Genomic DNA, 90,858 nt, shown 5'->3' on the forward strand with positions numbered 1-90,858 from the left:
CGTCGAGCGCGCGTCGGCCGGCCAGCGAGGTGGCGGTCATCGCCCCGCCGATCAGGATGCCGGCGATCGGGACGATCGCGATCCCGGTCAGCGGCACCAGCCCGCCGGCGATCAGCCCGACGACGATCGGCAGGCTCCCGCCGGCGATCGGCACCGCCGCCCACAGGGCGGAGGTCACCCGCCGGGCCCGGGTGATCCGCTGTCCCGACGTCCAGGCCGCCGTGCCCACCATCGCGACGACGAACAGCGCGGTGAACCAGAGCGACGCGACGATCGCGGCGATGAGCAGCGACACCGCCCCGAGCTGGAGCGTCGCCCGGACGGCGGCGACCGGTATCTGCCGCCACGGCCCGAGTTGCCCCAGCCCGGCCACGACCGCGGCGACGAGCGTCAGGACGACCAGCGCGACCGCCAGCCGGGGCCCGACCTCCAGCATGGTCGACGACATCGGCCCAGCATGCCTGACGCGAATCGGGTTGTGAGGGGGCCTGACCGCGCGAGGGCCGGTTCGCGCGGTCAGGAGCTCTAGCGACCGCTGGTGATCTTCGGCCGGTCCTTGGCGCCGGAGACCAGCGAGACGCCGACCGCGGCCAGGCCGATCTGCGCGAACAGCTCGAGCCAGTCGACGCCCGGCGTGTCGGCGACCCCGAACACGCTCGCGACACCGGTTCCGAGCAGCGCCGCGACGATGCCGATGACCAGCGTCATCAGCAGGCCGACCCGCTGCTTGCCCGGCATCACCAGGCGCCCGACCGCACCGATGATCAATCCGACGAACAGAGCAGAGATGATTCCATCGATCTCCACGGCACTCTCCGAAAGACGAGGTTGGTGTCTTCCAGGGTCGGCCGGGAGGCGTCCGGAGGGCCATCGGGGATGCCCCTGGTGAAACCCTGGTCAGGACACCAGGCTCACCTCCGGGTAGCGCGGCGAGGTCCGGTCGAACAGGTGCCGGTCCTGGTTGCGCAGGTGCAGATCGAGGAACGCGCCGACGTAGGCCCGCTCGATCTCGACGACCCGGCGCCCGTCCAGCGTCCCGAACGCCTCGGTGAGGATCTCCGGCGTCACGCCGGGCAGCTTCGCCAGCGCGGGTCGCGCCAGGACGCCGTCGTGGAAGCTCAGGTGCTCGGTCCCGGCGACCTTGATCTGGCGGTGCCAGCCGCGCAGGTGGTCCTCGAACGTGCCCCAGGCCGGGGTGTTCTCCCGGGTCGTGCGCCCGGACGCGACCAGCAGGAACGGCTCGTCGAGCCCCTGGGTGACGACCGATCCGTAGGGGTTGCCGTCCAGGTTGATGCCGGCGACCACCCGCGGGTCCTCGAGCTCGACCTGGGCCGCGGTCGCGCCGCCCATCGAGTGCCCGACCATGCCGACCCTCGACAGCCGGAACGCGCCGGTGAGGCCGCGGGGGAGCGGTCGCTTCTCGGCGTCCGGATCGGAGCCGGCGTTCAGCGCGCCGAGCCGGTCGAGCACGAACCGGGCGTCGGCCACCCGGATCGCGACCGCCTCGGCCACGATCGCGTCCTCGTCCTGCGGGGACTTCTCGAGCAGCCCGGAGATCGTGTTCGGCTCGACCCGGCCGTCGGGGAACTCGACCGCGGTCGCGTCGTGGGAGTGGTCGATGGTCACGACCACGTAGCCGCGGCTCGCGAGGTCCTCGACCAGACCCGCGCTCGAGTTGCGCTCAGCGCCGTAGCCCGGCGAGAACAACACCACCGGGTGGCCGCCGGGTGCGTCCGCGACCGGCGCTCCCACCGCGCCGTGCGTTCGCACTGCTCCGAGCCCGGGGACGTCACTGGGCCGGCCGGAGAGCGTCACCGCGAAGTCGCGTCCGACCGGGCCGACCTCGTCGGGAGCCAGCCAGGGGGCGCGGGGGCGACCGGCGGAGTGTTTCGTGGGGTACCAGACGTTGATCATCACCTCGCGCGGGTGGTGCCCGGGGACCCAGGGGTCGGTGCGGGCGGGGTCGACGAGGTGCAGGGGGATCGTTCCGACGTCGTAGGGGCCGCTGGGGGCCGGGAGCACCAGTGGGCTCGAGTCCGCGGCGGGCGCGGTGGCCGCGGCGGGCGGGGTGGCCGCGGCGGGCGGGGTGGCCGCTAGGGCCGCTGGGGCGGCGGCGAGCACGGTCGCGAGCGTGCCGAGGGTGAGCGCGATTCTGGGTGCTTTGATTCGCATGGGCGCCGACGCTAGGTCGCTGACCAGCGCGTGCGCGTCTATCTACGGTCCAGTTCGTCCTCTGTCGCACGGCCGGGTCGCACCAGCCCGGCCTCGTACGCGACCACCACCGCCTGCACCCGATCCCGTGCCCCGAGCTTGGCCAGGATGCGGCCGACGTGGGTCTTCACGGTGCCGGTCGAGACGATCAGTCGCTCGGCGATCTCGGCGTTGGACCGCCCCCGCGCCATCGCGACCAGCACGTCGCGTTCCCGGTCGGTGAGCGTCGCGACCGCCGCGGCCGCGGCCGGGTCGGACGCCGGGGCCAGCGTGTCGAGCAGCCGCCTGGTCGTCGAGGGGGCGATCACCGCGTCCCCGGCGTGGACGGTCCGGAGCGAGGCCAGCATGTCCTCCGGCGAGCCGTCCTTGAGCAGGAAACCGCTGGCACCGGCCCGGATCGCGTCCAGCGCCGACTCGTCCACGTCGTACGTCGTCAGGACGACGACCTTGGGCGGGTCGAGCAGCGCGGTGATCCGCCGGGTGGCCTCGATGCCGTCGAGGATCGGCATCCGGACGTCCATCAGCACGATGTCCGGGCGCAGACGGCGGGCCTCGGCGACCGCGGCCCGTCCGTCGCCGACCTCGCCGACGACGGTCAGGTCGGGCTGCGACTCGATGACCAGGCGGAACCCGGCCCGGACGAGCAGCTGGTCGTCGACCAGGAGGATGGAGATCGGCGGCCGGGCGGGGCCCGGCGGCCGGGCGGGGACCGGGGTCATGTCGCGTGCGCCCCCGGCCCGTTGGCGACCAGCGTGATCCGGCGCTGGGCGTCCTTCTGCTCCTCGATCCGCAGCGTGTAGGCCTCCGAGCGGCTGACCGTGACCCCGCGCTCGGCCAGCCAGGCGACCGCGCTCGGGACGTTGTCGCTGCCGACGCGGCTGAACGCGTACCGGATCGCGTCGCGCTTGTTCGACAGGCCGTGCAGGGTGTCGAGGTCCTCGGCGAACTCCGCGTCGCTGGGGTGCATGGGGATCGTGGCCGTGGGGTGCCCGTCCTCTCGGAGTTGGACACCGCCGTCGGGGGCGTGTCCGTTCGGGGCGTAGCCGTCGGGGGCGTAGCCGTCCGGGGTGTGGCCGTTCAGGGGGGCGCCGTCCGGGGCGAGGTGGCCGCGGCCGAACGCGGTCCGGGTGAGCACGGCGCGGGCCAGCGCGGCGCGCTGGTGCTCGGCCGTCGGCCCCGAGAAGGACGGCTCCGGCGAAGCCGGTGCTCCTTCGTGGGCGTCGTGGACCGGGTGGGGCTGGGGGGTGCTCCGGGCCAGCTCGCTCCGGAGGTGCTCGGCGAGCACCTGGCCCGGACGACGGGCCTCCGGGAGCTCCGGCCCAGGAGCGCCGGGCATCGCCCGGAGGCCCTCCGGGCCGCCCGGGTCGATTGCCTGCTCCTGGGGCCCCCGCTGCGCGGGCACGAAGGGCCGGGCCTCCAAGGGCGGCGTGGGCGCGACCGGAGCGGGCTCGCTCGGGTGCGAGACGCCCGGAGACAGCGACTGGCTGATCCGATCGGCCCAGCCCGCATAGTCGGCCCGGGCCTCGATCTCGGTGGCGAGCCGGTCCATGTCGTACGTGCTCGCGGCGATCTGCGCGTGCAACGGGTTGGTGTGGTCGGCGCGGATGATCTGCTCGACGACCGCGGCGATCGCCTTGCGCCGGGTCGCCGTCCGGGCGTCCTCCCGGGCCGCGGCCAGGCTGTCGTGCAGGCCCAGGTCACGCTCCATCGCCAGCGCACGGGCCCGGCGGGTCAGCGCCGGCTCGCGCAACCACTGCATGAGCCCGTACACCGGCGTCGTCCGAGCCATGTGGCCGGATTCGCGCAGGGCGTCACGTCGGCGTGCGCCGCTGTGGGCGAGCCAGAGCGCGTACGCGAAGCCCGACAGGCCCGCGAAACCGAACGCGAGGTAGGGCTGATCGGCATGGCCGATCAGGTTGAAGACGATCGCCACGACGGCGGCCGCCGCGCTCATCACGCGGTAGGCGGTCGCGGACTCGCCGAGCCGCCGACGCGAGTCGGCCAACGCCGACGTCGCGACGCCGCCGAGCTCGAGCACACCGACCGCCGGTGTCACCAGCGCGATGCGGGCCGAGGTCGGCAGCGTGTCCGGCCAGGGAATGTGGTCGACGGCCGCCCAGACCTGGCCGACCAGAGCCGCCGCAGCTGCGGCGGTGTAGAACGCGTAGGCCACCCGATCTGGTGTGCGGCTGGATAACGCCATCGCTCCGTACTCCTCCCGGTAGCCGGGTAGTAGCCCGGGCAACCGCGGCCGATCTTGCCTCGCCAGCCACAGGAGCGAAAAATCGACACGCACAGGGCCATCCGTTCGGCGGAGAGTCCCAACTAACCGGACGAAATCCGTGCCGCGGCAGCAGCCGGAGCGTTCCCAGTCGACTACGCCGAGTAGCCGCTCCTCTGTGGCGATTGACACCGCGCCGACCCGGGCACCGTCCTTCTTGGAATGTTGAGGAGTGCCATGAGGAGTGCTGCGTGAAGATCGGCATCGGTATCCCCAACCAGGGTTCGGACCTGGACCCGAAAATCATCCCCGAGTGGTCGCGGCGCGCGGAGGCGGCCGGATTCTCGTCGCTGGCCACGGCGGGACGGATCGCCTACCCCGGCGTCATGGACACGGTGGCGCTAGCGGCGGCGGCCGGAGCCACCAGCACGATCGAGCTGTTCAGCGGCGTGCTGATCGGTCCGGCCTGGCCGGCGACGCTGCTGGCCAAGGAGCTGGCCGGCGTCGACGGCGTCTCCGGAGGCCGGCTGACGCTGGGCATCGGCCTCGGCGGCCGAGCCGACGACTTCGTGGTCGACGGGCTGCCGATGAACGGCCTCGGCCAGCGGCTCGACGACGACCTGCAGACGTACTTCGACGTGTGGGACGGGAAGGAGTTCGAGGGCAGCCCCAACCCCGGCGTCCCGGCCGGCGCCCGCCGGCTACCGCTGCTGTTCGGCGGCGCCGCTCCGGCGACGTTCGAGCGGGCGGCCCGGGTGGGCGAGGGTTACGTGGGCGCCGCGGTCCCCGCCCCCTACGTCGCACCCGCCTTCGACCAGATGCGAACCGCCTGGAAGCAGGCCGGTCGCGACGGCGACCCGCAGCTGCGGGCCATCGCCTACTTCGCCATGGGCGACCCGGAGGTCGCTCGGCGGAAGGTCGAGGAGTACTACGCGGTCACGCCCGAGTTCGGGCAGGCGGTCCTCACCGGCATCGCCTACGGCCCGGAGGGGGTGCGGGAGCTCCTCAGGTCGTTCGAGGACATCGGCACGGACGAGCTCATCCTCAACCCGTCGACGGCGGACCTGGACGAGATCGAGCGCCTGGCCGAGGTTGCGCTGTAGGGGAGCCCGGCGGGCGACCGGGATCGAGGAGTCGGCAAGTCGGGGTCCGTCGACCGGCACGATGGCCAGGTCGAGGCGGTCGAAGCGCTGCGGGATCTCGTCGAGTTCCGGGCCGGGAACGGCGGATTCACTGGGCTGCTCCACCATTCCGGGAAGCACCTGCCGAACGGCGGCGACCCCGCGCCGCGCTTAGCGCGGGTTGCGGGCCATGAGGGCGACGTCGAACCCTTCGGCGGCTCCGATCGCGGCCCATCGGTGGACGGCGCCGACGATGGCGATGGAGCTCAACGCGGTTCCGGGCCGTGGTACTCGGGCTCGGCTTCGCGCTGATCCGGTTCGTTCCCGGCGGACCGGAGACCGATGATGAGGGTGTCGATCAAATACGAAAAGCTGCGGTCGACGTCACGGGCTAGGCCGAAGCCGCCGCCCGCCTCGAGCGTGACGTAACCGTGGAGCGTGGCGCGTAGGGCGCGGGCGGCGTCGACGACACGTGCGCCGGGCAGGTCGAAGCCGGCGAAGACGTCGTAGAGCAGCCGAAGGCCGTCGTTGGTGACCTGGCGGTCTTCGTCGTCGTCGTTCGACGCCGCGCGGACGGTGGTGGCGTAACGACCGGGATGATCGCGGGCCCAGCCGCGCCAAGCGTCGGCGAACGCGTGGATCGCATCCGGGCCGGACTTTCCGGCGGTGGCGCGGGCCAGCACGTAGCCGATTTCGCGTCGGGCTTCGATCGAGATGCCGCGGTGCAGGGCGTCCAACGATTGGATGTGTTTGTAGAGCGAGGGCGCCTTCACTCCGAGTCGATCGGCGACCAGGCCCATCGTGAGGTTGGCCAAGCCGACCTCGTCGGCGAGATCCGCGCCGGCCGCGATGACCGTGGCCGGGCCGAGGCCCGCTCTAGGCACGGGCGGTCGTCTTCAGGAAGGGGAGCATCAGGGCCAGCGTCTCCTCGGGGTACTGGGCGTGCGGGTAGTGTCCCGCGCCCTCGATCATCTCCAACTGGCCCCGCCCGACCGGTAGTGCGGCCACGATTGCTTCGCCCTCGGCGCGCGGGTCGGCCCAGTCCGGGTCGAGCGAGCCTTCGATGATCAGCGCCGGGCAACGGACGTTCTCGAGCTGCGCTCCGGCGTCGGCCGGCGACGACTTCATCATCCCCTGCAGTGCCTTCATCCGGCCGGGCTCACGCAGCATGGTCGCGACCTTCGCCAGGTGGGCGGTCCAGTCGGCGGGCTTGCGCCCGGGGTAGGCCAGGTCGAGGTACTTGCTCCAACCGGAGTGGCTGCCCATCATCGTGGCGCCGAGGCGGATCGTGCCTTTGCGGTAGGCGCTGTTCCTGAAGTCGCCGACCTTGATCGCTTGGGCCCGGGTGAAGGGCGCCAGCTCGATGATCCCCGTGATGACGTCGGGCGCCTGCGCGGCGGCGATCGTGGCGGCACCACCGGAGATCGAGTGCCCGACCAGCACGGCCGGGCCACCGAGGTGCCGGATCACGGCGATGAGGTCACCGGCGATGTCGGTGCGGGTGTACGACGGCCAGGTCGGGCTGGACTCCCCGGCGCCGCGCAGGTCGACGGTGGCGACCCGGTAGCCGGCGGCCACCAGGCCCGGCGTGATGAACCGGTACGCGTCGCGCGCGTTCCCCATGCCCGGGGCCAGGACGACCAGCGGGTCGGCGCCGGTCACGTCGTACGCGATCGTGCCGCCGTCGACGGTCAGGAACTCGGTCATCGCGCTCTCCTCGGTTAGCTATTCGCTTTAGCCAAAAGCTATAGTCATTAGCTAACGCCGTCAAGTGGATCCACGGGAGCACCATGAGCGAGTCCGAAAACGCGACGATCGAACGGCACGCGAGCTGGGCCGAGCTGTTCTTCGACCTCGTCGTCGTGGCGGGAGTGGCCGCCTTGGCGCACGTGCTCGGGTCCGACCTCGACGCGGCCGCGCTCGGTCTCTACGCGCTGCTGTTCCTGGTCTTCTGGCTGTCCTGGACGACGTTCATGCTGTACGGCAACGTCGCAGCGGGACGGACTCGCGTGATACGGCTGCTGGTCGGGATGTTCGGCCTGGGGACGATGGTCGCCTCGGTTCCGGGCGTGGCCCACGCGGTGCTCGAGCACGACGAGGGCGTTCGTGCGCTGAACGTCTTCGCCATCGGGTACGTCGCCACGCGTATCTACGGCTCCCAGTCGTGGCCTGGACCTACTGCTGGTTCTGGTCGTATCCGGAGAGAAGTTGTTCGGTCGGCTTCGTACCGGCGGGGTGGGGCCGGCCCTCCATGGGGTGTCGGTCGACCCGGCCCACCTGTCCGAGCGGCTCGGTCTCTTCGTCATCATCATGCTGGGCGAATCGGTTCTCCAGATCATCGACGCGGCCGCCGAGGCGGAGTACACCGTGGGTCTGTTGGCTGCGGGGATCGCCTCGTTCGCGCTCCTGGCCGGCATGTTCGGCCTGTCCTTCGTCTACGGCTACGCCGGCCTGCCGCATCTCCGCGCCGGCCGCATTCCGACCCGCGCTGCACTGGGCTTGCACTGCCTGGTCAGCGGCGTGATCGCCACCGTCGCCGTCTCGCTCGCCGCGGTGGTCGAGCACGGCGATGAGGCGCTGTCCGACGGAAGCCGCTGGCTGCTGTGCGGAGCGCTGGCGACCTACTTCGCGCTCGGTGTGGCTACCGGTGTCGCCAGCCGTAGCGCCGATCTTCAGCGCACGGTCTCGCGGATCGTCACCGGCATCGTGATCCCTCTGGTGCTGGGCCTGTTCGCCGCCGGGATGAGCGGCCGGACCCTGGCGGTCTGTCTCGCGTCGGTGCTCCTCGCGCACCTCTACTTCGAGCGACGTCTCCAACCGATCGAGAGCCGCGTCTAGCGCGATTCCACGTCGCTCATATAGGCGTGCATGGTCGAGCGGAGGCGGCCGGTGATCGACGCGATGCGGCCCAGGTCGGCGGGGGAGTACTCGCTGAGTACGGCGTCGAGCAGTCGGCCGAGCGGTTCGTAGAAGTCGGCGGCTGCGGCATGGATGCCGGGTGTCGAGCGCAATGTGACGATGCGCCGGTCGCTGTGCTCCCGGGTCCGCACGACGTGACCCGCCTGTTCGAGCCGGTTCAGCAGGATCGAGGTCGCACCGGTGGTGAGGCCGATCCGTTCGGCGAGGCGTGCGGGCGTCAACGGCTGATCTCGCTCTTCGGCGTTGATGATCTCCACGATCGCCACCGCATCGGTGCCGTGCATGCGCATGCTCCGCGCGAACAGGCGACCCAGTGTGCCTGACCTCCCGTGACGGCACCCGGATCGGCTACCAGCGCCGAGGTGACGGGCCAGGGCTGGTGCTGGTCCAGGGCGCGATGGGCACCGCCTACAACTACACAGATCTCGCGACGGCCCTGGCGTCGAACTTCACCGTCTACACGCCCGACCGCCGCGGCCGCGGCCTCAGTCCGAGGCCCTACGACGACGAACACGACGTCGCCCGTGACGTCGAGGACGTGGACGCGATGCTGGCCGAAGCCGACACCGGATACGTGTTCGGCCTCAGCTCCGGAGCCATCATCACCTTGGAAGCGGCGAGAACCCTGCCCCGGGTCACCCGGGCCGCGGTGTACGAACCGCCGTTCTACCGCGACGGCATCTCCCACAACGGCATCCGGCAGCTCGGCGCCGACATCGAACACGGCCATCTGGCGGCCGCGCTCGCGGGTTCGCTGCGCACCGCCGGGACTGCGCCGGCCGCGCTGAGGATGCTTCCCGGGCCCGCCGCGCGTCTGCTCGCCGCCGCCGTGCTCAGTGTCGACGCCCGCAAGCGCGGTCCGGCCCCGAAGCTTCGCGACCTGCTTCCTGGCATCCGCTACGACTTCAACGTCGTCGGCGGTATGGACGGAAAAATGGCGTCGTTCGGCTCCGTCGACAAGCCCATGTTGCTGCTCAGCGGCACGAAGAGCCCCGAGTTCCTCCAGCAGGCCATCCGCGATCTGGCCGGCGTCCTACCCCGGGCGACGCATATCGAGTTCGACGGCCTCGACCACGCCGGTTCCTGGAACACCGGCCGCCCGGATCTCGTCGCGGCCGCCCTACGCGACTTCTTCGCCTGAGGAGACGACATGCGCCTCAACCACATCAACCTCTGCGCCAGCGACGTCACCGCGCTCACGGACAAACTCGTCGCGCACTTCGGCTACCGGTTGATCGACTCGGGTCGTTCGTCCTTCGGGCCAGCCGGCGACTTCGCTGCGGTCGTCGGGAAGGACGGCTCCGAGTTCGTCATCACCCAGATCGATCCGGTACCGGAGGGCGGGTCCGCGTACCCCGAAGGTTTCCACTTCGGCCTCATCCAGGATTCCCGTGCGGCCGTGTACGACAAGCACGCCGAGCTGGTGGCGGCCGGCCTGAACCCCGGCGACATCAGCGACGGATTCCAGGTGTGTGGAGCGACGTGGACCGCGTTCTACTGCCCCCTCGGTGACGGTCTGGAAGTCGAGGTGAACTACCGGACTCCGTCCGCCCTGCTCGACGCCCCACTGCTTCTGGCGTAAAGGCGCGAGCATCTCCGAGCACCCAGACGCGGAACGGCCCGCTACCAGCGTTTCCGCTGGTAGCGGGCCGTTCGTACTGCGTGTGGCGGGTGAAGGATTCGAACCTTCGTAGGCTGAGCCGACGGATTTACAGGGCGTGGCGGTCCTTCAGCCTGCACCCCATTGACCTGCTGTTTCGCGGCGACTGCGCACATCATCGTGCGGTGTGGTCCGTGGTGCGTCCGTGGCTCGGAATTCACCCCCGGTGACGCTCATTGTGGTGCGGGCGCCGCCTGATCGAGCGGCACCGCTGTGCTGACGGCTTTGGTGGACGACCCCGGTACGAGGTGGATTACGTCGGAGTCAGGCTGCCCAGTCCGAATCCGCGCGGACTCGTAGTGGGTCTGGCGGGCCATGTTGAGGTGTATCTCTTGGCCATCGAGTTCGACTGTCAGTGGGGCTGTGCCCCCGAAGCTGAACTCCGGGCCTGCGGACTCGAGCAGCGCCGCCGACGCTGTGTCGGTGGTGACCTCGCTCCAGTCTTCCTCGATCTGTTCGCCGCGAAGCAGGCCGGCGATGTTGAAAATCTTCTGCCGTTGGGGCGGTGTCATCGTCGTGACGTCCGGCACGGTGATGCGGTGGTAGGTGTGCTCCTGGATCGTGGTGAGGGCTTCCAGGAAGGCGACGTGCCATCGCGCGAGTGAGGCTTCGGCGTCGTCGCGCTCCAGCTCCCATCCGCCGGTGATAGGCAGGCCGCCACGGACGGCCAGCTCGATTACGCGACCGGTCCGAAGTTCCGCAGTAGCTCGAACGGCGGGGAGGACTTCGGCTGGCGTTTTGCCTTTCAAGCCGCTGGTCCGCAGCCGGAATTCGGCGTCGGAGTCCCCGCCAAAGGTGAACTCGACGTTCAGCACCTGGGCGCGGTCCGAGGCAGACACCCAGACGCCGCTCCCGGCCTGTCCGCGGCTGGAGCTGACATGTTCCAGCTCGAGTTCTGCCGCCTTCTGTCCGTTCGGTTCCCGGATCCGGAGGCAGAGGTCGGGCAGACCCGTCTTGGGCTGGGGCACGGAGAGGAAGCTGAAGGTCGCGGGGCCGCCGGTCTGGGGTACGCCGGGTGGCCCGCTGATCGCGGTGATCGTGCCGGGGACGTCGGAGAAGGGTGTGCCGAACTGCCGGAAGCGGTGGATCGCGTTGGCGGTCGAGGTTCCAGGGTCGGCTTCCAGGCGGACGTCTGCGGTGATCGGGCGGAGCTTCACCGACTCAGCGCAGCGCGGGAGCAGGCGCATCTCCCGGTAGTGCTCGTCGTCGATCTGGGCGTATTGGATGAACGCCGCCCGCGTCTCGCCGAGCCGCGTCGAGTCCAGGGGCAGGTTTTCCACCCAGCCGGTGCGGATGTCGATCTCGTACCGGTAGAACGGGTCCACCTCGTCGAGGCTCCTGGCCAGCTTCTCCTGCCGGGAAGCGATAGCCGACAGCAGGCTCTCGGAGGCGCCGTCACCCGGGAGCGGCCGTACGCCGTCGAGCAGGTCGGCCATCAGCCGGTGCCAGTGCTGGGCGCCGTCGCCGAAGAAGTAGTCGACCAGCGGGTAATTGTTGCCCGCCAGGCCGTCCAGCGCCCCGCGGTCCATCCAGTGGGTCTCAAGGCCCGTCGGCTCGGTGAGCGCGTCGAGCCAGTCCAGCCGCTCGTTGGATGGGTTCAACGGCGTCACCAGCGTCCACGACCGCACTTTCAAGATGGGCAGGGTCTGGTCGACGAACGTCTGCCAGGACTTCTTTACTTCCTTTTCCTGCGTGGAGTCCAGCGGCCGGGTGTAACGCTTGACCTGGTAGATGTCGAAGCCGTCCGGGTTCCACACGCGGACGTCGACGCCGCGGTCCCCCTGAGATGGGGTGATCAGGTTGCCGTGCGGATACTTCAACAGCAGGAGCGCTGCGACGAACTCCTCGACCTTCTCGCCGGGTTCGCGCTCCCAGTTGACCGTTGCCACAGCTCTTAGCCACCAGACTCTCTGTTAGTGATGTGTTGAAGGTTGGGCACCCCGCCGCGGACGATCTCGGATCGAGGCGCGGCTATCGAACGTCGCTGAGCCGCCATGAGCTCAGCTCATGGAGTTGGCTTCGGCGGTCCACCTGTCGAGGCTCTCGGAATGAAGGAAATGTTCGCGGCCGTCGCGGAAGCGGTGGCCCGCGAGGGCCTTCGTCCCGTAGTCGCGGAGGCGCTCGGTCTCACTCGTGGTGAAGCCCTGCGCGAGTGCCCACGCGCACAGCTGATCGACGTCGAACCGGTGACCGCCGCGGACCAGAGTCGTCAGGGTCTCGATCGCCAGACCCTTGTCGGTGTGGCCGGCCAAGCCGTTCGCGTGGTTCACCAGGCTGGCGAGGTGCCGCATAGCGACGACCACGACCGAGGGTAGATCGGCGTCATAGCTGGTCAGTGGCATACCGGCGGTCAGGTCGGTCGCATGATGTGCGGCCAGCCACGCCCGCTGGTACGGGGCGTCGCCCCACTCGAGGACACACGCGGCAGTCACGGTGCCGCCGAGCCTCTGGCTCAGGAGACCCAGCATGGATTCGGTGGGCCAGCACACGAGGAGCGGGCCGCCGCGCCAGTCGGCTTGATGCCAGGTTCGTCCGGTGACCACCGGTACCCCGGGTAGGGCCCGCTCCAGCGCGGGGTTGTTCTCGTAGTTCGATTTCTGCGGGACGAATACCGCCGGGCGGCCCAGCTGTTCGCGCAGCCAGGCCGCGCCGGTCGCAACGTGTCGCTCGACGTCGCCGTCGGCCCAGGGGACGAACGCAAGGTCCGCTGCGCGCAGTCCAGATGTCATAGGCCTGCACGCTACGTAAGGGGTACGACGAAACGGCTCACCGCCGGAAGCGTTCCCGGTGACCTGCCACGAGCAGCCGGTCCACTGTGGAGTCATTCACCGCCGCGGTATCTATAAAGCGGCCACCCGTCGGTGGGTCGCTGGAGTGCGACCGCGCGACGGATGGCCGCGCGCCGACGCTATTGGCTGCGACGCTGCGTCGTCCTGGACGCGCGATCAGCGCGCTGACGCGAGCGCCGCGACGCGGTGATACGGGAGCGAACGTCCGGCCGGCAGCGGAGCCGACCGTGGTCGCTCATCGTCCGGCTCGCGCCGAGCAGCAGGTCCGCGGTCGCGGCGGCGGCGGCGAACTGGGCGTCGGGCAGCACGGTGGTGTAGGTATCGGCGGTCAACGTGATGCTGGCGTGCCCGAGCTGGTCCTGGATGGTCTTCAGATCCGCGCCCGCGGCGTGAGCCAGGGTCGCGGCGCCGTGCCGGAGGTCGTGGAGCCGGACGGGTGGCAGTCCGGAGTCTGCGACGAGGTCGGCGAAGCGGTGGGTGACATAGTTCGGCGCGAGCGGCTGTCCGTCGAAGCGGGTGAAGACGTACCCGGTCTCGTTCCATCGGGCTCCGACGGTGAGTCGTTCGGTGTGCTGGCGTGAGCGGTGGGCGCGCAGCGTCCGGATCGTGGACTGGTCGAGCGCGACAACACGCCGGCTGGCTTTGCTCTTGGGCGGCCCGGTGACGATCTTTCCGCCCACTTCGGTGCGTTGCTGGGTGATGTGGATCTGTCCGGTGTCGAGGTCGACGTCGCACCACCGCAGCCCGATGCCTTCGCCGCGGCGCAGTCCGCGGAGGGCGTAGAGGTGCCAGAGGGGGTAGAGTCGGTCGTTGCGGATGCTGCGCAGGAAGCGGGCGAGCTGGTCCGCGGTCCAGACCATGACCTTCTCCCGGACGCCATCGCGGTGCCAGGCCTCGATGCGAGCCGGGGTCCACAGCACCGGATGGGGCCGGTCGGCGGGCGGCAGTTCGACGTGGCGTGCGGGGTTGTCGGTGAGCAGGCCCTGCCGGACGGCGCTCTTGAGCGCGCCGCGCAGGGTGGCGTGGATGCGCTGGATGGTCGCGGCGCTCAACGGTTGTCCGTACCGGTTGCGGCGTTTCCGGAAGCCCGCGTAGGCGGTGGCGATGTCGGTGACGGTCAGGCGGTGGAGTGGGATGCGGCCGAGGGCGGGGATGAGGAACGAGTCGCAGTGCTGGGTGTAGCTGATCAGGGTGCTGGGCCGGATCGAGGTGCGGGTCGTCAGCCAGTGCCGCAACCAGCTTTCGACGGTCCAGGCCGCCTGGTCGGGGTGGAACGATTGGGCGCGGAGGAGGGCCAGCGCGGCTCGTGCCTTCTTCTCCGAGGTGAAGCCGCCGCGGCGGACCTGACGGCGTTGGCCGGTGAGGTCGGTGACGCGGATGTCGAAGTGCCAGTTGCCGTGCCCGCGTTCGGACAACAGCGGGCACTCCCGGTCGCGGCGCGCGCCGCACGAACATGCCTTGAAAATGACACCTTGTTGCTTGGTCATCGTGTCCCCGATAGTTTCAGCGGGTCAGGTCGGGCGCCTGACCTCTAGGACTGCGATCACCTCCTCGGTCGCCGCCGCGGAATCCTTCGCATGTATTCGCTCGGTACGGAAAACCCCGGCCGCCCGTAGTGTCGATCTCCGAATTGACAAACGTGATCGGCCCGGCAGCGGCAATTTCTGCCACCGCGCTCCGACCCAGAGATAGTGCAAGACGAGCCGTTGCAAATCGCGCCCGCTGCAGAAGGCGCCCTCGCCGGACGACCAGGTATGGCGCGCGCCATGTGACTCCTGCGCCTACGGAGCATCCGGCAGTAAGCTCGACCGCGCCGAGCAGCGTCCCGGCCCCGTGGGGGTGTGGTGCTATGCAGCCCACCGGCCGGCCGATGGCTGGTTCAGCGCGACGGTCGGTAGCAGGAGTGGGCGATCGACTGAAGCATTCGAGCGCGAGCGCTTCTTTCTGACTACTCACAGTCGCCGACGTGTATTACTGAGAACACGCATATAATGAGCGCATGCTCAGTCCAGGCTCGGACGTTCAGCTGAGGAAAAGTAGGGCGTCGGGCGTCTCCTCTGCTTCAGTCCGAGAACACAACGCATTGTCGGTAATTGCGATTCTGCGCGAGCACGGGCCAGCGAGCAGAGCAGATCTAGTCCGACGCTCGGGCCTCACGAGGCCTACGGTCGATGCGATCGTCGAATCCCTGCTGGCGGACGCGGTCGTCGCCCACACCGGTAATCAGACCGTTCCGCCCGGCGCCAAAGGACGACCCGGCCAGCTGCTTGGATTCAACGCCGGGCGTAATACGGCTGTGGTGTGCCGGTCGCGGCGGGACCGGTTGGAGATCCGCTTGACGGATGCGCTCGGCTACACTCTCGCCGAAGTGGCAGCACCTATCGACCACACCCCCGAAGCGTTTTTTCGTGAAGCCGCAGAGCACATTAGCCATCTCGTGTCCACTGTGCCCGGCGCTGGACCGGTCGCTGCAGCCAGCGTCCTGATCCCGGGACTGATCAACCGCCGCACCGGGGCGTCCATCTCCCACCCGCCCTGGGGCTGGGCCGATGTGCCGGTCCAGGCCGCGCTCAGCAAGCACCTACAGATTCCCGTGACAGTGCTCAACCACGCGTCTGCGGCCGTCGTCGGAGAGGTCGCCCATGGTGCAGGGTACGGGCATGAGGACGTCCTGATGGTGCTACTCGACTTCGGAGTCGGGGTCGGGGTCCTCACCGGGGGCGCGCTCCTGAGAGGCGCGGACGGTGCTGTCGGAGAACTTGGGCACAGCCGGGTCGAGCGCCCTGGGCGGCTGTGTGTCTGTGGCCGGTCCGGTTGCCTGGAGACGGTGGCGTCCGGACGGTTCATCCAGGAAGAGGCAGTGCGGATAGGCGGGGAAAGCAGCGCTGGTAGGACGCTCGCTGAGCTGTCCGCGTTGTCCGACAGACGCGTCGACCTGATGCTGGCGGGCGCCGCAGACAGACTTGGGCTGGCGGTCTCGGGATTGGTGAATGTTCTCAACCCGAGCATAGTGATTCTGGGTGGAACAGAATTTGCCGCCGGGGCGGAAAGATTTTTTGATTCTTTCCGGCGGAGCGTGCAAGAAAACTCGTTGCCCGCCAATGCGGCCAATCTGGAATTCGCACTGGCGGGTAAGGATTCGGAATGGTCGGGCGCGACCCATGCCGCTCTGGAACATATGCCAGCTCGGCTCCGGCCGCGGCAGAGCTTCGGGATATGAGCGGCTCGCGTCGTCGCCGCGGCGCGATCGCGCCGCCCCTCCAGGTTCGGGCGGGCGGCGCGGGGCATGACACCGTTAGCGCTCGCGCGGATCCAGGTGAGCGAAAATCACGATCCGTGCTCTTTGATCGGGGTCCGCTGCGAGTTCTTCGCCGGGGCTAAGTCGACCGCTGGACACCGTCTTGCCGCTTCGAGGGTCGACGACCCGGTAGTCGGGCGGCGTCTGCCGGTCCTGGAGCAGCCGCAGGATTTCGCCGCTCTCCTGGTAAACGATGTGCAGTACGCCAGGCACGCGCAGGCTCCGCGGGCTGAGGAAGGTTTCCCAGTCCGGTTGCATGTCGGTGGTCGGGAGCCCAGTGAGGATCTGGCCGACCAGCCCGACGTACGTTGAGCCCTCTCGGTCGAGGGCGTCGAGCCAGCTTCCCGACGGTGCGAGGAAGTATTCGGCGTGGCCGGGCTCGCCGTCGCGGAGCACCCACTGCCAGATGTTCGCGGCACCGTAGACCACGCCCATCGTCGACCCGGCGCAGAGGTTGCTCCACGCCTCGTGGCCCTGCCACCAACCGGCCGCGAGGTCCTCGTCGCGAGTCTGCTCGTAGCTCGGTTCGCCGTTGGCGACCGCTTTCACCGGCCGGTTGCGCCACAGGTCGGCGACGCGTTCGGGGACGTGCTCGCCGCCATGACCGGTCTGGCACCACTGGAAGTCCAGCCAGCCGGCGCCCTGGTGAGCGTCGGCACGGGCGTGCGGGCGGTAGTGGATGCCGGTCGGCTGGCCGTAGCAGTCCCAGTCGTGCACCTCACGGCCGGCGGCCTCGATCTGCGGCTCGGTTCCGGCGCCGTCGGCCCCGACCAGGTAGATCGCGGGCTGCGCACCGTAGCGGGCGACGAGGTAACGGCTGTACCGCGCGTACTCCTCCGGCGGCACGACCGTCCCGGCGACGTCCAGACCCTTCCAGCCGAATCCCTGGAAGACCGGCTGGAGCACAGGCACGACGCCGTGTTCGACGAGGATCGCAAGCAACTCGTCGAGGTACTGGAAGTAGGCCGGATTGAGCTCGTTCAAGTGCCCCTGAGGAAGGTCCTCGAACCCGACGTCGAACCCCTCGTCCGCGGTGCGGTCACGAGGGCCGACGGCGCGCATGTCCGGCTGCACGGTCATCAGCAGCACGGCGTTGAAGCCTTTGGCTTGACGGTCCTGGGCGTAGGTGCGGACCTGGTCGAGAGTCGCCCGCCACGGCAGCGCCCAGGCGGTGTCGGCCACGAGGAGCACCGGGCTCCCATCGGCGGCGACGAGGCTTCGTCCGCCGGGCGACATCCGCCAGAAGCCGTGCCGGAGGAGCGGATTCTCCGAGGGTTCCGGGGCCACCTCGATGGTTCCGGTGAGGCCGTGGAGGTCCGCGCGGGTCGACATGCTCCGCCACCGCCACACCCCACCGGCGAGCGGTGAGGCGAAGCGGACGCGCCAGATCCGGCCGCCGTCGTAGAACGCCGGGCGGCGTAAGGTCCGGCCGTCCTCGTGCGTGAAGTCGATCCACGCGTCGACGTCGGTGTAGGCGTTCGGAACGTCTTCCGAGGCAGTGAGCGTGAGCTCGATCTGCTCCCAAGCGTTGAGCACTTCAGATACCTAGCCTTTGATGGCGCCGGCCAGCGCGCCCTGGGTGAAGTAGCGCTGGAACAGCAGGTAGACGATGAGGACCGGGAAGATCGACATCACGATGAAGGCGTTGAGCTGTCCGTAGTTCGACGTGAACTGCGACTGGAAGGCCTGCAGCGCGAGCGGCACGGTCGCTTTGTTCTGGTCCTGCAGCAGGACCAGGGCCATGCCGTATTCGTTCCAGGTCGCGACGAAGTCCAGGATGAACAGCGCGGCCAGGGCCGGTTTGGCCAGTGGCAGCATGACCGTCCAGAACAGCCGGAAGTTGCCCGCGCCGTCGATGCGCGCCGAGGCGTCGAGGTCGGCGGGGATCGAGCGGAAGAAGCCGTACAGAAAGAAGATCTGGTACGGAATGCCGAAGGCCAGGTACGGCAGGATGATGCCGTTAGTCGAGTTCAGCAGGTTGAGGCTGCCCAGCGTGGTGAACATCGGCGCGAGCGCGACCTGCACCGGCACCATCGCGCCCAGCGTCAGCACGATGAGCAGCGCGCGGTGGCGCTTGAACCGGAGCCGGGCGATCGCGAACGCCGCGGCGGCGGAGATGAACAGGCCCAGCGGTACCTTGATCAGCGCGATGTAGGTGCTGTTCCAGGCCACGGTCCACAGGTCGCCGCGTTCGGCCGCGTCGGCGTAGTTGTGCCACTGCCACTCTTGCGGCAGGGACCAGATCGAGGAGTTGTTGACGTCGGCGGTCGACTTCAGGGATGTCAGCACCATGAAGACGAACGGCGCGAGCCAGATCAGCGAGCTGAGGACGAGGCCGATCCAGAGGCCGATCAGCGGGTAGTTGATCCGGCGGCGGGTGCTCACTCGTCCTCCTTCAGGGTCCACAGCAGGTAGGGCAGCACGAGCGCGAGCGTGATCAGCAGCAGCACCACGGCGAGGGCGTTGCCCGCGCCGAAGTTGTGGTTGATGAACGACTGGCTGTAGGACCAGAGCGCGAGCACCTGGGTGGATTGGGCGGGCCCGCCGCCGGTCATGCCGACGATCAGGTCGAACACCTTCAGCGAGCTGATGACGGTGAGCACCAGCACGACGGTCAGCGTCGGGCGCAGCGCCGGCAGCGTGACGTGGCGGAACACCTGCCGCGGGTTGGCGCCGTCGAGCCGGGCGGCTTCGACCAGCTCTTCGGGTACCGACTGCAGCCCGGCGAGGAACAGCACCATGGAGAAGCCGGTGGTCTGCCAGACGAACGCGACGAACACCGAGTACAGCGCGATCTTCGGGTCGCCGAGCCAGTCCTGGATCAGCGATTCCCCGCCGAGCGAGGTGAGAACGCTGTTGATCAGGCCGGCGTTCGGGTTGTACATCCAGGCCCACATCGTCGCGACCGCGATGGAGGCGAGCACGGCCGGGATGTAGAAGATCGAACGGATGAGGTTGCGTCCGAGCAGGCGCCGGTTCAGTGCCAGCGCGAGTCCCAGCGCGACCACGGTCGGCACGATCAGCGACAGGACCACCCAGATGACGCTGTTGCGCAGGGCGGTGTAGAAGACCGTGTCGTTGGTGAAGATCTCGGCGTAGTTGTCGAGCCCAGCCCACTTCTGAGGAGTGGTGGGGAACCCGTTCCAGCGCAGAAAGCTCAGGTAGACCGCCGAGACGATTGGGAACAGCAGAAAGACCGAGTACAGGACGACGGCGGGCGCCAGGAACGGCGTGGCGCCGAGGAACGAATCCGGGCGGGGGCGTCGTCTGCGTCGTCGATGTCGCTTCTCTGTTGCCGGTGTCGGAGGTGGGGCGGTGGCGATGGACGTCATGGCAGGCCCTTCTACGGCGCTGTCTGGAGAGACCGCCTGACACGCGCCAGGCGGCCCCTCCGGGGGCCTTACTTGTGGGAGTCGATGAACTTCTGCAGAGCCGGACCCGCGTCAGCCGGCTTGATCGAGCCGCCGGTGACCGCGTTCTGGATGCGCCAGTACTCGGTCGTCACGTCGGTGGAGAAGTTCTGGTCGTTGTTGAGGAAGAAGCCCTTGGCGCTCTTGGTCAGCTCACCGATCTCGGTGTTGAGCGGCTGCTGCTCCGTCGCGCCCTTGGTGTCCTTGTTGACGGGGATGGCCGCGAACACGCCCAGGTTCTTGCCCTCGACCTCGGCGGAGGTGAGGTAGTCCAGGAACTTCGCCGCCTGCTCCGGGTGCTTGCTGGCCTTGGTGATGTACTGGCCCTCGGAGAAGCCGTAGAGCCGGTCGGTGCCGGTGGGGAGCTCGAACACCCCGACGTCGGACGGCTTGACGCCGCCGTCGATCACCTGCTGGGTGAACCAGTCGCCCTCGATCTGCATCGCGGCCTTGCCGGAGAAGAACAGCGGCGACGCCTGGGTCTGGGCGAGGCCGGCGAAGCCCTTGTTGAAGTAGTTGGCCGACCAGGTCTTGAGCTGCTCGAACGACTTGGTGACGCAGGGCTCGGTCGCCCAGCTCGCCTTACCGGTGTTGAGCTGATCGCCCTTGGCGGCACCGCAGTTGGTCTCGATGAAGGTGTCCAGCAGGCGCATCACGTGCCAGTTGTCCTTGCCGCCGAACGCGAACGGGGTGACACCCGCGGCCTTCAGCTTCTGCGCGTCCTGCTCCCACTCCGCGAACGTGGTGGGCGGTGCGCTGATGCCCGCCTTGGTGAACAGATCCTTGCGGTAGTAGACGACCTCGGTGCGCTGCGTCCACGGCACGCCGTGAAAGCCGCCGTACTGGCTGAACGCCTTCAGCGTCGACTCGTTGAACCGGCTGGTCCAGTTGAACTGCTGGTAGTACTTCGACAGATCGAGGCTGACTCCCGACTCGACGAGAGTGCCGCCGAGCCCCGGACCCGCCCAGTAGTAGTAGATGTCGGGCCCCTGGTCGCTGCCGGCCGTGGTGCGCAGAGCGTCCTTGTGGGCGTCGACCGCGCGGAACTGAAGGTCGACCTTGATGTCCGGGTTCGTCTTCTCGAAGTCCTTGACGACGTCCTTGAGCGCTGCTGTGGCGGAGTCCGCGTTCTGCGTGACCATCCACCACTTCACGGTGACCGGGCCGCTGCCGCTGTCCCCGTCGTCACCGGTGATCGACTGACCGGTGCACCCGGTCAGCGCCAGTAAGGCGGTGAGGGCTGCTGTCGCCCACACTCTTGCTCTCATGACTAGCTCCATCTTGAATAGCGATTCGACACTGATTCGAAATTCGGGTGGTGAGCACGCGAACCAGGCGGCAGAGGCTGCCGCTGGCTTACTGCGGGAAGTGGTGGTGCGACTTGCGACGGCGCTTCATCGGCGCGATGCCGGGCTTGTCGGTCACAAGATGACCGGATAGCGGCTACGTCGTGGGCGTCTTCGACGCTAGGAGGCGCACATCCCGATGAGTGGATCCGCCGGTGGGGTGTTCGGCGTCAAGGCCTCGAGATCGATGCATCCGTCAGCGCATCCTCCCGTCGTTGGGATCCGACAGCCACACGGAGCCGGGCTATTTGTTAAAGCCCCTTTTAATATGTGGTGCCGACACGCTAAGCCATCCCCGGAGCGGCGTCAATGAGCAGGTGTGATCTCAGGAGGCGACGGCTGGGTGGGCCGAACGTCACTGCCACGCGCGGTGGCAGTGGCGTGCTCGAAGGCGGCCATCAGAGCGGCCGACTGGACGTGTTCAGGCTGCGGGCGACGAAGTCACCGGTAGTACGCGCAGGAAGATCGGTACGGCGATCGCCGCCACGGCGAGATGCATGAGCATCAGTGCGAGTACGGCCAGCGTGCTGGTGCCGGCCAGACTTCCGTCAACCAGCAGGAGTATGTCGGGGATCAGCGAGAAGACGACCACGCCCGGCACCAGCCAGCGCAGGACGGTGCTCGGCCGGCGGGAGAGGCGCCGAATCAACGTCCAGGCGAACGCTGCGGCGAGCACTCCCACGACGGTGAAGAAGGTGAACGATCCGGCGTTGAGCGGCATGAACTCGTCATCCGCACCGGCGGCGTGGGCGGCGGCGGCGATGATCGCGTTGACGACGACGGAAGCGACGACGGCAAGGATGACTCCTCCGACCGCGCGAACGGCCGACGTGCGCGGGATGACGGGCCTGTTGGTGCTCTCGGTAGCCATGGGTTCTCCGTTCGTTTACTTCAACGGTTGAGTAAGTGGGCAGAGATATACTCAACCATGCAAGTAAATTTGGTCAATGTCTTAAGCTTTTGGGGTGGATGGCGACCATCGGCCGGTGTGGCTGGACGAGCAGGAGCAGGAAATTTGGCGCACCCTTGCCACGGTGTTGGTGCACCTGCCGGCCGCACTCGATGCGCAGCTGCAGCGCGACGCGGGGATGAGCCAGTTTGAATACGCGATCCTGGCCGCGCTGTCGGACGCCCCCGGACGGGAGCTGCGCATGAGCGCGCTTGCCCGATTCGCCGATGGGTCGCTGGCACGTCTGTCGCAGGCGGTCGGGCGCCTGGAAAGGCGCGGCTGGGTGCGTCGAACGTCAGACCCGGACGACGGCCGTTCCACTCGAGCGGTCCTCACCGACGAAGGCTGGCAGGTGTTGGTCGCGGCGGCACCAGGCCACGTGAGCGCGGTTCGCGGCCTGGTATTCGACCCACTGACGCGAGCGCAGGTCCGGCAGCTTGGTGAGATCGGCCGTCGAATTCAGCGCGTGATCATTCCGGATGGGCCCTAGTTCGGGCCGCTGAAGCACGGGTCATCGGGGTTGGTCGCACCGACTACCCGGTTGGCGACCTCGCGCATCTGGCGCTGCTGGGACTTGGTGAGTACGTCGAATACCAGCCGTCGAACCTCGGAGACGTGCCCAGGGGCGGTCGCGACAACCTTCTCCCAGCCGGAATCCGTCAGTACCGCGAGGGTGGCACGCCCGTCGGTGGGATCAGGCGCGCGCCGGATCCACCCTCGCTTCTCCATACGGGCGACCACCTGCGACAGGCGCGGCAGCGCACCCTGGACGAACGCAGCCAGGATGCTCATCCGCATGGTCCGGTCCGGCTCCATCGAAAGTGCGGACAGGACCGAGTATTCGAAGTGACTGATCCCCGCGTCGCGCTGGAGCTGCGCATCGAGCGCTGCGGGTAGCTGCGTCAACATCGCGGTCATGGACCGCCAGGTCAGCTGCTGCTCGTCGGAGAGCCACTGCGGCTCGGCGGTGTCACCCACGACATGATTATAACTTCACACTGCAAGCATCGAGTAGGAGTCATGTGCTTGCACTGTGAAGTAAATTGGCGGTAGATTAACTTCACGGTGCAAGTATTTGAGCCCTAGTTGGTAGCGGCCTGCTCCGTGCCGATGGGAGACGGTATGCCCGATGCAGGGATCGACCGCCGAACCGGCGGGGCCGCCGTGCGGAGAAGGAGCGAATTGTGACTGTGGCGTTGACTCACCGAGAGCTGGTCCGGCGTTTCCTGGACGCGTTCCACACCAACGACTCGGCCACGTTGGATGCGCTCGTGGCCGACGACTACATCAACCACGCTGGCATCGGCGACGGTCGTGGGCCGCTTAAGCGCCTGATCCAGGCGAACACCGACGCGTTCGCCGACCTGCGCTATGAGATCGACCCGCTCATCGAGCAGGGTGATCTCATCGCCGTCCGGCTCACCGTCACCGGCACCCATCGGGGGCCGTACCGCGGGGTCGCTCCGACGGACCGCACCGTCCGCTTCGAGGTCATCGACATCTGGCGGGTCGCGAACGGCCGCCTCGTAGAGCACTGGGGCCTCTCCGATCAGCTCGGCCTGGCTCAGCAACTCGGCCTAGCGCTGGCGCCGACGGAGGGGCGATGACGAATCGACCCAGCGACGGGCCGCTGCGCTCGGACACCCCTGCGGCGGCCTATGACGCGCTCTTGGCCGACGTGCTCCCGCAGGCACGGTCCCAGCGTTCCTGGGAGCCGTCGGACGGGCAGCTACCGGCCCTATTCGTCAGCCACGGCGCGCCACCCACCCTCGACGACCGGCCTTGGCTCGACGCGTTGTTCGCCTGGGGTCAGTCCATGCCCAAGCCCCGGGCGATCGCGGTGATCTCCGCACACTGGGAGAATGCCCCGATCGCGATATCCGGATCAGAGGCCGGCACGCCGCTGTACTACGACTTCGGTGGCTTCCACCCCCGTTATTACACCCTGACCTACCCGACCCCGGACGCCACCGACCTGGCTCACCGCGTCGCCGGGACACTGGCCGGATCGGGCCCGGTCCACCAGTTCACCGACCGTGGACTCGACCACGGCGCCTTCATCCCGTTGCTGGCGATGTACCCGGCTGCCGACGTGCCGGTCATCCAAGTGTCCATGCCGAGCCTCGACCCGGAAGCGTTGCTCGCTCTCGGTCAGCGCCTGCGAGGCCTTCGCGAGGAAGGAATACTCGTGATCGGATCGGGCTACCTGACGCACAGCTTCGCGGTACTCCGGAACCCCGGCCTGGCCGGATACACCGAAGCGTTCGACGAATGGGCCACCGACGCCATCGCCCGCGGCGACATCGACGCGTTGGCCGACTACCGAGCGAAGGCGCCCGGGGCCTCCATTGCGCATCCCACCGCGGACCACTACGTCCCGCTACTGCTCACACTCGGCGCCGCGGACTATCCCGCCACCGCGACCTCGGCCATCGAACGCTTCTACCACGGCAACTCCATTCGCTCGTTCTCCATCAACTGACCCGTCGCGTTCTCCCGACGCCGGACCCCTACCGACCGGTGGCGGCGGTGACGCCTGCGCGCTCTCTGGAAGGGACCGTTCGTTGAAAGCCTTCACCCTCACTACGGCCGGCGCCACGCCCGCCCTGCTCGACCGGCCCGCACCTAGTCCAGCGGCGGGCCAGATCCTCGTCCGTGTCCACGCGTCGTCGGTCAACGCCCTCGACGTGGGTATCGCCCTCGGACGATTCGAACAGATGGGGATCCCTCACCAGTACCCGCTCACTCTCGGGCGCGACATGGCCGGCGTGGTGGAGAGCATCGGACAGGATGCCGGGGCGTTCGCGGTCGGCGACCGAGTCTTCGGCGAGATCCCGTTCCGTCCGCCGATCTCGGCCGGCACATGGGCGGAGTACGCGCTGGTCGATCACCGCAATCTCGCCCGCGTCCCGGACGCGATCGACCTCGTGACCGCCGGTGCGGCACCCCTCGCCGCAGTTACCGCGATCCAACTGGTCGATGCCCTCGACCTCGCCGCAGGCCAAACGGTGCTGATCGTCGGCGCTACCGGCGGCGTCGGCAGCATCGCCGCCCAACTGGCCACGGCGGTCGGCGCCACTGTCGTCGCCCCCGGGCTGCCCGGCGACGAGCAGTTCCTCCGCCAGCTAGGCGTCGCCGACATCTGGCACCGCGACGACGATCTGGTCGCCGCAGTCCGTGACCGACACCCCCGCGGCGTCGACGCGATTATCGACGCCGTCACCCCCTACCAGCTCACCGCCTACGAGGCCGCTCTCGGAGACGGAGGGCGCATCACCTCGCCCACCAACGCCGCAGGCGAGGGACCCGGCCGGACCAACGTGATGCACACCCCGACCACCACACTGCTCGACCGCGTCGCCGGATATCTGGCCGACGGCACCATCGCCGTGGCCATCCAGCGCATCTACACGCTCGACCAGGCCAATGGCGCCCTGCAGGCGTTCCGCAGCGGCCACACCCTCGGCAAGATCGCCATTCAAATCAGCTGAGCCACGGCCCCTGCAGCCAGTATCCATTCACGCCCAAGGAAAGCACTCATGAAAAACACCAGAACGTGGTTCACCGGGATCGCCACCGTCGCGATCGTCGCCGCCGCTGCGGCCGGCTACGGAGTAGGTGCCCAGGCGGCCGATGCCCCGGCTCCGGCGAAGCAGGTCTCGCGCCCCGACACCGCCGCGGTCTACCCGGACGTCGTCGAGACCTCCCACGCCTCGAAGGGCGCGGCAGACTTCCTGCGGTCGTTCTTCACCGCCAAAAGCCAGCACAAGGTCGACGCCACCGCATCCCACTTCAACAAGCAGCAGGCGGCGTACTACGACGCGACGCTCGGCTGGCCCGCGGAGTCCTACGACGCGGTCCGGAAGATCTTCGCCGACGCCATGCCCAACTGGCCGAAGGAAGCGAAGTCCTACCCCACCCGGATCATCGGCGACACACGCAGCGCCGTCGTGTTGTTCACCGATACTCCGGAACTCTTCGGTGGCGAGGTTCGGGCGATCGGTGTCCTCGACTTCGAGAACGGGAAGATTACCCGGTGGGTCGACTACTGGGACTCGCGCAACTTCGGGTCGGAGGCGGCTGCGAAGCTGCGCACCCCGGCAGCGGCCTTCCCCCAGTCGCTCGGCGAAAACAAGGTGAGCGGTCACGCGTCGGCGGCCGTGGACCGAGCCGCGCGCAAGCTCAACGACGCGCTCAGCAGGAAAGACGCGAAGGCCGCAGCGGCGCTCTTCTCTGACGACGCCACATTTGAGGACATGGCGCTGCGGACCAACATCCAGGGTCGATCGGCGATCGGCCGCTACCTCCAGCGGGCACTTCCCGACCTTCCCTACGGCCCTGGAGCTACCGTCCGCCACGTCGTCGGCAGCAACCAGGGCGGCGGCTACGAATGGAAGGCTGACGGCAAGGCCGTGCCTCGCGGCGCCACGGCCCTTGAGCTGGACGCCCAGGGCAAGATCACGCGGCTGACCGCTGTCTGGGACGGCTCGCTGCTCAGCGACCAGGTGATGTCGTCGCTGGCCGCACGCTCCATCGACTGACCGCAGCACACCGACAAGTACGAGGTCCTTCGCAGCCCGGCGCACAGGCTGCGAAGGACCTCGTCGTCGTCAAGGCCGGGAGAGCGACGCACCTGATCCGCACCGCTCTCGCACCCCTGGCGCATCGGGCGGCTCCGACAAGAAGTTGACATCCAACCGCGGAGGATCTCGATGACGCGCTATCGCACTGCAAGCGTGGTGACGTCTTGCGTTGCCCTGGCCGCTGCGGTGTCCGCCTGGAGGCCCCACGGCTGTACACAGGGACTGGTGCGCGTAACGATCAGCATTTTGGTCGTCGTTTTCGTCGTCATCTCGGTGCGGCGGCTGCCGTGGCGCGATCAGATGCCATGGCAGCTCTTCGCTGTCGGCCATCTCGCGACCGCGGCAGGTGCGCTGGTCAGCTCCCTCTCCGGCGGGGGACTCAACACGCAACAGGCCCAGCTGTGGACCGCCGGCGCCGCCTTGCTATTCCTCGCTGCCAACAGCGCAGGCATGGCAGTCCTCATCCGGCGTTGGAACATTCACCGCGACAGCGCCGCGTCGATTGAGTCTGCAGCCGTCGTGGTTAGCCTCAGTCTCATCTCATGGGTTTGGGCGATCGCTCCGGCCGACGAGCTGACTGTGGCGGCCTCCGGCGACGTGGGAGTCCGGCTGGCCTTCGTGGGGGCAGGCCTGCTCGAGGTTGCTCTCGCGGTCCTCGTCATGCGCGGCGGCTCGCGAACCGTCGTAGCGGCTCGGCTACTCACCGCGGCCACCTTTCTCAGCTGGTTCGGTTCGATCCTGCACATCGCCGGTAACCGGCCAATGACCGACGACTCACTCATCGCCTGGCTGAGCAACACGCTATGGACTCTCGCGATGCTCCTGCTCGCCGCTGCCGCAGCGCACCCGAGCGCGGCACGGCTCGGCCGACCCGCGTCCACGCGGCCCGCGCACTCAGTGATCACTCTCGCAATGCTGGGGGGAGCCGCGATCCTCCCGCCGGTCACACTGCTCGTCGATACCGTGCGCAGTTCAGCAACCGTCATTGCGGTCGCCGTAGCGTCGATGCTGTTGGTGTTGCTGTTGCTGCTGCGCGTCGGTCAGCTTCTCCGACATGTGCAACGACAATCGAACCTCTTGTACCTCCAAGCTAACCGGGACGAGCTGACAACTCTGCCGAACCGTCGCTCCTGGAGCGAGGCCGCCGCGACGCTGGCGAGTGATTCACCCGGCGAAGAGCCCGCCGCCGCCGTCGCGATCCTCGATCTGGATCGCTTCAAGCTGTACAACGACACGTTCGGGCATGCCGCCGGCGACGATCTCCTTCGGTCGGCCGCCGAGGCATGGCGACGGTGCCTGCGGGCGACGGACGTCCTGGCCCGCCACGGCGGGGAAGAATTCGTCGTCCTGCTCCCGTCGCCCGATACGGAGATTGCTCGCCGTGTCCTGGAACGGATGCAGGAGGCCACCCCATACTCGCAGTCCTTCTCCGCGGGGATCGCCCGCTGGGAATTCAGAGAACCAGTCGACGCGGCGCTCGCCCGCGCGGACGAGGCGCTTTACCGCGCGAAGGCTGAAGGCCGCCGCCGGGTGTACATCGCGCCATCACCCACAACAACCGCACCCGCCCGGCACACGGCGCCCTCGCCGGTGCCCTAGTGAGCCGGTGAACGCTGCAGGCGGATGACGACCGACTTGGAAACTGGGGTGTTGCTGATCTGCGCGGTGTTGTCGAGCGGAACCAGCACGTTCGTCTCCGGGAAGTACGCCGCGCAGCACCCCCGAGCGGTGTCGTACGCGACCACACGAAAGCCCGGGGCGACGCGTTCACCGTCGGCGTACTCGCTGATCAGGTCGACCTGGTCGCCGTCGGCAATGTCCAGCGCGGCGAGATCGCTGGGGTGGACGAAAACTACTCGGCGGCCAGCGCGGATGCCGCGGTAGCGGTCGTCGAGCCCGTAGATGGTGGTGTTGTACTGGTCGTGCGATCGCAGCGTCTGCAGGAGCAGGCGCCCCGGGCCGACGCGTAGGACTTCCAGCGGGTTGACCGTGAAGTTCGCCTTACCGGTCACGGTGGGGAACATCCGGGCGTCGCGAGGGCCGTGCGGCAGGACGAAACCGTCGGCGGTCCGGACGCGTTCGTTGAAGCCCTCGAAGCCGGGCACGACCCGCGAGATCCGGTCGCGGATCGTGTCGTAGTCGGCAGAGAACGAGGTCCACGGAAGGTCTAATCCCGGCACAGTCCGCTCGGCGATTCCGCAGACGATGGCCACCTCGGACCGCAGCTGCGGCGACGCGGGACGGAGGTGACCGCGTGAGGCATGCACCGCGCTCATCGAGTCCTCGACCGTGACGAACTGTGGTCCGCTCGCCTGCAGGTCGGCTTCCGTGCGACCGAGCGTCGGCAGGATCAGCGCGCGACCGCCGGTGACCGCGTGCGAGCGGTTGAGCTTGGTGGAGATCTGCACGGTGAGGCGGGTGCCGCGCAGAGCCGCCTCGGTCACCGCAGTGTCCGGCGTCGCGGAGACGAAATTGCCGCCGAGCCCCATGAACACCTTCACGGTGCCGTCGCGCATCGCCCGGATCGTCTCGACGACGTCGTGACCGTGCGCCCGGGGCGGATCGAAGCCGAACTCGTTGGCGAGCGCATCGAGGAAATCCGCAGCGGGTTTCTCGTAGATACCCATGGTGCGGTCACCTTGGACGTTGCTGTGGCCCCGGACCGGACAGACACCCGCCCCGGGGCGCCCGACGTTGCCGCGCAACAGCAGGAAGTTCACGACTTCCCGGATCGTCGGCACCGAATTCTTGTGTTGGGTGAGGCCCATCGCCCAGCAGACGACGATCCGCTCGGAGGCGAGGACCCGCTGGTGGATCCGCTCGATCAGCGCGCGGCCGAGCCCGGTGGCCTCGAAGACGTCGTCCCAGTCCAGCGACCGGTTGGCCGCGGCGAATGCCAGAAACCCGTGGGTGTGCTCGGCGATGAAGTCGTCGTCGAGTGCGTCCTCGGTTTCCAGGAGCAGCCGGTTGAGGGCTTGGAAGAGCGCCAGGTCGCCGTTAATGCGGATCTGCGCGAACTCATCGGCGAGCACGGTTCCGTTGCCGATGATCCCGGACGCCTTCTGGGGATTCTTGAAGCGCAGCAGCCCCGCCTCCGGCAGCGGGTTCACCGCCACGATCGCCGCGCCGGCAGCTTTGGCCTTCTGCAGCGCGGAGAGCATGCGGGGATGGTTCGTGCCCGGGTTCTGGCCGACGACGAAAATCAGATCCGCACGGTAGAGATCCTCCAGCGATACGCTGCCCTTGCCGACGCCGAGCGTTTCGACCAGCGCCGACCCGGACGATTCGTGGCACATGTTCGAGCAATCGGGCAGATTGTTGGTGCCGAACGCGCGCACAAAAAGCTGGTACAGGAACGCGGCTTCGTTGCTGGTGCGCCCCGAGGTGTAGAACGACGCCTCGTTCGGATCGTCTAGCGCGGCGAGCTCTGACGCGATCAGGTCGAACGCGGCGTCCCAGGAGATCGGCTCGTAGTGCTGGCGGCCGGCCGCGAGGAGCATCGGCTCGGTGAGCCGGCCTCGCTGGCCCAGCCAGTAGTCGCTGCGTGTGGCGAGGTCGGTCACCGAATGCCGGGCGAAGAATGCCGCGTCGACCCGCCGCTGGGTGGCTTCCTCGGCCACGGCTTTCGCGCCGTTCTCGCAGAACTCGGCGGAGTTGCGGTGCTGCGGATCGGGCCACGCGCAGCCGGGGCAGTCGAACCCGTCTTTCTGGTTGACGCGGGCGAGCGTCAGCAGGGTTCTTCCGGCGCTCATCTGCCGGCTTGCGTGCCGCAGCGATTGCAGCACGGCGGGGATGCCGGCCGCGTACTGCTTGGCCGGTCCGACGACCAGTCCCCGGTCGTCAACGTCGTCAGCCGGAGGTGTTGTCACCATCGATTGGTCACCGCATCCATGGTCGAGTGCTGCACCGGCCCGGCGGGGCCGGTGCAGCGTTGGGTCATCGGCCGATCAGCGCACCGTCTCGCTTGCTGGGCCACCAGGTCTCGTCCGCTCGCTGGCCCATCCGGTTCCGCAGAATTCCCACGCTCTCGACCTCGAGTTCGACGAGGTCACCCGGGTTGAGCTTCCGGTCGAGCTCCAGAGCGGATCCGTTGCCGACCGTGCCCGATCCGATGACGTCGCCGGGGAGGATGTATTCGCCCAGCGACACGTAAGCGAGCAGCTCGTCGACCGACCACAGACTGTTGGCGGTGCTGCTCGTGGACCAGGTCTCCCCGTTCACCCGGACTTCGACGCGGAGGGAGCCGAGGTTGGCGATCTCGTCGATGGTGGTGATCCAGGGGCCGATGCCGTTGGCGAAATCCTTGCTCTTGGCACCGCCCATGCCGATCTGCATCTCGTTGGTCTGCAGGTCACGGCCGCTGAAGTCGTTGAAGATGGTGACGCCGAATAGGTAGTCCCGTGCGACGTCTGGAGTCAGGTTCCGGCCCCGCCGTCCGACGACGTATCCGAGCTCAAGTTCGTAGTCCATCTGGTTGATGTAATGGGGGAAGTAGACCTCATCCTCGTGGCCGATGATTCCCTCGGTGGCGAGTTTGGCGTAGCCCGGGATGCTCAGCATCGCCTCCGGCGGGGTCGTTCCCCATTTGCCGAACATGTTGTTGATGTGACCCAGGAACGTCAGCCCGTCGCGCAGCGTCCGTGGGTCGGCTGCCGACAGCCAGGTGACGTTGGCGAGGGGGATCGACGCGTCGTCCCCGCCGTGCTGGGTTGCGGCTTCGGCGGTCTCGAGCAGGCTATCGCCGGTGGCGATAGCGGCGGTCATGCTGCCGGGAAAGGCAGCGGCAGCCAGCCGACGCGCGGCATCGGGCTCGGCGTGCCGGCCCTGCAGGCGCAGCGCCTCGGCCCGGGCCAGGTCGACGACCCGGCCCTCTTCGGGCAGGACGCGCACCAGCCGTGCGACGGGGCCGTCGGGGCCGGGGACGGAGATTCGACCGAGCTTCATGTGCGGCTCCTCTGTGGAATCAATGGGGGGTGTGCCAGGTCAGGTGACTGCACGTCGGGTGTGGGTCAGGTCGCCAGGTCGTGCAGGAGTTGCGGGTCGTCGACGGTGCCCAGGTCGACGACGTCGGCGAGCGCCTCCCCCTGCAGGAGGCGTTTCACCGGAACTTCGAGCTTTTTGCCGGTCCGGGTGTGCGGGATCGCGCGCACCTGGATGACCTCGTCCGGCACGTGCCGGGGAGAGAGCTCGGCTCGAATGGCCGCCCGAATCTGACTCTTGACGTGCCCGAAATCGGCGTCGTCGGCCACCGCGACAAACAGGGGCATGTAGTAGTCCTCGCCGCGTTCGACGCCGACGACGAGCGCTTCCTGAACCTCCGGGATCGCTTCGACTACCTGGTAGATGTCGCCCGGGCCCATCCGAACGCCCTGCCGGTTGAGCGTCGAGTCAGACCGGCCATGGATAAAAGAGGTGCCGTCTTCGTCGAACTCGATGTAGTCGCCGTGCCGCCAGATACCCGGGAACATGTCAAAGTAGCTTTCGCGGTAGCGCCGACCGTCCGGGTCGTTCCAGAAATACAGCGGCATCGAGGGCATCGGCCTGGTGACGACCAGTTCGCCGCGCTGGCCTACGAGGTGGTGGCCGTGCGGGTCCCAGGCTTCCACTGCGGCTCCTAGCGCCGGTGGCTGCAGCCTGCCGGCCCGGACGGGTAAATCCGGTGCACCGCCGACGAAGATCGAGCAGATGTCGGTGCCGCCACTCATCGACGCCAGCCAGAGGTCGCCCAGTCGGTCGTAGACCCACCGATAGCCGGCGGCAGACAACGGCGACCCGGTGACCAGCAGGGTCCGCAGCGCGCTCCTGGGCGGGCGGACGTCGGCTTTGAGACAGGCATGGAGATACCCGGCACCCAGGCCCATCACGGCGACGTCGTGCTCGGCCACCACCTGCCACAGCCGATCGACCTCAGGCCAGACAGGGCTGCCCTCGAACAGCACTGGCGTGGCACCAACACCGAGGCTGGAGACGAGCGTGTTCCATACCGCCCAGCTCGTGCTGCCCACGTTGAGGAACCGCTCGCCACGGTGCAGGTCGACCTGGAGATGGAGCATCTTCAGGGTTTCGAGCAGGATGCCGCCGTGCCCGTGCACGATCCCCTTGGGAACCCCGGTCGTCCCGGAAGAGAACAGCACCCAGAGCGGATGCTCGAAAGGAACCTCGGCGAACTCAGGTGGAGCATCGCCGGCGGTTGCGTCGCTCCAAGAACGCACCGGACGGGCGGCGGCGATCAGCTCACCCGGACTGTCGGAGTCGACCCAGATGATCTGCTCCACGGTGGGCAGCTGGGCCGCGATCGACGCGATGTCGTCTCGGGAACTGCGGATTTTGCCGCCGTACCGGTAGCCGTCGATGCCGAGCAGGACCTTCGGTTCCAGCTGCGCGAACCGCGACACGATCGCGGTCGCGCCGAACTCCGGTGAACAGATCGCCCAGATCGCCCCGATCGCCGCGGCCGCCAGCAGCCCGACGACGGCTTCAGCGCGGTTGGAGAGTACAGCGACGACCCGGTCACCGGGGCCCACGCCGACCGAGCGCAACGTGGCGGACAGGGCGCCGACCTGGCGGATCAGCTCGTCCCGCGAGACGACGTGGCCCTGATTGTCGTCGTTGACGACGAGCAGCGCAGCGTCCGGTGCTTCGCGGAGGAGATGCTCGGCGTAGTTCACGGTCCGGCCGGGAAACCAGCGGCCACCCGGCATGTTCGTCGGTGCGACGGGTCCGGTGGCGGCACCGCCCAGTCGCACCTGCTCGAACTCGACGAGTGAGCTCCAGAACCTACCGGGATCGTGAGTGGACCACCGCCACAGATCTAGGTAGTCGCTAGCGGCCTGCTCGCCGCCCAACCAGCGGCGGTAGCGCGTCAGCTCGCTGTCCTCGATGCGGGCGGCGCTGGGCCGCCAAAGCACATCCGAGTCACTCATTGCACGACGCCGGACAGTGGGTCGGCGCCGATGAGGACGAACGCCATCCGGCAGATCGAGCCACTGCGATTGGACCAGGCGTGGCTGGTTCCACGCTGGATGACGACGTCACCCGGGCCAAGCCGTCGCTCATCTTCGTCGGTCAGTAGCCAGATCTCGCCATCGAGCACGACGGCGTAGTCGAGTGAATCGGTGCGGTGGAACCAGAAGTGCCGGGCTTGGGCGTCGGCCGCGGCCTGGGCGGTTTCGGAGCCGATCGTGGCGAACAGTTTCGCGATGGCCTCGTCGGAGTACACCGAGTCCGGGGGGAACGTGGCGACTCGCAAGACGGTGCCGCCGGCCTCGGGAAAGCCGATCTCGCGGTCCGCCGGCGCCGGATCGTCGCTCGGCTCATTCGAGACCGGTCCAGCGGCCGTTTGCCAGGGCACTACCGCCGTGAGCCCGGGCACATCCGGAGATGCCCACGCGTTGGGAGCCGGACCGTCGCTGAGCACGACGGATCGACCGTTCGCGTTGTGCCCGGTCACCACTCGACGGGTTGCTGCGACTTCTCGGTCACCACTCAATGCTGTCGTCCTTTCTTTTCGGCTCCGGGCAGGCTCGGCCTGCAGGCTGGAACCAGTTACGCCGGGGAGGGACGGGGCGTGGTCAGGACAGCCGACGTGCCAGCACGGCCGATCCCGCGTACTGGAAGGCGCCGCCGACGCCTTGGGCGAAACTCACCTCGACGCCCGGAACCTGTGCCGCGGCTTCGCCGCGGACCTGGCGCACCGACTCCTGCAGGGCGAACATGCCGTACTGGCCGGTGTGGGTGTAGGACAAGCCGCCGCCGTTGGTGTTCATCGGCAGCGAACCCCCGGGGGAGGTGTGGCCGTCCGCGACGAACGCGCCGGCTTCTCCCCGGCCGACGAACCCGAGATCTTCCAGGCCGTAGAGCGGCACATGCGCGAAGGCGTCGTAGATCATTAGATGATCGATGTCCGACGGCCTGAGCTGAGCTTCGGCAAACGCCATCCCACCGGACCGCCGGAACGCGGCCGACGAGGTGAAGTCGGCCATCTGCGACACGATCGTGTGTTCCATGGCCTCGCCGGTGCCCAGGACATACACCGGCGGCTGCCGGAGGTCGGCCGCACGTTCCGCCGAGGTCACGACGAGAGCGCCGCCCCCGTCGGTGACCAGGCAGCACTCGAGCCGGTGGAAGGGGTAGGCGATCAGGGGTGAGCGGAGGACGTCGTCCACCGTGAGCGGATCACGCGCGAATGCCCGGGGGTTCGCGGCGGCCCACCTGCGCTGGGCAACCGGAACGGCCGCGAGCTGTTCGTGGTTGACATCGCGCTCCTTCATGAACCGGAGCCCGGTGATCGTGAACGTGCTCGCGAAGCCGGCGACCCCGTACGGGATCTCGAATTGCCCCATCGGGCTGCTCGGCGGGAACACGAGCGGATCGGAACCCACCTGTGACCGCCCGGATTCTCCGTGGGAGATCAGCACAGTCGTTGCCAGTCCGCTAGCGATCGCGGCAGCGGCGTGGCGCAGGTGCAAGAAGTAGGAGCATCCACCGACGCTGGTGTTGTCGATCCACCGTGGCGTCAGGCCGAGGGAGTACGCAAGCTCGGTGGCGAACGGACCCGTGCTGGCCACACCATCGATGTCCGAGCGGTCCAAGCCGGCGTCCTTGATGGCGCGCGCCGAGGCATCCGCGTTCAATTCCAGCGCGGACATGTCCGGGACGATCCCGATGCGCTCGCTCTCGGCCGCGCCGACGATGGCGACGGGGCCGCGCGTCATCGCCGATCCTTCTCGGCGGGGCGGAAGACCGGTAACGCCAGCTCGCCACGCGCCTCGAAGGCCACCTCGAGTGGCATATCGAGCTGGAGGTTCTCCGGTGTGTTCGCAACCCCGACGATGTTGGTCATCATCCGGGGTCCTTCCTCCAGCTCCACGACGGCGAGCGCGTAAGGGCCTCGGTCCGCGAACGCGGGCGCCGGGCGGTGGACGATGTTGTACGAGTAGAGGTGCGCCCGGCCGGACGCCCTGATCCACTCGACGGCACCGCCGATGACGAACGGAGATGAGTGGCGCGGATAGAAGAAGAAACGGCCGGTGGATAAGCAGCGCTGAATCCACAGTTCGCCTGCCGCAGCCCCGTCCCAGTAGCGCTGGGTATCGGGGGTGGGCTCGGGCAGCGGCATCACATCGGGGCCCTCTCCGTTGACGGCTCTCTGGCTGGCGGCCGGGTCCTCGACCTTGGCCGCGCAGACGCGCTTCGACCGCGGCAAGCCGACCGATCAGCGGACGTTGCCGTGCAGACGAGCGGAGACGTGAAGATCATCGGCCTCTCGCGCATTCGATACGATACGCCTCGGACCGAACTTGTCAACGGATGCAGAAGGCGCCGAGCGAATCTCGGAGCGCACGTCTGCTAGGTGCTCGACGGCGGCCGCGGTAACGGCTGGTCGCTCGCCGGACGGCGTCGGCGAGCGGCGTGCGGGAACGTGGGCTAGGCGCTCTCGCGGGTGGAGCGGACACGTCGGTCTGCGCTGCGCGCGTCGGCGACCCGATGCGTTCGCGTCGCCGCCAGGCCGGCCAGTGCCACCTCGAAGAGGCGGTCGGTCGCGTCGGCGTTCAGCGGGGCGTTGCGGAACAGCAGCCGGAAGTAGATCGGGGCGTAGAGGATCTCCGCCACTTCGTCCGGCGTGACGTCCGAGCGAAGGTCGCCCTCATCGATGGCGCGCTGGATGAGCTGTGCGACGGCGGCCGCACGCCCCTCGCGGAAGCGGGTCTTGAACTCGTGCAGGGTGGCGGGATCGTACTGGCACTCGGCGATCAGCTGGGTCATCAAACGGCCTTCTGGCCCGTCGTAGACCTTGGCGAGTGACGCGAGGTGCACCCGGAGGGCATCGAGCGCTCGACCCTCGTCCGGCACTGCGGTCTGCGCGATGTGATTGTCCAGGAACGTCTCGATGACGAGAGCCGCTTTGTTAGGCCACCACCGGTAGATCGTCATCTTGCTGACGCCGGCTTCGCGCGCGATGCGCTCGATGGACAGTTTCTGCAGCGTGACGGGCCCTGGTGGCTGGTCGCCGAGCAGGCTCAGGGTGGCGTCGAGGATCGCCCGGCGGCTCGATTCGCTGCGTACGGCCATGAAGTGACCGTAACTGACGTCGAATGACGCCTCTGCCTAGCAGCTCAGGGCGGGGAGGCGTGGCGCTGCGAGAACGGCGAGCAGACCTCTTTACTGTACGGGCCGTATCGTATAGCTTGAGGCATCCGTAAGTCGGACGTGCCCGGCGTCACACCGGGCAGGCAACTACACCAGCGCAATCGGCCCGGTTCCCCCATCTCGGGCTTCCCGCAATCTTCATGGCCGGGCCTCCGCTGCCGCGCTGACGCAGCGGCGGCCGAGAGTTCGACGCCTTGGGCGATCGGCGCGCCCCGGCGGCTCCGCGTGAGTCGCCAACCGTTTCGGGACTACCAGGCGATGCTTCGGCGCGCGACGAGGAGTGTTGAGATGCGTCAATCGGTCTTCCTGGTTCCCACCGCGGCCGAGGTGGCTCGCCGCCGCAGTCTGTTCGCACAGTACGGCGTCGAGGCGACAACGGTGCCGGTGGTCTCCTCCGCTGCTCAGCGGCAGGACCTGGACGCCAACCGTGCGGACGTCGGAATTACGTCGACCGACAACCTCTTCGCGTGGAACGCCGCTGGATCCGACCTCGCCGTGATCGCTCAAATCGAGACGACGACCGACCTCGTGCTGATGCTCCGGCCCGGACTCTCGTCCGTCGCTGGCGCCACACGCGTCCGTCTGGCAGTCGATGCCCCGGCCAACGGGTTCGCGATCGTTGCGTACTCGATGTTGGCGCGGCTCGGACTGCCGGCGGCCAGGTATGAGGTGGTCGAGGTCGGTGGCGTGCGCGAGCGCTTCTCGGCGCTCTCCGAAGGCAGTGTTGACGCGTCGCTGCTCTCGCCTCCCCTCGACGAGCTCGGCCTGGAGCACGGGATGACCGTGGCCCTGCGTATTCAAGACCTGACCAGGTCGTATCCAGGGTTCGGGGTGGTGGCCGACCGCTCCGTCGTCTCCTCCCGGCTGGACGAGGTCGCCGCCTATTTACGGGCGCTGGATGCGGCCAACCGATGGCTATCCGAGGGTCCTCGAGCTGAGGTCGAGACAGAACTGCGCGACATCGGCCTCGGGCCTGCCGCGGTCGCTGCCGTGTTCGCCTCGATTCCGGCCACGTTGGAACCCTCCTCGCAGGGCTTGATGCTCCTGGAGAGGATGCGCCGCGACGTCGGACTGGCCCTTCCCGACGCTCCTCGCGCCACTGAATTGGTCGATCTGCGGCCGCTGCGGGCCGCAGGCCTACTCGCCGACCGGGTGCCCTGACCGCAGCGCGGTCGGCACACACGACGAGGTGACCGCTGCTGGATCAGCGGCACCTAACGACTCCGTGAGTTACGGGAGGATCAAGAATTGACCGAAATCAACGCCACCACCGGCCTCCGGGAAGGCACCTTCGCGATCGGGCGGGTCACGGACGGGCAGCGCAGCTTCAATGCGCTGATTCGGCCCGCCGGTGAGCTCGTCGACCTCAGCGACCGCTTCCCCGACACGCCGAGCATCTACCAGGACTGGGACCGATCGTTCGAGGCGCTGGACGACCTGAGCCGGACAGCGAAGCAGGTCGCCGACTCGCTCGACGGCTACCGCTTCCTCCCACCGACCGACCGGCCGCAGATCTTTTGCGCCGGATCGAACTACCGGCAGCACGCTGCGGAGATGTACACATTCAACGAAGGCGCTTACCAGAAGGAGCGGCTGCCTGGGGAGTCCGACGACGACTTCTACCAGCGCAACCTCGCCTTCGTCACCGACAAGCGCGCCCAGGGCATGCCGTTCATCTGGCTCGCCACGTTCGGCTCGCTGGTCGGCTCCGACGACGACATCGTGCTGCCCTCCGTCGGCAAGGCACACGACTGGGAAGCGGAGCTGACCGCTGTGCTGGCCGGTGGCTCGCCGCGATATCTGACGCCAGACGAGGCGTCCACATTCATTGCCGGTTACGCGATCGGCAATGACATGCACACCGGTGATCTGTTCAGCCGCAGCGACATCAAGTGGAACGCCGACTGGATCGCTAAGCAGCCGCCCACGTTCAAGCAGATCGGCCCGTACGTGGTACCCCGGCAGTTCGTCGGTGACCTCAACGACCTGCAGATCACCCTGCACGTGAACGGTGAGATCAAACAGGACTGGCCAGCTGGAGACATGATCTTTAGCCCTGCCGAGTACCTGGCATACGCATCCGAGCGGTTACCGGTGCTGGCCGGCGACGTGCTGATGATGGGCTCGCCGCCCGGCAACGGAGGCGTCCACGGTCAGTTCCTGGTGCCCGGCGACGAGGTCGATATCGCGATCACCGGACTCGGAAGCCAGCATCACCGCGTGATCGCCGAGGAGACCGACGGTCGTAAGCCGTACTACGGCCTGCCGGTTTTCGAATGAGTAGTGCATCTGCTCTCGGCGTTGCCCCGAAATCTTCCGCAGGAGGCAAGCGTAATGACTGAAGAAACCGCCGCGCAGTTACTCACCGGCCTGGACCACTCGGTTATCCGGGTTCCCGACCTCGAGGTAGGCCTGGAATGGTACCGGCGCGTTCTCGGCTTGGTCGAGGTGGAACGGCGAGCCGACCGCGTCTATCTGGCCAGCCCGGTCACTGGCCGGACAGTCCTCGGTCTTGCCGCGGGTGGCACCGGCCTGGAGTACGTCAGCTACCGGGCGGTGAACCGGACCGCTTTCGAGTACATCACCGCCCGGCTGGACGAGGTCGGCGTTAAGTACTCGCCGTCCATCGGTGACACCCGCACGGGAGCGACCGACGCGCTGCGGGTCACCATTCCGACCGGTCACTCGTTGGAAATCATCCTCGCCGAGGACCAGGGCGCGGATCAGCCGATCGCCGGCGAATACCGCGCTGGGGCGCTCGACGTGCGCCCCAGCCACGTGCAGCTCCGAACCACGGACGTGCGGGGACTCTCCGAGTTCCTGGAGATCCTGGGTTTCAAGGTCAGTACCTACGTGCCACTGCCGGACTCCGACGGCTTCTTCATCCAGTTCCTCCGTGTCAACGACCGGCACCACCAGCTCGCGATTCTCACCGGCGAACCGGGCATCCACCACGTCGCGCTCGAGCTCAACGAAGTCGAGTTCTGGCGGTTCCTCGATCACCTCGCCATCGAGAAGGCACCCGCGGAGTACGGACCGGGCAAGCACCACGAGGGCAAAATGCTCTTCCTCTACGTCCGGGATCCATTCAAGAACCGGTTGGAAATCACCGGCCCGATGGAGTCCGTCGGCTTGGACGACCCGCCGCAGCTGGCCACGCAAGAACCCTGGTTCCACATGAACATGTGGGGTCCGCAGGCTCCGGAGAGCTGGCAGACCGAGTGGATGTGATCGGTCAGACCGATCCCGCAATACCTCACTGACTTGATTGAAGCTTTTGCCAGCGAACTACCTCGTTCAAAGAACGCGGCGGTGGCGCTGCTTACATTGGCGTAGGCACGGAAAGAGCGGTCAGAACATGCGCAAAGTCTTGATTATCGGTGCCGGCATCGCTGGCCTGGGAGCGGCGGTCTCGATCGCCCGCGCCGGCGACAACGTCCGCGTCGTCGAACGCTCCACCTCCTTGGCGGTCGGCGCGGCGATCTCCATGCTCTATCGGGGGCCCGACGCGCTCGCAGAACTCGGCGTCCTGGACGCCTGCATCGCCGAGGGAACGGTCGGCTATCTGGATTCGGTCTTCAGCCGAATGTATGACTCGTCCGGCGACGCCCGGCGCCTGCCGCAGCTGCCGGTCCGAAGCGACGGAATGCCCTCCTACATCATCATCTATCGACCCGTCATCGCGCGGATCCTCTCCGGCCAAGCGGAGGCCCACGGCGCCGTGATCGACCGAGGGCTGGCGGTGAGCAGCCTCAATGATGAAGGCGAGACGGTCGCGGTCACCTTCAGCGACGGCACCTCCGACCACTACGACCTCGTGGTCGGTGCCGACGGCACCGCCTCGGAAACGCGCCAGCACCTTTTCGGCGATACCGCCCAGATCGACTACTCCGGCAACATGAGCCTCCGCTGGGTGAAGCCGGACGCGCCAACCGGGCCGGTCGGGTTCTACGTCAGCGAGGAGAGTGTCCCGGTCGTCATCCACCCGTTACACGGTGGGTTGGTCTACATCGCCACGGGCGTCGACATGGAGAACCGCCACGTCGGCACGGACGAAGCACGGCAGCTTTTCCGCGAGATCCTGGGCCAGTTCGACGCGCCCTACGTGCGCGAGCTGTTGTCCGTCGTCTCCGATGACGATCCGGTGATCGCCCGCCCCTACCTGATGCACCACCACCCCCGACCCTGGCACAAGGGCCGGATCGTCCTGATCGGCGACGCCGTGCACACGTTGGCGGCGAACCTCGGCGCCGGCGGTGTCCTCGGGCTGGAGGACGGCTTGGTCCTCGGCCAGGAGCTGGCGCGGACCGAGTCGCTGGACGCGGCCCTCGCGGCGTTCGAGGAACGACGGTTCGAGCGCACCAGCAACGCGGTGGCCGCCAGCAGGGAAATGCTCGACGCGCAGGTCAACCGTCAGGCGTCTCCGGCGGAGCTGCACGTGATCCGCGAGCGCGCGGTGGCGGATCTGTCGAAGCCGTTCTAAGCAGCTATGACGACAGGGCGCGCCCATCACTCGGTGATGGGCGCGCCCTGTCGTGCAAGGAAAGCCGGTCAGTGACCGCGATCAATCCAGGCACCCAGTCGCGGAGCCTCTGCCCCGATAGAGGTGTCCGAGCCGTGCCCGGTGTGCACCACGGTCTCCGGTGGCAGGGGCAAGAGCGTGTCGGCGATCGAGTGGATGATCGAGTCGAATGACGAGAACGATCGGCCGGTCGCGCCGGGGCCGCCCTGGAACAGGGTGTCGCCGGTGAAGACTCGGCCCAGCTCAGGAGCGTGGAGGCAGATCGACCCCCGTGAGTGGCCGGGGGTGAAGAGCACTTCCACGTCGATGCTTCCAGCACGGAGCCATTGCCCGGAGTACAGCTCGCTGTCGGGCTTGTGGTTCGGGTGGGTTAGCGCCCAGAGATCGAGGTCGTGTGGGTGCAACAGGATCGGCGCATCCACGAGCTCGGCGAGCCGAGGCGCTTGGTTGATGTGGTCGTCGTGGGCATGGGTGCACGCGATGCCGGCGACCCGTCGTCCGGCGATGCGTTCGACGATCGCATCCGCGTCGTGCGCGGGATCGATGACGATGACCTCGGAGTCGTCGCCGATGATCCACACGTTGTTCTCGACGTCCCAGGTGCCGCCGTCGAGCGAGAACGTTCCCCTGGTGACGAGGCGGTCGATGCCGGTCATCAGAAGACCACCACCGAGCGCAGCACGTCACCCTGGTGCATCTTGGCGAATGCCGTTTCGACGGCGTCGAGGCGGATCTCCTCGGTGACGAATTTGTCGAGCGGGAGGCGGCCCTGCAGGTGCAGGTCGACCAGCGTGGGGAAGTCGCGCGAGGGCAGGCAGTCGCCGTACCAGGAGGACTTGAGCGCGCCACCGCGGCCGAAGTACTCCAGCAAAGGGAGGGCGGGGGCGGTCATCTCCGGGGTGGGGACGCCGACGAGCACGACGGTGCCGGCCAGGTCGCGGGCGAAGAAGGCTTGTTCCCAGGTTTCGGGACGCCCGACGGCGTCGATGACGACGTCGGCGCCGAAGCCGCCGGTGAGGTCTTTGATCGTCTCGACGACGTCGGAGGTCTTGGCGTTCACGGTGTGAGTGGCACCGAAATCGCGGGCCCAAGCCAGTTTCCGGTCGTCGGTGTCGACGGCGATGATCGTTCCCGCGCCGGCCAATTGGGCGCCGGCGATGGCGGCGTCGCCGACACCGCCGCAGCCGATGACCGCGACCGAGTCGCCGCGGGTCACTCCACCGGTATTGATTGCCGCGCCGATGCCGGCCATGACGCCGCAGCCGAGCAGGCCGGCGACCTGCGGCGATACCGCAGGGTTGACTTTCGTGCACTGACCGGCGGCCACGAGCGTCTTCTCGGCGAACGCCCCGATGCCCAGCGCCGGGGCGAGTTCCTGGCCGGAGAGCAGCGTCATCTTCTTGGTGGCGTTGTGGGTGTTGAAGCAGTACCAGGGCCTGCCCTTGCGGCAGGCCCGGCAGTCGCCACAGACTGCGCGCCAGTTCAGTACGACGAAGTCGCCCGGCGTGATGCCGGTGACGCCTTCGCCGATCGCTTCCACGACTCCGGCCGCTTCGTGGCCGAGCAGGAACGGGAAGTCGTCGTTGATGCCGCCTTCGCGGTAGTGCAGGTCGGTGTGGCAGACACCGCAGGCGTGGACCTTCACGACGGCTTCACCGGGTCCGGGGTCGGGGACCAGGATCGTTTCGACCGTGACCGGCTGCCCCTTGCCCAGTGCGACGACCGCGTTGACCTTCTGCGCCATGCGTCAAAGCTCCAGTTCTCGTGATATGGAAGGTGAAATCGGGGGCCTCGGTCAGCGGGTGGCGAGGTCGAGGGCGGCGGCCTTCAGCGTGAAGCCGGCGGCGGTGACGTCGTCCTGGGACAACCACGTTGCGCTAGCGAGGAGCTTGCGCGCGGCCTGGTAGTCGGCTGGCCGGTTGATCGACTCCACGGCGATGAGCCGGCCAGCGCGGAAGGCGACCACCGAGAATTTTCCGGATGCCGGCTCACCGAGCACGGCTGTGGAATCGTGCCCGGTCGCCAGCCCTGCTATCTGAAGGCGGAGACCCTTCTGGTCGCTCCAGAACCATGGCAGATCCTGGTAGATGCCCGGGGTGCCGGTGATTTCCCGGGCTACGTGGTCCGCGTGGCCGGTGGCGTTCTGCACGGACTCCAGGCGCTGGAGCCGCCCAGTGCCGGCGTCGGGGAAACGTGCGCAGTCGCCGATGGCGAAGACCTGCGGATGGCTGGTGCGAAGGCTCGCGTCGACGACGATCCCGTTGTCGGTCGCGAGTCCGGCCTTCTCGGCCAGTGTGGTGTCCGGGACGACTCCGGCGCCGACCACGACGAGATCCGCGGCATACACGCGGCCGTCGGATGCGCGCACGCCGGTCACCCGTCCACCTGCACCGAGAATTTCGGTGGCGGTCACGCCGAAACGCAGCTGCGCGCCTCGTGCGGTGTGCTGTTCGGCGAAGTAGTCCGAGGTGGGGACGGTGACCGCCCGGCCCATCAGCCGTGAGGCGCCTTCCAGGACGGTGACCGCGATGGTGGCGCCGAGCGCCGAGGCGATCTCCAGCCCGATGAATCCACCGCCGATGACCACGACCTCGCGCGCGGACCGGATCTGCTCCGCGAGGTGCTGGGCGTGGTGGAGCGAGCGCAACGGGAAGACCCCGGCGAGGGTCTCTCCGGGGATGCCAAGCTGCCGCGGCCGCGCACCGGTGGCCAGCACCAGGTGATCCCAGTGCAGATGCGTACCGTCGTCGAGTTCGGCCCGCGTGGTGGTCAGGTCAACACCACTGACCTGGACCCCGGTGAGCAGGTCGATGGATTGGGCTTCGTAGAAGGTTTGCGGCCGGAGGTTGAGCGAGTCCTGGGTCGTGGTGCCGAGCAGGTAGGACTTCGACAGCGGCGGCCGCTGGTAGGGCAGGACCGGTTCGTCGCCGATGAGCAGGATGCGTTCGGCGTATCCGGTCTGCCGCAGTGATGCGGCGACCTGGACTCCGGCCTGGCCCGCGCCGGCGATGACGGTGGTCACATCTGCTCCTCGGGGAGCCGGACGACCAGGCCGTCGAGTTCTTCGGTGACGGGCAGTTGGCAGCTGAGGCGGCTGCCTTCTTTGCGGGGACTGGCGGTGCAGTCCAGCATCTCGTCTTCGTCGTCGCTGACCGGCGGTAGTCCGGGGCGTGTCGGGTCGACGACGACGACGTGGCAGGTGGCGCACATTGCGTTGCCACCGCATTCGGCGAGGATGCCCTCGACGGAGGCGGCCAGCGCGGCCATCATTACCGTGGTGCCGGCGTCGACGTCCAGTGCGCTTTCGGTGCCGTCGGGTTGGACGAAGGTGATCTTGGGCATAGCCGTCCTCACGCGTCCCAGCGAACGGGCAGGTTCAGCAGACCGCGGAAGACCCAGCCGCCCCATCGGACCGGCACGGTCTCGTCGAGGCGGAGATTCGGCAGCCGACGCAGCAACGTCGGCATCGACACCGCGCCCACCTGAGCGCGCCCGATCCAGGTGCCAAGGCAATAGTGCGGTCCACCGCCGAAGGCCAGGTGCACACGGTTGGTGCGGTTGATGTCGAACGCGTCCGGGTCGGTGAAGACAGACTCGTCGCGGTTCGCCGACGCGAGGACGATGCCCAGCCGCGCACCGGCGGGAAGAATCACGCCACCTAACTCGGTCTCGACCGTGGTCTGACGCGGGTACATGCCGATCGGCGCCACCCAGCGCACGGTCTCCTCGAAGACGTCTTTGAAGCGGCCCGGGTCCGCATCCACGGCAGCACGTTGTTCGGGGTGGGTTAGCAGTGCATAGGTACCGACGAGGGTGGCGTCGCGCGGTTCGTTCAAGCCACCGCCGATGAACATCTTCAGGTTGTCGCGGATCGACTGGTGACTGAGCGGATCCTCGGCGTGCAGCATCGCCGAGATGACCGAGTCGTCCGGGTGAGCGGTCAGGCGCTCGATCGCCGCGTCCACGGCGTTCTCGACGCCTCGGGCCGCCGCGTCGGCGCGCTGCCACACCGCGGGGTCGTCGCCGTAGTTGCCGTTGCCGTCCATCATGGCCTGCGACCATTCTTCGAGATCGGCCCCGGCTACCTCGGCGAGGCCGAGCACCGCGGCCAGCGACCTCGCGGCCAGCGGGGCGGCGTAATCGGTGAACAGGTCAGCTTCGCCGCGCTCGAGGAATCCGTCGATGAGTTCGTCGGCGATGCGCTGGAACACCGGGGTCCAGCGCTGCTTGACGATGCGGGGGCGGACGGCAGGTTCGGCGGCCTTCCGCTCGCGCAGGTGCTCCGCGCCGTCCTTGCGCAGCATCGTGTGGCCCATGACCCGGGTCATCAGAGACGGGGACTCCGCTGCGCTGAAGATGTCCGGGTGCTTCTCGAGGTAGGCGATATCCGCGTGCCGTGTCACCAGGTAGCGGTTGGCCGCCGGGACCCAGGCGACCGGCTGCGTGGCACGCAGCCGGCGGTAGATCGGATACGGGTCCGACCAGAGCTGGTCGAGCTGGATCGTCTGGGCGAAGTCGTCGATGACCTGGGCCATGGGAGCTTCCGATCGGTCGAGGGGATCAACTCACTGTGACTCGCCCAACCACGTGGGAAAAGCGCAGGTAACCGGGGTGATACCGCAGAAAAACTCAGATAGGGACGTCGTCGGAGAGCGTCTCCTGGCAGAACGCGATCAGACTCGCGGCCCGCCGACTCAACCGCGTGTGGCGGGGCCAGGCGAGCAACACCGCGACCTCGTATCCGCGGAGTTCGGCGATGGCTCTGTGCACCACGGGCAGACCCTCGTAGGTGCGGTCGTTGGCCGGACGCTGGATCTGGACCGCATACCCCAGCCCGCGACCGACCAGAGACCGGGCGGTCTCGAAGCTGCTGGTGCGGTGTCGCACCAGGGGTTTGATGCCGGCGTCAGCGCACATCCGCAGTGTGTGGTGGGAGCTGGGTGAGGAGTCCAGCAGGATCATCGGTTCGTCGGCGAGGTCGCGTAGCGCGACCTCGTTCAGCGCGGCGAGCGGGTGCGCGGCGGGCAGCACGACGTGGGGGGCCCGCCGATACAGCTCCACCTGGACGATCTCCGGCTGGATCTCCATGTCGTAGAGCACCGCGAGGTCGAGTTCGCCGGTGAGTAGTGACTGTTGCAGAGCGTCCTGGGCGCCTTCGGTGAAGTCGACGGTCACCCGCGGGTGCCGCGTGCTGAAGCCGTGGAGCAGATGGGGCAGGACGGTCGGCGCGAGTGTCGGGTAGCAGCCCATGGCTAGGCGGCCGGAAAGCTCGTCCGGAGAGCCGGCGCTCTCGGCTTGCAATTCCGTCGCGTGGCGTAGCAGCGCGCGGGCGTGGTGCAGGACCTGGGTCCCACTGGGGGTGAGGGTGATGCCGTGGGCTTTCCGGCGCACGCACAGCTGGACTTTGAGGGCACGTTCCAGTTCGGTGATGGCCAGCGAGATGGCGGACTGGGAGACGTGCAGGCGCGCGGCGGCGCTGCTGATGGTGCCTTCTTCGGCAGCCACGAGGAAGTAGGTCAGCTGCCGGAGAGAGAAGGCCGGGACAGCGTCGAGTTTGTCCATGTGCCCCTGGCCTCCCTCCGGTAGTGCCGTGCTCAGCTGCTGAAGTTCTTCGTGATGCCGTGCCAGACGGCGTCGTAGTTCGGCTGCAGATGCGCCGCGCTTGCAGCGGCGGAGGTGAGGCGCAGCGGAAGGCGGGTTTCGAACATGAACGCGAGCGTGTCGTCGATCTTCTGAGGAACCAGAGCGCGGGTACTGGCCTGCCGGTAGGTGGCCTCATCGGGGCCGTGCGAGGTGAACGAGTTGTGCAGGCTCGCCCCACCGGGCAGGAACCCCTCGGCCTTCGCGTCATAGACGCCGTGGACGAGGCCCATGTACTCGGTCATGATGTTGCGGTGGTACCAGGGCGGCCGGAACGTGTTCTCGCCGACCAGCCACCGCGGCGCGAAGATGACGAAGTCCGCATTCGCCGTCCCGGGGACCTCGCTGGGCGAGGTCAGGACCGTGTAGATGGATGGGTCAGGGTGGTCGAAGCTGACGGTTCCGACGACCATGAAGTTCGCGAGGTCGTACTTGTAGGGCGTGTAATTGCCGTGCCAGGCCACGACGTCCAGCGGCGAGTGGTCGTATTCAGCTGACCAGAGCGTGCCGCCGTACTTCTGCACCACTTCGACGGCACCGGTGACATCCTCGAACGCGGCCTCGGGCGCGAGAAAGTCGCGGTGGTTGGCCAGTCCGTTGGCGCCGATCGGTCCGAGCTCCGGCAGCGTCAGCATCGCCCCGTAGTTCTCCAGGACATAGCCGCGTGCCCGGCCGTCGGGCAGCTCGACGCGCCAGCGGATTCCGCGGGGCACGACGGCGATTTCACCCGGCTTCACATGCAGGATGCCCAGTTCGGTGCGGAGCAGGAGGGCGCCTGCCTCGGGAACGAGGAGCATTTCGCCGTCCGCGTCGACGAAGTACCGGTCGACCATCGATTTCGAGGCCGCGTACTGGTGGATCGCTACTCCGGTCTGCGCCTCCACGTCGCCGTTGGCGCCGATGGTGAACAACCCGTCGACGAAGTCGGCCTCGCCCGGCGGGAAAGGCATCGGATCCCAGCGCAGCCGGTTGGGGTCTAGCGGTACTTCCCGGAGTGGCGCGGCACGCACGCTGCCCGAGGCGATCGGAATGAATTTGCCGTGCGCCGCGGACGGGACGAGCCGATAGACCCACGTGCGCCGGTTGGTGTTGCGAGGCGCGGTGAAGGCCGTTCCGCTGAGCTGCTCGGCGTACAAGCCCAGTGGTGCCCGCTGCGGCGAGTTACGCCCCGGGGGAAGCGCGCCGGGGATCGCTTCGGTCACATGATGATTGCCGAAGCCCGCGAGATACCGCAGGTCGGTCGCAGTGTGTGTTCGAGTCATACGCACCTGCTTTCAGGACGTGGCGGGCAGGATGCGCCCGCAGACCGAGCCGAAGTCGACGAGCCCGCCGTCCGCGGCCGGCGCCGTGGCCGAAACGGTGATCTCGTCGTGGTCGAGGAGAAAACCCCGCGCCGTCCCGTCCGGCAGCGTGAGGGGTCGCTCGCCGTTCCACGTCAGCTCCAGGAAACTGCCGAATCCCGACTCGTCCCACGACGAGACGGTGCCGGTCCCGTAGAGATCACCTGTGCGCAGCGACGCGCCGTTGGACGTCATGTGCGCGAGCTGTTGGGCCGGCGTCCAGTACATCGACGCGAACTCCGGCGTGGAGACGACGTGACCATTCAGGCGCAGTTCCAGCGCGATGTCATAGGAGAACGGTGCAGTGCCCTGCAGGTGCGGCAGCGGCATCGGCTCTTGCGGGGTGGGTGCGATCTTGGCCGCCGACAGCGCGTCGAGCGGTATCACCCAGGGGCTGATGGTGGTGGCGAACGACTTGCCGAGGAATGGTCCGAGGGGCACGTACTCCCACGCTTGGATGTCGCGTGCGCTCCAGTCCAGCAGCAGCACTGCACCGAATACGTGCTGTTCGAACTCGTCGACGGAAACTGTGGAGCCGAGCAGCGAACCCTCGCCGACGACGAATCCGAGTTCTACTTCGACGTCCAGCTTCACGGTGGGTGCGTACTGCGGCTCGCCGCCGGCTCCGATCTTGTACTGGCCTCGCGGCCGGTGGATCGGAGTGCCGTCCACGACCACGGTTCCCGCGCGGCCGTGGTAGCCGACTGGCAGATGCCGCCAGTTGGGTTTGAGCGGTTCCTCGCCTGGCCGGAGGATGCGCCCGGCGTTGCTCGCGTGTTCCAGCGAGGAGAAGAAGTCCACGAAGTCTGCGACGTCGATCGGGAGGTGTGTCTGTACGTCGCTGAGCGGGATGAGGTACCGATCGAGCAGCCCGGCCGGCACGAGATCGAGCAACCGTGCGCGTGTGCTGGACCAGAACTCGTGCCCGCGGGCGAGGAACGGGTTCAGCGTAGGGGCGTCGAACACCGCGTCGCCCAGAGCGGGCGCGAGGTCGAGCACCTGGCTACCTACCTTGGTACCGACACGGGGCTCAGCATCGCCGACGGAGAAAATGCCCAGCGGTAACGTTGCCGATGTCATAGGTGCTTGCCGCCGTCGATGACCAGCGTCGTGCCGGTCGAGACACGGAAGTGCGTCACGGCGCCGATGATGCTGACCGCGACGTCGTCGGGATGTACGACGACCTGCAGCGGCGTGGTGCGCGCTTGAGCCAGCACCGCGTCGCTGCCCCGGCCGGGCACGAACCCGGTGTCTACGGCGGCCGGCGCCACACCGAGCACCCGTACCGCAGGCCCGAGGGCTCGGCCCAGCGACAGGGTGAGGTTGTCCAACGCCGCTTTCGCCGCGCAGTAGGCGATGTTGCTACCCGAACCGGTTGTCCCCGAGATCGAGGACACGTTGACCACGATGCCGTCTCCGGTCGCTGCCAGCAGCGGCGCGAACGCCCGGACAGTGGCGAAGGGGCCACGGACGTTGATCCGCAGCAGGGAGTCGAAGAGCTCATCGTCCAACGCATCGAGGTCACTGTGGGCGATCTTCTGCGTCACGCCGGCAGAGTTGACCAGCACGTCGCATCGGCCATATTCGCGTTCGACGAGCTGGGCTACCTCAGTTAGCCGGGCGGAGTCCTCGATCGGTATCGGCTCGTGCCGGTGGCCGTTCCCGGGGAGGGCCGCGACCACACCGGCGGCCCGGTCGGCTCCGTGGTGGTAGCCCACCACAACCGACGCGCCCTGCTCGGCCAGGCGATGGGCGGTGGCCGCGCCGATGCCGCTGCTCGCGCCGGTCACCACCGCGACTTTGCCTACGAGGGGCAGGACGCCGAGGCCGCCGCTCCGTACATCGTTCATGCATTAACTCCCGGAGAATCGGTGAGGTGGCGGCACGGTCAGCGCGGCGTGAAGCGGACCGGCAGCCGTTCCACGCCATGGTGGTGGCCTCCGCCGGTCAGTCCAGTGACCGTCGGCTCGCCGTCGAGTTCGTATTCGCCGATGCGGTCCAGCAGAATCCGCAGCGCGGTCTGCAGTTCGGTCTTGGCCAGGTACTGCCCGATGCAGGCATGGGTTCCGGCGCCGAACGTGACGTGTTCACGAGCGTTCGCGCGGGTGAAGTCAGCCCGGTGCGGATTGGGGAACTTCTCCGGATCCCGGTTGGCTGCGCCCCAGCCGAGAAGAACGGGCTCTCCGGCCTTGATCGCGGTTTCGGCGATGGTGGTGTCGGCGGTCGCGTCGCGCCGGAAATTGTGCAGCGGCGCATAGAGGCGGAGCAATTCGTCGACGGCCGACGGAATCAGCTCTGGGTCGCCGATAAGTTCCCGCCGCTGGTCCGGGTTGCGGGCGAGATGCAACATCATGCTTCCCAGGACCAGAATCGTCGTGTCATGGCCACCGAAGGAAAGGGTGAACATGATGCGGGCGATCATCGCGGTGGAGCCGTCCCATTCACCGAAGTCGGCTTGGACGAGCGTGGTAATCAGGTCGTCGGCCGGTTGCTGGCGGCGCCGTTCGACGAGCTCTTCCCAGCGACCGAGCATCCGGTCCAGCGCGAGTGCCGCGTCCGGGGATCCACTCGCGCAGGCGAGGAACTCGAAGGCATCGTTCCGCACCCGGGTGCGGTCTTCGGGGCTGAGCCCGAACACCTCGCCGATCACGGTCAGCGGGAGCGGCTCGGCGAACTGGCTGATGAGGTCGGCGCGGCCGTCGTCGATGAAGTCGTCGACCAGCCCGTTGACGATCTCGCTGATGCGAGGCGCCCACTTTCTGGCCGTAACCGCGTTGAACGTGCGGGCGAGGATCTTGCGGTACGTCTGGTGTTCCGGGTCGTCCATCTCCAGCAGCGGCAGACGCCGCTCGGAGATCGCGGGGAGGAAAACCCCTTTGGCCGACGAGAAGGTGGCCGAGTTGAGCGCGACGGATCGCACGTCGGCGTACCGGGTCAGCAACCAGTAGCCGCCGTGATTCGATCCGTGGCTCACCGGGCACCGGGAGCGCACAGAGTCATACCTGGTGTGTAAGTTCTCCGCGGTGATGCTCGGGTCATGGGGATCGAATTCTTCAGCGGGTCCCGAGCGCGTCGGCTCGGCTGAGGTCGTCATTGCTCGTCCTCCTGGCGTGGTCGGCTCCTGGCAGGTCGGATGACCGGGGTCGTTCATAATTGCGTGGGAGGTAGATCGACGACGATTTCGTCGAGTTCGTCGTCGATCACGATTTGACATCCGAGCCTGCTGCGCTCGGTCCGCTGCGCCGCAGCGCCGTCAAGCATTTCGTCCTCGTCGTCGCTCATTGTCGGCAGACGGTCGAGGTAGTCGCTGCGCACGTAAACGTGACATGTGGCGCACATAGCGTTTCCGCCGCACTCGCCAACAATTCCCGGAACATTATTGACTAGGGCGGCGAGCATGACGGAGACCGGATCGTTGGCGTTGACCGCATACGTTGATCCATCCGGATGGTTGTACGTGATTTTCGCCATTAATCCTTCTCCTGGTCCGTTCGGGGAATGGTGGGTCCGTCATCTCGAGCGATCGGCGCGTACATATTGCGACGGATGAAGCCGACCTGGATGTATCGGCGAGTGGGTCGGTCGGAGCCCGCCGCGGGCGTGGGAGGTGGCCACGAGTCGTCGCGGGTGCGGGCGTCAGCCGCCGCTCGTCGCTCGCCCGCGCGTTCGGTGCTTTCCGCTCCACGGCTGGATGGCAGTCACCACGCGTCTCCTTTGACGTCGGACCGGTGTGGCAGGCGTGTCCTCGCAGCCCGGGCGTCTGCTGGGGAGCTCCTGCGGCCTCGATGAGGCGCTTCGGATGCTAAACGATCCGTATCGTATCCGTCGAGGGTTGCGCGTTCCGGCGGGGCGCTTTCGGGTGCGAAGTTGCTCGATATCAACCGTAATTTTCCTAAACTAGTCATTCGTGTGAAAGCGGCGGACCGGTGTCGCGCGGCGTCTGGTTTAGGTCGCTGTGCGTGCGGCAGGCCGGGTCTCGGTATTGTTCGGTGCCATGGCGGTGCGGAGCGAAACCAGCCGCCGGGCTCTGCTGCAAGCGACGATGGAGCTTCTGGATGCCGACGGGCCTCAATCCGTCTCGTTACAGAAACTCTCCATCGAAGCGATAGCCAGGCGCGCCGGCGTGGGCAAGATGACCATCTACCGGTGGTGGCCCAGCAAGGCGGCGCTGGTCATCGACTCCTTCATCGACAACCACCTGGTGCAGACAACCGTCGACGAGACGCTCCCGCCGCTCGACGCGCTTCGTGAACACCTGCGCTCGGTGACCCGTATCTACGCCGGCCCCGAGGGTCGGCTGGTCACGCAGCTCATCGCCGAGTGCCAGTACGACGAAGCAACGTTGCGCGAGTTCCGCGAGCGATTCTGGGACGACCGACACGAGACGGTGCTAGGTCTGGTCCGTCGCTGCATGGCTGAGGGCGCCATGCGATCGGATGTCAGCCCCGAGGTAGCGGCCGAACTCATCTATTCTCCGCTCTACCAGCGCATGCTCCTCAAGTTGGGACCGCTGGACGTGGCGGCGGCCGACGAAATTCTCGACGTCGTTCTGCGAGGGCTGGCCCCCGCCGCGACGTCATCGAAGGTGCACTCCGACCACTAGGGCCTGTCTGGCCCGTCCCCGATATCTATTCAAACTCGGTGAATAGATATCGATCTTGACGCCGAAACGACGCTGGCCGTAACTTGTGAACCCCTGAATGCCGAACAGGATTTGCACTTCTATGCCGTATTCGGCGATCCCAATGGCGGGAGAAGTATGCGTATTCGGAATCGCATGATCGCTGCATTGATCGGATCCGCGATAGTGATCACTGCTGCCGTTGCACCGGTAGACCCGGCAGTCGCTACCACGGCCGGCAATTCCGGCGCGGGCTCGAAGAAGCCACGAATCATCGTCATGCAGGACGGTGAAGTTGACGACATGGATTCGTTCATCCGGCTGCTCTATTACTCGAACGAGTTCAACATTGCCGGAGTCGTCTACACCAGCTCCAAGTACCACTGGGCAGGGGATGGTGCCCAGGTGGCGCCGTACCGCTGGACCGGCACCAAGTGGGTGAGCTCGTACCTCGACAAGTACGCCACGGTCTATCCTAACCTGCGGAAACACGCGGATGGCTACCCGAGTCCCGAGCGTCTCCGGTCGGTGTACAAGGTCGGCAACGTCGAGAATGTCGGCGAGATGGCGAAGGTGACCGCCGGATCCGAACTGATCCGTAAAGCGATCCTCGACGATGATTCCAGTCCTCTTTACCTCCTCGCCTGGGGTGGCAACAACACCGCGGCGCGGGCGCTGAAATCGATCCAGGAGCAGTATCAGGGCACCGCTCGCTGGTCGGCGATCCAGCAGAAAGTCAACAAGAAAGTCGTCATTTACAACATCCTGAATCAGGATGACACGCTGAGTGGCTATATCAAGCCGAACTGGCCGAACATCAAGATCATCGACAATCAGAGCCAGTTCTGGAGCTTCGCCTACCTCTGGACGCGGCAGGTACCGGCCGCCAACCAGCCGTACCTGCGCGCGCCGTTCATGGAACAGAGTCTGCTGACCGGCAAGGGTTCGCTGCTCGCGGAATACCGGACCTACCGAGACGGCAAGCCGACTCCCGGCGACGACGAGAACACTCGCTGGCAGCCGGACGCGAACACTGACTACGCCGTCCACGACTTCATCTCCGAAGGTGACTCACCCTCCTTCCTGTACCTCCTCGACTTCAACGGCTTGCGGTCGTCTGAAAACCCGACGTTCGGCGGCTGGGGCGGACGGTTCGCCCCGAGCGCCTCCGGCTGGATCGACACCTCTGACGTCAACCCCACGACCGGAAACGCCGACCGGGCGTATCCGCAGACGCGCTGGGTCGCTGATCTCCAGAACGACTTCGCCGCCCGCGCGAGCTGGGGAGTCTCCGCCCGATACTCCGGGGCCAACCACAACCCGCGCGCCGCGGTCGCCGAAGGGACCGACCTTCGCCGCAAGCCAGGCGCGAAGGTGGTGCTTCACGGCCGGGGAACTGACCCGGACGGCGGCGCGCTGTCCTACCGTTGGTGGCAATACACCGACGCCGACAGCTACGCGGGTGCGATCACTCTCACCGGCGCGAACAGCCGGGATGCGTCGTTCACGGTGCCGGCCGACGCAAAGCCGGGCGATGCGATCCATCTGATTCTCGAGGTCAGTGATGGCGGAGCGCCACCACTGAAGCACTACCAGCGAGTCGTCGTCACGGTCGGATAGCCATTTTCTAGCCAGAGAGGTGGCGGGCTCGCCCGCCACCTCTCTGGCTTTCTGCGCGGCAGTCGCTTGCGCGGTGTGCATGTTCTGCTCAGTGTGCAATGATCGGCACATGGTCGAGGATTTGCGGACCCGGCGCCGGCAGATGACACACCGCGAGATTCACACCGCGGTTTTGCGGCTGGCGGCCGAGCACGGGCTGGACCAGATCACCGTCGACCAGATCAGCGCTGAAGCGGGCGTGTCTCGGAGGACATTCTTCAACTACTTCCAGAGCAAGGAGCACGCCGTCGTCTCAGGGCCTGGTGAGCTCCCCGCCGAGGCCGTAGCGGAGTTCCTTGCCGGAACGTCCGTCGAGCCCGCGCAGGTGCTCCGGGATCTGAGCCGCCTGCTCCTGGCCGAGGTCGAGGCCCACATGCCCGATCGTGACGATCTTCGGCAGGTCTTCGCACTGGCCTACGAGCACCCCGCGGTGCTCGCGTTGCTCCTCGCGGACTTCAACGGGTTCGAGCGGGAGGTGGCCTCGGTGGTCGCCCGCCGCCTGGGATGCCGCCCCGAGGACGAGACACCTACCCTCCTCGCGGCGATCGCTCTGACTGCTGTGCGAACCGGCCTTCAGCGCTGGTCGCTCAGCGAACAGCCCGCTGCTGATTCACCGGTTCCCCACGTCGAGCGCGCGGTCGCGCTGCTCCACGCCGTTCTCGCGACCTGACCGGACGCAGGCTTCGCACCACCAGGAGACCCTTGCATGAGCCACCCGACGCCGCCTGCCCACACACCGGATGAGGCGTCAGCGATCCCGCCACGCTTCGGATTGATCTTCGCCGGCTTGATGCTGACGATGCTGCTCGCGTCCCTCGACCAGACCATCGTCGCCACGGCTCTACCGACGATCGTCGGTGAACTGTCCGGTGTCTCCCACATGGCGTGGGTCACCACTGCCTACATCTTGGCCGCGACGATCGCGATGCCCGTCTACGGCCGGCTCGGCGACCTGATCGGCCGTAAGGCGCTTTTCCTGGCCGGCATCTCGATCTTCTTGATCGGCTCGGCGGTGGCTGGCGCATCGCAGGACATGGCGATGCTGATCATCGGCCGCGGCATCCAGGGGCTGGGCGGCGGCGGCTTGATGATCACCTCCCAGGCAATTATCGCCGATCTCGTGCCGGCGCGGCAGCGAGCCAAATACATGGCGCCGATCGGAGCGGTCTTCGGACTGTCGGCGGTAGTTGGCCCGCTGCTTGGTGGCTGGTTCACCGACGGAATCGGGTGGCGCTGGGCGTTCTGGATCAACCTTCCGGTCGGCCTGCTCGCGCTCGGGGTCTGCGCGGTCGTCCTGCGGCTACCGCGCAGGGCCAGTTCCGTGAAGCTCGATTACCGCGGGTTCGTGCTGATGGCGGCCGCGGTCAGCTGCACGGTTCTGGTCGCGGACTGGGGTGGCACCGAGTACGGCTGGACCGACCCAGTACTGCTGGGCACGGCTGCGGGGGGCATCGCCGCATGGGTGCTCTTCCTGCTGTCGCAGCACACCGCGGCAGAGCCGTTACTGCCTCTGCGGGTCTTCCGCAGTCGGATCTTCAACATCGCGACGCTGGTCGGCATGATCGTCGTCGGCGTCGGCATGTTCGCGGTGATCGGCTACCTACCGACCTACCTGCAGATGGTCTACGGCGTCAGCGCGACCGAATCCGGGTTGCTGCTGATCCCCATGGTCATCGGCATCATCGCGACGGCGATGCCCTCCGGCCAGCTGATCAGCCGCACCGGCCGGTACAAGATCTATCCGATCCTGGGCGCCGCATTGATTACTCTTGCCGCATTCCTGCTCTCCACCCTTGAGGTTGACAGCCCGCTGGCTCTGGTGTGCGTGTACGTCGGCTTGGTCGGCGCCGGCATGGGCCTAGTCATTCAAAACCTCGTACTGGCTGTGCAGAACGACTTCCCGGCCTCCGATGTCGGCACCGCGACCTCGGCGAACAACTTCTTCCGCGAGATCGGAGCCACGCTCGGCACAGCAGCCGTCGGAGCGGTCTTCACACATCGACTCGCCGACCAGCTGGCGACCCGCCTGGACGCGGAAGCGACGCGGGCTGTCGGCAACACCGATGCGCTGACTCCAGCCCTGGTCCACTCGCTGCCGGACGCCGTCCAGGCCGCTGTCGTCGCGGCCTACCAGAACGCGTTGACGCCGGTCTTCCTGTACCTCGTACCGCTGTTCGTGATCGGCATCGTGCTGGCGCTCCTGCTCCCGGAGAAGGAGCTATCCGACACCGGACCGACCGAGTCCACCTTGGTCCAGCAAGGTCGGGTGAAAGCCTGATCATCCGCGGCACCCCCGACGCGTGTTCGCTCGCCGGCGGGATGTGACCTGCGTGACGCGGGCGGATGCCTCCGATCTGCTCAAGCACACGGTAGTTCGTGCCGATATTTCTCGGGGAGTCCGCTCTAAAGGGGCCGGGCGCGATGCCGAGGTGGTGGATGATGGCCCAGCCAACGTCGTCGCGGGGGGTCGCGTCACGGCTCACCGATCTTCGAGTCGGAACGAAGATCGTGTTGACCGTAGCGGTGGTCGCGCTGGTGGCCCTGGTCATCGGTGGAGGGGCATGGTCACGGCTAGGGAGCCTCGATGACCGCATCCAGGGGTTGAAGAGCACTAATATCGCCCGGCTGAATAATCTCGTCGTGCTACGTGGCGGTATGTCGGACATGTATCGGTCGCTGTACCTTTATCAGGTCACAACCGGGACACAGCAGGCCGGATTCAAATCCCAAGTCCTGGCCGCGCAGAAAGCAGTCGACGACGCTGGCGACGCCTACGTCGCGACCCCAGATTCCTCGGTGACCTGGAGAACGCAGGTCAAAGCCTTCAGCGGCGCGTGGACACAATACAAAGCACTGGTCAACTTGCTTACATTCCAGCAGCCAGCGCCAGCTGGTGTCAGCATCCCGGCGAGTGTCACCGCGCAGATCGCTGCGTGGAACAAAGCAGAAGACACGATGAATAGTGCCGTGGACACGCTAATGACACTGGAGCGCACACAAGCAGAACAGGCCAGCGCCGTGGCGCACAACCAAGCCGTCGCCGCCAAGACGCTGACTGCGGTACTCCTGACCGTCGGACTTCTCGTGGCCCTGACCCTGGCGATACTGGTCGGCCGGAGCGTCTCCCGGCGCCTGTCCGGGGTGCGGGAAGTGCTCGATGCGGTCGCCGACGGCGACCTGACCCGGCAGGCCGACGCGGTCGGCCGGGACGAGGTGGGGTTGATGGCCGTCGCGGTGAATCGCGCGACAGAGTCGATCCGACAGACCGTGGCCGCGCTGTCGAATTCAGCGCGAGCCCTCGCCGACTCCTCCCAGCAGCTCTCGGCCTCAGCAGACGCGATCTCCGGCAACGCGCAGGAGACGTCCTCGCAGACCAGCGTGCTGGCCTCGGCAGCCGAGGACGTGTCGCGCAGTGTGCAGACGGTGTCGGCCGGCACCGAAGAGATGGGCTCAGCGATCAGGGAGATCTCCCAGTCGGCCAACGACGCGGCCGGAGTGGCCTCTCAAGCGGTCACTGCGGCGGCCGCGACGAATGCGACGGTCGCCAAGCTCGGAGAGTCGTCGATCGAGATCGGCAACGTCGTCAAGGTCATCACATCGATCGCGGAGCAGACGAACCTGCTAGCGCTCAACGCCACGATTGAGGCCGCGCGTGCCGGCGAGGCGGGTAAAGGGTTCGCGGTCGTCGCGAACGAGGTCAAGGACCTCGCGCAGGAGACGGCGAAAGCGACCGAGGACATCTCGAGGCGGGTCGAGGCTATTCAGGCCGACACTGACTCCGCGGTCACCGCGATCGAGCAGATCTCGGGCATCATTGCCCAGATCAACGACTATCAGATGACGATCGCCAGCGCCGTGGAGGAGCAGACCGCCACGACACAGGAAATGAGCCGGTCGATCATGGAGGCGTCCACCGGGTCGAGCAGCATCGCGCAGAACATTTCCGGCGTTGCGGCGGCCGCGCAGACTACGAGCGCTACCGTCATAGAGACTCAGCGCTCTGCCGACGAACTGGCCAGAATGTCCGCGGACCTGCAGGCACTGGTCAATCGCTTCCGGGTATAGCCTCGCCACTCCACCTCTAAGCTGCTGCCGCCGGCTACGCCGGGGCGTTGTCGGCAGCGCTCTGATGCGCGCTCACCGCATCCAGATTCTCCACGGCCCACTCTTCAAGCGCCCGGAGCGGCCCCTGGAGTGATCGGCCCAGCAGTGTCAGCTCATACTCCACGCGCGGTGGAACTACTGGATACACCGTACGTGTGACCAACCCGTCCTGCTCGAGCGCGCGAAGAGTCTGCGTCAGCATCTTCTGCGAGATGCCGCCGACCCGCATAGCCAGAGCGGAGAAGCGCTGCGGCCCGGAATCCAACGCCTCCACGATCAACACCGTCCAGCGGTCGCCGATGCGATCAAGCAAGCGGCGCGTCGGACAGTCAAGCTGATCGGGACCACATCGGCCGACAGTCACCTCGGCGTTCCTCTCTTACCGCAAAGTGCGTACTTCCTCGGGCAGCCAATGCGACCTACGGTAATCCAGTCACCGCAGGAGAATGAAGGGACGGAAAGTGGCGCGAATTACAGTTCTTGGCGGCAGCGGATATGCCGGCGCCGGCATCGTTGCCGAAGCCGCGAAGCGCGGACACGAAGTTACGTCTCTGAGCCGTGGCAGCGTCGGTAGTCCGGTCACGAACGTCCAGTACGTCGCGGGCTCAGCACTCGACGCGGCAGTCCTCGACGAGGTGCTCGCGGACCGGGATGTAATCATCGTCGCTCTCTCACCACGAGGGGACATGGCCGGCAAGCTTGAGGGAATCGTCGAGGATCTCATCCACCGCCTTGCCGGAACGCCGACTCGCCTCGGTCACGTCGGTGGTATGTCATCGCTGCTGATCGAGGAGGGTGGCCAACGATTTTGGGACGTCTTCAGTCACGTCTTCACCGACGAGCAGAAGCCCGAGGTCGAGAGCGGACTCCACGTCCTCGAAATGCTCAAGGCGAGCCCGGAGACCCTCGACTGGTTTTACATCAGCCCGCCGCGCGACTTCGGGTCGTGGCTCGACACTCCGTCGAAGGGCGCCTACGTGCTCGGCGGCGACATCCTGCTCAAGGACGCTGCCGGGAACTCAACGATCTCGGCCAACGACCTCGCCATCGCGGTCGTCGACGAGATCGAGAAGCCAGCCCACCACCGCCTCCGGTTCACCGCCATCCACTGACATGCCCGATTCGGCCCACTCCGCCTTCGCGCCGGTCCGACTAATAGCTGAAAGTGAAAGCTGCGGCTAGAGACCGATGCGGTGACGTTCTGTTACTGCGAAGTCGGTGAGCGCCAGGACAAAGGTCTTTCTCCGCGTGTCCCGGACCATGGCCAGTTTCTCGTCGGGTTCGTCCTCAGCGATATCCGGGTCGCGGAAGTCGGCGTTGTCTTCGTAGACCAGCCAGCAGCCGTGGATACCGGCCAGGAGATCCTCGAGGAGATCGGGCGCGGGCCGCCGAGGGTCGAGCGGGGTAAGCCGGCGAAAGCCATCGATTAGGTCCTCGGGGTCCTCGGGTTCGTCGCCGAGGCGGTCGATGAGTTCGTCGGCGATGCGGGTGTGGCCTTCGGCGATGTCCATGGCGTCGCTGATCAGTTCGGTCACCACCATCGCGGCAGGGCTCTCGCCGTCTTCCATGTCGATGAGGACCTGGGTCGGGGACTCGTAGGGCAGCGCTTCGATCTGGTTGGCGTCGACGAGGATGTCGGTGGAGTCGCTCTCGGTGGTGTCGGCGGTGACGCGGGCGGCGGCCCAGAGCCAGTGCGCGGCGGCGACCGCGGCCGAGGCGGGGTCCAGGTGGTGCAGCCCGGCGGGGCGGAGCGGGTCGGCGGTGAGGATGTCGTGAGCGGCGGCGACCTGCACGGGCGAGAAGCCGGCGCGGCTCAGTTTCACCGCTTGCGCGGCGCGGCCGGTCAGATCTCCGCGCTCGGCACGTTCGACGGCGTCGAGCTCGGCCCGCACGTCGGCGGCGACGGCGTCGGTGACCGTCTGGTCGCCGAGGTAGTAGAGCGCGCGCCCGGCCCGGTGGGCGGCCTCTTCGACCGGGTCGAGCGATGTTGTGATCACCGGGCTGCCGGAGTACGGGTCGTCGGGCAGGTGCGGGCTGGTGAGCGTGGGCACGACGGTGGCGAACGCCTTCCGGGATTGCTCGCGCCGCCACCCTTCGGTGTTGACCTCGGTGGTGGGCGCGGCGCTGGCCGGCTGGGTGTAGAGGCGCCAGAGCCGGGTGGAGAGGAGCGTGAGCGCGCTGGCGAGGTCGGTGACGTGTAGGCCGATGAGGGTGGGGTCGGTGTCTTGGATGCGGGTGAGTGCCTGTGACGTGGTGACAGGTGTGAAGACGGGTCCGTGGCCGGTGTCCCAGGTCGCGATGAGTTCACCGCGGTCGGTGTTGAGCGCATAGCGCGTCATGACGTGTTCCTTGGGGTAGGTGTCGTCACCTGCGAATATACGTGGCGACTGTCTATTTCGGATGTTTCAAGCCGCGTCCCGCCGGTCGTGTCGCGACCGCGGACCCGGATCGGTGTCCGGCCCGGTGGTGGGATCGCGGTCGATCGGCGACGCGTCGCCGGGGGCCGAGTCAGGGTCGAAGGCGTCGCTGATGGCGTTTTCGGCGGTGGTGTACGCGATGAGCAGGAAGCCGGCGTAGACGCGCATGAGGACGTCGATGCCTTGTCCGGCGCGGCGGGCGGCTTCGGTGATGGGCAGGCCGTTGGTGATCCAGACGGTGATGCCGCCGTGCCGGAAGTCGTAGGCCCGGCGCGCGACGGGGGATGCGGCTTCGTCGGGGGTGAAGGCGATGGCGCGGGCGAGGTGTAAGGCTCGGCCGTAGCCGGAGTCCTGCAGGGGGTTGCCGCGCATATTGGTGAACACGCGCCCGTCCAGACCGGCCCCGTAGCGTTTGAGGTGGTCGCGCAGCATGGTGACGAGGATCGGCGGGATCGGGACCCGCCGGGTCTCGGTGGCGGGCCGGTGTTTCAGGCCGCGAGCCTGGCGGGGCCGGCCGGTGTCGGTCCAGGCGGATCCGGCTTTGGCTTCGCTGCCGAGCAGGTCGAGCCACCCCCATCCGGAATCGGGCAGGTGGCAGGTGTTCTCTCGCAGCGCGACGGCCTCCGAGGGGCGCAGCGCGGCGTAGTAGAGGGTGGCGAAGAACGTCTGCAGCCGTTCGGCCCACGGCCCGATCTGCTCGAGCGCGGCGAGCAGGTCGCGGACTTGCTGTGGGGTGGGGACGATGCGGCGGTCGATGGCGTCGGCGACTGCGGGCGGGCGCCAGCGGACGGATTTCAGGGGTGGGGTGGTGAGCAGGCCGCGTTCGAGGGCGTAGCCGCAGGCGCCGGAGAGGGCGGCGCGTTTGCGGGTGATGACGCTGGCCGCGGACGGGGTCCCGTCGAGCTTGCGAGCACAGGCGTCCAGGACGCTGCGCACGGTCGCGGGGTTGCTCAGGACATGCACGGGCAGGGACGCGGTTTCGAGCCAGGCGAGCGCGACCACCGCGTCCGGCGGTGGTTGTTCGGTCCATGCGGTTTCGGGCCGGAACGCGAAGCGCATTAGCGCGCGGCGGCACTCGGCGTCCGGTGGGGCGCCGCGGCGGCGCCGGTCGAGCAGCGCCATGGTGACCGTGGTCAGGCCCTCGGCCTGCGAACGCCGCCCGTTGGGCGAGAGCCGGGGCCACTGCAGCAGCGTGTAGTCCCGGGCGTGCGCGAGCCAGGTTGTGGTGGATTTCGCGCGGGCCATGCTGGCGGGCAGCCCGGTGTGGGTGTCGAACGGCTCGCCTTTGCGGTAGGCGGTTTCGAGGTCGGTCAGGTAGTACCCGGCGGGGGTTTTGTCGCGGAACGATTCGTGGAATTCGCGTCCGTCGACGGTCCACCGCACCCGCCACCGGCCTTTCGCCGGCGGCTTCGTGGTGTTGGGGTTCTTGCGGGGTTTCGGGGAGAGGAACTGCAGTTTCTGGAATCGGACCTGGAACGACGTGGTCGCCGTCGGGTCGGGCGGTGGGCCGGGTGTGCGGCGGGTCATGTGTGGGTCTCCGGAACGAGGTCGGTGTGAGCGTTGATCCAGGCGTCGAGGTCGGCGCGCCGGAACCGCAGCTGTCCGTTGGGCAGGCGGATCGCGGGTGGTGCGTCGCCGAGTTGCCGCCATCGGTAGAAGGTCGAGCGGGGCACGGCGAGTTCGGTGAGGACTTGCGGCAGGGTCAGCAGCGGTTCGGCGGCCGGGTCGGCGTCGGGGTTGGGGGGGACGGGAGCAGTGCCATGGACGCTCGGTGTCCGCCGACCGGTCAAGTCGGTGTCGCCGGGATCCGCAGGACCAGCCGGCGCGGTGCGTCGGGCGTGGGGTGGGTGATGCGGCACGAGGTCGCCGCCTTCGAGGCGAGAGAGAACGCGGAGAGCGCAGCGCTCGGGCCCGGCCGCTCGGACCGAACTAGCGCCACATCCCCTACACGCCGTTTGTGATCGCTGGCGAACGACCCCCCTCGCTCACACGCGCTCACACGGCCGGTCCGCCGTGCGTCCGCCATGCCGCGTGTGAGCGATCTACCAGTGGATATGCCTGGTGAGAGTCCCGCGATTGCTCGGGCGTCGGGTGAGCAGTCGTCTCATCCAATGAAACGTGTGAGCGCCAGGGTCGCCGCGGCCGGCGCTCACAATGACACCGCTGACCATCGACGTGAACGCCGGACGCAGCGCCGACTTCGAGCCGTCAGAGAGCACCGCACCGATCAGCGACCGGACCCGGCCGAGTGCCCGGTTGAACAGGCACAGGAAGCGGCGGCGCGACCAGACGACTCTGCGCAGCGTGTCGGCCCTACACGGAGCGGCGCTCACGCGCGGTGGCGAGCTTGCGAGGTCGCTCGTCGGAGGGTCATCCGAACGGGCAAATCCGCAGGAGATTGAAACCGTCGGTCTTTTAATCCGCGGGTTCTGGGTTCGATCCCCAGGCGGCCCACCCGCTGACCTGCTGGTTTGCCTAATGCAACTAGTGTCGGAACTCGCCTAACGGCGTTTGGTGGCTCCTTGGCGGCTCCGATGTCGGGGACGTGTCGTTTCCGCAGATCAGCTGGCACCTCAAGCCCTCATCCTTGGTCGACTCGCTTACGACAGCTGCTTCGGCGCGACGGTCGACCGTGCTGCAGCGAGCTGCCCTTCTCGAAGCTCCGGTGACCCAGGAATGACTTAGGCCGGCTCTCGGCGAGCGCAGGGCGAGCGGAAGGGTGGCGGGCTACCTCGGCGACCGCCAGCTGGTCAGCCAGGTACGTCGCCCGAATGCACAGTGGACTGGGGAGCTCCTGCAAGGAACCATGACGGCGGGGATGGGGGTGCGCGTTGGAGACAGACACGACCACGGCGACTCGAAGTCAACACGCGATCAGGCTGTTGACCCTGCTGCGGGTCTGTGGCCAGGCTGTGGGAGGCGGCGATCCCGAGGCCGCGGTGCAGGTTATTCGGTCGGAGAAGCGCCTCCAGGCCTTGGACTTCTGGCTTCGCAACCCCGACTATCTGGCAGACGAGCTCATCACAGGAGTCGTCAACGACGTCATTGACGAGTCATACCTTGAGGTGGCCGAGAGGTTGCTGACCGACCCAGAGCCGGCCTGGCATCACTACCCGATGCCCAAATGGTTCTACGGCGCCTACGAATCGGTAGACGACGCATTCGCCCTACTTGACACATATGAGTTGGCGTTCGTGCGGCGGCGAGGGGCGCCTCCGAAGCGACTGCAGAACTCCTTCTTCCTCACGCAACACGGCGCCGCCATGGCTGATGAGCTGGCGACTACTGCGGTGTTGGACTGGTACCCGCGCCAGGCGGTCTTGGTCCACCTGGTGGCGGGTGACGATTCGGGCAGCCGCCTGAAGGAACGGCAGTACGCGCAGGAGGCGTACGCGCTAGCGACCTGGGGTGAACCCATCGGCTCGATTGGTGATCAAGTGGTCCGGCGCCTGAGGGAATCGAGGGGCCCGGCCGTCGCGACGGTCGGTGGCCCTACGGCGACGACGCCGGACGGGAATCAGGTGGGGGACGCATGACGCGGCTCGGTCAGGAGGTCGCTGGTGCAACTGGACGACCCGTGGACGACGTGGAAGCGGTGCTCGCAAAGCATCGGGTGACGGCGTCGGCAGCGATCCCCTCGCCGGCCTACCTCTGCTTCACCCGCCTGCGATTTTCCGGAACGAAGGTTCTGACGGGTGTAACGGCCGATGGCATCAAGGTCGAGCGCGACGCGGTCACCCGAGTTCCCTTCAACTTCGACTGGACCCTTTCCACGGGTCTTCACGGCATCGGAAGCGACGAAAACCTCCGGGGTAAGTCCAGCACCATCAAGGTCTTCATGTGGGCTCTGCGAGGCCGATGCGATCTGAAGAACGAGGTGAGGCAGTGGATCGACCACGTCGAAGCCGAACTGGTCATCGACACCGTCGCCTACCAGGTGATGTTTGACGTCGACCATGCTCGTAACCACGCTCCTACCGGAACTCTCACCCGCGTGAAGCCGGGGGACGCCGCACTGACTGTCGGCGTCTTCGAGGACGACGACCAGTTCGAAGAGGTGATGGGCTCGGCGATGATGGCCGCGCTGCGGCTACCGCCGATTGCCGGCCAGCAGGAGGGGCGTCGGACCCAGCACACGTGGCCGACATATGCGGGAGCGCTGCTGGTACGCGGGGACAACCTTCAGTTCCTTCTGGGAGACGTGCAGTGGGCCGGATTGCCGTCCCGGTTGCTTTCGCTGTTCGTCGGGTCGGAGTGGGCTGCTGCACGGGCTGAGGCCAAGACAGCGCTCACCGTTGCAGAGGCCGAACTTGCCCGATTGGAGTCAGCGGCGAGCCAGCACGCCTCGGCCATGAGCGTGGCGCACGCGGAAGCATTGCGGGCGCTGGAGGCCGCTCGTACTCGGGTGGAGCTGCTCAGTGCAACGACGGTCGATATCTCGGCGGTGACGCGCGCCGTCAGCAGGCTTTCAGAGTTGAACACGCAGATGGCGAATACCTCCCGTTTGCTGCGGGCTGCTCAAGCCACGCTCACCCTCGCGTCCAGCCAGTACACGGAGGAGATGAAACGCCGCCTGCGCGATCAGGAGGACGCCCAGGCCATCCGGTTCTTCCAGAAGCTGCGTCCGACCGTCTGCCCGCGATGCGCTACGCCCGTGACCGCCGAACGCTTCGCGGAGGAGAGCGCCGGTCACTCGTGCTCGGTATGCACGACCGACCTCGCCAGCGACGCCCACACCAGCCACCTCGTTGAAGGCGACTCGGCTCTGCATCCTGAGCAGACCGAACCCGGCCCGGTGGCCGGGCGTGGCGAGCTGGACGACGCTGCCGAACTCGACGAACCAGTTAACAGCGTCGAGGCTCTTATTACCGCCCGGAACAACGCGCAGGCAGAGACGCGAAGGCTTCAAGGTCAGCTCACCGCTGTCGAGACAGAAATCGCGAGTCTCTCCGCTGAACTTGACGCCAACCAGGCAGCTCAAGCAGCGGTCGCGGAGCGCAGAGACGCGGAGTTGGCCCTTGCCCGCGCGCAGGGCGCCGCTGACGCCCTGAAGCCGCAAGCGGGCCCAGTCGGACCCGACACCGCCATGATGGATGCCATCCGCCAAGACATCGAGGTTCTCAAAGCCGCAGAGAAACTGACCGCTGACTGGGTGACGAGGGCGCAGAGCACGTGGCTTGCGGAGCTCAGCGAGGACGTCACGACGCTCGCCCGGGAGTTCGGCTTCTCTAATCTCACCCGGGTCGAGGTCAACGGCGGCGCCCGGATGAGGGTTACCCAAGGCGGCGGGACCAACAACTATGGCGCTTGTGAACGCGGGGAGCAGTTGAGGCTGAAGCTCGCGACGGCCGTGGCTCTCATCCGACAGGGCCGCAGCCGCGGGGTGGGCAGGCACCCAGGGCTGCTGTTCGTTGACTCACCCGGTGCCGAGGAAGTGGCGGAAGACGACTTCGACAGCATGATCGAAGCGCTGCATCGAGCCGCCGAGGCGGCCGATATCCAGGTGTTCGTCGGAACCCGTCATACCGCTGAACTGGCGAATTTGCTCGGCGAGGACCGATGCCGTCTCGGTCACGGCACTCACTTTGTTTGGTAACGAGCAGGCACCGGTATTCACCAAACATCGCCTGCCGCGCCATGATGTGACCCACGGGCCCGGTAGCAGAGGCAAGTGAAAGGAGTTCTGCGGCAGATCGGATGACGATCCACGCCTTCGCGCGTGAAGGGAGGTCCTGATGACCCACGGTGACAGCGACGCGCCGGCTGCTTCCCGGACCGCCGCCTCGGCCGACCAAATCCTTTTGCGCTGCCAGGGCCGCACCCCCACCCTCACCGACTTCGGCGGCTGGACAGATTTGATCGCGCTGCTGCCCGAGCTCGTCGATCATCCTTTGCTCATCGCTGTCGCTCACCTGATGGCGGACCCCGCCATGACCGAGCACTCGATGCAGCAGGCGACGGACGCCGCCGGCCACCTGGCGAGGGCGATCGTTGCGACTAAGAGTCCAACGATCTTCCGAGACACTGTCGACCAGGTACTTGCATCCGATCAGCTGCTTGTGGCCACGGCAGGCGTCCTGTCTGCTCCGCTGCTGGCTCAAAGCGCACAGCCCTCTCGCGGTGCATCACGACGCGAGGCACTTCGTGCAGCCGATGCGCTTGAGGTATCAGTCCAGCTACGGCTAGGCAACTGGGCGCCGCGGTGGGACCTGTTCGCCGTGCTCGCTGCCTATGACGGGCGCGGACCAGCCGTCTATGGCAGAGCTGTCCTGAGGGCCGTCGTCGCTGCTATCGAACAGTGGACCGAGGCGGTGGATCTCCTTCCTGCGGCTCGCCGAGTGGCGGGCCTGGAGGCACCGCTGGGCACCGCCGACCCGAGCCAATCAGCCAGCGACCCGGCACTGAGCGATTCGGATACGGGTCTAGCGCTCTCACGCATATCCGTCCTGCTAGCGCTCCGGTCCACAGACAAAGCGGCGCTGCTCACACACCTCGACGACGCCGTTCGCTATCTCCAGCCTGCGCTCGAAGACGACGATCGGCCCGATGCGCACGTCACAGCCGACATCGCTCTGCTGCTGCGCGACCTGCTGGTGACTGGCTCGATCGCTGACGCGGACCTACCGGGAAGAATCAAGGCCAACGTCCGGGAACTCCTTCACCTGGACCCCGGGCGCAGCCACTGGTTGGGGCAGCGTATAGCCGCCGCGCACGCCGCCTGGGCCAAACTCGCGGTCCAATTGTCCGAAGCATACGAGCACCTCAGCGAACCTTCCTGGTACCAGGCGGCCGCAGTCATCGACGATGTCGTCGCCCTCTATCGCACCACCGGCTCCACGCACATCTTCCGACGCACCGAAGACGGCGCAGCAATCCACGACATCGTCGCTCCAACCCTGGAAGCAGGCTTCGCCGACCAAGCAGGCCTGATGCGTCACCTGCAAGACCATGTTCGTCACCTCGAGCTGCTCTGCAATGAGGGCACAGCCACCCCCGACCAAATCGCCGACCTACCTGTCGCTGTCGCGCTTCGCGACGCGGCCGCCGAACAATTCCGAGACCCCGCCGGCGGGTACCGCCCAAAATCGGAGGCCGGCATGCCTCCCGAAGGTGGAGGCCTGTCGGCTAGTCAGACCGCAACGGCATTCCCTCGGTACTCTCTCGAAGAGAGTGGTCCGGACACGCCATCACAAGCTCGTGTCCGCCAGGCAGTTGCTGTACGTATTAGTGGAGCCAGGGCATTCTCGCGGTCGCTCGTCGTCGACGAACTGCTCGACCGGGCAATGACGGGGCTCCGAGCCTCCGTCGACTACGTAGACGACATCGCCGAGTGCGTAAACCTGGTGACCGAGCTCCTCGTCATGTTCCTCTGGGACCGAAATCAGATCGGCGCCAGCGAGGCCCCATACCTGTACAACCCTGACGCGGACGAAGACGATCTCGCGAAGGACCTACGCCAGTTCCTGCGAGCCAGCGGCCAGCTCAACGGAGTGGACTCCGAGGTCCGGCACAAAGCCGGAGGGCGGGTCGACGTCGAGTTCGGCTTTCCAGGCTTTAGCCTCTTCGTCGAACTTAAGAAGGACGCGACGCGTAAGCCGGTTCCTGACAAGAAGTCCTACCTCGACCAAGCAGCGTCGTATCAAGTAGCTGACCCTCGCATCGGGTTCCTGCTCGTTCTCAAGCTCGTTCCTGCCGAGAAAGCGCCGAAACCTCACCTACTGGACTGCCTCGAAGTCGTCGAAGTCGCCGATGCGAACGGTGCGCCGCGCCACGTCGTTGCTCTCACGCTCTCTGGCGCGTTGACGAAGCCATCGGACATGTGACGGCTGAACAGTTACGCGGCTAAGGGGCCCCAGTCGGACGGCCTTCAGTCCGGCTTGGGGGGTTAGCACCGGCTGTGGGGGTGCTGTGAACGGCGCCCACTGGACGCCCTGCGTCCATGGTCAGTCGAAATGCCCCGGACCCTGGGCTGGGTGGAGCGCCGCTGCGCGATGGCGAGCGCCGTGTTGTGTGCCGAGGAGTTAGGTGATCTCGATGGCTGGCCGTTGCCGTCCTCGCGTACATGAGTCGAAGGGCCACTACGACCACAGGAGGTCTTCGTCGTCCTGGAGACGTGACGGGATCGGGTAGGCGGTCAGGGTGTCGGTGACGACGGTGACTGGGTCACGGTCGAAGGTCGACGGGGCGACGGGGCCGAACTGGTAGGGCTCTTTCGGCGGAGGCTGCCCGTTACGCACGCCACCGTCGGCTTCCGCATCGGAGTCTTCGCGGCTGGGGTTTGCTTCCGATCCTTGAGCGGGGAGTTTTCCTCGCCTCCGCTGGGGCATGGGATCGTAGAATTCGAGAAGCCCGAACTCGACGAGCTGCTGGGCGTGGAGATACACCTCTCCGCTGATGCCGTAGCGGCCCCAGCGCACCGTACGTGGGAGCGCGACCGTGGCCCGTGATGGTCCGCTTTGGGCTGAGTCGTAGTTGAGCCGCCATTGCTGGTCGAGGACGGCCAGCAACATCACCAATTCGGCCGGTTCCAAGACCAGATGCCAGCCATTCCAGAAAAACGCGGCGGGAAGCCTCAGCCCGGTGGGGCTCCTCTCGGGCGGCACGCGGTATCGCAGGCCGCTTCCGTCTTCCTGCAGCAACTGCCACTGCTCGTATCGGTAGCGGGTCCCCGGCGGATGAAGAGCCACCAGACCTGCGGCTTCCAGCACATCCAGCGCGCGGTGGACTTGGGCGCGCCGAGCGCGGGGCCCTCTCGGAGCGGTCAGCGCGGCCAGAGACGCCCAGGCCGGGCCGGTCTCCGGCCGGCCACGAAGATTGGCGAGGTCGTTGACGAATACCGGCCGCATCCCCGGGCGTGCCGGATCGGCGCGCAGGTGCGCGACGTAGACCGCGGTCAGGTAGAACGCCAGCGCGTTGGAACGCCGGTGGACCAGACGGGTCGCCGGGGGTCGGCTGGCGACCTCCGCCGCCTGCCGGTCGCGGTAGTCAGGACCGGCATCGACCGCGAGGCTTTCGTCGGGCCACGCGTCGGCCGAGTCGCGCAGTCGCATCGTGCTCAATCGTATGAAACCGGGCAGGATCCGAATCTCCGGGACATCGCCGGTATCGATCGTCCGGTAGTCGGCTCGGGCGCGCTCCAGAGCAACACGTTTTCTCGCTAGCCGGGTCAGCCGTTGCTCGCGTGAAGCCCGCATCCGCTCGACGCTGCGTTCTCGCCAGGCTGCCTGCCGCTGCCGGTCGAGGACCGGATCCGGAGGAATCTCGCCGCGCGGGGGCGACTTGCCAGGTGACACGGCGAACCTCCCGGCTGGTCCGACACGGCGAAGAAGGTCACGGCGGAGCGGCACATAGCACTACCTCTTCTCGTAGGAAGAATAGTCAATCGATAAGTAGAGACCCGTGCCGCTCTGCCATGACCTCGACCGCATGGCGGTCGCGTTGCGACCTAGGGAAACTCGCCGAACAACAACCGCGAGCGCCCCAGCCACCGGGGGCGAGAGGAGTTCCACCCGTGAATACGCGTACGACGACCGACCCGACGCCCCCATCCCTGCTGCCGATGCGTTCCGCGCTGATCATCGTGATCGCGTTGCTCGTCGGCGCGGTCATGGGCGGGCTGACACTGTGGGGCGGCACGTCACTGCCGGTGGCGCTGGTGGCCGGACTCTCCACCGCTGGTATTTCCCTGCTACCGCTCGACCGCATCGTCGGCAGGTGAACAACCGGCAGACGGTGGGCGTCCAGCGTCGGTGACCCGCTCGTCGGCTGCCGATCGCGAGGGGCTGCCCGGCTGGCGACGATTTCTCTGCGCCGAGGTGGCTGGAGCGACAACGGGTGGGAACCGAGGCGTTCGGACAGCGTCCACGGTGCAGCTGGGTAAGGCGGCGAAGGCCGCAGGCCGAAAGCTCTCGAAGAGTCGGCTGCCCGCTTGCCCGGGGCCGCGCGGGTGGCATGGGACCGGTTCGAGTCGTCTGAGCTTCGGTTCGTGTCAGGTACCTCTGACGGCCTGGTGCGGAGCCGACCGTGATCCGCAGGTACGCCTGGTGGGCCGGCCGGTCGCGGGCTCGACGGTTGTCATCGCCCTGAGTTGCGCAGGAGCGCGTAGAGCGCTGCGGCCGTGGAGAGGCCGGAGGCCCAGGCCGGGCTGCTGGCCCCGACCACGGCGGCGGTCAGCGCGGTCGCCGCGGCCAGCGCTCCGCGGATCCGGCGCCCTGTCCGGCGGGGCGTGGGCTCGGGTGCGGAAGCTTCGGGGTGAGTCATCGGGATGCGCTCCTGAACTGGGGCTGGCCGGTTACGGAGCCAGTTCACCGGGTGCGGCCGGGTGGGTCCCCCGCGAGGTCACGGGGCTGAAACGCCTTGGCAGGGTGGCTACGCTCCGGCGGCATGGTCCGTAAGCCGCCCAGCCCTGCCGACGTGGCGCTTATCGCTGCCGCCGCGGCCCGCGGATGCACGGTGACGCCGGCGATGTTGGCAACGTGGCGGCGCGCGGGACTGCTGCCGTCGAACGTGCGGGGGCCGGCAGCGGCCGGTGGGCGGGGAACGACCTCGGCGACGCCACCCGAGGCGCTCACCCTTGTGCTGTGGCTGAGCGACCACGCCCGGCCCGGTCGCCGCCCCACCGATGTGGCGCTGGAGGCGTTCGCCGCGGGGCTACCGATCCCGGAGGCCACAATCCGGGATGCGTGGCTGAGCACCGCGACGAGCCTCGCCCTGCCGGAGACCCCGCCAGAGGTTTCGGCGGAGGCCCGGGAGGGCTGGGTGGCCGAGGTCGCCGACGCGGCGGTGGCCCGCGAGAGTCATCACCCGGTGCTTCTTCCGCGGCGGATCCGTGACCTGGATGCGCGCGTCGCCGCGGTCGGCTTCTCCTGGGCGGCGCCGGAGATCGCCGCATTCGACAAGGGGCCGGGCACCGACGAACCGTTCACCCGCCGCGACTATGTGCACCTGACCGTCTCCGCGGTGCTGGGAGGCACCGCCCAATTCGACGACATCGACCTCGCCGGTTACGCCCGCGCGCTGGCCCCGGCCGGAGCAGCCGTACCGGTCGCGTCGATGCTCGAACACCCCGACGACAACCCGGCCCTCGCCGAGATCCACGACGGGAACAGCCTGACTCTCCTGCCCGCCGGTGACATCCGGAAAGCCCTCGCCGGCCTGATCAACGAAGCCTCTCTGAGCCAACTACGTGCGGCGTGGAAGGCCGTCGAAGACCTCCACGAGTGGGCCGAGTCACTCTGCGCGAACGCCGAACACGAACTCGACCTCCTCGCCGCCGGGGTAATCCGCGACGCCTGGCCCGGGATCCAGGCCTGGTGCATCGGCTCGCTCCTGGGCGCGAACCGCAGCTTGCTGATCGCCGGTCTGCGTGATCCGGCGCCGACCAGCAGCGCCCGCGCGCACCTCGCGGTGACCCTCCTGTTCATCACCACGGCGCTCAACCGGCTACGGATACTCGTTCCCGGTGGCCAATTCGAGTTGCTGCCCGACCTGCTTCCCCCATTCCTTACCCGCCTCACCGAGCTCATCGCCGACCCGCGAGCACCTACCTGACGCGAGCAGCCAGCGGTTCGTCGCAGAATCCAGCACGGCGAACTCCGGCCGCGCCGGTATTCAACGGCACACATGACCGAAGGCCCGGCTCTGCCGGCAACTGCACGATGCGACCAGGGCGGCCGGCCCGTGGGTGTTAGGTCGGCCGCTCTGCGCGTTTCCGGGCTCCCGTTTGTGGCCGCCAGTTGCGCCAGCCGCCGGACGAATCCCGATGTCCCGCTCCTTGCTTCAACGTGTAAGCGTTAAATCTCAGGTGCTTCGCTGCCGTTGACGGGCCGCCAGCGGCGCGTCGCGTCTAGAACCGTGGAATGCTGTTGCAGTACGCGGTCGCGCCTCGACCCGGGTACCACTGGATGTAGCAGTTGTTCTGGAAGTTGGTGCGACGACCACCATCGGTGGTCGCGAATTCATCTGATGTCGGGAAGCCGAGCTGGCTGTTCTCCCAGCCGAGTGCCGCCCAGCGGTCGCGAATCTGGCCGTGGACTTCGTGCGCGCCTGTTGCGGGAGACCAGTAGATCGACCATCCGGCCTGGAAATGGTTGAACGCGCCGGTCTTGCGTGGTGTGCGGATCTCATCGGTTACTGGGAAGCCCATGTCGCCGCGTTCCCAGCCCATCGACGCCCATTTATCGCGGATGAGTCCGTGGACTTCGTGTGCTCCGGTAGCTGGGGACCAGTAGATCGACGCGTTCTTGCTGAAGTGGTTGAACGCTCCGGTCTTGGTGGGAGTGGATGTTTCGTTGCTCGTTGGATATCCCACGATGCCTTGCTCGTAGCCGAGCGAAGCCCACTTGTCGTTGATCGATCCGACCACCTCCCGCCACCCGACTTGTGAGGTTCTGACCAGCGTCGTGCCGTCGAACATGTAGCGCTCGTTTAGGCCGAAGCCCACCACCGATTTGGCTTTCTGCTGTGTGTGTCCCTCGCAGCGGTGGACACGTGTCCCGATTACTCTCGCGCCGCTGTCGGCGCTGATCCACTCTCGCTCGTACACCCGGTATAGACGCGGCCCGGTGCGCACGACCTCCCGCGGTGTTTCCTTGGCCCACGGGTTGGCCGTTCGCCCGGTCTCCCACGTTCCGGTATGACACAGCGGGCTGGACGGCTCCGCGGCTTCTGCCGCCGCCGTCGCGAAGGGGCTGATCGCTAGCAGGCCCACGGCTACAGCGATCGTGCCCGCACGTCTCCAGCCCAAAGTCCGTCCCATGTTTCCCCCTTGAAATGATTCGCATCCCACCCAGCCCGAAAGGCGCCTCCGGGCGCAACGGGCGGGAGTAACAGACCACGATTCCCTCGATCCGGTAAGCACCGCCCCGGGAAATGACCCGATCGTTCGTGCGGCCGCACCCGTTACGGACTGTCGCTATCGGCGTTTCGGCTCAGCGGCACGGCCAATCGGGCGATCAAGGTGAGCGGGCCACTCGTGCCGGCCGCGGATGCTCCGATGTGGCAGAGGCGTATGCATGGGTTGGGTGCATGGGTTGGGTGCATGGGTTGGGTGCATGGGTTGGGTGCATGGGTTGGGTGCATGGGTTGGGCCGTTGGATCGTCTCCGGTCGGTGGGAGCGAATGCGCCGGTTGTCGTTCGGGCCCGCGGCGGGACCGGCGTCGGCGGGCTCGGACTCGGTTCCGGCGGCACCGCCCAGGCGCGCAGTGAGCCCCTCGTGCGCTGATCCGATGGGATGGTGACCGTGCGCCTCGGCCCCGAATCGAAACTCCGGTTCAGCAACCGCGGTGTGTGCGGAGCCTCCACACTGGCGAGTATCTCCTACTCTGTCCCGATCCCCTTCCGAGACCGGGCAGGGGCTGACTATCCCGGGAAGAGACAATTCGGCAGGCCCGGCGGGTCAGATGTTCGCGGATGGCGTGCCCGGCCACCGGGTGGGACACTTTGGCGCCTGGCTCCGAGCGCTATGGCACGACGTACGGTTGCTGGCGCCGCGGTGGGATTTCTGGATGGCGTATTTGGAGCGCTGGACACGCTGCCTCGTCAGTGTCCGGCGTTGATCGCTGGCCCCGTGGCGCGGAGCCGGCCGGACGGCGCCTTGAGGAGCGGTCGGCGTGGTCGGGGGCCTAGGATTTTGTCGTGGCCTCCTCCCGGTGGACCTGGATGTGCGTGTTGTTCGAGCATCAGGAGTATCCGCAGTTCATGAGCCGGTTCTGCACCCGGCGGGAGTTGATCGTCTGCCAGCGGTGCGGTGAGCAGCGCACGGTTCGCGAAGAGCCTGACCATGACTGGGGCGCGTGGATACTGGGTCCCGAGCGTGGGCCGTGCGCGGTGTTACACACCTGCACCCAATGCCATGTGACCGAGTGGGAGTACGAGCGCGACGCGCGGGAACGACCGCTTACCGGACTTGACCCCGCGCAGCGCACAGCCTAGGATCGCCGTCTCCGCCGAGGCGGAGACGCGACGCTGGCCGCAGGGTGCTGCGCTCGATCCCGCGAATTCGGCGTGCACGCGGGCCGAGGTGGTCGGTGTGCGGTTCGCGCACGATATGACTGAGGGCCGCCGGCGCGACGACAGTTATTGCCGGACCGCCGGCTGTACCTGGTCGGAGTCGGGCGACATAGACGACACCGCCTGACTGACTGATCGACCGATCGGTAACCGGTCGCCGTGCCGAGCGGCTGCCGGACTGCGCCGCCGTTCCGGGGGCCAGACCTGGATACGGCACAGGAGTGCGCTGGCGGTCTTCGTGGGCGCGTCTCCTCGCCAGGTTCCAGGCCTTGCCGCAGGCGGTCGGTGCGGCAATCAGCCGGGCAACACGAAACATGCGTTTAGTCGTGTTAGCGTCATTGGCCGGGTTGGGCCAGCTGGTCGGCGGTGGGAGCCGGTAATGGGGCGGGCGGCAGGCGAAATGAGGCGAGACTCAGTCGCGCTGGACTGGTCTGACGACACCGTCGGGCCCTGGCGCGGTGTGCCGCCCGGGTTGATGGCGGAGCTGGCCGCGCGGGTGGCCGACGCGCCGGCCGCAGTATGGGTAAGGATCGATGGCCGCTGTGAGCGGGTGGTCGGCCGGTCGGGGGCGGCGGTCGCCGGGTGGCCGGAGTCGTGGCGTGTGGCCGACGGGCCGGCGGAGTGTCTGCTGCGCATGAACGGTGCGCTGGTTGTGGAGGACACGTCTGCGGATCTGCGCTGGGGTTGCTGTCCGCTGCGGGTGTCCGCGGACATTCGGGCGTTGCTGGCGGTGCCGCTGCGCGGGGCGGATTCGGGTATCACCGGCGCGGTGTATGTCGTCGATACCGTGTCCCGGCGGTGGCCGGACTCAGTGCTCGAGGCCGTCGAGCGGCTGGCCGCGTGGGCCAGCGGGGCGACGGCCGGTCAGGCTGCGCCTTGGGGTGCGGCGGATGCAGGCGGCGCGGCGGACGTGCCCGAGGTGGCCGACACGGACGACGCCCACGGGAAGATTGCGGTCGCCTCCTCCGGTCCGGCGTCTGATCCGTTTCTGACCGCGTTGGTGGAGACCCTCGATGTCGGTGTCGCCGCTTGCGACAGTCGTGGACGGCTGATCCTGTACAACCGGGCGTTGCGTGAGCTGCGGGGTCTGCCGGACACGTGGACGCCCTCCGAGGATTTGGCGACGTCGCTGGCGGCCAGACCGGTGCTCGGCCCGGACGGTGATCCGCTGGCGGTGGAGCGCACACCGCTGGGCCGGGCGTTGCGCGGTGAGGTGGTGGAGAACACCGATGTCGTCCTGACCGCCCCTGGGCAGCGCCTGCGGATCGCCGCGGCCCGGGCGAAACCGATCCACGACGGTGACGGCCGCTGCGTGGGGGCGGTGGTGGCGTTGCAGGAGGTCACCGATCGCCGCCGCGCGGAACGGTTCGCCGAGTGTGAGCTGCAGGTGGCCCGGGCGCTCGCGGAATCGGTGTCGGTCGCGGCTGCCGCCCCGGCGGTGCTGGAGGCAGTGGCGCGCAGCTTGCAGTGGCCGCACGCGGAGCTGTGGCTGATCGACGGGGCGGGCGAGCAGCTCGACCCGGTCGCGCAGTGGAGCGCTCCGGGACTGGATCTGCAGGTCGAGCTGCCTGCGGTCACCAGTTTCGAGGGGATCGTCGGGTCGGTCTGGGCGACCGGGCGGCCGCTGTGGGTTCCGGATCTGGCCGGCAGCCGCTATTTGACGACCGGCGAGGCCGCGGCCCGCAGCCGTGAGTGCGCGCGGCAGGGGTTGCGGACCGTACTGGCGGTTCCGCTGCTCGACGCGGGCCGCGTCCAGGGCGTACTGGCCTGCTTCGCCGACACCCTCGAGGACGGGCAGGAACTGCTCACCACGCTGCTGGGCACCATCGCTCGGCAGATCGGGCAGTTCTTGGCCCGGCGGCGCGCCGACGAACTCGCCCTGGATCTGGCCCGCACCAAAGACCAGTTCCTCGCGCTGGTCAGCCACGAGATGCGCACCCCGCTGACGGCCATCTCGACCTACACCGAACTGATCCTCACCGACGACGACCAGGCCTGTTGCCCGGATCATCGAATGCTGCTGGAACGCATCGACCGCAACACCCGCAGTCTGCGGGCGATCGTGAACGACCTGCTCGACCTGGCCGCGCTGGAGTCCGGCCGCTTCACCATCTGCCGGGAGCCCATCGATCTGGTCGCCGTGGTGCTCGATGCCGTCAGCGCCGCGGCCACAGCCGCCGCCACCGCCGGCGTGGAGCTGCTCACCGCACTCCCCGACCGCGCCGAGCTGCACGGTGACGCTGCGCGCCTGCGGCAGGTCCTGGACAACCTGATCTCCAACGGCATCAAATACAGCCCGCACGGCGGGCAGGTCCACCTCCGCCTCGACGCCGACGCCGACGCCGACGCCGGGAAGGCAGGGGAGGCCGGGGATATGGTCCTGACGGTCAGCGACACCGGCATCGGCATTCCCGAGGCCGAACGACCACGCCTGTTCGGCCGCTTCTACCGGGCTTCGACCGCCCGCACCCACGGCATCCCCGGCACCGGCCTCGGCCTCACCATCGTCCGGGCGATCGTGGAAGCCCACGACGGCACCATCGGCCTGGTGGACACGGCCGGACCAGGAGCCACCTTCCGGGTCCGGCTCTCGTCCGGACCTCCCGCCACCGGAACGCCCGACTGATCACCACTGGAAATTTGGCTGTTCACCGCCAGAACGCCGGACCGTTCGCTGCGGGTCGCCGAGGGCCGACTGGTCGCGAACGTCGGCCTCCGGGCCCGGACGGTGCCCGCAGCCACGCGCGACACGGCCAAAAGGCATCCGATTCTGGGAATTCGCACATAATTGACGCCAGGTGGCGTCGAGGTTCCCGTGGTGACGCCGCTGAAGCGCGCGAAAAGGCGGTGCCGGTCGTCGTGGTGGTGAAGGAAGCGGTGGAGCCGTCAGACCCGGCGAATTCGCCGGGTCCGGCCGAGGCCTCGGCGTCCAGCGGCGTCCGCGCGCCCGCGGACACGGGGACAGCGTCCCTGGCCGACCTGGACACGGTGGAGTTGCTGGACTCGGTCGCTGAAGCGTTTTTCACTCTGGACCCGTCCGGGGTGATCGCGGGCTGGAACGCCGCCGCGCGGACGATGTTCGGATTCACTGCCGCGGAGGCCGCCGGGCGGCGCGCGGACGAGCTGCTCGGCGCCCAGTACACGCAGCGGCCGATCCCGGCGGTTCTGGCCGACCTGCTCTCCGGCGCGTCCACCTCCGTGAACGGCGTGACGCCGCTGCGGCACCGCGACGGTCGCCGGATCTACGCGCGGGTCCGGATGTCGACCCTGCACGCCCGCCACGGTGCGGCGGTGGTGTGCGTGTTCCTCAGCGACGTCACCGACCAGGTGGACGCGATCACCGCGGCCGACGCGGCCGACGCCGCGGTGAAGAAGGCGGACGTCGCGGCCAGGAAGGCAGACATCGCTGCCGACGCGCAGCGCGGATTCACCGAGGCGCTGCTGGACAGCCTCGGCGAAGGCGTCGTCGCGGTGGATCAGACCGGTCGCGGGGTGGTGTTCAACCGCGCGATGCGCGAGCTGCACGGCCTGCCGGCCGATCTGCCGCCGGAGGCAGCCCGGGCCGCGGCACTCACCCAGCTGCGCCACCCGGACGGGCGACCGGCGCGCGCCGAGGATCACCTCATGGACAAGGCCCTGGCCGGCCAAACGATCCGCGACGCCGAATGGATCGTGACCCTCGACGGTCACGCCGACCGCTACGTCGCGGCCAGCGCACAGGCGATCCTGGCCGGCGACAATGAGCGGATCGGAGCGGTCACCACCGTCCAGGACATCACCGACCGTCGCCGCGCGGAACGGTTCCGGGACTGCCAGCTCGCGGTCGCCAAGATCCTCAACCGGCCCGGCACCCTGGCCGAGCTCGCGGACGACATGTTGGCATTGGTCGGGCGCACACTCGCCTGGCCCTACCTGAGTCTGCGGGTCGTCGATCCATCCACCGACACGCTGCGCCGGATCGGGCGGTGGAGCGCCGCGGGCTACGACCTCGACGAGCTTCTCCCCGTCCACCTCACCCGGGACGCACCCGTGATCCCAGCCCGGGTCTGGGCGACCGGCCGCCCGATCTGGGAACCCGACCTCGCGTCCCTACCCGCGCCCGGCGGCGCCTCCACTCCCGGCGGCGCCTCCACTCCTGGTCGCGTATCCGTCTATGCCGAACACGGGCTGCACGCGGCGCTGGCCGTGCCCGTCCGCGACGGCGACGACGTCCTCGGGGTTCTGACCTGCTTCGCTGACACCATCGAACACGACGAATTCCTCCTCACCGGTCTTCTCGGCGACGTCGCCGCGCAGATCGCGCAATTCCTGGCCCGGCGCCGCGCGGAAGACCTCACGAGCGCGCTGTCGAAAGCGCGGGCGGACTTCACCGCGCTGATCGGTCACGACATGCGGACCCCGTTGACCACCATCGGCACCTACGTCCAGCTGCTGCTCGAGGACCCCGCGCCGCGGCCCAACACCGAGCGCCAGCTCCTGGACGGCATCGACCGCAACAGCCGCGCGCTGCGGGAGCTCGTCGAAGGGCTGCTCGACCTAACCGCCCTGGAACGTGACGACACACCCCTGGCGATCCACGAGGTCGACCTGTCCGCGCTGCTCACGGCCGCGATCGCCGCGGCCCGACCGGCCGCGCAGGCCGCCGGTATCCAGCTGCACACCACCCTGCTTCCGCGGCTCCACATCGACGGGGACCGCGACCGGCTCCGCCAGCTGCTGGACAAGCTGCTCACCGCGGCCATCACCGGCAACCCCGGCGGCGGCGACGTCCACCTCGACCTCGACCGTGCCGGAAACACCGCACAGCTGACCCTCACCGACCCCGGCGGGCTCGACCTCGCCGATCGGACGTTCGAACGGTTCTCCCCGGCCAACACGACCGGCACCGGCAACACGACCTCCGGACTCGGTTTCGTCTTGTCCCGGGCCATCGCTGAGCGACATGGAGGCAGCCTCGTCGTGCAGCAGGACGGGCGAACGGTCACCACCACGGTCCTACTCCCGATGCGTAGCCAGTCCGCGCCCTCTCCCGCCGATCGCTGACCGCAGCAGGCTCTGACTCGCCCCGGGGGGGCGGGCGCCGGCGCCGCCGGCCCTGCGCGGACGGGGCCTGCGCGGGTCGGGGCGGAGCGTGGCGAGGCGGGTCATGCCTGTCCGCGGGTGCTTCCACGGCGGCGGGCGTCTTGCGCCCGGCCGCGCGCACTGGGATCACCCTCTCCTGATCGGCATGTGCGCTGCAGGCTTTAATCACCGGCGGCTCGCGGGAAGGGCCTCGGGCAGATCAGTAGCGTCCGGCGGACGGGTATCGGCGCTGGGCCGCGCACGTGTGGATGGCTGTCTGCACGGCGATGGGTCCGTCGGCCGGCCGGCATCTTCCGGCAGCCGGTTGGTGCCGGTGACGGCGAGGCGCGAACGCCCGGCAAACGTGTTGCCATCAGCACATTCACCCGGCGCTCGGCCGAGCCGGTGGACTAGTGTTCCGAAAGTGTCTCGTGACTCGAAGTCGGCTGGGGGCGCCTTCGAGGTGCTGATCGTGGACGACGACCCCGGCGACGTGCTGCTGATCGAGGAAGCGCTCGCCGAGCGGCGCCTCCACCATCGTCTGCACACCGCCGGCGACGGGGTCCTCGCGCTGGAGTTCCTCCGCGACAGCGCCCAGCCGCGGCCGGATCTGATTCTGCTGGATCTGAACATGCCGCGGATGAACGGCCGGGAGCTTCTCGGCGAGGTCAAGGCCGATCCGGCGCTGCGCGCGATCCCGGTAGTGGTGCTCTCGACCTCCGCGGTGACCGAAGACGTCACCGATAGCTACGGCCTGCGCGCCAACGCCTACGTCACCAAGCCGGTGGACTTCGACGACTTCGTCGCCACCGTCCAGCACATCGACGACTTCTACCTCGGGGTCGTGCGGCTGCCCCGCTCTCCGGGCAGCCACACCGCCTGACATCCGGCGCGCTGGCGCGGATAGGGGGTACTCGCCAGGCCGACGGCGCAGCGCCCACCTCCCGAGGCGGTGGCGACGCCGGTACTGGCCCGTCACCGAGCGCTCCGAGCCGTCACCCGACAGTCGATCGGCGACTGCCGCCCGGACTACGGTCGGCCCTGAACAGATGCCCGGCCGGGCCGGTGCGATGCGGCAGAAACCCTAGAGCCCCTTGTCGCCGGATGGGGCTGCGGTTGCTCAGCGGGCCACGAGTCCGGGACGGCGACCATCCTGCGCCCTTCGCGCAGCTTTCCGGTCAGCCCGCCGATGGCATGGCTGAGAACTGTCTCGCGGCCGGGTCGCGGCCGGGTCGCGGCCGGGGGTGGCGAAGCGATGAGATCGATGCTCCGATCGATGACCGCTGTGCTGAGCCGGGTGTCCGAGCGGACGAAGCTCACGGCGGTGTCGGTAATGCTGACGCTGCCGCTGCTGGTGGTGAGCAGCGCCTACGTGAGCGTGGAGCACGGCCGGCTGGTGTCGGGCCGGCTGGAGCGGGCCGGCGCGGCGTATCTGGTGCCGTTGAGCCGCCTGGCCACCGAGGTCACCCTCGCCCGGCACACCCTGGCGCTCGGGGGCCGGCCCGACGCCACCGCGATGCGTACGGCCGTCGACGCGGTGGATCGCGTCGACGACCGGTACGGGCACGCGCTGGGGCTGGACGGGCAATGGCCGAAGGTCGACGACACCCTCGAGCGGGCCGTCGCCGTCGACGGTGTCCGGGCGGGGGTCGCGGCTTACAACAGCGCGGTCGACCAGATTCTGGCGCTGATCACCCGGGTCCGGGAGCCCAGTACCGCGCTGGACGCCGACGTGGACACCTACTACGTGATGAATGCGGTGATCCTGCAGCTTCCGGTGCTGCTGGACACCCCGCTGCGGGCCATCGACCTCGCGTTGAGCACCTCCCCGGGCGGCGAGGTCGGGGGCGGCGCCGGTCTGGCGGCGATGGCCGCGATGGCCGGCCGCACCACCGTGGTGACGAACTCGCTTAATACCGGCCTGGCCAAAGCGTTCGCCGCGACGAGCAGCCCGGCGCTGCTGGCGTTGAAGCCGCTCACCATGCGGACGGTGGCCATCCACCGCGCCGGATCGGCGCACGTGCTCGCGACGGCCGCGGCCGGCGCCACCCTCGCGGTCGAACCGGGCCTGCTCGATCCGATGATCACCCAGACCACCGCGCTGAGCCGGGCGCTGCTGCCGGTGGTCGAGGACCTGATCGACGCCCGGATCCGGCATCTGGAGCACCGGATCTACGGTGTCGGCGCAGCCACCGGTTTGGCGATCCTGCTCGCCGCCTACGTGCTGCTCTCGTCGCTGCGCGGGATCCGCCGCGGCCGGGACCAGGCCGTGGCCGCGGCCGAGGCGAAGTCGGCGTTCCTGGCCACCATGAGCCACGAGATCCGCACCCCGCTCAATGCCGTGATCGGCATGACCGGCGTCCTCATGGACACCGACCTGGACGAAAACCAGCGCGAGTACGTCACCACTGTGCGCGACAGCGGTGAGGCGCTGCTCAGCACGATCAACGACATCCTCGACTTCTCCAAGATCGAATCCGGGCAACTCGACCTCGAAGCCGAGCCGTTCGACGTCCGCGACTGCGTCGAGAGCGCGCTGGCCCTTGTCGCGCTCCCGGCCGAGCGCAAAGGCTTGGAACTGGTCGGCAGCGTCGACGCCGGTTGCCCGCCGATGCTGCGCGGCGACGTCACCCGGCTGCGGCAGATCGTGGTGAATCTGCTGTCCAACGCAGTGAAGTTCACCGAGCACGGCGAGGTCGTGGTCAGCACCCACGCCCGGCAACTCACCCCGGATCCGGCCGGGCCGGTGCAGCTGAGCGTGGCGGTCCGCGACACCGGACCGGGCATCCCGGCCGACCGTGTGGACCGGGTGTTCCGGTCGTTCTCGCAGGTCGACTCGTCCACCACCCGCGTCCACGGCGGCACCGGGCTGGGGCTGGCGATCAGCCGCAACCTCGCCCGCGCGATGGGCGGCGACATCGCCTTGGGCAGCACCGTCGGTGCCGGCTCGACCTTCACCCTGACCGCTCAGCTGTCGGGCTGTCCCGACGTGACGCCGGCCGGGGTGGGGCCGTCGCGCCTGATCGGGGCGACGGCGTTGATCGTCGACGACAACGCCACCAACCGCCGCGTGCTGTCGCTGCAGCTGACCGGCTGGGGCATGACCTGCCTAGAAGCCGGGTCCGCCGCGAACGCGCTGGCGCTGCTCGCCGCCGGTTCCCGCGTCGACGTGGCGATCCTGGACATGCAGATGCCCGGGAAGGATGGTGTCGCGCTGGCCCGGGACCTGCGCGCCCATCCGGAGACCGCCGGTCTGCCGCTGATTCTGCTCAGCAGCGTGCAATGGCGGCCCGGACCTGACGCCCACGGCCTGTTCGCCGCGGTGCTGGCCAAGCCCGCCCGCGCGGCGCTCCTGCACGACCGCATCACCCGGGCCCTCGATCCTCAGCCCACCGGCCCGCGTCGTTCCGACGACTCGCTCCCCACGCGGGCCCAGCCGAACGGACAGGCCGGTACGGCCGATGTTCCGCAGCCGCAGGCTTTGCGGATCTTGCTGGTCGAAGACAACCCGGTGAACCAGCGCGTCGCGCAGCTGCTGCTCGGCCAGCTCGGCTACCGCGCGGACACCGCCGGCAACGGCCTGGAAGCCCTCCGCGCGTTGCAGCGGGCGGCCTACGACGTGGTGCTCATGGACGTGCAGATGCCGGTCATGGACGGCCTGGAAGCCACCCGCCGCGTCCGCGCGGACCTGCCCGCCGCGCAGCAGCCGCACATCATCGCCATGACCGCCAGCGTCCTGGTCGAAGACCGCACCGCCTGCCGCGCGGCGGGCATGAACGACTACCTGGCCAAACCCGTCCGCGTCCACGCCCTGCGCGACGCCCTTGCCGTCCTCACGCCCGCTACACCGACATCCACCGCGCCCGGACTCGCCCCGCCCGAATCCGCCCCGCCCGAATCCGCTCGGTCCGAGGCCACCGTGTCCGGGCCCACAGCGCAGCTCGCTGTCTCACCCGATGGCGTGCTGGACCACCACCCTGACGCCGAGAGGCTCGACAGTGAGCACGGCAGCCCTGCGGATCACGGGCCGCTTGAGGAGAGCGTCCGGGGGCGGCTGCGCGAGCTGGTCGGTCCCGGGTCGCCGCTGGACGAACGCCGCCTGGTCGCCGGTCTGGCACGCTCGTTCACCGCGGCCGGCCCGCAGCTGCTCGTGCAGCTCACCGCCGCGGTCCATCTCGGCGACAACGGCACCGCCGAGGCCCGCGCCCATCGGCTGCGCGGCGCGGCAGCGAACCTCGGACTGAGCATGCTCGCCGACCTCTGCACCCGCTACGAGGATCTCGCCCGCGCCTACGCGCTCACAGCGGGCAGCGACCACGCGGCCGGTCTGGCCGCCGCCGCGGCCGAACTCGACCGCGGCCTGGCCGTCCTCGACCGGCTGCTGGCCGAACTGGGACCTCTCGACGATGGCGCCCGGCACGGCTCGGCGCGGCACGAGGCGGCCTCGTACGAGTCGGCGGCCAGTGCGGCGCCGAGCACCCCCGGTCCGAACCAGATGAGTGATTCCGATGTCGGTCAATGGTCGTAGGCGGTCGACGATCGGGCGACTGGGGGGCCGGTGGGGTCGTTGCGCTAGATCACGGCGGTCAAAGCGAGGAGTCCACTCGAGGTCGCTGGTCGCGACAGGCGGCGGGAACAGTTCGTACCTACCCGTGAATGGTGTATTCCGCCGGGCCGGTGCGGCAGCCTGTCCGCCTCAAAAGGAGGGCTGCGATGACCACCCGCAAGCTTGATCCTCACGAGGCTGCTGCCTACTGGTCGCAGCTGCGCGGCAGCACGCTGCGCATCAGCCTCGCCGGGGCCGTCGACCATCACCGGCACAGCGAGCTGCAGACGATGGTGAATAGCTGCCGGGGCATGTTGACCGGGCCGTGATCGACACACGCGAGGTCACGTTCTTCGGAGCCGCCGCCTTGAACTTCCTCGCCATGCTCGCGGCCACCGGCGCGACCGTCGTGGTCCTCGACGCCGCCGCGCGGCTCTCGATCCCCCGGCTGGTGCACGCCGTCGGACTGCAGGCACGGGTCAGCGTCTGGACCGTCGAGGACTGACCGGGCGTGGCCATTCCGGTCTCCGTTCGGGGAGGACGCCGATGTGGTCACCGGACCGATGGGATCGGTGGTGGGAAGGACACCATGAGTCAGGCGGGCGGATGTGACCGTCCGCCTGATTCGTGGTGTTGCTTCTGATTTCTCGGCCACCGGCTCGGCGGCACGCGGGATGGCGGCCGGACCCGGTCAGCGCGCGACCGAGCTCAGCGGCGGTACCACGCCTAGCGGGTCCGCGCCGCCCGCCGGCGGCGGCGCACACCAACCAGGACGAGCAGGAGGGCCGCGGCGGCGCCCGCGCCGGTGAGCGCGCGGGTGCGGGGGCTGCTGTCCTTGGCCGCCTGGGTGGCCCGGGCGGTGTAGGGGCGGGCCCGATCGATCACCGGCCCGGCTTTGGCGCGGGCGGTGACCGTGGCACGGGCGGCCGCCTGCCGGGCGCGAGCACGCGTGTCGGCCACCCGTGCGCGGGCGCGGCCGGATACGTCGGTCTTCGCGGCGAGCGCGTCGACGGTGTCGCCGAGCTCGGCCCGGGTCTCCGCGATCTCGGCGCGCAGTGTGTCGGCGTCGGGCGAGGGCTTGGACGGAGGGGAAGCGGTCATCGGTGTGCGTGCTCCTTCACGATCTGGGCGTCGGTTTTGAGGCCATCGACGGCTTCTGTGGGCACCGCGGGCGTGGCCTGGGAGAGGTTCTTCTTGCCCAGCAGTGCCACAACGCCGGCGGCGAGGAACAGAACGACCGCGACGACGAGCGCCGAGGCCCAGACCGGCAGCACGAGGGCCAGCGCGGCGATGGCAGCGGTGAGCAGAGCCCCGACGCCGTAGAGGGCGGCGATGCCCGCACCGCCGAACAGCCCGGCGCCGACACCAGCCTTCTTGCCCTTCTGCGTCAGCTCGAGACGCGCCAGCGCCAGCTCGTCGCGCACGAGCGTGGACACCTGCGTGGTGATCCGGGTGACCAGATCGCCGGTCGACAATTCTGCCGCGTTGACCGGGTCCGTGGACTCGGCCGGTGTTGGTGAGATTGCCGGTCTGGGTGGTCTTGCCGGTCTGGGTGGAATGGCCGGATCGGCCGGGAAGGTGGCGGGTTCAGCCATGTGCACTCCTCGGAAACGGGATGAGCATCGGCCACCGAATGGCCCGGTGACGGGGTCTTGGGAAGCCGATGCGGGGGGCTGAATCGGTTCGCTAGGTCATACCCGCAGTCCGCTCCCTCAATCCGCACGGCGATTCCGCGGCGCGGTCCTGACCGAGCCGGGCCGGCGGTTGCCTGGTGGTGGCGCGACCGTCTTGTCCACGCTCGGCCTCTATTCGCAGGGGCGGGGCGCAGCCTGAACTCGGCCGGCGCCATTCCGCCGAGTCCATCCACACAGGAAGCGCAGGTGGGGTCAGGACTTCCTGACAGCGTGGCCTCATTGGAGCGAAGAAGTGCCGGGCCGACTGTCCCACGGGTCTTCGTAGACGCAAGCGGGCACGGCGGACCCCAGCCGGAAGGAGATGTTCACCAGGAACAGCACTGCGGCGAGGACGCCGCCTAGATCACTGGCCAGCGCCTGGCGCGTGGCGAAGACGAACCCCGGCACCGTTCCTCTCGGTGGGGGCTATGAAGTATTGCCAGCAGAAGGCTGCGTAGTTTTAAGGTGTTGTAACGGCGATGTGGACGGTGAGGCGGCCCTTCAGCGCTGATGATGAGCCGTAGCCGGGAGCGCAGATACAGCGGCGGAGCGCATTACCTATTCGAGCCAGGTCGGGATCGAGGTAATGGCTTGTCGAACCCCCACCTCTCTCGCGCCCCACTGACGGTCCTAATGCGAGGACGCGGATCGCGTGACCTGGACCATTCGGCGCTACGTCCGGTTACCGGCAGGCGTGCCGATTGATCCGGATTCGGGTCAGCTTGTGCTCTGCTGCGCAGTGAGGCGGTGAACGATGTAGCGGGCGCGTCCCGCGGACTCGGCGCGGCTGTTCGCCGAGCGGCCATCTCTCCGCGGGCTTCAATCAGCAGCTGTGGGACGGGTGGCGGCTGATCTTGGGGCACCAGGGTTTGCGACGGCTGTATCTCAACGCGCTCCTTCTCTAGCACCGTTTGCCTGTTGTTTAGCTTGACTCCGCTGCGCAGATGGCGCATTGACGGCGCCATCTGGTTCTGCCAGAGCCGTCGTCGAGCGTGCCGCGAGGCCGATCTGAGTGGGCCGCTGCTCGCGGCGAGCCGTTCGGTCAACCGGGCGGCCTGCACGGCAGCGATGGCGGTCCTGTTCTTATCCGTGGTGGCTTTGGCTGTTCGGCTCCCTCTGATTCGTTTGTTGTGGTAGCCGCGGCTTTGGATGCGCTTGACGTGGTAGCGGCTGGTCGGCGTCAGTCCGACGCTTGAGAGTTGATGGCTCCGTCTCCCGAGGGTCCGCCGGGCGACGCCGCTCCTGCTGATCGCCGGTGGGGAGATGCGGCGCCGCGGTGGCTGGGCGCCGCTCAGACGGCCGGTTCTGGCTCGTCTGACCCGATGGCGCGTCCGTCATGTCACGTGAGGGCGGGGCGTCTGTTCGACGTGAGCCGTGCGGTGGTGGCGGCGTCGGAGGAGATCGTCGCCCGTTCCCGCGCCCTGGCCGATGCGTCCGGTCGCCTACTGCAGGAACGCCACGCGGACGATGCTCCGCCAAGCCGGCGCGTCGGCGCCGAATCCGAGCCGTCCGATCAGCCGTGCGGTGACGGTAGTGCGGCACGTCGGCACTCGTCTGGCGCGTAGACGGCGCTTTCCGCATTGTCGAGGCTCCCGCGTGAGCCATTTTCTCACTGTGCAGGGTCGGCCGGGTAGGGGAAGCGCTGGGTCAGCAAGTCCGACATGATGAGACGGCCGGGACACCTTAAGCCGTGAGTGCGTGGCATCCGTAGGTGTCCGGGTCAGCTCCATAAGCGATCCGACGAAGGAAGCATCGAATGCACGCCCCGCAACGGTCTTGGTTCGAAACCACCGACCCGGAGCAGGCTCGTGCGGTGATGGCCGCTGCCTACTCGGACAACCAATTGCGGTTACACGGATCTGCCGACAACTTCCATTTCGTGCAGGGCCGCAGCGACCTGGGGGGTGTCCATTTCGACACGTTGCGGATCTCGATGACCACTCAACTGGTGGGCGACCCGATCGATTCGGTCATGATCGGGCACATCGTCGGTTCTCAACCGCAAGCCTTCGACATAAGGTCCGGAGCCGACGAACGCCGCTATGTGCCCGGGGATGTCTTCTTCGGTATCCAGCCGGACGAAGAGTACGCCATTACCTACCACGGTATCGATGTTCATGCGGTCGGCCTGGACTTGTCCTTGCTGGACCAGATCGTCGATGAGCCTGCGATCGAGGTGGTCCACCGGTTCAGCACGCAACCATTGAACGTCGTCCGGGCACGTACCTGGCAGCACGTCGTCGATCTCCTGGAGACCGCGCTCAGCGTCGATGCGGTAGCCGCGTCCAGCCCGTTGGTCCTCGGGTCGGCGGGTCGGCTGCTCGCGGCCACGATGGTCGCGCTGTGGGACCCCGATCACGGCGAGCAGAAGCCACGGGACCGGCCCGAAGCGACTCCGCACACGGTGCGGCGGGCCGTGGCGTTCATCGAAGCCAACCCGCATGTCGACGTCAGCGTCGCGGACATCGCGCAGGCCAGCCACGTCGGGGTCCGCGCATTGCAGAACGCGTTCCGGCGCCATCTGGACACCACGCCGATGGCGTATCTGCGACGGGTGCGCCTGGACCGCGCGCACCGCGACCTGCTCGCCGGCGACCCGGCGCTTACTACGGTGGCGAAGGTCGCGGCCCGGTGGGGGTTCGCTGATCACAGCCGGTTCACGGCCGCGTATCGCGACGCCTACGGCTGCCCGCCGTCGGTCACACTCCGCCGCAGGTGAACGGTCACCGTCGGGCGTCGACAGTCCCGGGCGGTTCTGCCGCCTGTCGGCCCGCGTACGGGAGCCACCCTGCGCAATGAGCGCGTCTACCGCCGTAAGGTCCGGCTCGGCGGCTGCCCGTAACGGGCCCGGTAGGCGTGCGAGAACCGGCCCGGGGCGCCGAACCCCCAGCGCAGAGCAATGGCAGCCACGGTGTCGCCGGCGGACGGATCCGCGGCCTGTAACTCGCGACGCGCACGGTCCAAGCGGATCTGCCGGAGATAGCCCAACGGTGTGGTGTCGTAGTGGCGCCGGAACGCGTTCTGCACTGCGCGGCTACTGGTTCTGGCCGCGTCGGATGTCGGACAGTCCGATCGGACGGTGCGTGTTGGCCTCGCTGAACGCGACCGCCGCCGCGCGGCCGCCGGGGCCACCAGGCCGGGCCCGGCGGTGTACGGCTAGATAATCGTCGTATTCGGAAAGGTGTGCAGCGCCGTCACCGCGACGTGGTGCGCCATCTCCCGGGCGAGCAGGGCACTTCCGAGCGGCGATGGCCGCTCCATGAGAGCGCCGTTGGCCGTCTTGACCACGGCCCGCCAGTAGCGGTGCATCTGCGGCGACACCGGAGTCAACTCGTCGAACCGCAAGTGCGAACCGGGAAGACCGGAAATCCCTTCGGCGGTCCGCTCGAGCCGCTGAATAAACAGCCGCAGCACGCTCAGGTTGATGTCGTGCAGGTCGAAACCCGACCGGAACCCCGACCAGGCACAGCGCCGCGTCACCAGGCGTGAGCTCGGCGCGAGCCGGCGGGCTTTCCAACAACACCCGGCCGCCCTCGACGACGACGAACAGAAAGTAGTCGAACGGGTCAGTGACCTGGCTGTAGTCGAGCGTGCTGCGAATCCGGTCACCGGCAATCACCGGTGTCTCACTCGTCTGCACCGCGAACCGGGCGTCTTCGCGCCCGCGAGCGAACCGCGACCGCTAGCCGACGAGCGTCTGCCACATGAATTCGGTGATCTCCTCTTCGACGGACGAGGAATCGAAGACCGCGTCACCGGCAGGCTTGACGGTGTGTCCGCCGACATGCGCGCCCCCTGAGAAGGCCGCTGACCGCTGGGCGACCAGGGCCACCAGCCTACCTGTCACGTGGGCGTCGGACGCAGGCCCGAATCGGAACGGTCCGCGCGTCGGGGAGGCCCGCTGACGATGACGACCTGTGGAAACGCGACCCAGATGATCGCTTGACCTAGGCTGACACCGAACGCACCGTCATGCCGCGGAGCGGACCCTCAGGGCCGCGCTGCATTGCCGTTCATGTTTCCTCGGACAGCACGTTGCCTGCGGCGGCGCGGCGCTCTCGCGGCTGGTCCGGGGCGCGCCCCGCTTCGATGGTCGTCTCGCTACGTCCGCTGGTTGTGAGAGCCCTGGGGATGATAGGAAGCCCTAATGATGGGCTTCCTGCGCAAGTACCAATGGTTGGTGGGGGTCCTATGGCTGGCAATGGGTGTTACGGAGCTGTTCCTGGCGGTGGTCAACTTTCGTCGTGGCGGCGCGGGTGACCCTGGTTTCTACGTCGACCTCCCCGTCGGCCTCGGTCTTTTCCTCGTCGCTTGGCTGACCTTCCGGCGAGCACGCCGAGTCTCACGGCTCACCGATTAGACGATGGCTGGCTCAGCTCCGCACCGAATCCTCGAAACCGCTGGCAGAAGAACCCTGATCGAACCGCACCTACCTTGAGGTGCTCTCCTGCCACCGATAGAGCGGGCCATCCTCCTCGGCATTTCAGCGCGCGACGCCAGGAACCTCGGTGTCGGTCTGAGGCGTCATAGGCGGCGCCGGGTCGCCGAACCACTCCGAGAGCGCTTGACGCAGGCGTGGTACCGCGGTGTCGGCCGGTTCGTCGATGT

General features: G+C 67.9%; 81 protein-coding genes and 1 pseudogene (1 of these 82 running past the window's edge). 35 read left to right on the top strand and 47 right to left on the bottom strand.

Annotation, left to right across the window (positions count from 1 at the left end; genetic code table 11):
• The 5 genes from FL583_RS11335 to FL583_RS11355 form a co-directional block, all read right to left on the bottom strand.
• Positions 1 to 448: the 5' portion of an ABC transporter permease gene (locus FL583_RS11335; RefSeq protein ID WP_142704534.1), read on the bottom strand. 311 nt of this gene lie to the left of the window's left edge; 448 of the gene's 759 nt are visible here — the first part of the coding sequence; its start codon is at positions 446 to 448; its stop codon lies beyond the left edge, outside the window.
• 77 nt (positions 449 to 525) lie between these two features.
• A complete protein-coding gene (locus tag FL583_RS11340; protein WP_142704535.1) occupies positions 526 to 807 on the bottom strand; it encodes a GlsB/YeaQ/YmgE family stress response membrane protein in 282 nt (93 codons plus the stop codon).
• A 90-nt stretch (positions 808 to 897) separates the two neighbouring features.
• A complete protein-coding gene (locus FL583_RS11345) occupies positions 898 to 2,172 on the bottom strand; it encodes an alpha/beta hydrolase family protein (RefSeq protein ID WP_142704536.1) in 1,275 nt (424 codons plus the stop codon).
• A gap of 38 nt (positions 2,173 to 2,210) precedes the next feature.
• Positions 2,211 to 2,930, bottom strand: a complete 720-nt coding sequence (locus FL583_RS11350; protein WP_142704537.1) for a response regulator — start codon at positions 2,928 to 2,930, stop codon at positions 2,211 to 2,213.
• On the bottom strand, positions 2,927 to 4,414 hold the full coding sequence (locus FL583_RS11355; protein ID WP_142704538.1) for a hypothetical protein: 1,488 nt from the start codon (positions 4,412 to 4,414) through the stop codon (positions 2,927 to 2,929). Before FL583_RS11355 ends, FL583_RS11350 begins: the two co-directional genes overlap by 4 nt.
• Positions 4,415 to 4,683: 269 nt before the next feature.
• Here FL583_RS11355 and FL583_RS11360 point away from each other — a divergent pair, with 269 nt between their 5' ends.
• Positions 4,684 to 5,535 (top strand): LLM class flavin-dependent oxidoreductase, encoded by an 852-nt coding sequence (locus FL583_RS11360; protein ID WP_142704539.1) that lies wholly within the window; start codon positions 4,684 to 4,686, stop codon positions 5,533 to 5,535.
• Between the two features lie 284 nt (positions 5,536 to 5,819).
• Here the strand turns inward: FL583_RS11360 and FL583_RS11365 are convergent, their stop codons facing one another.
• Together FL583_RS11365 and FL583_RS11370 are read right to left on the bottom strand one after the other, a co-directional pair.
• Positions 5,820 to 6,437, bottom strand: a complete 618-nt coding sequence (locus FL583_RS11365; RefSeq protein ID WP_142704540.1) for a TetR/AcrR family transcriptional regulator — start codon at positions 6,435 to 6,437, stop codon at positions 5,820 to 5,822.
• On the bottom strand, positions 6,430 to 7,260 hold the full coding sequence (locus tag FL583_RS11370) for an alpha/beta fold hydrolase (RefSeq protein WP_142704541.1): 831 nt from the start codon (positions 7,258 to 7,260) through the stop codon (positions 6,430 to 6,432). The genes FL583_RS11365 and FL583_RS11370 overlap by 8 nt, the downstream gene beginning before the upstream one ends.
• A gap of 83 nt (positions 7,261 to 7,343) precedes the next feature.
• Between FL583_RS11370 and FL583_RS42885 the strand changes: the two are divergent.
• Both FL583_RS42885 and FL583_RS40855 read left to right on the top strand, forming a co-directional pair.
• Positions 7,344 to 7,667: pseudogene (locus FL583_RS42885) on the top strand (low temperature requirement protein A); the annotation flags it as partial.
• A gap of 142 nt (positions 7,668 to 7,809) precedes the next feature.
• Positions 7,810 to 8,391, top strand: coding sequence for a low temperature requirement protein A (locus FL583_RS40855; protein WP_205752023.1), 582 nt, complete (start codon positions 7,810 to 7,812; stop codon positions 8,389 to 8,391).
• Here FL583_RS40855 and FL583_RS11380 read toward each other — a convergent pair.
• The gene (locus tag FL583_RS11380; protein ID WP_205752024.1) at positions 8,388 to 8,756 is read right to left on the bottom strand and encodes a MarR family winged helix-turn-helix transcriptional regulator; all 369 of its coding nucleotides are present in this window, start codon (positions 8,754 to 8,756) and stop codon (positions 8,388 to 8,390) included. The two genes, FL583_RS40855 and FL583_RS11380, sit on opposite strands and share 4 nt — an antisense overlap.
• Positions 8,757 to 8,785: 29 nt before the next feature.
• Between FL583_RS11380 and FL583_RS11385 the strand changes: the two genes are divergently transcribed.
• On the top strand, positions 8,786 to 9,613 hold the full coding sequence (locus FL583_RS11385; RefSeq protein WP_142704543.1) for an alpha/beta fold hydrolase: 828 nt from the start codon (positions 8,786 to 8,788) through the stop codon (positions 9,611 to 9,613).
• A gap of 9 nt (positions 9,614 to 9,622) precedes the next feature.
• The gene (locus tag FL583_RS11390) at positions 9,623 to 10,054 is read left to right on the top strand and encodes a VOC family protein (protein ID WP_142704544.1); all 432 of its coding nucleotides are present in this window, start codon (positions 9,623 to 9,625) and stop codon (positions 10,052 to 10,054) included.
• 251 nt (positions 10,055 to 10,305) lie between these two features.
• On the opposite strand, the gene FL583_RS11395 is transcribed toward FL583_RS11390, so the two are convergent.
• From FL583_RS11395 to FL583_RS11405, 3 genes are all read right to left on the bottom strand, one after another.
• Positions 10,306 to 12,021, bottom strand: coding sequence for a restriction endonuclease (locus tag FL583_RS11395; RefSeq protein WP_142704545.1), 1,716 nt, complete (start codon positions 12,019 to 12,021; stop codon positions 10,306 to 10,308).
• 111 nt (positions 12,022 to 12,132) lie between these two features.
• A complete protein-coding gene (locus FL583_RS11400) occupies positions 12,133 to 12,861 on the bottom strand; it encodes a hypothetical protein (RefSeq protein ID WP_142704546.1) in 729 nt (242 codons plus the stop codon).
• 179 nt (positions 12,862 to 13,040) lie between these two features.
• On the bottom strand, positions 13,041 to 14,408 hold the full coding sequence (locus tag FL583_RS11405; protein ID WP_142704547.1) for a tyrosine-type recombinase/integrase: 1,368 nt from the start codon (positions 14,406 to 14,408) through the stop codon (positions 13,041 to 13,043).
• A gap of 512 nt (positions 14,409 to 14,920) precedes the next feature.
• Here FL583_RS11405 and FL583_RS11410 point away from each other — a divergent pair.
• Positions 14,921 to 16,141 (top strand): ROK family protein, encoded by a 1,221-nt coding sequence (locus tag FL583_RS11410; RefSeq protein ID WP_142704548.1) that lies wholly within the window; start codon positions 14,921 to 14,923, stop codon positions 16,139 to 16,141.
• A 75-nt stretch (positions 16,142 to 16,216) separates the two neighbouring features.
• On the opposite strand, the gene FL583_RS11415 is transcribed toward FL583_RS11410, so the two are convergent.
• From FL583_RS11415 to FL583_RS11435, 5 genes are all read right to left on the bottom strand, one after another.
• On the bottom strand, positions 16,217 to 17,755 hold the full coding sequence (locus tag FL583_RS11415; RefSeq protein WP_142704549.1) for a glycoside hydrolase family 140 protein: 1,539 nt from the start codon (positions 17,753 to 17,755) through the stop codon (positions 16,217 to 16,219).
• Positions 17,756 to 17,764: 9 nt separating this feature from the next.
• On the bottom strand, positions 17,765 to 18,604 hold the full coding sequence (locus tag FL583_RS11420) for a carbohydrate ABC transporter permease (RefSeq protein ID WP_205752026.1): 840 nt from the start codon (positions 18,602 to 18,604) through the stop codon (positions 17,765 to 17,767).
• Positions 18,601 to 19,551: a carbohydrate ABC transporter permease gene (locus FL583_RS11425; protein WP_142704551.1), complete on the bottom strand. Its 951-nt coding sequence runs from the start codon at positions 19,549 to 19,551 to the stop codon at positions 18,601 to 18,603. The genes FL583_RS11420 and FL583_RS11425 overlap by 4 nt, the downstream gene beginning before the upstream one ends.
• Positions 19,552 to 19,619: 68 nt before the next feature.
• Positions 19,620 to 20,897: an ABC transporter substrate-binding protein gene (locus FL583_RS11430; RefSeq protein ID WP_170323595.1), complete on the bottom strand. Its 1,278-nt coding sequence runs from the start codon at positions 20,895 to 20,897 to the stop codon at positions 19,620 to 19,622.
• Positions 20,898 to 21,396: 499 nt separating this feature from the next.
• Positions 21,397 to 21,846 (bottom strand): DUF6069 family protein, encoded by a 450-nt coding sequence (locus FL583_RS11435; protein ID WP_142704553.1) that lies wholly within the window; start codon positions 21,844 to 21,846, stop codon positions 21,397 to 21,399.
• A gap of 115 nt (positions 21,847 to 21,961) precedes the next feature.
• Here FL583_RS11435 and FL583_RS11440 point away from each other — a divergent pair, with 115 nt between their 5' ends.
• Complete coding sequence (locus FL583_RS11440) at positions 21,962 to 22,414, top strand: MarR family winged helix-turn-helix transcriptional regulator (protein WP_205752027.1); 453 nt, start codon at positions 21,962 to 21,964, stop codon at positions 22,412 to 22,414.
• On the opposite strand, the gene FL583_RS11445 is transcribed toward FL583_RS11440, so the two are convergent.
• A complete protein-coding gene (locus tag FL583_RS11445) occupies positions 22,411 to 22,902 on the bottom strand; it encodes a MarR family winged helix-turn-helix transcriptional regulator (protein ID WP_142704555.1) in 492 nt (163 codons plus the stop codon). The two genes, FL583_RS11440 and FL583_RS11445, sit on opposite strands and share 4 nt — an antisense overlap.
• 212 nt (positions 22,903 to 23,114) lie before the next feature.
• Here FL583_RS11445 and FL583_RS11450 point away from each other — a divergent pair, with 212 nt between their 5' ends.
• From FL583_RS11450 to FL583_RS11470, 5 genes are all read left to right on the top strand, one after another.
• Positions 23,115 to 23,531: an ester cyclase gene (locus tag FL583_RS11450; RefSeq protein WP_276611600.1), complete on the top strand. Its 417-nt coding sequence runs from the start codon at positions 23,115 to 23,117 to the stop codon at positions 23,529 to 23,531.
• The gene (locus FL583_RS11455; protein WP_142704557.1) at positions 23,528 to 24,406 is read left to right on the top strand and encodes a DODA-type extradiol aromatic ring-opening family dioxygenase; all 879 of its coding nucleotides are present in this window, start codon (positions 23,528 to 23,530) and stop codon (positions 24,404 to 24,406) included. The genes FL583_RS11450 and FL583_RS11455 overlap by 4 nt, the downstream gene beginning before the upstream one ends.
• 82 nt (positions 24,407 to 24,488) lie before the next feature.
• A complete protein-coding gene (locus FL583_RS11460) occupies positions 24,489 to 25,415 on the top strand; it encodes an NADP-dependent oxidoreductase (RefSeq protein ID WP_170323597.1) in 927 nt (308 codons plus the stop codon).
• Between the two features lie 48 nt (positions 25,416 to 25,463).
• A complete protein-coding gene (locus FL583_RS11465) occupies positions 25,464 to 26,465 on the top strand; it encodes a nuclear transport factor 2 family protein (RefSeq protein ID WP_142704559.1) in 1,002 nt (333 codons plus the stop codon).
• Positions 26,466 to 26,732: 267 nt separating this feature from the next.
• Complete coding sequence (locus FL583_RS11470) at positions 26,733 to 28,106, top strand: GGDEF domain-containing protein (protein ID WP_170323598.1); 1,374 nt, start codon at positions 26,733 to 26,735, stop codon at positions 28,104 to 28,106.
• Here FL583_RS11470 and FL583_RS11475 read toward each other — a convergent pair.
• The 7 genes from FL583_RS11475 to FL583_RS11505 form a co-directional block, all read right to left on the bottom strand.
• Positions 28,103 to 30,379, bottom strand: coding sequence for an FdhF/YdeP family oxidoreductase (locus FL583_RS11475; protein ID WP_142704561.1), 2,277 nt, complete (start codon positions 30,377 to 30,379; stop codon positions 28,103 to 28,105). The genes FL583_RS11470 and FL583_RS11475 overlap by 4 nt on opposite strands.
• Positions 30,380 to 30,443: 64 nt before the next feature.
• Positions 30,444 to 31,451: a fumarylacetoacetate hydrolase family protein gene (locus FL583_RS11480; protein ID WP_142704562.1), complete on the bottom strand. Its 1,008-nt coding sequence runs from the start codon at positions 31,449 to 31,451 to the stop codon at positions 30,444 to 30,446.
• A gap of 65 nt (positions 31,452 to 31,516) precedes the next feature.
• On the bottom strand, positions 31,517 to 33,430 hold the full coding sequence (locus FL583_RS11485) for an acetoacetate--CoA ligase (RefSeq protein ID WP_142704563.1): 1,914 nt from the start codon (positions 33,428 to 33,430) through the stop codon (positions 31,517 to 31,519).
• Positions 33,427 to 33,957, bottom strand: a complete 531-nt coding sequence (locus FL583_RS11490; RefSeq protein WP_205752028.1) for a cupin domain-containing protein — start codon at positions 33,955 to 33,957, stop codon at positions 33,427 to 33,429. Before FL583_RS11490 ends, FL583_RS11485 begins: the two co-directional genes overlap by 4 nt.
• A 121-nt stretch (positions 33,958 to 34,078) precedes the next feature.
• Positions 34,079 to 35,221 (bottom strand): thiolase C-terminal domain-containing protein, encoded by a 1,143-nt coding sequence (locus tag FL583_RS11495; protein WP_142704565.1) that lies wholly within the window; start codon positions 35,219 to 35,221, stop codon positions 34,079 to 34,081.
• Positions 35,218 to 35,625: a Zn-ribbon domain-containing OB-fold protein gene (locus tag FL583_RS11500; protein ID WP_142704621.1), complete on the bottom strand. Its 408-nt coding sequence runs from the start codon at positions 35,623 to 35,625 to the stop codon at positions 35,218 to 35,220. The genes FL583_RS11495 and FL583_RS11500 overlap by 4 nt, the downstream gene beginning before the upstream one ends.
• A gap of 308 nt (positions 35,626 to 35,933) precedes the next feature.
• Positions 35,934 to 36,578, bottom strand: a complete 645-nt coding sequence (locus tag FL583_RS11505; protein WP_142704566.1) for a TetR/AcrR family transcriptional regulator — start codon at positions 36,576 to 36,578, stop codon at positions 35,934 to 35,936.
• Between the two features lie 336 nt (positions 36,579 to 36,914).
• Between FL583_RS11505 and FL583_RS11510 the strand changes: the two genes are divergently transcribed.
• The 4 genes from FL583_RS11510 (at position 36,915) to FL583_RS11525 (ending at position 41,139) form a co-directional block, all read left to right on the top strand.
• A complete protein-coding gene (locus tag FL583_RS11510; RefSeq protein WP_142704567.1) occupies positions 36,915 to 37,817 on the top strand; it encodes an ABC transporter substrate-binding protein in 903 nt (300 codons plus the stop codon).
• Positions 37,818 to 37,904: 87 nt separating this feature from the next.
• A complete protein-coding gene (locus tag FL583_RS11515) occupies positions 37,905 to 38,936 on the top strand; it encodes a fumarylacetoacetate hydrolase family protein (RefSeq protein ID WP_205752030.1) in 1,032 nt (343 codons plus the stop codon).
• 54 nt (positions 38,937 to 38,990) lie between these two features.
• The gene (locus tag FL583_RS11520) at positions 38,991 to 39,887 is read left to right on the top strand and encodes a VOC family protein (RefSeq protein ID WP_142704568.1); all 897 of its coding nucleotides are present in this window, start codon (positions 38,991 to 38,993) and stop codon (positions 39,885 to 39,887) included.
• Positions 39,888 to 40,014: 127 nt separating this feature from the next.
• Positions 40,015 to 41,139, top strand: coding sequence for an FAD-dependent monooxygenase (locus tag FL583_RS11525; RefSeq protein ID WP_142704569.1), 1,125 nt, complete (start codon positions 40,015 to 40,017; stop codon positions 41,137 to 41,139).
• 68 nt (positions 41,140 to 41,207) lie between these two features.
• Here the strand turns inward: FL583_RS11525 and FL583_RS11530 are convergent, their stop codons facing one another.
• The 11 genes from FL583_RS11530 to FL583_RS11575 form a co-directional block, all read right to left on the bottom strand.
• Positions 41,208 to 41,837, bottom strand: coding sequence for an MBL fold metallo-hydrolase (locus FL583_RS11530; RefSeq protein WP_142704570.1), 630 nt, complete (start codon positions 41,835 to 41,837; stop codon positions 41,208 to 41,210).
• Entirely contained in the window at positions 41,834 to 42,922 is a 1,089-nt protein-coding gene (locus tag FL583_RS11535; protein WP_142704571.1) for an S-(hydroxymethyl)mycothiol dehydrogenase, read from the bottom strand. Before FL583_RS11535 ends, FL583_RS11530 begins: the two co-directional genes overlap by 4 nt.
• 51 nt (positions 42,923 to 42,973) lie before the next feature.
• Positions 42,974 to 44,200 (bottom strand): NAD(P)/FAD-dependent oxidoreductase, encoded by a 1,227-nt coding sequence (locus FL583_RS11540; protein ID WP_205752031.1) that lies wholly within the window; start codon positions 44,198 to 44,200, stop codon positions 42,974 to 42,976.
• Positions 44,197 to 44,520 carry a 2Fe-2S iron-sulfur cluster-binding protein gene (locus FL583_RS40860; protein ID WP_205752032.1) on the bottom strand — a complete coding sequence of 108 codons (324 nt, stop codon included), beginning with the start codon at positions 44,518 to 44,520 and terminating at the stop codon, positions 44,197 to 44,199. Before FL583_RS40860 ends, FL583_RS11540 begins: the two co-directional genes overlap by 4 nt.
• 8 nt (positions 44,521 to 44,528) lie before the next feature.
• Complete coding sequence (locus tag FL583_RS11545; RefSeq protein ID WP_142704573.1) at positions 44,529 to 45,713, bottom strand: cytochrome P450; 1,185 nt, start codon at positions 45,711 to 45,713, stop codon at positions 44,529 to 44,531.
• Between the two features lie 94 nt (positions 45,714 to 45,807).
• Positions 45,808 to 46,740, bottom strand: coding sequence for a LysR family transcriptional regulator (locus FL583_RS11550; RefSeq protein ID WP_142704574.1), 933 nt, complete (start codon positions 46,738 to 46,740; stop codon positions 45,808 to 45,810).
• 32 nt (positions 46,741 to 46,772) lie between these two features.
• Complete coding sequence (gene hmgA, locus FL583_RS11555; protein ID WP_142704575.1) at positions 46,773 to 48,080, bottom strand: homogentisate 1,2-dioxygenase; 1,308 nt, start codon at positions 48,078 to 48,080, stop codon at positions 46,773 to 46,775.
• A 12-nt stretch (positions 48,081 to 48,092) separates the two neighbouring features.
• On the bottom strand, positions 48,093 to 49,238 hold the full coding sequence (gene fahA, locus FL583_RS11560; protein ID WP_142704576.1) for a fumarylacetoacetase: 1,146 nt from the start codon (positions 49,236 to 49,238) through the stop codon (positions 48,093 to 48,095).
• Positions 49,235 to 50,008 (bottom strand): SDR family NAD(P)-dependent oxidoreductase, encoded by a 774-nt coding sequence (locus FL583_RS11565; RefSeq protein ID WP_142704577.1) that lies wholly within the window; start codon positions 50,006 to 50,008, stop codon positions 49,235 to 49,237. Before FL583_RS11565 ends, fahA begins: the two co-directional genes overlap by 4 nt.
• 38 nt (positions 50,009 to 50,046) lie before the next feature.
• A complete protein-coding gene (locus FL583_RS11570) occupies positions 50,047 to 51,252 on the bottom strand; it encodes a cytochrome P450 (RefSeq protein WP_170323599.1) in 1,206 nt (401 codons plus the stop codon).
• A 53-nt stretch (positions 51,253 to 51,305) separates the two neighbouring features.
• Positions 51,306 to 51,629, bottom strand: coding sequence for a 2Fe-2S iron-sulfur cluster-binding protein (locus tag FL583_RS11575; RefSeq protein ID WP_142704579.1), 324 nt, complete (start codon positions 51,627 to 51,629; stop codon positions 51,306 to 51,308).
• A 523-nt stretch (positions 51,630 to 52,152) separates the two neighbouring features.
• Here FL583_RS11575 and FL583_RS11580 point away from each other — a divergent pair.
• The 5 genes from FL583_RS11580 to FL583_RS11600 all read left to right on the top strand — a co-directional run bounded on the left by FL583_RS11580 (position 52,153) and on the right by FL583_RS11600 (position 58,503).
• Positions 52,153 to 52,761 (top strand): TetR/AcrR family transcriptional regulator, encoded by a 609-nt coding sequence (locus FL583_RS11580; protein WP_142704580.1) that lies wholly within the window; start codon positions 52,153 to 52,155, stop codon positions 52,759 to 52,761.
• A gap of 174 nt (positions 52,762 to 52,935) precedes the next feature.
• The gene (locus tag FL583_RS11585; protein ID WP_205752033.1) at positions 52,936 to 54,399 is read left to right on the top strand and encodes a DUF1593 domain-containing protein; all 1,464 of its coding nucleotides are present in this window, start codon (positions 52,936 to 52,938) and stop codon (positions 54,397 to 54,399) included.
• A 19-nt stretch (positions 54,400 to 54,418) separates the two neighbouring features.
• Complete coding sequence (locus FL583_RS11590; protein WP_205752034.1) at positions 54,419 to 55,108, top strand: TetR/AcrR family transcriptional regulator; 690 nt, start codon at positions 54,419 to 54,421, stop codon at positions 55,106 to 55,108.
• A 36-nt stretch (positions 55,109 to 55,144) separates the two neighbouring features.
• The gene (locus FL583_RS11595; RefSeq protein WP_142704582.1) at positions 55,145 to 56,716 is read left to right on the top strand and encodes an MDR family MFS transporter; all 1,572 of its coding nucleotides are present in this window, start codon (positions 55,145 to 55,147) and stop codon (positions 56,714 to 56,716) included.
• A 161-nt stretch (positions 56,717 to 56,877) separates the two neighbouring features.
• The gene (locus tag FL583_RS11600; RefSeq protein ID WP_205752035.1) at positions 56,878 to 58,503 is read left to right on the top strand and encodes a methyl-accepting chemotaxis protein; all 1,626 of its coding nucleotides are present in this window, start codon (positions 56,878 to 56,880) and stop codon (positions 58,501 to 58,503) included.
• A gap of 34 nt (positions 58,504 to 58,537) precedes the next feature.
• On the opposite strand, the gene FL583_RS11605 is transcribed toward FL583_RS11600, so the two are convergent.
• Positions 58,538 to 58,855: a winged helix-turn-helix transcriptional regulator gene (locus FL583_RS11605; protein ID WP_205752036.1), complete on the bottom strand. Its 318-nt coding sequence runs from the start codon at positions 58,853 to 58,855 to the stop codon at positions 58,538 to 58,540.
• Between the two features lie 148 nt (positions 58,856 to 59,003).
• Here FL583_RS11605 and FL583_RS11610 point away from each other — a divergent pair, with 148 nt between their 5' ends.
• Entirely contained in the window at positions 59,004 to 59,654 is a 651-nt protein-coding gene (locus FL583_RS11610; protein WP_205752037.1) for an NAD(P)-dependent oxidoreductase, read from the top strand.
• Between the two features lie 66 nt (positions 59,655 to 59,720).
• Here the strand turns inward: FL583_RS11610 and FL583_RS11615 are convergent, their stop codons facing one another.
• The 3 genes from FL583_RS11615 to FL583_RS11625 form a co-directional block, all read right to left on the bottom strand.
• Positions 59,721 to 60,881 carry a hypothetical protein gene (locus FL583_RS11615; RefSeq protein WP_142704586.1) on the bottom strand — a complete coding sequence of 387 codons (1,161 nt, stop codon included), beginning with the start codon at positions 60,879 to 60,881 and terminating at the stop codon, positions 59,721 to 59,723.
• 66 nt (positions 60,882 to 60,947) lie between these two features.
• Positions 60,948 to 62,342, bottom strand: a complete 1,395-nt coding sequence (locus FL583_RS11620; protein WP_142704587.1) for a tyrosine-type recombinase/integrase — start codon at positions 62,340 to 62,342, stop codon at positions 60,948 to 60,950.
• Positions 62,343 to 62,482: 140 nt separating this feature from the next.
• Positions 62,483 to 62,749: a helix-turn-helix transcriptional regulator gene (locus FL583_RS11625; RefSeq protein ID WP_205752038.1), complete on the bottom strand. Its 267-nt coding sequence runs from the start codon at positions 62,747 to 62,749 to the stop codon at positions 62,483 to 62,485.
• Between the two features lie 1,092 nt (positions 62,750 to 63,841).
• On the opposite strand from FL583_RS11625, the gene FL583_RS11630 reads away from it, so the two are divergent.
• The 3 genes from FL583_RS11630 to FL583_RS11640 all read left to right on the top strand — a co-directional run bounded on the left by FL583_RS11630 (position 63,842) and on the right by FL583_RS11640 (position 68,782).
• Positions 63,842 to 64,495 (top strand): hypothetical protein, encoded by a 654-nt coding sequence (locus tag FL583_RS11630; RefSeq protein ID WP_142704588.1) that lies wholly within the window; start codon positions 63,842 to 63,844, stop codon positions 64,493 to 64,495.
• Between the two features lie 41 nt (positions 64,496 to 64,536).
• A complete protein-coding gene (locus FL583_RS11635) occupies positions 64,537 to 66,555 on the top strand; it encodes a hypothetical protein (protein ID WP_142704589.1) in 2,019 nt (672 codons plus the stop codon).
• Positions 66,556 to 66,694: 139 nt separating this feature from the next.
• A complete protein-coding gene (locus tag FL583_RS11640) occupies positions 66,695 to 68,782 on the top strand; it encodes a hypothetical protein (RefSeq protein ID WP_142704590.1) in 2,088 nt (695 codons plus the stop codon).
• Positions 68,783 to 69,037: 255 nt separating this feature from the next.
• On the opposite strand, the gene FL583_RS11645 is transcribed toward FL583_RS11640, so the two are convergent.
• Positions 69,038 to 70,252, bottom strand: a complete 1,215-nt coding sequence (locus FL583_RS11645; protein WP_142704591.1) for a hypothetical protein — start codon at positions 70,250 to 70,252, stop codon at positions 69,038 to 69,040.
• A gap of 218 nt (positions 70,253 to 70,470) precedes the next feature.
• Here FL583_RS11645 and FL583_RS11650 point away from each other — a divergent pair, with 218 nt between their 5' ends.
• Positions 70,471 to 70,677 carry a hypothetical protein gene (locus FL583_RS11650; RefSeq protein ID WP_142704592.1) on the top strand — a complete coding sequence of 69 codons (207 nt, stop codon included), beginning with the start codon at positions 70,471 to 70,473 and terminating at the stop codon, positions 70,675 to 70,677.
• A 356-nt stretch (positions 70,678 to 71,033) separates the two neighbouring features.
• On the opposite strand, the gene FL583_RS11655 is transcribed toward FL583_RS11650, so the two are convergent.
• Positions 71,034 to 71,219, bottom strand: coding sequence for a hypothetical protein (locus FL583_RS11655; protein ID WP_142704593.1), 186 nt, complete (start codon positions 71,217 to 71,219; stop codon positions 71,034 to 71,036).
• A 204-nt stretch (positions 71,220 to 71,423) separates the two neighbouring features.
• On the opposite strand from FL583_RS11655, the gene FL583_RS11660 reads away from it, so the two are divergent.
• Positions 71,424 to 72,509, top strand: coding sequence for a hypothetical protein (locus FL583_RS11660; protein ID WP_142704594.1), 1,086 nt, complete (start codon positions 71,424 to 71,426; stop codon positions 72,507 to 72,509).
• A gap of 295 nt (positions 72,510 to 72,804) precedes the next feature.
• Here the strand turns inward: FL583_RS11660 and FL583_RS11665 are convergent, their stop codons facing one another.
• Positions 72,805 to 73,668 (bottom strand): LGFP repeat-containing protein, encoded by an 864-nt coding sequence (locus tag FL583_RS11665; protein ID WP_240746657.1) that lies wholly within the window; start codon positions 73,666 to 73,668, stop codon positions 72,805 to 72,807.
• 1,777 nt (positions 73,669 to 75,445) lie between these two features.
• Between FL583_RS11665 and FL583_RS11670 the strand changes: the two genes are divergently transcribed.
• The 6 genes from FL583_RS11670 to FL583_RS11690 all read left to right on the top strand — a co-directional run bounded on the left by FL583_RS11670 (position 75,446) and on the right by FL583_RS11690 (position 85,082).
• Positions 75,446 to 77,596: a sensor histidine kinase gene (locus FL583_RS11670; protein ID WP_170323600.1), complete on the top strand. Its 2,151-nt coding sequence runs from the start codon at positions 75,446 to 75,448 to the stop codon at positions 77,594 to 77,596.
• Positions 77,597 to 77,817: 221 nt separating this feature from the next.
• The gene (locus tag FL583_RS11675) at positions 77,818 to 80,013 is read left to right on the top strand and encodes a sensor histidine kinase (RefSeq protein WP_142704597.1); all 2,196 of its coding nucleotides are present in this window, start codon (positions 77,818 to 77,820) and stop codon (positions 80,011 to 80,013) included.
• A gap of 442 nt (positions 80,014 to 80,455) precedes the next feature.
• Positions 80,456 to 80,914 (top strand): response regulator, encoded by a 459-nt coding sequence (locus FL583_RS41605; RefSeq protein WP_240746658.1) that lies wholly within the window; start codon positions 80,456 to 80,458, stop codon positions 80,912 to 80,914.
• A gap of 393 nt (positions 80,915 to 81,307) precedes the next feature.
• Entirely contained in the window at positions 81,308 to 84,559 is a 3,252-nt protein-coding gene (locus FL583_RS11685; RefSeq protein ID WP_142704599.1) for a hybrid sensor histidine kinase/response regulator, read from the top strand.
• A 185-nt stretch (positions 84,560 to 84,744) separates the two neighbouring features.
• Positions 84,745 to 84,906 (top strand): hypothetical protein, encoded by a 162-nt coding sequence (locus FL583_RS40045; protein ID WP_170323601.1) that lies wholly within the window; start codon positions 84,745 to 84,747, stop codon positions 84,904 to 84,906.
• Positions 84,903 to 85,082, top strand: a complete 180-nt coding sequence (locus FL583_RS11690) for a hypothetical protein (RefSeq protein WP_142704600.1) — start codon at positions 84,903 to 84,905, stop codon at positions 85,080 to 85,082. Before FL583_RS40045 ends, FL583_RS11690 begins: the two co-directional genes overlap by 4 nt.
• Before the next feature lie 221 nt (positions 85,083 to 85,303).
• On the opposite strand, the gene FL583_RS11695 is transcribed toward FL583_RS11690, so the two are convergent.
• Both FL583_RS11695 and FL583_RS11700 read right to left on the bottom strand, forming a co-directional pair.
• Positions 85,304 to 85,678, bottom strand: coding sequence for a DUF3618 domain-containing protein (locus FL583_RS11695; protein ID WP_142704601.1), 375 nt, complete (start codon positions 85,676 to 85,678; stop codon positions 85,304 to 85,306).
• Positions 85,675 to 86,172, bottom strand: coding sequence for a phage holin family protein (locus FL583_RS11700; RefSeq protein ID WP_142704602.1), 498 nt, complete (start codon positions 86,170 to 86,172; stop codon positions 85,675 to 85,677). Before FL583_RS11700 ends, FL583_RS11695 begins: the two co-directional genes overlap by 4 nt.
• Positions 86,173 to 88,006: 1,834 nt before the next feature.
• Between FL583_RS11700 and FL583_RS11705 the strand changes: the two genes are divergently transcribed.
• Complete coding sequence (locus FL583_RS11705; protein ID WP_142704603.1) at positions 88,007 to 88,969, top strand: helix-turn-helix transcriptional regulator; 963 nt, start codon at positions 88,007 to 88,009, stop codon at positions 88,967 to 88,969.
• An 86-nt stretch (positions 88,970 to 89,055) separates the two neighbouring features.
• Here the strand turns inward: FL583_RS11705 and FL583_RS42890 are convergent, their stop codons facing one another.
• The 3 genes from FL583_RS42890 to FL583_RS40050 form a co-directional block, all read right to left on the bottom strand.
• The gene (locus FL583_RS42890) at positions 89,056 to 89,382 is read right to left on the bottom strand and encodes a helix-turn-helix domain-containing protein (RefSeq protein WP_420843129.1); all 327 of its coding nucleotides are present in this window, start codon (positions 89,380 to 89,382) and stop codon (positions 89,056 to 89,058) included.
• 24 nt (positions 89,383 to 89,406) lie between these two features.
• Positions 89,407 to 89,730 carry a hypothetical protein gene (locus FL583_RS11715; RefSeq protein WP_142704604.1) on the bottom strand — a complete coding sequence of 108 codons (324 nt, stop codon included), beginning with the start codon at positions 89,728 to 89,730 and terminating at the stop codon, positions 89,407 to 89,409.
• A 202-nt stretch (positions 89,731 to 89,932) separates the two neighbouring features.
• Entirely contained in the window at positions 89,933 to 90,082 is a 150-nt protein-coding gene (locus FL583_RS40050) for a hypothetical protein (RefSeq protein WP_170323602.1), read from the bottom strand.
• A 315-nt stretch (positions 90,083 to 90,397) separates the two neighbouring features.
• Here FL583_RS40050 and FL583_RS11720 point away from each other — a divergent pair, with 315 nt between their 5' ends.
• Positions 90,398 to 90,610 (top strand): hypothetical protein, encoded by a 213-nt coding sequence (locus FL583_RS11720; protein WP_142704605.1) that lies wholly within the window; start codon positions 90,398 to 90,400, stop codon positions 90,608 to 90,610.
• The last annotated feature ends 248 nt before the right edge of the window (positions 90,611 to 90,858 follow it).

Origin of the sequence: Cryptosporangium phraense, assembly GCF_006912135.1 — a bacterium.
GTDB classification, from domain to species: Bacteria; Actinomycetota; Actinomycetes; order Mycobacteriales; family Cryptosporangiaceae; genus Cryptosporangium; species Cryptosporangium phraense.

Bases quoted from the DNA above. Each gene is read 5' to 3' on its own strand.
- FL583_RS11705 (WP_142704603.1), top strand. From the start codon at position 88,007: ATGCACGCCCCGCAACGGTCTTGGTTCGAAACCACCGACCCGGAGCAG.
- FL583_RS11685 (WP_142704599.1), top strand. From the start codon at position 81,308: ATGACCGCTGTGCTGAGCCGGGTGTCCGAGCGGACGAAGCTCACGGCG.
- FL583_RS11670 (WP_170323600.1), top strand. From the start codon at position 75,446: ATGGCGGAGCTGGCCGCGCGGGTGGCCGACGCGCCGGCCGCAGTATGG.
- FL583_RS40045 (WP_170323601.1), top strand. From the start codon at position 84,745: ATGACCACCCGCAAGCTTGATCCTCACGAGGCTGCTGCCTACTGGTCG.
- FL583_RS11575 (WP_142704579.1), bottom strand. From the start codon at position 51,629: ATGGCGAAAATCACGTACAACCATCCGGATGGATCAACGTATGCGGTC.
- FL583_RS11580 (WP_142704580.1), top strand. From the start codon at position 52,153: ATGGCGGTGCGGAGCGAAACCAGCCGCCGGGCTCTGCTGCAAGCGACG.
- FL583_RS11565 (WP_142704577.1), bottom strand. From the start codon at position 50,008: ATGAACGATGTACGGAGCGGCGGCCTCGGCGTCCTGCCCCTCGTAGGC.
- FL583_RS11640 (WP_142704590.1), top strand. From the start codon at position 66,695: ATGACCCACGGTGACAGCGACGCGCCGGCTGCTTCCCGGACCGCCGCC.
- FL583_RS11410 (WP_142704548.1), top strand. From the start codon at position 14,921: ATGCTCAGTCCAGGCTCGGACGTTCAGCTGAGGAAAAGTAGGGCGTCG.
- FL583_RS11520 (WP_142704568.1), top strand. From the start codon at position 38,991: ATGACTGAAGAAACCGCCGCGCAGTTACTCACCGGCCTGGACCACTCG.
- FL583_RS11435 (WP_142704553.1), bottom strand. From the start codon at position 21,846: ATGGCTACCGAGAGCACCAACAGGCCCGTCATCCCGCGCACGTCGGCC.
- FL583_RS11535 (WP_142704571.1), bottom strand. From the start codon at position 42,922: ATGGCGCAGAAGGTCAACGCGGTCGTCGCACTGGGCAAGGGGCAGCCG.
- FL583_RS11345 (WP_142704536.1), bottom strand. From the start codon at position 2,172: ATGCGAATCAAAGCACCCAGAATCGCGCTCACCCTCGGCACGCTCGCG.
- FL583_RS11430 (WP_170323595.1), bottom strand. From the start codon at position 20,897: ATGAGAGCAAGAGTGTGGGCGACAGCAGCCCTCACCGCCTTACTGGCG.
- FL583_RS11500 (WP_142704621.1), bottom strand. From the start codon at position 35,625: ATGCCGCTGCCCGAGCCCACCCCCGATACCCAGCGCTACTGGGACGGG.
- FL583_RS11475 (WP_142704561.1), bottom strand. From the start codon at position 30,379: ATGGTGACAACACCTCCGGCTGACGACGTTGACGACCGGGGACTGGTC.
- FL583_RS11495 (WP_142704565.1), bottom strand. From the start codon at position 35,221: ATGACGCGCGGCCCCGTCGCCATCGTCGGCGCGGCCGAGAGCGAGCGC.
- fahA (WP_142704576.1), bottom strand. From the start codon at position 49,238: ATGACATCGGCAACGTTACCGCTGGGCATTTTCTCCGTCGGCGATGCT.
- FL583_RS11480 (WP_142704562.1), bottom strand. From the start codon at position 31,451: ATGAAGCTCGGTCGAATCTCCGTCCCCGGCCCCGACGGCCCCGTCGCA.
- FL583_RS11510 (WP_142704567.1), top strand. From the start codon at position 36,915: ATGCTTCGGCGCGCGACGAGGAGTGTTGAGATGCGTCAATCGGTCTTC.
- FL583_RS11720 (WP_142704605.1), top strand. From the start codon at position 90,398: ATGATGGGCTTCCTGCGCAAGTACCAATGGTTGGTGGGGGTCCTATGG.
- FL583_RS11355 (WP_142704538.1), bottom strand. From the start codon at position 4,414: ATGGCGTTATCCAGCCGCACACCAGATCGGGTGGCCTACGCGTTCTAC.
- FL583_RS11600 (WP_205752035.1), top strand. From the start codon at position 56,878: ATGGCCCAGCCAACGTCGTCGCGGGGGGTCGCGTCACGGCTCACCGAT.
- FL583_RS11350 (WP_142704537.1), bottom strand. From the start codon at position 2,930: ATGACCCCGGTCCCCGCCCGGCCGCCGGGCCCCGCCCGGCCGCCGATC.
- FL583_RS11465 (WP_142704559.1), top strand. From the start codon at position 25,464: ATGAAAAACACCAGAACGTGGTTCACCGGGATCGCCACCGTCGCGATC.
- FL583_RS11700 (WP_142704602.1), bottom strand. From the start codon at position 86,172: ATGGCTGAACCCGCCACCTTCCCGGCCGATCCGGCCATTCCACCCAGA.
- FL583_RS11370 (WP_142704541.1), bottom strand. From the start codon at position 7,260: ATGACCGAGTTCCTGACCGTCGACGGCGGCACGATCGCGTACGACGTG.
- FL583_RS11505 (WP_142704566.1), bottom strand. From the start codon at position 36,578: ATGGCCGTACGCAGCGAATCGAGCCGCCGGGCGATCCTCGACGCCACC.
- FL583_RS11550 (WP_142704574.1), bottom strand. From the start codon at position 46,740: ATGGACAAACTCGACGCTGTCCCGGCCTTCTCTCTCCGGCAGCTGACC.
- FL583_RS11525 (WP_142704569.1), top strand. From the start codon at position 40,015: ATGCGCAAAGTCTTGATTATCGGTGCCGGCATCGCTGGCCTGGGAGCG.
- FL583_RS11695 (WP_142704601.1), bottom strand. From the start codon at position 85,678: ATGACCGCTTCCCCTCCGTCCAAGCCCTCGCCCGACGCCGACACACTG.
- FL583_RS11570 (WP_170323599.1), bottom strand. From the start codon at position 51,252: ATGACGACCTCAGCCGAGCCGACGCGCTCGGGACCCGCTGAAGAATTC.
- FL583_RS11660 (WP_142704594.1), top strand. From the start codon at position 71,424: ATGTTGGCAACGTGGCGGCGCGCGGGACTGCTGCCGTCGAACGTGCGG.
- FL583_RS11615 (WP_142704586.1), bottom strand. From the start codon at position 60,881: ATGACGCGCTATGCGCTCAACACCGACCGCGGTGAACTCATCGCGACC.
- FL583_RS11585 (WP_205752033.1), top strand. From the start codon at position 52,936: ATGATCGCTGCATTGATCGGATCCGCGATAGTGATCACTGCTGCCGTT.
- hmgA (WP_142704575.1), bottom strand. From the start codon at position 48,080: ATGACTCGAACACACACTGCGACCGACCTGCGGTATCTCGCGGGCTTC.
- FL583_RS11485 (WP_142704563.1), bottom strand. From the start codon at position 33,430: ATGAGTGACTCGGATGTGCTTTGGCGGCCCAGCGCCGCCCGCATCGAG.
- FL583_RS11405 (WP_142704547.1), bottom strand. From the start codon at position 14,408: ATGACCAAGCAACAAGGTGTCATTTTCAAGGCATGTTCGTGCGGCGCG.
- FL583_RS11390 (WP_142704544.1), top strand. From the start codon at position 9,623: ATGCGCCTCAACCACATCAACCTCTGCGCCAGCGACGTCACCGCGCTC.
- FL583_RS40860 (WP_205752032.1), bottom strand. From the start codon at position 44,520: ATGCCCAAGATCACCTTCGTCCAACCCGACGGCACCGAAAGCGCACTG.
- FL583_RS11595 (WP_142704582.1), top strand. From the start codon at position 55,145: ATGAGCCACCCGACGCCGCCTGCCCACACACCGGATGAGGCGTCAGCG.
- FL583_RS11380 (WP_205752024.1), bottom strand. From the start codon at position 8,756: ATGCACGGCACCGATGCGGTGGCGATCGTGGAGATCATCAACGCCGAA.
- FL583_RS11455 (WP_142704557.1), top strand. From the start codon at position 23,528: ATGACGAATCGACCCAGCGACGGGCCGCTGCGCTCGGACACCCCTGCG.
- FL583_RS11400 (WP_142704546.1), bottom strand. From the start codon at position 12,861: ATGACATCTGGACTGCGCGCAGCGGACCTTGCGTTCGTCCCCTGGGCC.
- FL583_RS11425 (WP_142704551.1), bottom strand. From the start codon at position 19,551: ATGACGTCCATCGCCACCGCCCCACCTCCGACACCGGCAACAGAGAAG.
- FL583_RS11655 (WP_142704593.1), bottom strand. From the start codon at position 71,219: ATGACTCACCCCGAAGCTTCCGCACCCGAGCCCACGCCCCGCCGGACA.
- FL583_RS11545 (WP_142704573.1), bottom strand. From the start codon at position 45,713: ATGGCCCAGGTCATCGACGACTTCGCCCAGACGATCCAGCTCGACCAG.